This is a genomic window from Rheinheimera fenheensis (assembly GCF_039871805.1).
Lineage (GTDB): Bacteria > Pseudomonadota > Gammaproteobacteria > Enterobacterales > Alteromonadaceae > Alishewanella > Alishewanella fenheensis.
Genome location: NZ_JBDPJM010000007.1, coordinates 1 through 115,343, shown reverse-complemented (window position 1 = coordinate 115,343; position 115,343 = coordinate 1). Strand labels below are relative to the sequence as shown.

General features: G+C 50.5%; 109 protein-coding genes (1 of these 109 running past the window's edge). 77 read left to right on the top strand and 32 right to left on the bottom strand.

The window, feature by feature from the left end:
• Positions 1 to 206 carry the 3' portion of an alkene reductase gene (locus tag ABGI61_RS11770; protein WP_347601282.1) on the top strand. Its footprint begins 850 nt before the window's first position, so the window shows 206 of its 1,056 coding nt (coding positions 851-1,056); its start codon lies off the left edge, out of view; its stop codon occupies positions 204 to 206.
• Between the two features lie 106 nt (positions 207 to 312).
• Here the strand turns inward: ABGI61_RS11770 and dsbB are convergent, their stop codons facing one another.
• Positions 313 to 849, bottom strand: coding sequence for a disulfide bond formation protein DsbB (gene dsbB / locus ABGI61_RS11765; RefSeq protein ID WP_347601280.1), 537 nt, complete (start codon positions 847 to 849; stop codon positions 313 to 315).
• Positions 850 to 1,010: 161 nt separating this feature from the next.
• Between dsbB and fadR the strand changes: the two genes are divergently transcribed.
• Positions 1,011 to 1,727: a fatty acid metabolism transcriptional regulator FadR gene (gene fadR, locus ABGI61_RS11760; RefSeq protein WP_347601278.1), complete on the top strand. Its 717-nt coding sequence runs from the start codon at positions 1,011 to 1,013 to the stop codon at positions 1,725 to 1,727.
• Positions 1,728 to 1,852: 125 nt separating this feature from the next.
• Positions 1,853 to 4,087 (top strand): aminotransferase class V-fold PLP-dependent enzyme, encoded by a 2,235-nt coding sequence (locus ABGI61_RS11755; RefSeq protein ID WP_347601276.1) that lies wholly within the window; start codon positions 1,853 to 1,855, stop codon positions 4,085 to 4,087.
• An 85-nt stretch (positions 4,088 to 4,172) separates the two neighbouring features.
• On the opposite strand, the gene ABGI61_RS11750 is transcribed toward ABGI61_RS11755, so the two are convergent.
• Positions 4,173 to 4,865 carry a ChrR family anti-sigma-E factor gene (locus tag ABGI61_RS11750; protein WP_347601274.1) on the bottom strand — a complete coding sequence of 231 codons (693 nt, stop codon included), beginning with the start codon at positions 4,863 to 4,865 and terminating at the stop codon, positions 4,173 to 4,175.
• Entirely contained in the window at positions 4,849 to 5,505 is a 657-nt protein-coding gene (locus ABGI61_RS11745; RefSeq protein WP_347601272.1) for a sigma-70 family RNA polymerase sigma factor, read from the bottom strand. Before ABGI61_RS11745 ends, ABGI61_RS11750 begins: the two co-directional genes overlap by 17 nt.
• A 182-nt stretch (positions 5,506 to 5,687) precedes the next feature.
• On the opposite strand from ABGI61_RS11745, the gene ABGI61_RS11740 reads away from it, so the two are divergent.
• Together ABGI61_RS11740 and ABGI61_RS11735 are read left to right on the top strand one after the other, a co-directional pair.
• Positions 5,688 to 6,296, top strand: coding sequence for an FMN-dependent NADH-azoreductase (locus ABGI61_RS11740; RefSeq protein WP_347601270.1), 609 nt, complete (start codon positions 5,688 to 5,690; stop codon positions 6,294 to 6,296).
• A 194-nt stretch (positions 6,297 to 6,490) separates the two neighbouring features.
• Positions 6,491 to 8,962, top strand: coding sequence for a S9 family peptidase (locus ABGI61_RS11735; protein WP_347601268.1), 2,472 nt, complete (start codon positions 6,491 to 6,493; stop codon positions 8,960 to 8,962).
• Positions 8,963 to 8,999: 37 nt separating this feature from the next.
• Here ABGI61_RS11735 and rluA read toward each other — a convergent pair whose 3' ends face one another.
• Positions 9,000 to 9,683, bottom strand: coding sequence for a bifunctional tRNA pseudouridine(32) synthase/23S rRNA pseudouridine(746) synthase RluA (gene rluA, locus ABGI61_RS11730; protein WP_347601266.1), 684 nt, complete (start codon positions 9,681 to 9,683; stop codon positions 9,000 to 9,002).
• A gap of 102 nt (positions 9,684 to 9,785) precedes the next feature.
• On the opposite strand from rluA, the gene ABGI61_RS11725 reads away from it, so the two are divergent.
• A complete protein-coding gene (locus ABGI61_RS11725; RefSeq protein WP_347601264.1) occupies positions 9,786 to 10,460 on the top strand; it encodes a pseudouridine synthase in 675 nt (224 codons plus the stop codon).
• Here ABGI61_RS11725 and rrtA read toward each other — a convergent pair.
• A complete protein-coding gene (gene rrtA, locus ABGI61_RS11720) occupies positions 10,438 to 11,019 on the bottom strand; it encodes a rhombosortase (protein WP_347601262.1) in 582 nt (193 codons plus the stop codon). The two genes, ABGI61_RS11725 and rrtA, sit on opposite strands and share 23 nt — an antisense overlap.
• A gap of 207 nt (positions 11,020 to 11,226) precedes the next feature.
• On the opposite strand from rrtA, the gene ggt reads away from it, so the two are divergent.
• The gene (ggt, locus tag ABGI61_RS11715; protein WP_347601260.1) at positions 11,227 to 12,975 is read left to right on the top strand and encodes a gamma-glutamyltransferase; all 1,749 of its coding nucleotides are present in this window, start codon (positions 11,227 to 11,229) and stop codon (positions 12,973 to 12,975) included.
• Positions 12,976 to 12,996: 21 nt separating this feature from the next.
• Positions 12,997 to 13,740, top strand: a complete 744-nt coding sequence (locus tag ABGI61_RS11710; RefSeq protein ID WP_347601258.1) for an enoyl-CoA hydratase — start codon at positions 12,997 to 12,999, stop codon at positions 13,738 to 13,740.
• Here ABGI61_RS11710 and ABGI61_RS11705 read toward each other — a convergent pair.
• Together ABGI61_RS11705 and cysK are read right to left on the bottom strand one after the other, a co-directional pair.
• A complete protein-coding gene (locus tag ABGI61_RS11705) occupies positions 13,737 to 14,177 on the bottom strand; it encodes a hypothetical protein (RefSeq protein ID WP_347601256.1) in 441 nt (146 codons plus the stop codon). The two genes, ABGI61_RS11710 and ABGI61_RS11705, sit on opposite strands and share 4 nt — an antisense overlap.
• A 129-nt stretch (positions 14,178 to 14,306) precedes the next feature.
• Positions 14,307 to 15,281: a cysteine synthase A gene (cysK, locus tag ABGI61_RS11700; RefSeq protein ID WP_347601254.1), complete on the bottom strand. Its 975-nt coding sequence runs from the start codon at positions 15,279 to 15,281 to the stop codon at positions 14,307 to 14,309.
• 134 nt (positions 15,282 to 15,415) lie between these two features.
• On the opposite strand from cysK, the gene ABGI61_RS11695 reads away from it, so the two are divergent.
• The 3 genes from ABGI61_RS11695 to ABGI61_RS11685 all read left to right on the top strand — a co-directional run bounded on the left by ABGI61_RS11695 (position 15,416) and on the right by ABGI61_RS11685 (position 18,918).
• Positions 15,416 to 16,261: an AAA family ATPase gene (locus ABGI61_RS11695; RefSeq protein WP_347601252.1), complete on the top strand. Its 846-nt coding sequence runs from the start codon at positions 15,416 to 15,418 to the stop codon at positions 16,259 to 16,261.
• 235 nt (positions 16,262 to 16,496) lie between these two features.
• Positions 16,497 to 17,666 (top strand): vWA domain-containing protein, encoded by a 1,170-nt coding sequence (locus ABGI61_RS11690; protein WP_347601250.1) that lies wholly within the window; start codon positions 16,497 to 16,499, stop codon positions 17,664 to 17,666.
• A gap of 10 nt (positions 17,667 to 17,676) precedes the next feature.
• On the top strand, positions 17,677 to 18,918 hold the full coding sequence (locus ABGI61_RS11685; protein WP_347601248.1) for an EAL and HDOD domain-containing protein: 1,242 nt from the start codon (positions 17,677 to 17,679) through the stop codon (positions 18,916 to 18,918).
• Positions 18,919 to 18,922: 4 nt separating this feature from the next.
• On the opposite strand, the gene rimO is transcribed toward ABGI61_RS11685, so the two are convergent.
• Complete coding sequence (rimO, locus tag ABGI61_RS11680; protein ID WP_347601246.1) at positions 18,923 to 20,326, bottom strand: 30S ribosomal protein S12 methylthiotransferase RimO; 1,404 nt, start codon at positions 20,324 to 20,326, stop codon at positions 18,923 to 18,925.
• A 190-nt stretch (positions 20,327 to 20,516) separates the two neighbouring features.
• Between rimO and ahr the strand changes: the two genes are divergently transcribed.
• Entirely contained in the window at positions 20,517 to 21,518 is a 1,002-nt protein-coding gene (gene ahr, locus ABGI61_RS11675) for an NADPH-dependent aldehyde reductase Ahr (RefSeq protein ID WP_347601244.1), read from the top strand.
• A gap of 190 nt (positions 21,519 to 21,708) precedes the next feature.
• Here the strand turns inward: ahr and ABGI61_RS11670 are convergent, their stop codons facing one another.
• The 9 genes from ABGI61_RS11670 to ABGI61_RS11630 form a co-directional block, all read right to left on the bottom strand.
• Positions 21,709 to 24,834 carry an efflux RND transporter permease subunit gene (locus ABGI61_RS11670; protein ID WP_347601242.1) on the bottom strand — a complete coding sequence of 1,042 codons (3,126 nt, stop codon included), beginning with the start codon at positions 24,832 to 24,834 and terminating at the stop codon, positions 21,709 to 21,711.
• A gap of 11 nt (positions 24,835 to 24,845) precedes the next feature.
• Positions 24,846 to 25,775 carry an efflux RND transporter periplasmic adaptor subunit gene (locus ABGI61_RS11665; protein WP_347601240.1) on the bottom strand — a complete coding sequence of 310 codons (930 nt, stop codon included), beginning with the start codon at positions 25,773 to 25,775 and terminating at the stop codon, positions 24,846 to 24,848.
• A gap of 4 nt (positions 25,776 to 25,779) precedes the next feature.
• Positions 25,780 to 27,063 (bottom strand): TolC family protein, encoded by a 1,284-nt coding sequence (locus ABGI61_RS11660; protein WP_347601238.1) that lies wholly within the window; start codon positions 27,061 to 27,063, stop codon positions 25,780 to 25,782.
• A 50-nt stretch (positions 27,064 to 27,113) separates the two neighbouring features.
• On the bottom strand, positions 27,114 to 27,449 hold the full coding sequence (locus ABGI61_RS11655) for a cobalt transporter (RefSeq protein ID WP_347601236.1): 336 nt from the start codon (positions 27,447 to 27,449) through the stop codon (positions 27,114 to 27,116).
• 101 nt (positions 27,450 to 27,550) lie between these two features.
• The gene (ylqF, locus tag ABGI61_RS11650) at positions 27,551 to 28,486 is read right to left on the bottom strand and encodes a ribosome biogenesis GTPase YlqF (RefSeq protein ID WP_347601234.1); all 936 of its coding nucleotides are present in this window, start codon (positions 28,484 to 28,486) and stop codon (positions 27,551 to 27,553) included.
• 109 nt (positions 28,487 to 28,595) lie between these two features.
• Positions 28,596 to 28,877 (bottom strand): hypothetical protein, encoded by a 282-nt coding sequence (locus ABGI61_RS11645; protein WP_347601232.1) that lies wholly within the window; start codon positions 28,875 to 28,877, stop codon positions 28,596 to 28,598.
• A 142-nt stretch (positions 28,878 to 29,019) separates the two neighbouring features.
• Positions 29,020 to 30,150, bottom strand: a complete 1,131-nt coding sequence (locus ABGI61_RS11640) for a CsiV family protein (RefSeq protein WP_347601230.1) — start codon at positions 30,148 to 30,150, stop codon at positions 29,020 to 29,022.
• The gene (gene mfd, locus ABGI61_RS11635) at positions 30,147 to 33,623 is read right to left on the bottom strand and encodes a transcription-repair coupling factor (RefSeq protein WP_347601228.1); all 3,477 of its coding nucleotides are present in this window, start codon (positions 33,621 to 33,623) and stop codon (positions 30,147 to 30,149) included. The genes ABGI61_RS11640 and mfd overlap by 4 nt, the downstream gene beginning before the upstream one ends.
• Positions 33,624 to 33,659: 36 nt before the next feature.
• Positions 33,660 to 34,259, bottom strand: coding sequence for a PilZ domain-containing protein (locus ABGI61_RS11630; RefSeq protein WP_347601226.1), 600 nt, complete (start codon positions 34,257 to 34,259; stop codon positions 33,660 to 33,662).
• A 95-nt stretch (positions 34,260 to 34,354) separates the two neighbouring features.
• On the opposite strand from ABGI61_RS11630, the gene ABGI61_RS11625 reads away from it, so the two are divergent.
• From ABGI61_RS11625 to ABGI61_RS11615, 3 genes are read left to right on the top strand one after another with little or no spacing between them, the layout of a single operon-like run.
• A complete protein-coding gene (locus ABGI61_RS11625) occupies positions 34,355 to 35,551 on the top strand; it encodes a lipoprotein-releasing ABC transporter permease subunit (RefSeq protein WP_347601224.1) in 1,197 nt (398 codons plus the stop codon).
• A complete protein-coding gene (gene lolD / locus ABGI61_RS11620; protein WP_347601222.1) occupies positions 35,544 to 36,227 on the top strand; it encodes a lipoprotein-releasing ABC transporter ATP-binding protein LolD in 684 nt (227 codons plus the stop codon). The genes ABGI61_RS11625 and lolD overlap by 8 nt, the downstream gene beginning before the upstream one ends.
• On the top strand, positions 36,220 to 37,458 hold the full coding sequence (locus ABGI61_RS11615; RefSeq protein WP_347601220.1) for a lipoprotein-releasing ABC transporter permease subunit: 1,239 nt from the start codon (positions 36,220 to 36,222) through the stop codon (positions 37,456 to 37,458). The genes lolD and ABGI61_RS11615 overlap by 8 nt, the downstream gene beginning before the upstream one ends.
• A gap of 24 nt (positions 37,459 to 37,482) precedes the next feature.
• Here ABGI61_RS11615 and ABGI61_RS11610 read toward each other — a convergent pair whose 3' ends face one another.
• Positions 37,483 to 38,025, bottom strand: coding sequence for a DUF2062 domain-containing protein (locus ABGI61_RS11610; protein ID WP_347601218.1), 543 nt, complete (start codon positions 38,023 to 38,025; stop codon positions 37,483 to 37,485).
• 25 nt (positions 38,026 to 38,050) lie between these two features.
• Here ABGI61_RS11610 and ABGI61_RS11605 point away from each other — a divergent pair, with 25 nt between their 5' ends.
• From ABGI61_RS11605 to tcdA, 7 genes are read left to right on the top strand one after another with little or no spacing between them, the layout of a single operon-like run.
• Entirely contained in the window at positions 38,051 to 40,297 is a 2,247-nt protein-coding gene (locus ABGI61_RS11605) for a DNA internalization-related competence protein ComEC/Rec2 (RefSeq protein WP_347601216.1), read from the top strand.
• Between the two features lie 33 nt (positions 40,298 to 40,330).
• Entirely contained in the window at positions 40,331 to 42,082 is a 1,752-nt protein-coding gene (gene msbA / locus ABGI61_RS11600) for a lipid A export permease/ATP-binding protein MsbA (protein ID WP_347601214.1), read from the top strand.
• Positions 42,079 to 43,074, top strand: coding sequence for a tetraacyldisaccharide 4'-kinase (gene lpxK / locus ABGI61_RS11595; RefSeq protein ID WP_347601212.1), 996 nt, complete (start codon positions 42,079 to 42,081; stop codon positions 43,072 to 43,074). Before msbA ends, lpxK begins: the two co-directional genes overlap by 4 nt.
• Positions 43,064 to 43,261, top strand: a complete 198-nt coding sequence (locus tag ABGI61_RS11590) for a Trm112 family protein (RefSeq protein WP_347601210.1) — start codon at positions 43,064 to 43,066, stop codon at positions 43,259 to 43,261. The genes lpxK and ABGI61_RS11590 overlap by 11 nt, the downstream gene beginning before the upstream one ends.
• Positions 43,249 to 44,001, top strand: coding sequence for a 3-deoxy-manno-octulosonate cytidylyltransferase (gene kdsB, locus ABGI61_RS11585; protein WP_347601208.1), 753 nt, complete (start codon positions 43,249 to 43,251; stop codon positions 43,999 to 44,001). The genes ABGI61_RS11590 and kdsB overlap by 13 nt, the downstream gene beginning before the upstream one ends.
• Positions 44,002 to 44,706 carry a TIGR01621 family pseudouridine synthase gene (locus ABGI61_RS11580; RefSeq protein WP_347601206.1) on the top strand — a complete coding sequence of 235 codons (705 nt, stop codon included), beginning with the start codon at positions 44,002 to 44,004 and terminating at the stop codon, positions 44,704 to 44,706. It begins immediately after the preceding gene.
• Between the two features lie 2 nt (positions 44,707 to 44,708).
• Entirely contained in the window at positions 44,709 to 45,500 is a 792-nt protein-coding gene (tcdA, locus tag ABGI61_RS11575) for a tRNA cyclic N6-threonylcarbamoyladenosine(37) synthase TcdA (protein WP_347601204.1), read from the top strand.
• On the opposite strand, the gene ABGI61_RS11570 is transcribed toward tcdA, so the two are convergent.
• The 3 genes from ABGI61_RS11570 to ABGI61_RS11560 form a co-directional block, all read right to left on the bottom strand.
• Entirely contained in the window at positions 45,493 to 45,942 is a 450-nt protein-coding gene (locus ABGI61_RS11570; RefSeq protein ID WP_347601202.1) for a SufE family protein, read from the bottom strand. The genes tcdA and ABGI61_RS11570 overlap by 8 nt on opposite strands.
• Entirely contained in the window at positions 45,939 to 47,150 is a 1,212-nt protein-coding gene (locus ABGI61_RS11565; RefSeq protein ID WP_347601200.1) for an aminotransferase class V-fold PLP-dependent enzyme, read from the bottom strand. The genes ABGI61_RS11570 and ABGI61_RS11565 overlap by 4 nt, the downstream gene beginning before the upstream one ends.
• Before the next feature lie 148 nt (positions 47,151 to 47,298).
• Positions 47,299 to 48,582 (bottom strand): citrate synthase, encoded by a 1,284-nt coding sequence (locus ABGI61_RS11560; protein WP_347601198.1) that lies wholly within the window; start codon positions 48,580 to 48,582, stop codon positions 47,299 to 47,301.
• 392 nt (positions 48,583 to 48,974) lie between these two features.
• On the opposite strand from ABGI61_RS11560, the gene sdhC reads away from it, so the two are divergent.
• The 20 genes from sdhC to glnS all read left to right on the top strand — a co-directional run bounded on the left by sdhC (position 48,975) and on the right by glnS (position 69,745).
• Positions 48,975 to 49,352 carry a succinate dehydrogenase, cytochrome b556 subunit gene (gene sdhC, locus ABGI61_RS11555; RefSeq protein ID WP_347601196.1) on the top strand — a complete coding sequence of 126 codons (378 nt, stop codon included), beginning with the start codon at positions 48,975 to 48,977 and terminating at the stop codon, positions 49,350 to 49,352.
• Positions 49,343 to 49,690 carry a succinate dehydrogenase, hydrophobic membrane anchor protein gene (gene sdhD / locus ABGI61_RS11550; RefSeq protein WP_008223105.1) on the top strand — a complete coding sequence of 116 codons (348 nt, stop codon included), beginning with the start codon at positions 49,343 to 49,345 and terminating at the stop codon, positions 49,688 to 49,690. Before sdhC ends, sdhD begins: the two co-directional genes overlap by 10 nt.
• Positions 49,691 to 51,463, top strand: coding sequence for a succinate dehydrogenase flavoprotein subunit (sdhA, locus tag ABGI61_RS11545; RefSeq protein ID WP_347601194.1), 1,773 nt, complete (start codon positions 49,691 to 49,693; stop codon positions 51,461 to 51,463).
• A gap of 14 nt (positions 51,464 to 51,477) precedes the next feature.
• Positions 51,478 to 52,197, top strand: a complete 720-nt coding sequence (locus tag ABGI61_RS11540) for a succinate dehydrogenase iron-sulfur subunit (protein ID WP_347601192.1) — start codon at positions 51,478 to 51,480, stop codon at positions 52,195 to 52,197.
• Between the two features lie 102 nt (positions 52,198 to 52,299).
• On the top strand, positions 52,300 to 55,110 hold the full coding sequence (gene sucA, locus ABGI61_RS11535) for a 2-oxoglutarate dehydrogenase E1 component (RefSeq protein WP_347601190.1): 2,811 nt from the start codon (positions 52,300 to 52,302) through the stop codon (positions 55,108 to 55,110).
• Positions 55,111 to 55,184: 74 nt separating this feature from the next.
• On the top strand, positions 55,185 to 56,387 hold the full coding sequence (gene odhB, locus ABGI61_RS11530; RefSeq protein WP_347601188.1) for a 2-oxoglutarate dehydrogenase complex dihydrolipoyllysine-residue succinyltransferase: 1,203 nt from the start codon (positions 55,185 to 55,187) through the stop codon (positions 56,385 to 56,387).
• 145 nt (positions 56,388 to 56,532) lie between these two features.
• Positions 56,533 to 57,699 carry an ADP-forming succinate--CoA ligase subunit beta gene (sucC, locus tag ABGI61_RS11525; RefSeq protein WP_347601186.1) on the top strand — a complete coding sequence of 389 codons (1,167 nt, stop codon included), beginning with the start codon at positions 56,533 to 56,535 and terminating at the stop codon, positions 57,697 to 57,699.
• 10 nt (positions 57,700 to 57,709) lie between these two features.
• Positions 57,710 to 58,582 carry a succinate--CoA ligase subunit alpha gene (sucD, locus tag ABGI61_RS11520; protein WP_347601184.1) on the top strand — a complete coding sequence of 291 codons (873 nt, stop codon included), beginning with the start codon at positions 57,710 to 57,712 and terminating at the stop codon, positions 58,580 to 58,582.
• Between the two features lie 148 nt (positions 58,583 to 58,730).
• Positions 58,731 to 59,768 (top strand): multifunctional transcriptional regulator/nicotinamide-nucleotide adenylyltransferase/ribosylnicotinamide kinase NadR, encoded by a 1,038-nt coding sequence (gene nadR, locus ABGI61_RS11515; RefSeq protein WP_347601182.1) that lies wholly within the window; start codon positions 58,731 to 58,733, stop codon positions 59,766 to 59,768.
• Between the two features lie 82 nt (positions 59,769 to 59,850).
• Positions 59,851 to 60,558 carry a thermostable hemolysin gene (locus ABGI61_RS11510; protein WP_347601180.1) on the top strand — a complete coding sequence of 236 codons (708 nt, stop codon included), beginning with the start codon at positions 59,851 to 59,853 and terminating at the stop codon, positions 60,556 to 60,558.
• Positions 60,558 to 62,045 carry an AMP-binding protein gene (locus tag ABGI61_RS11505; protein ID WP_347601178.1) on the top strand — a complete coding sequence of 496 codons (1,488 nt, stop codon included), beginning with the start codon at positions 60,558 to 60,560 and terminating at the stop codon, positions 62,043 to 62,045. The genes ABGI61_RS11510 and ABGI61_RS11505 overlap by 1 nt, the downstream gene beginning before the upstream one ends.
• Positions 62,020 to 62,700: an iron-containing redox enzyme family protein gene (locus ABGI61_RS11500; RefSeq protein ID WP_347601176.1), complete on the top strand. Its 681-nt coding sequence runs from the start codon at positions 62,020 to 62,022 to the stop codon at positions 62,698 to 62,700. The genes ABGI61_RS11505 and ABGI61_RS11500 overlap by 26 nt, the downstream gene beginning before the upstream one ends.
• The gene (locus ABGI61_RS11495; protein WP_347601174.1) at positions 62,697 to 63,482 is read left to right on the top strand and encodes an SDR family oxidoreductase; all 786 of its coding nucleotides are present in this window, start codon (positions 62,697 to 62,699) and stop codon (positions 63,480 to 63,482) included. The genes ABGI61_RS11500 and ABGI61_RS11495 overlap by 4 nt, the downstream gene beginning before the upstream one ends.
• A gap of 41 nt (positions 63,483 to 63,523) precedes the next feature.
• Complete coding sequence (locus tag ABGI61_RS11490) at positions 63,524 to 64,162, top strand: tetratricopeptide repeat protein (protein WP_347601172.1); 639 nt, start codon at positions 63,524 to 63,526, stop codon at positions 64,160 to 64,162.
• A 25-nt stretch (positions 64,163 to 64,187) separates the two neighbouring features.
• Positions 64,188 to 64,847, top strand: coding sequence for a response regulator (locus ABGI61_RS11485; protein ID WP_347601170.1), 660 nt, complete (start codon positions 64,188 to 64,190; stop codon positions 64,845 to 64,847).
• Positions 64,844 to 66,157, top strand: a complete 1,314-nt coding sequence (locus ABGI61_RS11480; RefSeq protein ID WP_347601168.1) for a sensor histidine kinase — start codon at positions 64,844 to 64,846, stop codon at positions 66,155 to 66,157. The genes ABGI61_RS11485 and ABGI61_RS11480 overlap by 4 nt, the downstream gene beginning before the upstream one ends.
• The gene (locus ABGI61_RS11475) at positions 66,148 to 66,537 is read left to right on the top strand and encodes a cupredoxin domain-containing protein (protein ID WP_347601166.1); all 390 of its coding nucleotides are present in this window, start codon (positions 66,148 to 66,150) and stop codon (positions 66,535 to 66,537) included. The genes ABGI61_RS11480 and ABGI61_RS11475 overlap by 10 nt, the downstream gene beginning before the upstream one ends.
• Positions 66,527 to 67,252: an FTR1 family protein gene (locus ABGI61_RS11470; RefSeq protein ID WP_347601164.1), complete on the top strand. Its 726-nt coding sequence runs from the start codon at positions 66,527 to 66,529 to the stop codon at positions 67,250 to 67,252. The genes ABGI61_RS11475 and ABGI61_RS11470 overlap by 11 nt, the downstream gene beginning before the upstream one ends.
• Positions 67,249 to 67,959 carry a hypothetical protein gene (locus ABGI61_RS11465; protein WP_347601163.1) on the top strand — a complete coding sequence of 237 codons (711 nt, stop codon included), beginning with the start codon at positions 67,249 to 67,251 and terminating at the stop codon, positions 67,957 to 67,959. Before ABGI61_RS11470 ends, ABGI61_RS11465 begins: the two co-directional genes overlap by 4 nt.
• A gap of 118 nt (positions 67,960 to 68,077) precedes the next feature.
• On the top strand, positions 68,078 to 69,745 hold the full coding sequence (glnS, locus tag ABGI61_RS11460) for a glutamine--tRNA ligase (protein WP_347601161.1): 1,668 nt from the start codon (positions 68,078 to 68,080) through the stop codon (positions 69,743 to 69,745).
• 62 nt (positions 69,746 to 69,807) lie between these two features.
• Here glnS and ABGI61_RS11455 read toward each other — a convergent pair whose 3' ends face one another.
• The gene (locus ABGI61_RS11455; RefSeq protein WP_347601159.1) at positions 69,808 to 70,005 is read right to left on the bottom strand and encodes a DUF3185 family protein; all 198 of its coding nucleotides are present in this window, start codon (positions 70,003 to 70,005) and stop codon (positions 69,808 to 69,810) included.
• Positions 70,006 to 70,131: 126 nt separating this feature from the next.
• Between ABGI61_RS11455 and ABGI61_RS11450 the strand changes: the two genes are divergently transcribed.
• Genes ABGI61_RS11450 through ABGI61_RS11420 form a run of 7 tightly spaced genes read left to right on the top strand, consistent with a single transcriptional unit; the run spans position 70,132 to position 74,374 of the window.
• Positions 70,132 to 70,758: a LysE family translocator gene (locus tag ABGI61_RS11450; protein ID WP_347601157.1), complete on the top strand. Its 627-nt coding sequence runs from the start codon at positions 70,132 to 70,134 to the stop codon at positions 70,756 to 70,758.
• 23 nt (positions 70,759 to 70,781) lie between these two features.
• Entirely contained in the window at positions 70,782 to 71,108 is a 327-nt protein-coding gene (locus ABGI61_RS11445; protein ID WP_347601155.1) for a rhodanese-like domain-containing protein, read from the top strand.
• Positions 71,095 to 71,622 (top strand): hypothetical protein, encoded by a 528-nt coding sequence (locus ABGI61_RS11440; RefSeq protein WP_347601153.1) that lies wholly within the window; start codon positions 71,095 to 71,097, stop codon positions 71,620 to 71,622. Before ABGI61_RS11445 ends, ABGI61_RS11440 begins: the two co-directional genes overlap by 14 nt.
• A complete protein-coding gene (locus ABGI61_RS11435; RefSeq protein WP_347601151.1) occupies positions 71,622 to 71,993 on the top strand; it encodes a hypothetical protein in 372 nt (123 codons plus the stop codon). Before ABGI61_RS11440 ends, ABGI61_RS11435 begins: the two co-directional genes overlap by 1 nt.
• A gap of 10 nt (positions 71,994 to 72,003) precedes the next feature.
• Positions 72,004 to 73,173: an elongation factor P maturation arginine rhamnosyltransferase EarP gene (gene earP, locus ABGI61_RS11430; protein ID WP_347601149.1), complete on the top strand. Its 1,170-nt coding sequence runs from the start codon at positions 72,004 to 72,006 to the stop codon at positions 73,171 to 73,173.
• Between the two features lie 18 nt (positions 73,174 to 73,191).
• The gene (efp, locus tag ABGI61_RS11425; protein ID WP_440590602.1) at positions 73,192 to 73,752 is read left to right on the top strand and encodes an elongation factor P; all 561 of its coding nucleotides are present in this window, start codon (positions 73,192 to 73,194) and stop codon (positions 73,750 to 73,752) included.
• A gap of 58 nt (positions 73,753 to 73,810) precedes the next feature.
• Positions 73,811 to 74,374 carry a sugar O-acetyltransferase gene (locus ABGI61_RS11420; RefSeq protein ID WP_347601147.1) on the top strand — a complete coding sequence of 188 codons (564 nt, stop codon included), beginning with the start codon at positions 73,811 to 73,813 and terminating at the stop codon, positions 74,372 to 74,374.
• 2 nt (positions 74,375 to 74,376) lie between these two features.
• Here ABGI61_RS11420 and ABGI61_RS11415 read toward each other — a convergent pair whose 3' ends face one another.
• The 5 genes from ABGI61_RS11415 to ABGI61_RS11395 form a co-directional block, all read right to left on the bottom strand.
• Entirely contained in the window at positions 74,377 to 75,039 is a 663-nt protein-coding gene (locus ABGI61_RS11415) for an exonuclease domain-containing protein (protein WP_347601145.1), read from the bottom strand.
• The gene (locus ABGI61_RS11410; protein WP_347601143.1) at positions 75,040 to 76,866 is read right to left on the bottom strand and encodes a putative nucleotidyltransferase substrate binding domain-containing protein; all 1,827 of its coding nucleotides are present in this window, start codon (positions 76,864 to 76,866) and stop codon (positions 75,040 to 75,042) included. It lies immediately after the preceding gene.
• 18 nt (positions 76,867 to 76,884) lie between these two features.
• The gene (locus tag ABGI61_RS11405) at positions 76,885 to 77,412 is read right to left on the bottom strand and encodes a hypothetical protein (RefSeq protein ID WP_347601141.1); all 528 of its coding nucleotides are present in this window, start codon (positions 77,410 to 77,412) and stop codon (positions 76,885 to 76,887) included.
• Between the two features lie 90 nt (positions 77,413 to 77,502).
• Positions 77,503 to 79,269 (bottom strand): sodium:solute symporter family protein, encoded by a 1,767-nt coding sequence (locus ABGI61_RS11400; protein WP_347601139.1) that lies wholly within the window; start codon positions 79,267 to 79,269, stop codon positions 77,503 to 77,505.
• A gap of 7 nt (positions 79,270 to 79,276) precedes the next feature.
• Positions 79,277 to 79,540 carry a DUF4212 domain-containing protein gene (locus tag ABGI61_RS11395; protein WP_347601137.1) on the bottom strand — a complete coding sequence of 88 codons (264 nt, stop codon included), beginning with the start codon at positions 79,538 to 79,540 and terminating at the stop codon, positions 79,277 to 79,279.
• Between the two features lie 159 nt (positions 79,541 to 79,699).
• Here ABGI61_RS11395 and ABGI61_RS11390 point away from each other — a divergent pair, with 159 nt between their 5' ends.
• Positions 79,700 to 83,251: a PAS domain-containing hybrid sensor histidine kinase/response regulator gene (locus tag ABGI61_RS11390; RefSeq protein WP_347601135.1), complete on the top strand. Its 3,552-nt coding sequence runs from the start codon at positions 79,700 to 79,702 to the stop codon at positions 83,249 to 83,251.
• 36 nt (positions 83,252 to 83,287) lie between these two features.
• Here the strand turns inward: ABGI61_RS11390 and ABGI61_RS11385 are convergent, their stop codons facing one another.
• Positions 83,288 to 83,965, bottom strand: coding sequence for a LuxR C-terminal-related transcriptional regulator (locus ABGI61_RS11385; protein WP_347601133.1), 678 nt, complete (start codon positions 83,963 to 83,965; stop codon positions 83,288 to 83,290).
• A 129-nt stretch (positions 83,966 to 84,094) separates the two neighbouring features.
• Positions 84,095 to 86,059 (bottom strand): acetate--CoA ligase, encoded by a 1,965-nt coding sequence (acs, locus tag ABGI61_RS11380; RefSeq protein ID WP_347601131.1) that lies wholly within the window; start codon positions 86,057 to 86,059, stop codon positions 84,095 to 84,097.
• A 243-nt stretch (positions 86,060 to 86,302) separates the two neighbouring features.
• Here acs and ABGI61_RS11375 point away from each other — a divergent pair, with 243 nt between their 5' ends.
• Entirely contained in the window at positions 86,303 to 87,454 is a 1,152-nt protein-coding gene (locus tag ABGI61_RS11375; protein ID WP_347601129.1) for a DcaP family trimeric outer membrane transporter, read from the top strand.
• A 148-nt stretch (positions 87,455 to 87,602) separates the two neighbouring features.
• Here ABGI61_RS11375 and rne read toward each other — a convergent pair whose 3' ends face one another.
• Positions 87,603 to 90,671, bottom strand: a complete 3,069-nt coding sequence (rne, locus tag ABGI61_RS11370) for a ribonuclease E (RefSeq protein ID WP_347601127.1) — start codon at positions 90,669 to 90,671, stop codon at positions 87,603 to 87,605.
• 501 nt (positions 90,672 to 91,172) lie between these two features.
• On the opposite strand from rne, the gene rluC reads away from it, so the two are divergent.
• Together rluC and ABGI61_RS11360 are read left to right on the top strand one after the other, a co-directional pair.
• Positions 91,173 to 92,126, top strand: coding sequence for a 23S rRNA pseudouridine(955/2504/2580) synthase RluC (gene rluC / locus ABGI61_RS11365; protein WP_347601125.1), 954 nt, complete (start codon positions 91,173 to 91,175; stop codon positions 92,124 to 92,126).
• Complete coding sequence (locus ABGI61_RS11360; RefSeq protein WP_347601123.1) at positions 92,126 to 92,785, top strand: HAD family hydrolase; 660 nt, start codon at positions 92,126 to 92,128, stop codon at positions 92,783 to 92,785. The genes rluC and ABGI61_RS11360 overlap by 1 nt, the downstream gene beginning before the upstream one ends.
• Here ABGI61_RS11360 and ABGI61_RS11355 read toward each other — a convergent pair.
• Positions 92,782 to 93,381, bottom strand: coding sequence for a Maf family protein (locus ABGI61_RS11355; RefSeq protein ID WP_347601121.1), 600 nt, complete (start codon positions 93,379 to 93,381; stop codon positions 92,782 to 92,784). The genes ABGI61_RS11360 and ABGI61_RS11355 overlap by 4 nt on opposite strands.
• Positions 93,382 to 93,510: 129 nt before the next feature.
• Here ABGI61_RS11355 and yceD point away from each other — a divergent pair, with 129 nt between their 5' ends.
• The 19 genes from yceD to prpF all read left to right on the top strand — a co-directional run bounded on the left by yceD (position 93,511) and on the right by prpF (position 111,282).
• A complete protein-coding gene (gene yceD, locus ABGI61_RS11350) occupies positions 93,511 to 94,038 on the top strand; it encodes a 23S rRNA accumulation protein YceD (RefSeq protein ID WP_347601119.1) in 528 nt (175 codons plus the stop codon).
• Between the two features lie 16 nt (positions 94,039 to 94,054).
• Positions 94,055 to 94,219 (top strand): 50S ribosomal protein L32, encoded by a 165-nt coding sequence (gene rpmF, locus ABGI61_RS11345; protein WP_008223049.1) that lies wholly within the window; start codon positions 94,055 to 94,057, stop codon positions 94,217 to 94,219.
• 6 nt (positions 94,220 to 94,225) lie between these two features.
• Positions 94,226 to 95,266, top strand: a complete 1,041-nt coding sequence (gene plsX / locus ABGI61_RS11340; RefSeq protein ID WP_347601117.1) for a phosphate acyltransferase PlsX — start codon at positions 94,226 to 94,228, stop codon at positions 95,264 to 95,266.
• Between the two features lie 6 nt (positions 95,267 to 95,272).
• The gene (locus tag ABGI61_RS11335; RefSeq protein ID WP_347601115.1) at positions 95,273 to 96,232 is read left to right on the top strand and encodes a beta-ketoacyl-ACP synthase III; all 960 of its coding nucleotides are present in this window, start codon (positions 95,273 to 95,275) and stop codon (positions 96,230 to 96,232) included.
• A 40-nt stretch (positions 96,233 to 96,272) separates the two neighbouring features.
• The gene (gene fabD, locus ABGI61_RS11330) at positions 96,273 to 97,208 is read left to right on the top strand and encodes an ACP S-malonyltransferase (RefSeq protein WP_347601114.1); all 936 of its coding nucleotides are present in this window, start codon (positions 96,273 to 96,275) and stop codon (positions 97,206 to 97,208) included.
• Between the two features lie 10 nt (positions 97,209 to 97,218).
• A complete protein-coding gene (gene fabG / locus ABGI61_RS11325) occupies positions 97,219 to 97,965 on the top strand; it encodes a 3-oxoacyl-ACP reductase FabG (RefSeq protein ID WP_347601112.1) in 747 nt (248 codons plus the stop codon).
• Between the two features lie 136 nt (positions 97,966 to 98,101).
• Positions 98,102 to 98,338 carry an acyl carrier protein gene (gene acpP / locus ABGI61_RS11320; protein WP_008223041.1) on the top strand — a complete coding sequence of 79 codons (237 nt, stop codon included), beginning with the start codon at positions 98,102 to 98,104 and terminating at the stop codon, positions 98,336 to 98,338.
• Positions 98,339 to 98,417: 79 nt separating this feature from the next.
• On the top strand, positions 98,418 to 99,656 hold the full coding sequence (gene fabF, locus ABGI61_RS11315; RefSeq protein ID WP_347601109.1) for a beta-ketoacyl-ACP synthase II: 1,239 nt from the start codon (positions 98,418 to 98,420) through the stop codon (positions 99,654 to 99,656).
• 143 nt (positions 99,657 to 99,799) lie between these two features.
• Positions 99,800 to 100,561 (top strand): aminodeoxychorismate lyase, encoded by a 762-nt coding sequence (gene pabC, locus ABGI61_RS11310; RefSeq protein WP_347601107.1) that lies wholly within the window; start codon positions 99,800 to 99,802, stop codon positions 100,559 to 100,561.
• On the top strand, positions 100,555 to 101,574 hold the full coding sequence (mltG, locus tag ABGI61_RS11305) for an endolytic transglycosylase MltG (RefSeq protein WP_347601105.1): 1,020 nt from the start codon (positions 100,555 to 100,557) through the stop codon (positions 101,572 to 101,574). The genes pabC and mltG overlap by 7 nt, the downstream gene beginning before the upstream one ends.
• Complete coding sequence (gene tmk / locus ABGI61_RS11300) at positions 101,574 to 102,203, top strand: dTMP kinase (protein WP_347601103.1); 630 nt, start codon at positions 101,574 to 101,576, stop codon at positions 102,201 to 102,203. The genes mltG and tmk overlap by 1 nt, the downstream gene beginning before the upstream one ends.
• Positions 102,204 to 103,094 (top strand): DNA polymerase III subunit delta', encoded by an 891-nt coding sequence (holB, locus tag ABGI61_RS11295; protein ID WP_347601101.1) that lies wholly within the window; start codon positions 102,204 to 102,206, stop codon positions 103,092 to 103,094.
• Between the two features lie 11 nt (positions 103,095 to 103,105).
• Complete coding sequence (locus tag ABGI61_RS11290) at positions 103,106 to 103,432, top strand: PilZ domain-containing protein (protein WP_347601099.1); 327 nt, start codon at positions 103,106 to 103,108, stop codon at positions 103,430 to 103,432.
• A gap of 39 nt (positions 103,433 to 103,471) precedes the next feature.
• A complete protein-coding gene (locus tag ABGI61_RS11285; RefSeq protein ID WP_347601097.1) occupies positions 103,472 to 104,254 on the top strand; it encodes a TatD family hydrolase in 783 nt (260 codons plus the stop codon).
• 522 nt (positions 104,255 to 104,776) lie between these two features.
• On the top strand, positions 104,777 to 105,454 hold the full coding sequence (locus ABGI61_RS11280) for a GntR family transcriptional regulator (RefSeq protein ID WP_347601095.1): 678 nt from the start codon (positions 104,777 to 104,779) through the stop codon (positions 105,452 to 105,454).
• A gap of 1 nt (position 105,455) precedes the next feature.
• The gene (gene prpB / locus ABGI61_RS11275; protein ID WP_347601093.1) at positions 105,456 to 106,337 is read left to right on the top strand and encodes a methylisocitrate lyase; all 882 of its coding nucleotides are present in this window, start codon (positions 105,456 to 105,458) and stop codon (positions 106,335 to 106,337) included.
• Between the two features lie 36 nt (positions 106,338 to 106,373).
• Positions 106,374 to 107,504 carry a bifunctional 2-methylcitrate synthase/citrate synthase gene (prpC, locus tag ABGI61_RS11270; protein ID WP_347601091.1) on the top strand — a complete coding sequence of 377 codons (1,131 nt, stop codon included), beginning with the start codon at positions 106,374 to 106,376 and terminating at the stop codon, positions 107,502 to 107,504.
• A gap of 5 nt (positions 107,505 to 107,509) precedes the next feature.
• A complete protein-coding gene (gene acnD / locus ABGI61_RS11265; protein WP_347601089.1) occupies positions 107,510 to 110,095 on the top strand; it encodes a Fe/S-dependent 2-methylisocitrate dehydratase AcnD in 2,586 nt (861 codons plus the stop codon).
• Positions 110,095 to 111,282, top strand: coding sequence for a 2-methylaconitate cis-trans isomerase PrpF (gene prpF, locus ABGI61_RS11260; protein WP_347601087.1), 1,188 nt, complete (start codon positions 110,095 to 110,097; stop codon positions 111,280 to 111,282). The genes acnD and prpF overlap by 1 nt, the downstream gene beginning before the upstream one ends.
• 41 nt (positions 111,283 to 111,323) lie before the next feature.
• Here prpF and ABGI61_RS11255 read toward each other — a convergent pair whose 3' ends face one another.
• Positions 111,324 to 112,289: an integron integrase gene (locus tag ABGI61_RS11255; RefSeq protein ID WP_347601086.1), complete on the bottom strand. Its 966-nt coding sequence runs from the start codon at positions 112,287 to 112,289 to the stop codon at positions 111,324 to 111,326.
• A 240-nt stretch (positions 112,290 to 112,529) separates the two neighbouring features.
• Between ABGI61_RS11255 and ABGI61_RS11250 the strand changes: the two genes are divergently transcribed.
• The 5 genes from ABGI61_RS11250 (at position 112,530) to ABGI61_RS11230 (ending at position 115,217) form a co-directional block, all read left to right on the top strand.
• Complete coding sequence (locus ABGI61_RS11250) at positions 112,530 to 112,892, top strand: hypothetical protein (protein WP_347601084.1); 363 nt, start codon at positions 112,530 to 112,532, stop codon at positions 112,890 to 112,892.
• Positions 112,893 to 112,989: 97 nt separating this feature from the next.
• A complete protein-coding gene (locus ABGI61_RS11245) occupies positions 112,990 to 113,259 on the top strand; it encodes a hypothetical protein (RefSeq protein WP_347601082.1) in 270 nt (89 codons plus the stop codon).
• Between the two features lie 112 nt (positions 113,260 to 113,371).
• Positions 113,372 to 113,854, top strand: a complete 483-nt coding sequence (locus ABGI61_RS11240) for a hypothetical protein (protein ID WP_347601080.1) — start codon at positions 113,372 to 113,374, stop codon at positions 113,852 to 113,854.
• 99 nt (positions 113,855 to 113,953) lie between these two features.
• Positions 113,954 to 114,223, top strand: a complete 270-nt coding sequence (locus ABGI61_RS11235; protein WP_347601078.1) for a barstar family protein — start codon at positions 113,954 to 113,956, stop codon at positions 114,221 to 114,223.
• 496 nt (positions 114,224 to 114,719) lie between these two features.
• Positions 114,720 to 115,217, top strand: coding sequence for a hypothetical protein (locus ABGI61_RS11230; protein WP_347601076.1), 498 nt, complete (start codon positions 114,720 to 114,722; stop codon positions 115,215 to 115,217).
• Positions 115,218 to 115,343 lie beyond the last annotated feature (126 nt).

Sequence of the window (115,343 nt, the reverse complement as noted above, 5' to 3'; positions counted from 1 at the left end):
TCAATGAACAGTTTAGCCAGCAATCTGCGACTAAAGCACTGGCTGATGGCGTGGCGGATGCGGTGGCGTTTGGTGTGCCTTATATTGCCAACCCGGATTTGGTCGCGCGCTTTAAGCACAATGCGCCGTTAAATGAGGCTAAGCCAGAGCTGTTTTATGGCAATGGCGCAGAGGGCTATACCGATTACCCGTTTTTAAACCAGTAACAAGGGTATAAACCTGAGCTTATACGAAAAACACCGGTTTTTAACCGGTGTTTTTTATGTGAACAGCTTAACTATTCGCTTTAACCGCAGCTTCTAACCACGCCTTTTAACCGCGATAGGGGTTATTACTAATGCGCGCCGCCTGTGCTAATAGCAACACGGCCGCAGTTGCGGTATAGCCCCACAGCGCAAAGGCACTCCAGAATGCCATGCTTTTGCCTAACAACTGCCAGCTGGTATCACCGCAGCTGCCGGTAGGCTCAAACACCGCCGGTAACCATTTATCCAGCGCCAGCCAGCCGGGGAACTCGGCAAACAGGGCGCAGCTAAAAAAGCCGCCTTCGGCCAGTAGTTGCTCAATTTCAAGTAATTCATAGGCCTGCATTATGCCAAATACGCCACTGGCTAATATGCCTGCCAGCGCAACTAACCTGAGCAAGGCTGTTTTTGGTGAGAGCAGGCCAATCATGCCGGCCAGTAAGATACCGGTAAAAGCGGCACGCACATAAATACACTTAATACAGGGCTGCAAATTCAGGCCATATTGAAAGTACAGTGCCATCGCCAGCAAGGCTGAACAGGATAACACCGTCAGGCCCCAGCCCCAGCGCTGCATAGATAACCGTTTGATTTTTTGAAGCATTTTTTATCCTTCTACACGGGATTTTTTTACTGCTGTGGTTAATCTACGGCATTTAGCCTTAATGTACAATCACTGGGCTATTTTGGGGCGGTGGCTTGTTAACTGTTGGCGCTCTGGTACAATCAGTGCAATTTTGTAAACAAGAAGACGGACAGATCCGCATGACTAATCTGATTAAAGCGCAAAGCCCGGCCGGGTTTGCTGAAGAGTACATTGTTGACTCGATCTGGAACGGGAAATTTGCGCCTGGCAGTATTCTGCCGGCAGAGCGCGAGTTATCTGAGCTGATTGGCGTGACCCGTACCACTTTGCGCGAAGTATTACAGCGTTTAGCGCGCGATGGCTGGCTGACTATACAGCACGGCAAGCCAACCAAAGTGAATAACTTTTGGGAGACGTCTGGTTTAAATATTCTGGAAACCCTGGCACGGCTGGATGAAGAGCGCATGCCGGAACTGGTGGACGAGCTGTTATCTGCCCGCACCAACATCAGTGCTATTTATATTCGTGGCGCCATTAAAAACCACGCGGCACAGGTAGTGGACATTTTTGCCGGTGCTGAAGCACTGGACGATACCGCCGAAGCCTTTGCTGAGTTTGACTATAACCTGAACCATGAGCTGGCACTGCATTCGTCTAACCGCATCTATGTGCTGATTTTAAATGGCTTCCGTGGCCTGTATAACAAAATTGCCCGCTTTTATTTTTCACACCCCAAAGCACGCGAACTGGCACGTAAGTACTATCATCAGATAAAGCTATACGCTGAAAACGGTAAATTTGATGAAGTGGTGTTTGCCGTGCGTAAATACGGTAAAGAAAGTGGTTTGGTCTGGTCGGAATTACGGCCGCAGATCCCCAAAGATCTGGTTGAATAACACCAACACAAACCGCCTTCGGGCGGTTTGTTTTTTTCTGCGTCAGTGGGTGCTTGAGGCAGAATTCGTTAGCCGTTATCATTAGCCGGAATAATATATAATTTTTGGTTATAACTGGGTGAGCCATGCTAAGCGCGAAACAGGAAATTTATCTGGATAACAACGCCACCACGCCGGTGTTACCGCAGGCAGCACAGGCGGCAATGCATGTGATGCAATATGGCTTTGGTAACCCCAGTAGCAGCCACGCTGCAGGTATTAAAGCCAAAGCGGAGCTGGAAAGCACCCGTGCATTAGCCCGTCAGCTGATTGGTGCCAGCAGTGGCGATATTTTATTTACCTCAGGTGCCACTGAGGGCATTCAGGCTGCAGTAGTATCGGCGTTATTAGCGGCCCGTGAGCGTGGCCTGACCGGGCCTAACACCTTGCTGCTTTACGGCGCGACCGAGCATAAAGCGGTGCCGGAGAGTTTAAAGCACTGGAACAAGGTATTGGGCCTGCATGCCAGTGTGATGGCAATCCCGGTTAACCGAGATGGCCTGTTAGACGAGGCCTTTATGCGCCAGCATTTACCGGCCGCCGCCATAATTTGCACCATGGCCGCTAATAATGAAACCGGGGTAAAACAAGATTTAGCCGCACTGGAGCAGCTTATCCGGACGGTCAACCCAGGCGTGTACTGGCTGGTAGATTGTGTACAGGCGCTGGGTAAAATGGCGCTGAATATCGCGCAAACCAGTATCGACTATGCACCTTTTAGCGGGCATAAACTCTATGCGCCCAAAGGCATCGGCTTTTTATATGTGCGCAAAGGCGCGCCTTATCAGCCATTTATTGCCGGTGGCGGCCAGGAAAGTGGCTTACGCTCGGGCACCGAGAACCTGCCGGGCATTGCTGCGCTGCATGCGGTGTTTGCAGAGCTGGCCAAAAATAGCGGCTCTGCCTTTGTCGCCGAACCGGTGCTGTGGCAGTACCGGGCACAGCTAATTAAGGCGTTAAAGCAGGTATTTCCAGCGCTGGAGCTAAACAGTGATGCACCTTATGTTGTGCCTACCACCATTAATTTTTCCGTACCGGGTTTTTACAGCAAAGATATTATGGATTTGTTTGATGCTGCCGGTATCCGTGTTAGCTCAGGCTCGGCCTGTAGCTCTAAAATACCCAGCAGCTTTGTGCTCGATGCCATGGGGCTGGAAAGCTGGCGCTCGCAGGGGGCTATCCGTCTATCATTTGGCCCGGCCATGACCCAGGCGGAGTGTGATCGCGCCTGCGCTGCGATTGCAAATCTTAGCAAAGTGGTGTGCCAACACTGCCTGGTGTTAACCGATGCCACCCCAACGCTGGAGCTGCACGCACACGGCTTGGTGCAATTAAAACATGACGCTTTATGCAGTTATTTACTGATTTGCCCGGACACACGCCGCGCCGTGGTGATAGAACCTGTACTACCGCTAGCGCTGCGTATTGCCAATATTATTCAGGGGCAGGGGCTTAGCGTTGTAGCGATTTTGGATACGCATGTACACCGTGACCATCAGTCTGCCCGTCAGGAGCTACTGACCTTATTGGGCGAGCCTTGCTCTGCTGTCGCTTGTGACGTTTTGGGCTGGCCACAGGGCTGCAGCACACTGGAATTTGGCCGGTTTAGCTTAAGCCGCCTGCCAACGCCGGGCCATACACCTGAAGCTGTAAGCCTATTGCTGACGTTGAATAAGCAACTAGCAGCAGTGTTTTGCGGTGATGTTATGCTGCCAGGCGGCGTAGGCCGTACCGATTTACCCGGTGGCGACATCAGTGCGCTGGCCGATAGCATCAGGTTATTAGCCGCTAAAGTGGCGCCTGACACCTTGCTGCTATCAAGCCATGACTATGCGCAGCGCTTTTTTACCTGTTTTAACCTGGCCATTGCTGAGCAGCCGTTGCTGCAGGAACTGTTAGACAACAGCGGCGGTGACTGGCAACAACAATTGCAGCAACAGGCGCTGAGTTTACAACAGCAAAGTCAGCATCTGTGTGGTTTGGTTGAAGTCAGCTTCTCTGACGCGACTGATGTCATTGCCTCAGAGCAGTTAAATGTGTTTATGCAGCAGCAACCTGAGTTGGTGTTGGTTGATGTGCGTGAGCCGCATGAGCAAAGCGCTGGCGCGCTGGCCGGCTATTTAACCCAAGCTTACCCGGTACTGGAAATTCCGCTGTCTAAACTGGCTGATGCTTTAATAAAAGGCCAGCTTAAGCCGCAGCAGCCGCTGTTATTGGTGTGCCGCTCGGGGAATCGCAGCCTGGTAGCGTGCAAAGTGTTGGGGAGGTTTGGCTTTAATAAAGTGTATAACCTCAAAGGTGGCATGGCGCTGTTGCAATAATTAGCTGAAATAAGCGCAAAAAAAGCGCCGCAGCGTGTTATCGCATGCGGCGTCAGGTACTTCCTGCCAGCTTAGAGAGAAAAGGTTAGTAGAAAAACTGCTGCAGCGGGTTTAATAACCGCGTTAAGCCCTTTTTAAACTGCAGTGGCGCGCTTAATACCGATAAACACAGGCAATCTTCGTTCGCCAGCGTGCGCGGTGTATGCGTATCGTCCGGAGAGTTTATCAGTAAGTCACCTGCACAATACTCGCCGTTTTCATCGGCAATTTTGCCTGATAACACCAGCGTCATTTCCAGGCCCAAGTGGGTGTGCTGCGGTACTTCAGTATCTTTGTCGATATACAACAGCGAAACATGATGCTCACCACCGGCCGGCAACTTGGCCGTGGCAATACCGCCCAGCGTTAACCATTTACCATGGTTGCTCGCCAGTCGCTGCAGCGCACGTGGCACTAAAAACTCGCGCTGATTGACCAAAATAGGCTCATAAGCGGCGCGTTGTGCGTTGCTTTGCTCTTGCTGTAACTCCGCTTTGGCCAGTGCAGGCTGCGCCATAATGTCGGCTAGCATCTGGCTCCAATCGTCAGGGTCTTTTTTTACGCTTTGCTGTGCCAGCTGGCCAGCTAAATCGGTAGTGATATCCTGGCTTAACCGCTGACAGTGGGGGCACAAATCAATATGCGCGGCAACCGCCAGTGCCACGTCGGCACTTAAGGTACCTTCGGCGTATTGTTCCAGCAACGCCATGCCGGGATGAAACTTAATTGCGTGCGCCATCTAATGCCTCTCTTAATCTGTCCAGCGCTAAGCGGATCCGGGACTTTACCGTACCAAGCGGAATACCTAGCTCGTCTGATACTTCCTGATGTGACTTTTCCTGTAAATACACTTTTTCCATCACCTCCCGCTGGGCAGGCGGTAATTGCGCAAAGTGCGGCGCTAATTTTTCACTGAGTAACTGGTTATCCCACTGTGCCGCGTCATCATCGGCCTGTGGCTCCGGATACTCGCCGTTTAACCATAAATCGTCTGCACTGATATCATCTTTGCGACTTTGCTTTTTGCGTAACATGTCAAAACGTACATTACGCGCTATGGTAAAGATCCAGGTAGACGCACAGCCGCGGGAAGCATCGAACAGGGCGGCTTTTTTCCACACATTGAGCATGGTGTCTTGCACCATCTCCAGTGCTTGTTGTTCGTTGCCAAACATTTTCATCCCAAAGGCTTTCAGCCTGGGCGCGAAGTAACTGAACAATTCGGCGTAAGCCGCTTTATCGCGCTGCAACGCAACAAAAGTAAGTGCATCTTCCCACTGGCTAGCGGTGGCGTTTTCTTGCCCTGACATAGGATCGTTAGTGTCCGTAATGGCTTGAGGGACCCTATCATGCCTTGGTACGCTGACTGACTTCAACATCTTTGCTGTTCCCGGTTAGGTCGCTTACCGACGTTTTGATTGCTCTGTGCCTTTTACGCCCGGCTGATGCCGCTGGTTTGTTTTTTTTGTTTTTAAAAAATAGAAAGGTATGTGCGTTTTATTCTGCTTTTCGTCCTATTTAGTTGTTGTATTATGCCGCTATACCTAACCGGAGACGCACTATGAAACAAATCTTACTGATCAACAGCTCTATTAACGGTGATAAAGGCCAATCAGTTCAGTTGGCGCAGCAATTTTTAGCGCAGCTGCCAGAGGGTAGCTTTAAGCTCGACACGCTGGATTTAAACACGGATCCGGTGGGTCATTTGGAGATGGCGGAAATTGCTGCCTGGATGACGCCAACTGAGCAGCGCAGCAGTGAACAGCAGCAGCTGGCGGCGATTTCTGACAGCTTAATCGAACGCATTAAAGCAGCTGATGTGATTTTACTGGGGGCGCCGATGTATAACTTTGGCGTGCCATCACAATTAAAAGCCCTGCTGGACCGGGTGGCTCGCGCTGGCGTTACCTTTAAATACACTGAACAAGGCCCGGTGGGCTTGCTGGAAGATAAGCCAGTGGTGGTATTTGCTACCCGCGGTGGTGTTTATCAGGGCACGGCGCTGGATAGCCAAACGCCTTTTTTACACACGTTTTTAAACTTTGTCGGCTTAAAAGATGTGCATTTTATCTACGCTGAGGGCCTGAATATGGGCGCGGACGCACAAGAAGCGGCGCTGAGCGCAGCCAGGGCGCGTTTAGCTGAACTTAGCGCTAAAATCGCCGCCTAGCGTTAACAGTTACTTCTCCACAGCTGTTCGAATATCTGATATTCACGCTGTTTTCTGCCGGCCCGGTTTGGGCCGGTTTTTTTTCGCTTAATCTTATCATGTCCGCGTTCAGCCGCATTCGCCGCTATGGCGGTTGCACAAAGCGGGCGCTCTTTGTATAACAGGGCGTCTTTTATCATGATAAGAACAGGTTTATGACACAACATCACTCTACTTTACTGGCGCTTACGCTGTGCAGCGCGCTATTAAGCAGCCCGCTGGCGGCGAAAAAAGCCGAACCCTTAAGCTATCAGACAACACCGGTGAGTGTACCGGCAATACATACCGCTGACACCAGCCTGGTGCTTACGATGGAGCAAATTATGGCCGATCCGGATTGGATAGGTCGTCAGCCCGAAGCCGCCTACTGGAGCGCAGATAGCAGCCAGGTGTTCTATCAGCAAAAGCGTGAGGGCAGTGAGCTACGAGACTGGTATGCCCGGCCACTGAATGCACAGGGTAATGGCGATCTGGTGCCGTTAGCACAGCTGCATACGCTAGGCAGTGATGATGCTATTTATAACCGCGATCGCAGCCTGCAAGCCTGGCTGTTTGAAGGTGATGTGTTTGTGCGTTTGCTACCAAATGGCGCCATAACCCAGTTAACCCGTGATAATGCAGCACAAAGTGACCTGCAGTTTCTGCTCGATGGCCGTCTGGCGTACCGCGAAGGCTGGAGTTATTACGCCCATGATCTACTGAGCGGCCAGCGCACTGAGCTGGTCAGCCTGAAAACCGAAGATAGCCCGAAAGCGCCCGCTGCCCCTGCTGGTTATCTGGCGCAGGAGCAACATAAGCTGATTGCCTTTATCGCCAAGGAGCAGCAGGCTGCTGAGCAGCGCTATCAGGCGAAACAGCAATTAAAACAACAGAATAACAGCATAGCACCGGGCGCTTTTTACCTGGGTAAAGGCATGCAGGTTGTAGGCGCCAGTTTGTCGCCCAAGGCCGATTACCTGCTGGTGTCGGTACGTAAAGCCAGCAAGCGTAATGACAACGACATTATGCCAAACTACATTACCGCCAATGGCGACATTGCTGCAGAGCCGGTGCGGGGCCGCGTTAATGACGTGGTGCCAGCGCCACAGCGTTTGCTGCTGTTAAACCTGCAGGACGGCAGCAGCAGTGAGCTAAGCTACAGCAGCCTGCCAGGTTATAACGAAGATGTATTGGCCGAGGTAAAAGCGGAAAATGCTAAAGCCCGAGGCGAAAAATACAAAAGCGAAAAGGTGATCCGCGATATTGGCTTAATGACCGACTGGTACTGGAGCCAGAGCGCGATGCGCTGGCACAGCAATGGCCAGCAGGTAGCGCTGATGCTAAAAGCGCTGGATAACAAAGACCGCTGGATAGCGACGCTGGATTTTGCCAGTAAAAAGCTGGTGCCACAGCATCGTCTGCACGACAACGCCTGGGTTAACTATGCCTTTAATGATTTTGGCTGGTTAAATAACAGTGAAACGCTGTATTACTTATCAGAAGAAACCGGTTACGCCCATCTGTATGTTAAACCGCTAAAAGGCAAAGCGAAAAAGCTGACCAGCGGCACTTTTGAAGTGGCAAACCCGGTGTTGACACAAGATGATAGCTACATTTATTTTCAGGCTAACCAAAGCCACCCCGGCAATTACGAAATTTACCGTGTGGCACTTGCCAGCGCTGAAGTAGAGCAGCTGACGAAACTGGGCGGTAGCACCAGCTTTACCTTATCGCCGGATGAGCAAAAGCTGCTGCTGAATTTCTCCACCAACCTGTTACCTAATGAGCTATATGTTGCCGAAGCTAAACCCGGTGCAGCCGTTACGCGGCTGACGCATACGGTGTCAGCACAGTTTAAACAAATGCCGTTTAAAGCACCGCAAATTGTGGCTGTGCCCTCCAGCCACGGTGAGCAGCCGGTGTTTGCCAAGGTGTATTACCCGGATAATTATCAACAGGGCGAAAAACGCCGGGCGGTCATTTTTAACCACGGTGCGGGCTATCTGCAAAACAGCGATCTGGGTTGGTCGGGGTATTTCCGTGAGTTTTTCTTTCATAACCTGTTAACTCAGCAAGGTTACGTGGTAATGGATATGGATTACCGGGCATCAAAAGGTTATGGCCGCGACTGGCGTACTGCCATTTACCGCCGTATGGGCACACCGGAAATTGAAGATCTCGCCGACGGCGTTAACTGGCTGGTAGAAAATGCCAATGTCGATCGTAACCGTATTGGTACTTACGGTGGCTCTTACGGTGGTTTTATGACCTTTATGGCGCTGTTTACCCAGCCCGATTTATTCCAGGCCGGTGCGGCACTGCGTCCGGTGAGTGACTGGGCCTACTACAACCACCCGTATACTTCAAATATTTTAAATACACCGGCGATAGATCCAATCGCTTATCAGCGCAGCTCGCCAATTTACTTTACCCAGGGCCTGAAAAAGCCGCTGCTGATTAACGCGCCTATGGTAGACGATAACGTGTTCTTTCAGGATGTGGTGCGTTTGGTGCAGCGCTTAATTGAGCAGGAAAATATCAATTTTGAAACGGCAATTTATCCGGTAGAGCCGCATGGTTTCCGCCAGCCCAGCAGCTGGCTTGATGAGTACCGCCGGATCTATAAATTGTTTGAGCAGAACCTGTAACAGATAAAAACGCCTCAGCTGAGGCGTTTTTTTATGCCTAGGTTAACTGGCCGGTGGCGGTGACAAAATCGGTATCGGCAGTAAAGGTTAGCGGTGTGCCATGAAAAGGCTGTAACACCTGCAGTGTAGCGGCATGCAGCATCAGTCTGGGTGCGGCGTTTAGCGCCTCAGAATGGGCATAAAAGGCATCGCCTAAAATGGGGTGGCCCAAATGCAGCATATGCATACGCAGCTGATGCGAGCGGCCGGTAACGGGCTTAAGCTCGACCAGGGCGCGGTCTGCAAGTTGTTGCAGTACCCGGTAGTGGGTAGTGGCCGGTTTTCCTTTTTCAAAACAGACTTTTTGCTTTGGCGGGTTAGCGCTGTCGGCCATGAGCGGCAGCTCAATAACGCCTTCTGTCGGTGTCACTGCTCCCCACACCAGCGCCAGATAGCGTTTTTTCACGACACGGTCGGCAAATTGCTGTTTTAACGCTGTTTCGGCTTTTCGGCGAAGTGCCATCACCACCACGCCAGAGGTAGCCAGATCCAGCCGGTGTACCAACTGCGCCAGCGGGAATTGCTGCTGTACCCGGCTTAACAGGCTGTCGGCTAAATGCGCGCCGCGACCGGGGTTGGTCAGTAAACCGCTGGGTTTATTCAGCACAATAAGATCTTTGTCCTGATACAGAATATCGAGCCAGGGCTCGGTTGGCGGATGATAGTTAAACTCAGAGGTCATACAGGGGCCCGGCGTGAAAATGCGTTTAGCTTAGCCGAATTTATGCCGCGGACGAAGCGCTTTTACGGCATAATAACGGCCGATTTAACAGCGGAGTGCAGCATGACAGCAAACCTGAACGATCTGGCGGTATTACCGGCGACCACTGAGCCATACCAGGTGGTGTATGCCGATGATGTATTGTTGGTAGTGAATAAACCGGCCAGGTTGTTAACCGTACCGGGGCGCCACCCGCAAAATCAGGACTGTCTGATAACCCGGGTACAGCGTGAATTTCCGGGTGCTCAGGTAGTGCACCGGCTGGATTATGACACCTCAGGTTTGGTCGTGTTACCGCTGACCAAAAGGGTGTTATCCGATATCAGCAAGCAGTTTCAGGCGCGCACCGTACACAAACACTATATCGCGCTGGTCGATGGACAGTTGTCGCCAGCCGCAGGGGAAATTGATTTGCCGCTGGCGGCAGATCAAGATAACCGGCCTTTGTATAAAGTGTGCCGGCAAACGGGCAAGCCGGCGCTGACGCGTTATAAGGTGTTGCAGTATGACAGTGCGACAAAGCAAAGCCGGGTACAGTTAGAGCCGGTGACAGGGCGCTCACATCAGCTAAGGTTACATATGCAGGCGCTGGGCCACGCTATAGTAGGCGATAGCTTATACGCTACGGCCGATATTGCTGGCAACAGCCCGCGTTTATTGCTGCATGCTGCCAATATCCGCTTTGTGCATCCGTTAACGGGCGCTATGCTGAATTTTAGCGTTGAGCCTGATTTTTGATATAAAGCAGAAGTGCCAGTAACACGCCGGTTATGACGCCGTATAAGTGCGCATCTATTGCTACATCGGCGCCAATCAGACTGGCAATTTCGGCATCCGGGCCTTGCCACTGCTCATAAGCCACTTTGGCGATAAGGCCCGTCAGCAGCAGATAGCCGCTGCGCTCGGCCTGTTGCACATCTTTTATTGCACCCAGCGTTAACATGGCATGCAGCACGCCGGATAAACCGACATAACTGTAAATGTTGGTGGAAAACAGATACAGCAGGACGCTGATCGCCAGTGAAAACGCAAACCATTGTAGAAGTAACTGGCGTGCTGAGAAGTAGCGGCCATGCAGTAAGAAGGCAAGCAGTAAGCCAGCCAGATTGAGCAGTAAATGCCAATGATTAGCATGCAGCAGGTGGCCGCTTAGCGCGCGCCATAACTGGCCCTGCTCAAGCGCGCTGCGCTGATATTGCAATGTAAGTTGCCAATGCTCTGGTACCAGCGCCAGCACTATCATACTCAGCGCTAGCGCAGCATAAATTGTAGTGTTAAGCGCCAGAGTAAACCGCACTGCAATATCCAAATAAATCAAAATTGCCGCTATACAAAGCCATCTTTAACTCAAGGTCAAGCATAATTAGTGCTGTAGTAGCGGTGTTAAAAACAAGACTGGTCGGCAGAAGGTGACTAGCCGGCGGTTAGCTGCAGCGGCAAATATTGAATTTGCCGGTTTAACTCGGTAGGGTGTAGCTATCTGCTGTTGTCGGAACAAAATCGCATGTCTGTGGTATCTTTAGGTCGTTGGTCAGTCGCTGCTGTGATCAGTAGTCTGTTGGTTTTTCCGCTGCTTGCACAGCAGGAAACCCGTGAGCCGGAAGCGGCTACCGGCAGGTATCAGCAGCAACTGGTTAGTGCAAAACACTATATGGTGTCGGCGGCACACCCGATGGCCACCGAAGCAGGGCGCGCAGTATTGGCTAAAGGCGGTAGTGCGGTAGACGCAGCCATTGCTGTGCAACTGATGTTAGGCCTGGTCGAGCCGCAAAGCTCGGGTATTGGCGGTGGGGCTTTTATGCTGCACTGGCAGGCCAAACAGCAAAAACTCAGTAGTTTTGATGGCCGTGAAACCGCGCCTAAAGCGGCGACGCCAGCGTTATTTCAGCCTGACGGTGTGACGATGTCCTGGCGCGATGCTTATGTTGGCGGTAAGTCGGTGGGCGTGCCAGGCGTAATTGCTATGCTGTACGACGCCCATCAGCAGCACGGTAAGTTACCCTGGGCGGACTTATTCACCGATACCATTACCGCGGCAGAGCAGGGCTTTACCGTGTCCAGCCGCACCGCGCGCCAATTGGCGATGGGCTGGAATAAAGGTATTTCTGAGTTTTATGACAGCAAAGCGTATTTTTTTCCACAGGGTAAGCCGGTAGCAGAGGGCAGCCTGTTGAAAAACCCGGCTTACGCCGCCACCCTTAAAGCCATTGCCGCCAAGGGCCCGGCAGCGTTTTATAAGGGCGAGTTGGCAAAAGCCATTAGCGAACGGGTACAAACGGCGCCGGTAAACCCGGGCAAACTCAGTGTAGATGATTTAGCCCGTTACAAGGCGATAGAACGTCAGCCTTTATGTATACCTTACCGGCTGTATAAAGTGTGTGGTATGGCGCCGCCCAGCTCTGGTGGGGTAGCGGTGCTGCAAATACTTGGCATTCTGGCCCAGTTTGACTTAAGCGAAGTGGCGCCAGACAGCGTGCAGGCCACGCACTTGCTGGCGCAGGCTGCCAAACTGGCGTTTGCCGATCGCGAGCGTTATCTGGCTGATCCGGATTTTGTACCGGTACCGGTTGAGGGCATGCTGGCCAGTGACTATTTAGCCAGCCGTGCTGCGCTTATTAATGCCAGTAAAGACAGTGCAACTGCAGAGGCTGGCTTGCCAGCAGGCGCACCGCCACTACAAAGTGCTATTTCGCCAGAGTTTAGCAACACCAGCCATTTTTCTATTGTCGATAGCGACGGCAATGCGGTGAGTATGACCACCAGCATTGAGAATGTATTTGGCTCTGGCCTGATGGTCGGCGGCTTTATTTTAAATAACCAACTGACCGACTTTAGCTTAAGCCCGGCGCACAATGGCCACCTGGTGGCTAACCGGGTTGAAGGCGGTAAAAGGCCGCGCTCATCGATGGCGCCGATGATGGTGTTTGACAAAGACGGCAAACTGCTGCTGGTTATAGGTTCACCCGGCGGTAGCCGTATTATTAATTATGTGGCGCAAAGTATTGTCGCTGTGCTGGATTGGCAGTTAGACGTGCAACAAGCACTAAACTTGCCGCGGCTAACCCACCGCAACGATTATCTTGCGTTGGAAAAAGGCACTGCGCTGGCAAAGCAGCAGGCTATTCTGGAAGATATGGGCTACAAAGTGCAGTTGCAGGATTTGAATAGCGGCCTGCATGCCATTATGCTAACGCCCGCTGGTTTGCAAGGCGGCGCCGATCCGCGCCGTGAAGGCAGCGTCGCCGGCCAATAACAGGACTGAAACGAAATTATTATGACATCGCACATATCGACAGACATCGCACAGGGCGTGATGCACATTAGCATCAACCGGCCGGAAAAAAAGAATGCGCTAAGCCAGCAAATGTACCGTGAGTTAACTTTGGCGTTACAGCAGGCACAGCAGGATGAGAGTGTCAAAGTGGTGCTGTTAACCGGCACTGATAGCTGTTTTAGCGCTGGTAACGACTTACAGGATTTTCTTGGCGCCGGCGAGCTTAATGCCCAGCACCCCACAGTGCAGTTTTTATATGCGCTGGCCAAATTTACTAAGCCTTTAGTGGCTGCCGTGGCGGGCCTGGCTATTGGCATTGGTACCACAGCATTGTTGCACTGCGATTTAGTGTACGCGGCCGATAATGCCCGTTTTCAGTTGCCGTTTACCCAGCTTGGGCTGTGCCCGGAGGCAGCATCCAGCGTGCTGTTGCCCAATGTCGCTGGTTATCAGCGGGCTGCACAATACTTGCTGCTGGGTGAGGCCTTTGATGCCGTTGCGGCGTTGTCGATGGGCATGGTAAATCAGGTGGTAAGCCCGGCACAGTTGATGGCGCTGGCGCGGCAAAAGGCTGAGCAGTTAGCCACCTTGCCTGCTGATGCCGTGCAAAGCAGTAAAGCTTTACTCAAGCGCACACAGATAGCACACACCATTGAGACAATTGCGGCCGAGCTGGTGCAGTTTCAGCGCTTGTTACATGGTAGTGAGTCTCAGGCCAGGATAGCGGCGTTTTTTAAGCGTTAGCGGGCGCTGCTACTAAATTTATCTACCTGTACGGTTTTTACTACCCAGCGGTTGCCCGAGCGCACCAGCTCAACCGTGCGCAGTTCATCAACCTGCTTACCGTCGTGTGGTCCGGTAAGTAGGATATCGATGGCAGCAACATCTTCGTACTGTTCGCGTAAATTACCACCACTACGGTTTACTCTGATATCGACCGAATCAAACGACATGTTCATCAGGGTGCGGCCAACCTGGCGCACGCTACCATAAGAGTCCATCAATGCCGCATATTCAGCAGTGCTGAGTGCTTTGGCCTGTTCCAGATCTTTTTCGTTGTATAGGGCATGAAAAAACTGTGTAGCGATATATTCCGGTGTTCCCCATTGAGCGTTTACTTTTGGCTCTTCAGTACAGGCGGTTAATAACAGCAATAACGGCAATAGCCAGCGTAACGTCATAATAGTGATCCCGTTGTGAGTACCGGCTCAGTGTGGCGCTTTTTTCACGGGCTGTAAAGTTCAGCTGGTTTATTCCAAGGCAGAAAAAAGGGCAGCCAAAGCTGCCCATTCGTTAGCATAAGTTACTGATTAAGCTTGTAACTCTTGCTCAGTGAATACATCGGCAAACAGCGGGCTGGTTAAGTAACGCTCTGCTGCGCTGGCCAGAATAACCACGATGTTTTTCCCGGCGTTCTCTGGCTTGGCCGCCAGACGCTGAGCAGCCACTAATGCAGCACCTGAAGAAATACCAGCCAAAATACCTTCTTCACGCATTAAACGGTGCGCCGCTGCTATCGCTTCGTCGCTGGTTACCCGTTCAACACTGTCTACCAGCTCCAAGTCCAGGTTGCCCGGAATAAAACCAGCACCGATACCCTGAATTTTATGCGGGCCGGGTTTTAGCTCTTCGCCAGCTTTGGCCTGGGTAATGACCGGCGACTCGGCCGGCTCTACCGCAACGCTTAACAGCGGCAGTTTTTTCTCCAGCTTTAAATAACGGCTAACGCCGGTAATGGTGCCGCCGGTGCCGACACCAGCAACGAAAATATCCACTTTGCCGTCTAAGTCATTAAAAATTTCCGGGCCTGTGGTATCAAAGTGAATTTGCGGGTTAGCCGGGTTTTCAAACTGGCCTAAAATAAGGTACTTCGACGGGTTTGATGCCTGAATTTCTTTAGCTTTTTCAATAGCGCCTTTCATGCCTTTTGGCCCTTCGGTCAGCACCAGATTGGCGCCTAGCGCTTTTAACAGCTTACGTCGCTCCAGGCTCATGGTGGCTGGCATGGTTAACGTTAATTTATAACCACGGCTGGCAGCAACAAAGGCCAGTGCAATACCGGTGTTGCCTGAGGTCGGCTCAACCAGCTCTACATCTTTAGTTAGCAGGCCTTTTTTCTCGGCGTCCCAAATCAGGGCCGCGCCTAAACGGCATTTTACGCTAAAGCTTGGGTTACGGGCTTCAATTTTGGCGTACACATTGGCACCGCCTTCAATAGTCCGGTTTAATTTGACCAGCGGGGTGCGGCCGATAGACAATGAGTTGTCTGCATAGACGTTTGCCATAAAAAAACTCCGTTTACGATAAATTGGTTATAAGAATACGCTGGCGCAGCAAAAATTAAAGTAGCTTTTGGCTATAAGATATTACGTTTCACCACAAGAGTGCGTGGCGTTAACACTAAGCATAGAGGGTAGTGATGGCCTTTGAAAGTACCGACAACTATATAGTGTCAGATGAGCTGGCGCTGGCAGTGAATGCCGCCGTGACATTAGAAAAACCGCTGCTGATAAAAGGCGAGCCGGGCACCGGTAAAACCCGGCTGGCTGAGGAGCTGGCGCAGAGTTTAGAGACCGAGCTGATCCAATGGCATATTAAGTCGACCACTAAGGCACAGCATGGCCTGTACGAGTATGATGCGGTATCGCGCTTGCGCGACAGTCAGCTGGGTAGCGACAAGGTGCAGGATATTAACAACTACATCCGGCCCGGCAAATTATGGCAGGCGTTTACTGCGGCCAAACGGCCAGTGCTGCTGATAGACGAAATGGACAAAGCCGATATTGAATTTCCGAATGACTTACTGCACGAGCTGGACCGGATGGCGTTTTACGTACATGAAACCGGTGAGCAGGTCAGCGCTACTGAGCGGCCAATCGTCATTATTACCTCAAACAACGAAAAAGAGCTGCCAGATGCGTTTTTACGCCGCTGCTTTTTCCACTATATCCGTTTTCCGGACGCCGATACTTTGCGCGCTATAGTGGCGGTGCATTTTCCGCATATTCAGCAGCAGCTGTTAAGCACGGCACTGCAGGTGTTTTTTGAGCTGCGTGAATTGCCTGGGTTAAAGAAAAAGCCGTCAACCTCTGAGCTGCTGGACTGGCTGAAACTGTTACTGGCTGAAGATATACCTGCCGAAGTGTTAACCGACAAGCAGCAAAAAGGCGGCCTGATGCCGATGTTCGGCGCTTTACTTAAAAACGAGCAGGATGTTGCACTGGTAGAGAAATTGGCGTTTTTGGCGAAAAGACAGGGCAGATAGTGGCAAAGGTTAAATTGATAAAGCGGGTTCTGTGTTGCCTCCTGGCTCGACTGCAATACTCCTTTTGGCTCGTCGCAGCAACTATACAGGGCAATCCTGCCCTGTACCTTCGGTCAGCGAGAGCTGTTCAAATTCGTTCCAGACGAATTTGTCGCAGCGGCTGGCGCCTGCGCTCAGACACTCTGCGCCGACCAAAACGAGTTTCCAGTCTCACCCAGGTATATGAGCACGTTTTATGCTAATCGACTTCTTTTTTACCCTGCGCAAATACGGCTTAAAAACCAGTATTACCGAACTGCTGGACTTACTTAATGCGCTGAAACATCAGGTGATCTTTGCCGATACCGAGGCTTTTTATCAGCTGTCCCGGTTGTGTTTGGTTAAAGATGAAACCCAATACGATAAATTCGACCGGGCTTTTGCTGATTACTTTGAAGGTGTCGCCGAAATAGACATCGCCGCCAGCATACCGCCAGAGTGGTTAGTGCCAGAGGTACTGCGTAAGCTAAGTGACGAAGATAAGGCCAAACTGCAAGCCTTAGGTGGGCTGGATAAACTGCTGGAAACCCTGCGTGAGCGCCTGGCTGAGCAACAAAAAAAGCACAGTGGCGGCAATAAATGGATTGGCACCGGCGGTACCTCGCCTTTTGGCGCTCATGGCTATAACCCCGAGGGCGTGCGGATTGGCCAGCAGGGCAGTGGCGCACGGCGCGCGGTAAAGGTGTGGGATAAACGCGAGTTTAAAGATTTAGACAGCGACAGCGAGCTTAACAACCGCAGCATTAAACTGGCATTAAAGCAGCTGCGTAAATTCGCCCGCAGCGGTGCTGAAACTGAGCTGGATTTACACGGCACTATTCAGGCCACTTCTGAGCAAGCCGGCTGGCTGGACTTGCGCTTTATGCGCGAGCGGCACAATGCGATTAAATTGCTGGTGTTTTTCGATGTCGGCGGCTCGATGGACGACCATATCGAGCAGTGCCAAAAACTGTTTGCTGCGGTAAAAACCGAGTTTAAGCACCTGGAGTTTTTCTACTTTCATAACTGTGTATATGAGGGCGTCTGGCGTGATAATAAACGCCGCTACACCGAGCAGATTAAAACCGACGACATTATTCATACCTATGGCAGTGACTATAAGCTGATCTTCGTCGGCGACGCCACTATGGGCCCGTACGAGATAGAATATCCCGGTGGCAGTGTAGAGCACTTTAATGAACAGCCGGGTAAAGTCTGGTTGCAGCGTTTGCTCACGCAATACCCCAAAGCCGTATGGTTAAACCCTCAGCCAGAGCAGTGGTGGGAACATTACTACTCGATTGGCATTATTGCGCAGTTAATGCAAAAGCGTATGTTCCCGCTAACGTTGGATGGGTTAACTGCCGCCATTAAGCATTTGTTGTAAAGGAGTTGTTTTGAGTAGCCTAATACCCCCTGCGTTATCTGAAACGCACAGCCTGGCGCTATCTCAGCTGGTTGTGCAGCCACTGTTTGATGCCGGCAAAAAACGCGTTGCGCTGGAGCTTGTGCAACATAGCCACGGCTTTGTCAGGCCTGTGGTTCTGGATAGCAGTGAGTCTGCGTTACTGCAACAGCAGTGTCAGCAACTGGCGGATTATCTTACTGGCTATAACTGCCGGTTGCTGCTCAGTGTCAGCCTGTCATTAGTGTTAGCCCGGCGGTCATTGGCGCCGCTACCGGCCAGTAAAGTAATCCTGGCTATTGCCGGTAAGGTTGAAGATAGCGCCGCCCTTCGCGCCGCGCTTAGCCATTACAAAGCGCTGGGTTTTAGTGTTTTACTGGATGATGCGCCTGAAGAGGGCTTAAGTGCCGATCTGCTGGCACTGGCCAGCATAGTGCGGATTGATATGGCGCATACCGGCCTGGAAGACCTGCAGCGCCATCAGGCACAGTATGGCCGCGATGGCCTGATCTGGCTTGCTACCAAGGTGGAAACAGAGGCGCAGTTCACTTTGGTTAAAACGCTGGGCTGCCAGTGGTTTCAGGGCTATTTTTTGCCTGATAAGCTCACGGTTGATGGCAAAACACTAGAGCCCAGTGCACTCAAGCTGGCAGAGATCATCGGTTGTTTATTTGTCGATGAGCCGGATATCAATAAGCTTGCGGCCCTGCTGGCTGACGAGCCGGCAATCGTCATGGGTTTACTCAAGCTGGCCAACAGCCCGCTGTACCGTAAAACCCGGGCGGTAAACTCGGTAAAAGAAGTGGTTACCCGGCTTGGCCTGACATTGGCTCGCAAGTGGCTGTTAAGTTATGCCGTACTGTCAGGTACTAACCCGGCGGCAGCGATTATGGTGCTGGCACGGGCGCACACTATGGCGCGTATTGCCGGGCATTGGCAGTTTAGCGCAGAGGCGCAGCAACAGTATTTTCTGGCCGGTATTATCTCAGGTACCGACAGGTTATTTGGCATAGACAGCAGCGCCTTTTTACGCCGCTTGCATGTCAGTTACACCATTAAACAAGCACTGCAACAACACAGTGGCCAAATGGCGCAAGCACTTGATTTGACGCAGCAGCTGGAGCGCAGCTGCGCGCAGGGGCAGGGCATAGATGAACCCGCCCGGCTCTACCTGCCGCTATACCAGGACGAATTAGCCCAGGTACAGCAGCGACTGGCACAGGCCGGGTGTTAGGCCGTTACTCCGCTATTGACGCCCATAAATCATATTCATCAGCTTCTTCCACCACGGCGTCGATAATATCGCCTGGTTTTACGCTGGTTAGGCCGTTTAAGTACACAGCGCCGTCAATTTCCGGCGCGTCGGCGAAGCTGCGGCCAATAGCGCCTTCGTCGTCCACTTCGTCAATCAGCACTTTTATGGTTTTGCCAATTTTGGCCTGCAGCCTGGCACTGCTGATAGCCTGCTGGGTTTGCATAAAACGGTGATAACGCTCTTCCATCACTTCGGCCGGTACCGGATCGGGCAGATCATTGGCTTTAGCGCCTTCTACCGGGCTGTATTTAAAGCAGCCAACGCGATCAAGCTGGGCTTCTTTTAGCCAGTCGAGCAGCATCTGGAAGTCTTCTTCGGTCTCCCCCGGGAAGCCGACAATAAAGGTAGAGCGGATAGTCAGCTCAGGGCAGATCTCACGCCATTTTTTGATGCGCTCTAACACGCGCTCAGCCTGGCCGGGGCGCTTCATCAGCTTTAAAATACGCGGGCTGGCGTGTTGAAACGGAATGTCCAGATACGGCAGTACTTTGCCCTGTGCCATCAATGGAATAATGTCGTCCACATGTGGGTAGGGGTAAACATAGTGCAGGCGCACCCAAATACCCATGTCACCTAAGGCTTCGCATAAGGACTGCATAGAGGTTTTTACCGGTGAGCCGTTCCAAAAACCAGTGCGGTGTTTCACATCAACGCCATAGGCGCTGGTGTCCTGTGAGATAATCAGCAATTCTTTTACGCCGGCATTTTTTAACCGCTGTGCTTCATCTAACACTTCACCCACCGGCCGGCTAACTAAATCGCCACGCATTGAGGGAATAATGCAGAAGGTGCAGCGGTGGTTACAGCCTTCCGATATTTTTAAATAGGCATAATGCTTCGGTGTTAACTTCACACCGTGATCCGGTACCAGCATGGTAAAGGGGTCATATTTAGGCTTAGGCACAAACTCATGCACTTGCTTTAACACGTTTTCGTAAGAATGCGGGCCGGTAATACCCAGTACATTTGGGTGTACCTGACGGATTTCATCTTCGCGTGCGCCCAAGCAGCCGGTCACAATCACTTTGCCGTTTTCCGCTAAGGCTTCACCGATGGTTTCTAAAGATTCCTGCACGGCGCTGTCGATAAAGCCGCAGGTGTTTACGATAACCAGCTCGGCGTCATCATAAGTGGGTACTATGTTGTAACCCTCGCTTTTCAGCTGGGTCAGAATACGCTCTGAGTCGACCAGATTTTTCGGACAGCCTAAGCTGACAAAGCCGATAGTATTACCCTTGCCGCTGGCGGCTTTAGCCTGTTGGCTTAAGGTTTTGCCGGCAGTGTCTAAGGTTGTGGTCTGGCTGGGATCAAAGGTTTGTACTGTCATAGTGTCTCTTAACGTCGGCTTGGCCTAAAAAAAGTCGGCGGATTATACCTGAAAGCGTGGCAAGAAACAGGTAGCACTGGTTAAATTTTAGCCGCATCGGCATATTTGCCGCACTAACATAAGATCTGGTTAATACTTATCGTTGTAATGCTTATCAGAACAAGCAAACAGTAACATTAAAGGAGAGTTTATGATTAACGCATACGCAGCGCTGGAGGCCGGCGGCAAGCTGGTGCCCTGGCAGTATAATGCCGGCGCGCTGGGCCGCAGTGAAGTAGAAATAGACGTTGATTATTGCGGCATTTGTCATTCAGATATTTCGATGCTCGATAATGAGTGGGGCATGTCGGCTTATCCACTGGTGGCGGGCCACGAAGTGGTCGGGCGTATCAGCGCGCTGGGCGAGGGCGTAACACATTTACAAAAAGGCCAGCTGGTGGGATTAGGCTGGCATGCTGGTTACTGTCAAACCTGTGCCAGCTGCGGCAGTGGCGATCATAACTTATGTAATAAGGCTGAAGGCACCATTGTTGGGCGTCACGGCGGCTTTGCCGATAAAGTGCGTGCCAAGGCGGCAAGCGTGGTGCCACTGCCAGAGGGGATGGATGCCAAAATCGCCGGCCCGCTGTTTTGCGGTGGTATCACAGTATTTAACCCGCTGGTGCAGTTTGATATTAAACCCACCGATAAAGTGGCGGTAATAGGTATTGGCGGCCTGGGCCATATCGCGCTGCAGTTTTTACGCGCCTGGGGCTGTGAAGTCACTGCGTTTACCTCCAGTGAAAGCAAGGCTTTGGAAGCAAAAAGTCTTGGCGCGCATCATTGCATTAATTCGCGCAGCAGTGGCGATATTGAACAGGCGGCCGGGCGTTTTGATTTAATTATCTCAACGGTGAATGTGACGCTGGACTGGAACTTATACCTGTCGACGCTCAAACCCAAAGGCCGGCTGCATTTTGTTGGTGCCACGCTGGAGCCGCTAAATATTGGCGTGTTTGGCCTTATTATGGCGCAGCGCTCTGTTTCCGGCTCGCCAGTGGGCAGCCCGGCGACTATTGCCAAAATGTTGGAGTTTGCCGTGCAGCATAATATTAAGCCTGTGGTAGAAACTTTTAAATTCGCTCAGGTAAACGAGGCTATTACCCACTTAAAAAGTGGCCAAGCACGATATCGCATCGTGTTAGAGCGTTAATGGTATTGAGTAAGTTTGCTCCATAGCTGGTTTTAACATTAAAGCAGCGTTATGCTGCTTTATGTAGTATTGCTAATGTGCAACAGTTGGCTCATGAAACACTGGATGAGGAGCAACAAGTGCTGCTGATAGAATATCAGCAACAACTGCCATTTCTGAGCAGATAATGGCAGTTGTGCTGTGTTGCACCTTACACCGCTGCTTTTTTGTGTATCAGTTTACACAGTGCCGGTAAGATCACTAAAGTCAGCAAGGTAGACGTGATAATGCCGCCAATGACCACAGTGGCCAGCGGCCGCTGAATTTCGGCGCCGGTGCCGGTGTTAAAGGCCATGGGTACGAAGCCCAGGCTGGCTACTAACGCCGTCATTAATACCGGCCGCAACCGCTGTATCGCGCCTTGTTTTATCGCGTCGATTTGCGCCATGCCTTGCTCTTTCAGCTGCTGAATCATCGCCATCATGACAACGCCGTTTAGCACGGCAATACCTGATAAAGCGATAAAGCCGACGGCTGCAGAAATCGACAGTGGCATATCACGCAGCAGTAAAGCTGCCACGCCGCCAGTTAGCGCCAGTGGTACACCACTAAACACGATAAGTGCCTGCTTCGCTGAATTAAGTGCACTGAACAATAAGCCAAAGATAAGCAGCAGCGTTAACGGTACCAGCCACTGTAACCGTGCTGTTGCTGACTGCAGTTGCTCAAAGGTACCGCCATAGCCCAACCAGTATCCCGCAGGCAGGATTAACTGACTATTGAGCGCCTGCTGCGCATCAGCAATAAAGCTGCCCAGGTCGCGGTCTGCTACATTGGCGGTTACCACCATATTGCGTTTACCACTTTCGCGGTTGATCTGATTCGGGCCTGTGGTTTGCACCAGATGCGCTACTTCGCCCAGTGGCACATAGGTCATTTCACTGCTGGCATCTGTGGGTAAGGCTACCGGCAAACGCGCCAGTGCGGCCAAATCAGTGCGCTGTGACTCATCAAGCCTTATCAGCAAGGGGAAACGCTTATCACCTTCGAAAATCTGCCCCAGCACCAGACCGCCTACGGCGGTTTGCAAGGTGTGTTGTACGGTGGCAACGTCAATACCCAGCAAGGCAAGATGTTCCCGCTCTGGCTCAACTGACAGCAGCGGTAAGCCGGTTGCCTGCTCCATACGCACATCTACCGCACCGGGCACGGCGGCTAATATCGCACTGGCCTGTTCGCCAAGTGTTTTAAGTGTCTGCAGATCATCACCATAAATGCGCACAGCTACGTCAGTTCTGACACCGGCGATAAGCTCGTTAAAGCGCATCTCAATCGGTTGGGTGAACTCGTAGTTATTGCCGGGCACAGCAGCCACCTTTTGCCGCAGTAATTCGATAAACTCGGCCTTACCTAATGACGGATCTGGCCATAGTGCCTGAGGTTTAAGCATGACAAAGGTGTCCGCCACGCTGGGGGGCATGGGGTCTGTTGCTATTTCAGCCGTGCCAATCTTTGAGAAAACCCGTGCGACCTGAGGCAGGGTGATAATTTCCTGCTCCAGTACCTGCTGCATTTTCACGGCTTGCTCAAGGCTGGTACCCGGTATACGCAGCGCATGCAGCGCGACATCGCCTTCATCAAGTTGTGGCATAAACTCGCTGCCCATTTTCAAAGCGGCATAACCACCCAAGCCAACCAACATAAGTGCCAGCAAAGCGGCGGTACCACTAAAATGTAAGCTGAGATTAAGCACAGCCTGGTAACCGGTTTTCAGCGCTGTCAGCAGGCGGCCATCCTGCTCGTTCACCTTGCCGCGCACCAGTAGCGCAATAGCAGCCGGCACAGAGGTTACTGCCAGAATAAGCGCGCCGAGCAAGGCAGCAATCACGGTAAATGCCATCGGGTGAAACATTTTGCCCTCGACACCAGATAAAGCAAAAATGGGCATAAACACCAGCATTATAATCAGCACACCAAATACCGCTGGGGTGAATACTTCACGGGTGGCATGATAGACCACTTCAAGTCGCTCAGCACTACTGAGTAGGCGTTGGTGCTGATGCTGCGCTAAGCCTAAACGTCGTAGGCAGTTTTCTACCACAATCACAGCGCCATCGACCATCAGGCCAAAATCTATGGCGCCAAGACTCATCAGGTTGCCACTGACACGGTTAACCGCCATCCCGCTGATGGCAAACAGCATACTTAACGGGATCACCAGCGCAGTAATTAACGCGGCGCGGACATTACCCAAAAAGATAAACAGCACCACAATGACCAGCACTGCACCTTCAAACAGGTTTTTTTGCACGGTTTCAATGGTTTTATCAACCAGGGTGCTGCGGTTATACACCGCTATGGCTTGCACGCCTTCAGGCAGCGTCTGGTTTATCTGCGCCAGTCGATCGGCTACCCGCTCAGAAACCGTCCGGCTATTTTCACCCATTAACATAAAGACGGTACCCAGCACCGTTTCTTCGCCATTTTGTAACGCGGCGCCGGTGCGCAGCTCCTTGCCAATAAAAACGGCGGCGACATCGCGTACCCTTACCGGCGCGTCATCGCGCTTGGCTATTACAAGATTGGCAATATCGTCTATGCCGGTAAGTTGCCCGGGAGAGCGCACCAGCCACTGAGCGCCATAACGTTCTATGTAGCCGGCACCGACATTACTGTTATTGCGACTAAGGGCAGTAGCCAAATCGTCCAGCGTGAGCTTAAACGCCAGCAGCTTGCCAACATCGGGGGCCACCTGATACTGGCGCACATAACCACCAATCGAGTTTACCTCGGTTACGCCGCGTACCTTCACCAGCTGCGGTTTAATGGTGTAATCCTGCAAAGTGCGTAAGTCTTCCGGGCTATAGGGTGTACCGTCTGCCTTACGCGCCTCAGGCGTGGCAGTAACAGAGTACATTAAAATTTCACCCAGGCCGGTGGTAATGGGCCCAAGCGTAGGCTCAGTGTCTGCTGGCAGCTGTGAGCGTATGCTTTGCAGTCGTTCGGTCACTTGTTGTCTGGCCCAGTAAATATCAGTGCCATCGGCAAACACCACCGTTACCTGTGACATGGCATAGCGCGACAAAGAGCGGGTATATTCCAGCTGCGGCAAGCCAGCCATGGCATTTTCAATCAGCAACGTTAGCCGCTGCTCAGTTTCCAGTGGCGAATAACCGGGGGCTTCGGTGTTTACCTGCACTTGTACGTTAGTAATGTCTGGCACCGCATCCATCGGCAGCTGCTTTGCATGCCAAAAGCCAATAACCGCCATCAAGAGGGTGAGGCCTAACACCAGATAACGGCGGGACAAGGCAAATTTTATAATCACATCAATCATGGCAGACGCTCCTAATGATCATGGCTGGCGCCGGCTTTCTCAATGTCTGCTTTTAGCAGATAGCTGTTGTCAGTCGCATATTCGCTACCTGGCATTAAGCCAGACAAGACTTCGATATACTCATCATCCTCGATGCCAAATTCAGGTATTCGCACCTCAAAGGTGTTTCCAACTCGGGCAAACACGACCGCTTTGTCATGAACTGACTGGATTGCACTTTTACGCACGGCAATAGCCACGTCTCGCTGCGCTACGAGAATATCGGCCTTTACATGCATACCGGGGCGCCACAGGCCGTTACGGTTATCAATCACCGCTCTGGCGCGGGCTATATGTCCTTCTGTCATTGCCGGCGCAATAAAGCTCAGTGTACTTTGTGTACACTCAGGATGATGCAGGTTAAAAACCGTCACTTGTTGACCTAACTTAAGTTGGCGCAAATCTGTGGGAAAGGCTGACAACTCAACAAATACTTGGTTGAAATCGACAATTTCCAGCAGGCTCTCATTGCCAACCACCTGGCCCAGATTGACCTGCCATTTGGTAATAACGCCACTAGCAGGCGCTTTTAAGGTGAAGGCCTGTAAGGTGTTGGTATTAATCAGTTTAAGCAGTGGTTGGTCTTGTGAGACGTGTTGACCCAGCGTGACAAGTACCTGCTGTACCTTTGCCGCATAAGGTGATTGCACCTGATATTGCCGGGCAGGATCTACTGCTATCACACCAAACAAATGGACTTTCTGCGTCAGCTGCCGTGTGCCTGCCACCTCGGTTTTCAGGCCATTAAGGCGTATCATTCTATCATTTAGCTCGATAACGTTATCGCTATGCTTGTCATCGTGTTGCTCCGCATCATGGTGATGGCCCGGCCCGGCAAAGGTCACCAGTGGTAGTGTAGTCAGAAACAGACTTAAGATTAAAAAGCGGGAAAACATCAACATAATATTACTCCACAAAAGACAGGCTCACCGGGCCTGATACCGTAAGGGCCTGGCCGGTTAAGCGTTCAAGTTCAAGTAGTTGCAGGTGAAAGCGACTTTGCGCGCTTACCAGGTCTATTTCGGCCTGGCTCAGCTCCTGCTCGGCAGAAAGCAAAGCAAATAAGTCGAGCTGACCTTGCTGATAGCCTTGTTCACTGAGGTGCTGTAGCTGCAGTGCTTTAGGAATAAGCGTGCTTTGTAGTACCTTGACGTATTCACGCAGCTGCGCCAATTCCAGATAAATTTGCTGTACCAGCAGGCGTAAAGCGGTGTGGGTCTGCTGTTGCTGCAGTTGGCTTAACGCCATTTCCGCTTTTGCCGCTAATTGGGCTGCGGCGCTGGGATCCTGTCGTTGCCAGGGCATGGAAAAACCCAGCACTATGGCATTGTCATTCACACTTTCTATGCGGCGTAAACCGGCACTGACGGTGATGTCGGCGGATTGCTGTGCCTTTGCTAGACTAAGCTCTGCTTCATGCAGTCGCTGTTGAGTGACAAACCTCGCCAGCAGAGGTGATTGCTCAAGACGGCTTTGTAACTCATGCAGCGAGGGTAACAACGGCAATTCTAAAAACGCGCCTTGCACCCGGGTAAAATCAGCCGGCTGAGCCCAATGCGCCGCTAGCTGCGAGCGGCCAAGCTCCAGTGCATTATCCAGGGCGCTCAGCTCCAGTTTGCTGCGTATAAGCCGCAGTTCTATCTGGTTAACATCAGCGTCACTCAGATTGCTGGCGGCTGCCCGTTGTTTGGCTAGCATCAGTATGTGCTCTTCCCGTACTAAGCGCTGAAGCAAGAGCTGGCGCAGGTGTTGTAATTCAACCTGGCGGATATAGCTGCGGGTAGTATTTGCCAGTGCATCCAACCGGCTGACTTCAAACTGTTGCTGCACCAGCGTCTGTTGCCACTGGCTTTTTTGCAACCGCAAGTTTCGCTTATTGCCCATTTCTATTAACTGGCTCAGGGTGAGCGTCAGTTCAGCATTTTTAAGCCCCTGATTACCGCCGCTGCCGGCAATGTTTTCCAGACTAACGGCAAGTTCCGGGTTAGGGGTTAGCGCTGCCTGCAGCTGCTGTGCTTCATTTATACGCAACTGATAGGGGTAATCTTGTAATGCGGGTCCTTGTTTAAGCGTTTTCTCCAGCGCTTTGGCCAGGCTTAACGCCTCGCCAGCCAGCACCTGTGGTATTACAAAAACAGATGCCATGCACACTATGACGGCAGTCACAGGCGCAACAAATCTCATACGCATAGGTATGCTCCTGAATTAATTTCAACAATAAAACGGTGAATTAAACAGGTTCAGGCGTTTGGTGGAGGTACAGGAGGTTGGTAGTGAATGCAGTTAGCCCCTGGGGTAGGGGGCGCAACAGCGGTGCAATTCACCGCAGTGGCATGGTGCAAATTCTGATAAGCAATATGACAACTGACATGGGCATGTTGAGGGTGGCCATGGCCGTCTTCCGTATCGGTAACACTGTGTTGGATTTCAGTATCGGTATTGGCAGAATTACAGTGCGACACGCTGGTGTAGCTGTGATCATGTTCAGGCAGATGTATTACCATAGCGTCACAGGCTAACACCGCATGGTTTAGCATGATGACTAGCAGTAATATCAGGCCTGAGGTTCGGCGCAACGTTATTTCTCCAATACAGGGCGGTTTATACTAGCGCTCTGGCACTGTTACGGCAACCCGCATCAGGTTACAAAATACCCGCCAGCTTGCTATCGGGCGTGTTAGCGGTATTTGCGCGCGGCTTTGCGCTTACGCTCGGCTTCGCGCTCGGCCTTTTCTTTCGCTTTTGCTGCTTCTTCGGCCTTGGCGTCTATTTGTTCCTGGCTGACCATTTCCGGTGTTTCAAGGGTGATAGGGCCCAAATTACCGGCGCGTAGCTCGGTAATTAAGATGCTGCCAACCTTTTCTAAATCTACTATGCCGCCTTTACGCATGGCGCCACGTTTTTGGCCGATGGCATCCATCAGGGCTAAATCGTTTTCTGGCAGCTCGGTTAAGCCAAAGCGCTGCATTACTGCGTCCGGGTAGGCTTTAAGCAGGTAGTCGGCAGCGAACATCGCTATATCCGCGTAGTCGAACACAGTATCTTTAATGGCGCCGGTGACTGCTAAGCGATAGCCGCAGGTTGGCGGGCTGAGTTTTGGCCATAAAAAGCCGGGTGTGTCGGTTAAAATGACGTTGTTATCGAGCTTAATACGCTGCTGCATCTTAGTGACACCAGCTTCATTACCGGTTTTGGCAATAGTACGCCCGGCCAGGGTGTTAATTAGGGTTGATTTACCCACGTTAGGAATGCCCATAATCATGGCGCGAGCCCCACGTATGTCTAAGTTGCGCTCGGGCAGCATGTCATTACATAGTTGCAGCAGGGCGCGGATCTGCTCCGGGTTTTGCTGGCTTATCGGTATGGCTTTAATGCCAGACTGGCTGTCAAAATGGGCGACCCAGCGCGCGGTTAATGCAGGGTCGGCCAGATCGGCTTTATTTAACACCTTGATACAGGGCGTGCCCCGGCGTAGTTGCGGCACCAGCGGGTTCTCGCTGGAAAACGGAATGCGCGCATCCAGCATTTCGATAATAATATCGACCTGCGGCATGACTTCGGCAATTTCTTTACGGGCTTTGTGCATATGGCCCGGGAACCAGTTAATCGACATCCGTTACTACCTATAACTATAACCAAGCAAAAAGTACGCAGCGGCTTCAAACCAAACACAGAGCCACTGCAAATTGGTCGCTATGATAGCCTAAAACACCATCTGGATGTTAGTGCAGCACAAACTGGTAAATGCTTAACACCGATAAGGGTGCTAACAGGGCAGAATAGCAGGCTACGCCAGGTAAGCGGATGATACCCAGGTTGCGGAATAACAATAATAACTGAAACAAACCCAGTAGCGGCGGTAACAGCGTAATCCAGACACTGTCTGCCAGTGATGGCAACAACCAACTGAGTAGCGGGTTGCAGCTGCTGGCAACCACTAACAACGCCAATAACAGTAAATACTGCTTCGGAGTAAACTCCGGTATTGGGGTTAAATCGTCCATAATGCTCTGCGAAATAAAATTACTGTAGGGAAATATAGAGAAATAACATCCTGTTTACCCGTACAGTTTTGTTTAAAAATGTAATAACGCGGCAAGCTTAGGCAGTTGTCGTCATTTTGGCAATGCCTTTGTGATAATTTTATTACTCTGTTAGCACTTGTTGCTCACTTTCTGCCTCAATATCGGGTTGTGGCGGCTCATAACGGCGAATTTGCAGTACTATGCCCAGGTATGGATGATCGAGATAATGCACCTCACCGCTGATCACCCGACGGCTTTGCCGCACATAAATGGTGTTCAGTTGATCCTGACCCGGTTGGCGCAGGTTAAATTCGGTGTTAACAAACAGATAGTGATCCAGATGCAGTTTAAATAAGCCATCTAGCTGCCACACCTGATCCGGTAACTGGTTCGCGGTGAGTACAGTGTCTGCACTGATACTGTCAAGCGGGCTGTTTTGCGTCGCCGGCAACTGGCTATTGGCTTGCAACTGCTGCAGCAGCAGTTCGATATTGCCAAGCATGTCATCTTGATTGCTGTCATCGGCCACCATCACCGGTGATGCTATGTCAATAGTGCTTTCAAGTTCTGGCTGGGCTGCTGTTTGTAGTGGTTGCCCCCAGTAATCAAATTGCTTGCTGTAATTGGTACCGGCAAACCAGCGGCTGGCAATGGCGCGTCGCTCGGTTACCGGTGCCTGACGCCAGGCCGTGTGCAGTAAAATCTGGTTACCCGGCAGCCGTCTTATTTTGCTTGCGATGTCGCTAAATTGCAGGGCTGAGGCGTCGGCTAAATAAGGGGCGTTCTGGTGCTCGCCTTTGCCGCTAATCACAGACGGTAACTGCTGTGGATAGGGCAGTGTGGTATTAAGGATGCGCTGCTGCATAACATGGCTTAGTTGCCAGGGCTGAGGCTGCGCCTCAATAACACACAATGAGCGTGGCATAGTGCGCGGTAAGCCTAAGCTATGCTGTAACATTACACTGAACGGCTCGACAGCAGGCTGTTGGCACAGTGGTAAGTCTGTTAACAGCGCGCTGATATCTGCTTGCAATAATGGCGTAAGCAGATCATAAGCCCGGCCTGGTTTAACCGGTGTAACCTGCCCGGTGAACTGCTCTTGTAGCGCTGCAGGTGGCGTTTGGCTGAAGATCAGCATTTCTACTTCAAACCAACGTTGTTCCTGAGCGCTTAGCGCGTTGCTAAAAAGCGAGGTTAACCCCAGCGCTAGTATGGCCCGGCAGCGCAAAGCGCCAAAGATTGCTGTTCTCATGTTGCTACCTTATGTTTTGCAAAGTCGGTAAGCATATTGGCTATCAGGCTCAGTCTTTCGCTGCCATCGTTAGAGGCAATGGCAAAGCGCAGCTTCTGGCCACCTTCCAATTTAAATACCCGCGATTGTTTTTGAATAAGCTCAATGATATACGCGGGTGACACCGCTGTTTTATCGCCAAATTCTACCATACCGCCTTTGCTGTTGGCTTCAATCCTTTTAATACCGAGTTGTTCAGCCTGTAATTTAAACTCGGTGATTGCCACCAGGTTTTTCGCAGCGTCGGGCAATAAGCCAAACCGATCAATAAGCTCTACCTGTACTTCGTCCAGCTCTTCAACAGTTCTGGCCGATGCCAGCTTTTTATAACAAGACAGTCGCAGGTTAACATCTGGTATATAGCTGTCGGGCAACAGCGCCGGTATGCGCAGTTCAATTTCGGTTTGCTGGCTTAGCATTGCATCCAGGCTCGGCTCACGACCGTTTTTCAGCGCTTGTACTGCCTGCTCCAGCATGTCCATATACAGGCTAAAGCCGACCGATTCTATTTGGCCGCTTTGCTCATCGCCCAAAAGCTCACCGGCACCACGTATTTCTAAATCGTGCGTGGCCAGAGCAAACCCTGCACCTAAATCTTCCAGACTGGCAATAGCTTCAAGCCGTTTTTCTGCATCTTTGGTCAGTCGCTTCGGTGGTGGTGTTAATAAATAAGCATATGCCTGATGGTGCGAGCGGCCAACCCGGCCACGCAGCTGATGCAACTGCGCCAGGCCAAAATTATCGGCGCGGTTAATAATAATGGTGTTAGCCGTTGGTACGTCGATACCGGTTTCGATAATGGTGGAGCATAGCAGCACATTAAAACGCTGATGATAAAAATCTGCCATGATCTGCTCAAGCTCGCGCTCACGCATTTGACCGTGCGCTATGCCGATAATTGCCTCAGGCAGCAGCTCGGCTAAATCTGCAGCGGTTTTCTCAATAGTGGCGACGTCATTGTGTAAAAAGTACACCTGTCCGCCGCGCAAAATTTCGCGCATGACCGCTTCGCGGATAAGCCCAACCTCGTACTCGCGCACAAAGGTTTTTACCGCCAGCCGCCGTGCTGGTGGGGTGGCAATAATGGATAAGTCGCGCATGCCTGACATCGACATATTAAGCGTGCGCGGAATCGGTGTGGCGGTGAGCGTTAAAATGTCGATATTAGCCCGCAGCGCTTTAATTTTTTCTTTTTGACGCACGCCAAAGCGGTGCTCTTCATCAACAATCAGCAGGCCTAAGTCTTTTAAGCGAATGTCGTCCTGCAACAGCTTGTGGGTGCCAATCAAAATATCGACTTTGCCATTTTGCGCATCGTCTAAAATGGTTTTTTGTGCTTTGGTACTGACAAAGCGCGATAACACTTCAACCCGTACCGGCCAGTTGGCAAAACGATCTTTAAAGTTTTCATAATGTTGCTGCGCTAACAGCGTAGTAGGTACCAGAATGGCGACCTGTTTGCCATCGTTTACCGCGACAAAGGCAGCGCGCATCGCCACTTCGGTTTTACCAAAGCCAACATCCCCACACACCAGCCGATCCATCGGCTGCGGGCTTTGCATATCACGCAGCACGGCATCAATGGCATCTTGCTGATCGGCCGTTTCTTCAAACGGGAAGCTGTCGGCGAAGGCCAGGTATTGCTCCTCGTCCAGCTTAAAGGCATAGCCCTGATGCGCAGCGCGCTGGGCGTAAACATCGAGCAGCTCAGCCGCCACATCGCGTACTTTTTCTGCCGCTTTGCGCCGTGATTTCTCCCAGGTGTCGTTACCGAGTTTATGCAGCGGGGCATGTTCGGCATCACTTCCGCTGTAGCGGCTAAGCAAATGTAACGAACTTACCGGCACATAAAGTTTACTGCTGCCGGCGTATTCAATGGTAACAAATTCGGCACTGATGCCACCTGCATCCAGTAGCTGCAGGCCCTGATAACGGCCAATACCGTGCTGTAAATGCACTACCGGCTGGCCGATATTCAGCTCGGCCAGGTTGCGGATCACGGTGTCGCTGGAAATCTGTTGGCTACGTTTGCGTCGCCGGCGCTGGCTGATTTTTTGTCCAAACAGCTCATTTTCACTGATAAGCGCAAGCGGAGCAGGCTCAAGTAACCAGGCGCCTTGTTCCAGCGCGCCTATCACTATGCCCACATCGGCGTCGCTTTGCTCAAAGGCGGTGATATCCGCAAATTGGCTGATATGCATGCCGGCTTTGTGTAATAGCTGTAGTAAGCTTTCGCGCCGGCCTTCACTTTCAACAAAAAACACGGCCCGGCCGCGCTGCTGTTTTAACTGCAGAATAAACTGCTGCAGCGCCTGTAGCGGGTTACTTAGCTGATGGTTTACGCTCAGATCTGGCAGCGTGGCCAAAGCCAGATTACCCTGGCCGGCTTTAGGGCTAAGTTCGGCCTGGCTTAAACGGATGCGGCTGTACCCTTTGATGCCGGCAAATAACTGGTCTACCGACAAATACAGCTCTGCCGGCGGCAGAATAGGCCGCAGTAAATCGATGGCTCTGTCATCATAACGGCGTTTCAGCTCATGCCAGAATTTGTCTGCGCTGTGCTGAATATCGCCCAGCAACAGGCAGCGGCAATGTGTGGGCAGGTAATCAAATAAACTGGCTGTTTTTTCGGTAAAAAGCGGTAAGTAATATTCGATACCTGCCGGCAGCACGCCCTGGCTTACTTGCTGGTACAAGGATTCTTTTTCAGTGCGGGCGTTAAAGCGTGCCCGGTAAGCCAGGCGAAAGCGCTCTATGGCGGCATTGTCGGTAGGGAACTCATGCGCCGGTAACAGCTCAATGGCATCCACTTGGGCAAGGCTGCGCTGGTTGTCTGGGTCAAAGGTGCGAATGCCGTCGACTTCATCGTCGAAAAAATCGATGCGATAGGGTGTATTGGCACCCATCGGGTATAAATCGACGATAGAGCCGCGGACAGAAAATTCACCATGCTCCATCACTTGCTCAACTGCGCGGTAACCCACCTCAACCAATCTGCGCTTTAGTGCGGCTAAATCGACCTGTTGCCCTTTGGCAATTAAAAAGCTGTACTGAGCTAAATAATCCGGGTGACACAACCGTAGCAGCAAGGTGCTAACCGGCACGACCACCAGGCCTTGTTTTAGTGTCGGGAGTTGGTGCAGGGTTTTTAACCGCTGCGAAATAATGTCCTGATGCGGCGAGAACACATCATAGGGCAGGGTTTCCCAATCTGGCAGGCTAAGCAGCGGGCAGTTGCTGTGCTTATTAAAAACGCCAAGCTCCTGCTCCAGACGCAGGGCGCTTGGGGTGTCGGGCACCAGCAATAAATACACACCGGGTTGTTGTGTTAAAAGCTGTGTGATAGCCAGCGGCAGTGCCGCACCTTGCAGGTTGCCCCAGTGCAGCTGATCGGCGGGCTGTTTAATCTGCGGTAAATTGACAATCAGATCCATGTAAAACGATTAACCTTAATACTAAGAGGCCTGCTGCTAACCGGGCGTTTGCTGCTGGCGTCGCTGGGCGTTTTGTTTTAGTAAACGTGATTGCTGGTGCAGGCTGGCGCGGACTATCAGCTCGCGATCTTCCTCACGAATACGGGAAAATACCAGTGTAACCTGCCATTTATCCTGCTGCGGTTGGCAGGACAATACCTGACCGTAGCAAAACACTGCACCGTCGTTGTTGTCTAAAAACAATTTAATTTCAACAACCTGTAATAACTCTAGCGGGCTGTCTGCCAAATAACTGCAGCCGCTACCGCCGTAGCTCAGGCTGGCGTATCGGTGCATGTCACTATCTTGCTGGCGCAATACGTAGTGCAGTAATAGATCGATCTTTTTTGCTTGCTGCTGCAGATAATTGGCCAGCTCTTCGGCCAGCTCGCCCAGCCGGTTCAGTGAGCGCAGCGCTGAGCTGTTTAAGCTGTTCGCCTCGCTTGCCAGCAGAAAAGGCGGCGGTATGGCGTTTAGCAGGGCCGCTTCATCTGGCAAAGGGCCTGGAATGGGGCGTATATTCAGGCTGATATTATGCTCAACACTGAAATAATCCTGATAGGCATCTGCTAACTGCTCAAGTGTTAACTCACTCATGCTTGACCTTCGTAAGTTGCTTGTCACCACTGACAATTATCTCTATGATCGGCGTCACTTTATCATCTAAAGCAGGCCTTGTCCTGAATATTAGGATGCCGTTGCCAGTCAGTTTAACTATCGGCCTTCGCTATAGCCAAAGCCGCAAAGGTAATGCCTTTATCTCTTTTATCACGCTGTTTTCACTGGCCGGTATTTTTCTTGGCGTAATGGCTTTGACCATTGTCAGCTCGGTGATGAATGGCTTTGAAGGCGAACTGAAAAAGCGCATTCTGGGCGTGATCCCGCATATCGTGGTTACCGCGCCCGCTTCTTACAACAGTTGGCAGGCGCCTATACTTGCCCAGCAGCAGGTACAGCAAATCACGCCGTTTTTACAAGCCGAGGCCTTGGTGCAATCGCCCCGTCAGCTAACCGGTGTGCTGTTGCAGGGCGTGCAAACCGATGCTTTACCAGTATTTATGCAACAAGCTTTGCTGTTGGGCGATTGGACGACGTTTTCCCGCCAGCGCTATGCCGTCATTTTAGGCCGTGGTTTGGCTGAGCAGTTAGAAGTGTCGGTAGGTGATCAGGTGCGCTTTATGTTGCCGCAAGCCGGCAGCTACACCCCAATGGGCTGGGTGCCACGCCAGCGTTTATTTGTCGTCGCCGGTATTTTAGAAACCGGCTCAGACGTAGATAAGCTGATTGCGCTGACAAACCTGGCCGATTTAACGCGGTTGCTGGGCAGCCAGCACGAGCATTCACAGTGGCGGGTAAGTTTAGCCGAGCCTTTTGCTGCACCGGCTATCGCGGCGAAGTTGGCGACAGATAGCAATTTAACCGTAGAAGACTGGCGGCAAAGCCATGGCAAGCTGTTTTCGGCCGTCGCGATGGAAAAGGCGATGATGTGGTTGATGCTACTGCTTATTGTCGCGGTTGCAGCCTTTAATATCGTCTCGGCGTTGGTGATGATGGTGACCGACAAACAAGCCGAAATTGCCATTTTAAAAACCCTGGGTATGAATGACCGCCAGCTGTTTAATGTGTTTGCGGTTCAGGGCTTAGTGAACGGCGTGCTCGGCGCTTTAGGTGGTGTACTGGCCGGTATTTTATTGTGCTGGCAGCTTAACCCTATTATGGCGCTGTTTGGCTTGCAACTGGCACCGGGTGTAGCGCTGCCGGTTGACATCAGATTCTCGCAGTTAGCGTTAATTTTATTAAGCGCCATTGGTTTAACCTTGCTGGCGGTATGGTATCCGGCCAGACGGGCGGTAAGTATTAATCCGGCGGAAATTTTACGTGATGAATAAGGTTCTTCAGGCAAGTAAGCTGTGTAAAAGTTACCGAGATGGCCAGCAGGTCACACAGGTATTACATGGCGTTGATTTAGACGTTGATAGTGGCCAGATGCTGGCGCTGGTGGGCAGCTCGGGCTCGGGTAAAAGTACCCTACTGCATATTTTGGGCACGCTGGATCAGGCCGACAGCGGTAAGCTGTTGTTGCTGGGTGAAGACGTCGCCCGTTTAACTGGAGCCGAAAAAGCCTGCTTACGTAACGAGCAACTGGGCTTTATTTATCAGTTTCACCATTTGCTTATGGATTTTAGCGCGGTAGAAAACGTGGCGATGCCGCTGTTGATCCGTGGCCTTAATGCTACTGAAGCAAAAAAGCGCGCAGCGCAGATGCTGGAGCGCGTAGCGCTGTCACACCGCTTAACGCACAGGCCGGCTGAGCTTAGCGGTGGTGAACGCCAGCGGGTCGCCATCGCCAGAGCCTTGGTAGGTGAGCCGGCGCTGGTGCTGGCAGATGAACCCACCGGCAACCTGGATCAGCATACTGCCGAGACTGTCTATCAGTTACTGCGCAGTTTAAACCGTGATTTAGGCACCAGTTTTATCGTGGTAACGCATGATTTAGCGCTGGCCTCCAAGCTCGATAGCTATCAGCTGATGCGCGACGGCCACCTGGAGCGCGCCCATGGCTAATCTGGCCTGGCAGCTGGCAAAACGTTATCGCAATACCCGCCATAGCAGCGGCTTTATCCGTTTTATTTCTGCCAGCTCTACCTGCGGTATCGCATTAGGTGTTGCGGTGTTGATCCTGGCGCTGTCGGTAATGAACGGCTTTGAGCTGGCATTAAAGCAGCGCTTGTTGTCGGTTATTCCGCATATTGAACTTGAAGCCGTGCAGCAGCGCATTAGCGACTGGCCGCGCAAGCAACAAGCCTTTAGCCGCGTAACGGGTGTTGAGGCAGTGGCGCCTTATATCAAAACCAATGGCATGCTGCGATTTGCCAATCAGGTGAAAGCAGCAGAAGTGCGCGGTATAGTACTGGACGCTGAGCGTCAGCTGAGTGATTTTGCCAATTATGTCAGTGCCGGTAGTTTGCACAGCCTGAATGACAATGACGTGGTATTAGGCCAGGGTATTGCTGATGCGCTGGGTGTTAGTGTTGGCGAACAGGTGCAGCTGATGTTACCCAAACTGACCGACGATGGTCGCCTGGCCAGCCACGCCAGCAGCAGTTTAACCGTCAGCGCTATAGTCGCCGTTGGCGGTCAGCTCGATTACAGTCAGATTTGGCTAAACTTGCCCACGCTGGCGCGCCTGCTGGATTTTTCCCCTGACAGCATTCAGGGCTTTGCATTTCGTATTGATGATATTTTTGCTGCGCCGCAGTTAGCGCGTGAACTTGGCCGTGTTTCAGAGGATTATGTCTATTTGCTCGACTGGTTTCGCAGCCAGGGCCATGTTTATCAGGATATTCAAATGGTGCGCGGCATCTTATATTTAGTGCTGGCACTGGTGATCGCGGTGGCTTGTTTTAACATCGTCGCCACGCTGGTAATGGCGGTGCGGGAAAAAGAGGGTGATATCGCCATTTTACTGACGATGGGCATTTCGCCAGCCAGTATCATTGCCACCTTTATGTGGTTAGGTTGGCTTAATGGTCTTATTGGCAGTGTGATTGGTGCTATCGTCGGCGTGTTGCTGGCCAGCTATATTGAGCCATTGTTTGCCGCCGTTACTCAACTGCTGGGGCACTCATTGCTTGACCCCAGTATCTATTTTATCGATTTTGTACCGTCGTTATTACGCTGGCAGGATGTGGCTTTTACGCTTGCGGTAGCACTGCTTATGAGTTTGCTGTCAACGCTGTATCCGGCCTGGCGCGCCAGTAAGGTGCAACCGGCGCGTATCTTGGGACAGCGCTAGTGTTTGTTGTTCTTAAAGTCAGCGCTACTGCTTGTCGTCAGGCGCTTTATGATGTCTGCGTTTTAATGCGCGCAGTAGCTGCGATTTTCTGACCGAAATACGCCATAGCCAGTCAATCACAAAATAGCCGACGATTGCCGAGCAGATCCCCATTAAAAAACAACCGGTCAGAAAAGGCTTACCGATAGTGGCGATACTGTGCTGTAACCAGGCCCAGCTGGCTTCAAAGGCAAAAGGTTCGATAGGCTCACGCAAAGTAACAGTGCCGACCAGATAAGCAATATAAAATAGGATCGGCATGGTAAGCGGGTTGGTTATCCACACCAGCGCCACAGACAATGGCAGGTTTACCCTAAGGGGGATGGCTACAGCCGCAGATACCACCATCTGAAAGGGTATCGGCATCCAGGCAAAAAACAGCCCGACAGCAAAAGCACCGCGCGCCGAGCGGCGGTTTAAATGCCACAAATTACCATCATGCAATAACGAGCCGAAGATCTTTAACAGCTTCTGCTGCTTGATTTTCTCCGGTGATGGTAGATATTTCTTAATAATGTTCTTTGGCATTACAACCTATTCACAAAAAACAAACATGAAATCTTTTTGTTTCGGTGTGCTCGCTGGCTGCCTATTGTCATTATTTTTGCCAATAGTGCCACCTTTTTTCACAGTATTTTTGCTGCTGGCCGCCTTTTTCATGTTGTTGTGGCGTCGGTGCGCGTTTTTAGCCGGTATAGCGGCATTTCTCATCAGCTGGGGATGGCAGTACCACAGCTATCTGCAATCGCAGCAACTTCTGTTCAGCCAGCAAGCGCCTGTTACGGGTTTCATCGTCGGTACTGTGCAGCAGTATGCTGAGTATAGCCAATTTAAATTTCAGTTGGTCAAAGGCGCAGGGCAAGGCTATCAGCTGAATTTAAACTGGAGCTATCCGCCACCGCTACTGAAGAGCGGCCAGTACTGGCAGCTGAGCGCCAGGCTTAGGCCGGTTACCGGAGTGGCTAACCCTGGTGGGCCAAACCGCGAAGCGATGGCTCTGGTTAGCGGCGTGCTGGCGCAGGGCAGTGTAATAGATGCTTCAGAGCCCAAGCTGTTAGGTGAATATTCCGGCTTACGCCAACGTATTTTGGCACGGGTTACAGCGGCTACCCAAGAGTTGTCTTCGGCGCCCTTGCTGCTGGCGCTGACGCTTGGCGAGCGACAATTTACTGATCAGCTCTGGCTGGGGTTGCAGCAGTCTGGTCTGGCGCATTTGGTGGCTATTTCCGGTTTGCATATTGGCCTGGTGTTTGGCTGGGGTTTATTAATATTCAGGCTGTTACCGTTACCACTTTCACTTTTACGCTGGCAGCGGCCACTGGCACTGCTGGGGGCGCTGGCGGTCGCTTTGTTATATGCCTGGTTAGCCGGCTTTGCCATTCCCACGGTGCGGGCGGCAGCAGCCCTGGCACTGTTGGTGCTAAGTTTACTGCTTAGGCGTAGGTTAAGTTATAGCCACTACTGGCTGCTGCTGTGTGCTGTGTTGTTACTGGCGCAGCCTTTTTGGGCGCTGAGTAAAAGCTTCTGGTTATCCATGTTGGCGGTAGCGGTTATTTTCTTTTTACTCTGGTTGCAACCCAATTACGCTAGTACCTGGCGGCAACGGCTGTGGATTTTATTGCGCTTTCATTTCAACCTGACGGTGTTTATGGCGCTGTTAAGTTTGTTGATGTTTGGCGGCAGTGCCACCTTGTCATTGGTATCTAACCTGTTGTTTGTGCCCTGGTGTAGTTTGCTTGCCATTCCGTTGTTACTGTTGTGTTTACTGGCAGAGCTTATCGCCATGCCCGGCCGACAGTGGTTGTGGCAGGCCTGCGATAGCGTGTTCTCGCCCTTGCTATGGTATCTGAACTGGTGTGCCAATATGCCGGCCTGGTGGGCCGTGCCAGACTTACCCATTACAGTCGTGGTGGTACTGGCGTTGTTATTATCAGCCTTGTATTTACAGCGAAAACGCTGGCTTTTCAGTCTGGCGCTTCTGAGCGCGCTGCCACTGCTGTTGGTGTTTAGCCGCCAGGCGCCCTGGCAACTGCATCTGATTGATGTCGGACAGGGCCTGGCAGTATTGCTGCAGCATAATGAACGTGGCTTGTTATATGACGCCGGGCCGCGTTATGCCAGCCATAGTGCGACAGCGGCGCAGGTGCTGCCTTATTTGCGTAGTCAGGGCGTAACACAGCTCGACTACCTGATTTTAAGCCACGATGACAGCGATCATACCGGCGATTGGGCGCTGCTTAAGCGTCACTATCCCAACCTGCAAGTGTTTAGCGATATCCAGCACAATGAAATAACTGCAACGTGCCAGCAGTTACCCCGCCAATACGGCATGGCTAAACTGACTATGCTGGACACTGGTGGGCCGCACAGCAGTAAGAATGATAGCTCCTGTGTGCTGCTGATAGAGCTGTATCAGTGGCGCTTTTTGCTGCCGGGCGATATAGGTGTTTCAATAGAGCGGCAACTGCTGGCGCGTTACCCGACACTCAGAGCTGAAGTGCTGGTGTTGTCCCATCATGGCAGTAACAGCTCCAGCGATTACGCCTTTTTGCATCAGCTTGCCCCGATCTGGGCGCTGAACAGTGCCAGTTTGTATAACCGGCATCAGCATCCGGCGAACCCGGTGCGCCAGCGCTTAATGCAGCTTGGTATACCGCTGGTGAATACCGCGCAAAGCGGTGCTATTCGCTTAACGATCACTGAGCCCATGCTGCAACTTGAGCAGTATCGCGCACAAAGAATACCCTATTGGCTACAAAAGCCGGTTGGAAATGCTGAAACCTTGGCCGCAACACGCTAGAATAACCGGCATCTCTGTCAGCAGGATTTTATTTTGACATCACAGGTTAGCAACCCGGTCGCTGTGTATAAGCGCTTGTTACAATACGCCAAACCTTATCGGGCTGGTTTTATCGTTGCCATTGTTGGCATGATTGGTTATGCCCTGGTTGATGCGGCCTTCATCTCGATGATCCAGCCGTTTATTGACCATGGTATTCAGGATAAAGACACCGAGTTTCTAAAATACGCACCGCTGGTGGTTATCTTGATGTTTGTACTGCGCGGGGCTAGCCATTTTATTGCTACCTACTGTATCAGCTGGGTCGGGGGTCATATTGTAAAAGATATTCGCCAGCAGTTATTCAGCCATATTTTGCGGTTGCCGGTTAGTTTTCACGATCAGCACTCTACCGGTGAGTTAATCTCAAAAATTACCTACGACGCTGAGCAGGTTAAGCAGTCATTAACCAAGGCACTTATCGTGCTGGTACGTGAAGGGGCTTTTGTTATTGGTTTGATCGCGGTGATGTTTTATCACAGCTGGCAGCTGTCGCTGATTTTCTTTCTGATAGCCCCAGTCATAGCACTGATCGTAAGTTTTGTGTCTAAACGCTTTCGCCAGCTTAGCCGTCGCATTCAGCAAGCCATGGGGGGGGTAACTACCTCGTCAGAGCAAATGCTGAACGGCCATAAAGTAATTTTGGCCTTTGGTGGGCAGGCATTAGAAGATCAGCGTTTTGCGGCGGTAAATAATAATACCCGTACCCAGGGTATAAAAATGGATGCAGCGCAGGCGATAAGCTCTGGCATTATTCAGTTGATCGCCTCTTTTGCCCTGGCTTTTGTTATTTACATGGCCAGCTCACCAGAGATGTTAAACCAGCTCAGTGCCGGCAGCTTCTCCGCCATAGTCACCTCTATGGTGGTGCTGTTAAAACCGTTAAAGCAGCTGACTACAGTAAACAGCGATTTTCAGCGCGGTATTGCTGCAGCGTCGAGTATTTTTCAGGTATTAGACCAGCAACCCGAGCAGGACAGCGGCACCTTAGCGTTAGAACGGTCCAGCGGCGATATTCGTTTTGAACAGGTGAGCTTTCGCTATCCTGGCCATGAGCAGCAGGTGTTATCGAATATCAGCTTCAGTGTAAAACCCGGACAAACGGTAGCGCTGGTAGGGCGTTCCGGCAGCGGAAAGACCACTATTTCCAGCCTGATCCCGCGTTTTTACCCGGTAACGGACGGCCATATCCTACTGGATGGCCATGATATCAATGACTACCAGCTGGCGCAGCTACGAGCGCAAATCGCTGTGGTATCCCAGCACGTCACGCTGTTTAATGACAGCATAGCGAACAATATTTGCTATGGTATGACACACAGTGTCACTAAAGCGCAGCTGATGGAGGTGGCTGAAAAAGCCCATGTGCTGGAATTTGCCGAAAAGCTGCCACAGGGTCTTGATACCATAGTGGGTGAAAACGGTGTCAGTTTATCCGGCGGTCAGCGCCAGCGCATTGCTATTGCCAGGGCCTTACTGCGCGAAGCGCCGATATTAATTCTCGATGAAGCCACCTCAGCGCTGGATACCGAGTCAGAGCGTAAAATTCAGGCGGCACTGAATACGTTGCTGCAGGGCCGCACCAGCATTGTCATCGCGCACCGGTTGTCCACCATTGAAAACGCCGACAACATTATTGTGATGGACCAGGGCTGTATTGTTGAGCAGGGCGACCATGCCAGTTTACTGGCAAAAAATGGCGCCTATGCCCAATTGTATAAACTGCAATTTGGCGAGCAGCAGTGAGCCAGAGCAGCCACTTTATTGAGCGGATCTGGTATCAGGGCAGCAAGGGCTATGGCGTCTATTATCTGCTGTTGCCGCTAAGTGTGCTGTTTGCATGTATCAGTGCGCTGCGCCGCTTACTGTTTCGCGTGGGCGTGTTAAAAGCAAACAAGCTGCCGGTGCCGGTTATCGTGGTGGGCAATATCAGCGTTGGCGGCACCGGTAAAACGCCTTTTACGCTGGCACTGTGCAAATTTCTGCAACAACAGGGCTTTACACCGGGCATTATTAGCCGCGGCTATGGCGCCGACATTAAAGTACCACGCCTGGTAGCTGCCAACTCTAATGCCTCCGAAGTGGGTGATGAGCCATTAATGCTGCATCAACAAAGCGGTTGCCCTGTGGTGGTGTGCCCAGACAGAGTCTCGGCAGCGCGTTTTTTACTGGCGCAAACGCCTTGCGACATTATTATCAGCGACGATGGCTTGCAGCATTACCGTCTGGCACGGGATCTGGAGATTATTCTGCTCGATGGCAGCCGCGGTTTGGGTAACGGCCAGCTTTTGCCAGCCGGCCCTTTGCGCGAAGGCCCTTGGCGGTTAAAAACGGCTGATATGGTGGTGGCAAATAGCCAAATGCTACCGCAGGCTGATGGCCTGATGCAGCTTGAGCCTGGTAAGGCAAAAGCCTTGCACGGTGATGCTGAACTTGCGCCCTGTGCTGTATCTTTGGTAGCCGCTATTGGTAACCCGGCACGCTTTTCCCGCACTGTACAGCAAGCCGGCTTTGCCATTAGCAGCGAACGTTATTTTGCTGATCATCATCAGTTCACTCCGGCGGATTTCACCGGTATTACCGGCCCGATACTGATGACCGAAAAAGATGCGGTAAAGTGTCGCCCCTTTGCCGGCACCGATTGGTTTAGCCTTGGCGTACAAGCCAGGCTGGAACAACCGCTTGAAGCTAAACTTATTACCCTAATAACCCGTCTGCGGAGCAGCTATGGCGCTTAAACTTGCATTAACCGAAATTCTGGCCTGCCCACTGTGTAAAGGCAAACTTGATTATGACCAGGCGCAGCAGCAACTTATTTGCCGCTTTGACCGCCTCGCTTATCCCATTCGTGACAATATCCCGGTGTTGCTGGTAGACGAAGCGCGCGAACTGAGCCTGGAAGAGGTAGAGCAATGGCGTTCTTAGTGGTTATTCCGGCGCGCTATGCCAGCAGCCGGTTACCGGGCAAACCCCTGGCCGACATTGGCGGCAAAAGTATGGTCGAGCGTGTTTATCAGCAGGCGCTGCAAAGCGGAGCCAGCCGCATTGTTGTAGCAACTGATGATGAGCGGGTAGCGGCAGTGGTGGATGCTTTTGGCGGTGAAGTGTGTATGACAAGGCCCGAGCATAATTCCGGTACCGAGCGTCTGGCCGAGGTGATCAGCAAGCTGGCGCTGCCGGCTGAAACGGTAGTCGTAAATGTGCAGGGCGATGAGCCGTTTATTCCGCCGCTGATTATCCGTCAGGTGGCGCAAAACCTGGCGGCGCAGCAAAAAGCCCGTATGGCCACGCTGGCAGTGCCGCTAAGTGATAGCAGTGAAATCAGTAACCCGAATATCGTTAAAGTAGTCAGCGATAAAGACGGTTATGCGCTATATTTTAGCCGCAGCGTGATCCCCTTTGACCGTGACGGCAAGTTCCAGCAGCAACTGGCACAGCATTACCGCCGCCATATCGGTATTTACGCTTACCGTGCCGGTTTTATTCAGCAATATGTCAGCTGGCCAGCGTCAACCCTCGAGCAAATTGAAAGCCTGGAGCAGCTGCGCGTGTTGTGGCAGGGCGAGGCGATTCATGTTGATACGGCGCTGCAAACCCCGCCAGTGGGAGTTGATACCCCGGAAGATCTGGCGCATGCCCGCCGCTATGCCGCCACACTTAGCTAAATGACGCCGGCGTTTACCATACTGGATGAACAAGCCGGTTTTGTCGTGCTGGACAAAGCCGCCGGTGTCAGCTTTCACTCCGATGATGGCGCCGGCCTGGTGGTTCAGGCCGCTCAGCAGCTGGGTTATTCGCTTTATCCGGTGCACAGGCTGGATAAGGTCACCTCGGGTATTATTGTATTGGCACGAAACGCGGTGGTGGCCGCTGAGCTAACCGCGCTGTTCAGCGCGCATCGGGTTGAAAAGTATTACCTGGCATTAGCTCAAGGCAAACCTGTAAAAAAACAGGGTTGGGTAAAAGGCGATATGGCAGTAGCACGGCGCGGCAGTTGGAAGCTACTCGATAGCCAGCAGAACCCTGCGGTTACGTACTTTATTAGCCAGGGCTATACCGATTTGCCATTTCGCGCCTTTTTGGTGAAACCCTACAGCGGTAAAACCCACCAGATCCGGGTAGCGCTGAAAAGCCAGGGCGCGGCTATTTTGGGTGATAGCCAGTATCAGGGTAGTGCTGCCGATAGGGTTTATCTGCATGCTTATGCGCTGCGGTTTAATTTGTCTGGCCAGTGCTACAGCTATGTGTGTTTGCCCCAGCAGGGCATACAATTTCAGCAGCTGCTTGCCAGCGGCCTGCCGCAAGATTGGGCCAAGCCCTGGCTATTAACTTGGCCAACCTTCACCTTACCTCAGAAGTTGAGTAATTAATCATGTCCGATTATCAGTTACGTTTTGCCGGTATTGGCCGTTTGTACGGAACAGCAGCGCTGGAAAAGTTTCGCCGTGCCCATGTCTGTGTGGTCGGTATTGGCGGGGTAGGTAGCTGGGCAGCCGAAGCACTGGCCCGTTCAGGTATCGGCGAAATTACGCTGATCGATTTGGATGATGTTTGTATTAGCAACGTCAATCGGCAATTGCACGCATTAAGCGACACCATAGGCAAGGACAAAGTGGCGGTAATGGCGCAGCGTATTCTGGCTGTAAACCCGGATTGTGTGGTGCATCAGGTGGAAGATTTTATCAGCAGTGACAACTTGCAAACACTGATTACCCCGCAGCTGGATTATGTGGTGGATGCGATAGATTCTATTAAAGCCAAAGTGGCGCTGCTGGCGCACTGCAAACGCAATAAAATTAAACTGATCAGTACCGGCGGTGCCGGCGGCCAGACCGATCCGACGCAAATTCAGATTGCTGATTTAACTCAAACCATAAATGATCCTTTGCTCGCTAAAGTGCGCAACAGTTTACGCCGTGATTATCACTACAGCCGTAACCCGAAACGGCGTTTTGGCATTGAATGTGTGTATTCCACCGAGCAGCTGGTCTATCCGCAGCCGGATGGCAGTGTTTGTCAGCAAAAAACGCCACAGCTTAACGCTGAAGGCGAGGTAACAAGTATGCGGCTCGATTGCAGCGGTGGTTTTGGTGCTGTTACGGTGGTTACCGCCAGCTTTGGCCTGGCGGCGGTGTCCAGGGTGTTAAAGAAACTGGCTACTTAGCGCTGCTGCAGCTCTTAATGCGTGCTGCCATAGCGGTTAAACCATTGCCACGTGACTGGCTTAAATAGGGTTTTAAGTTTAGCTCATCAAACTGTTGGCTTAAGTTGAACTTTGCCAACGCGCTGCTGCTCATGCCATTGACCAGACACAGCATAATCGCCATTAAGCCTTTAACAATGCGGGCGTCGCTGTCCAGCACAAAAAAGTGCTTATCCTGCTTTTTATCGTGATAGTGCAGCAGCCAGGCCCGACTTTCACAGCCTTTTACCAGTAACTCCTGCTGCTTCATTTTCTCTGGCAGCGGTGGCAACTGTTTACCCAGCTGCATCAGAATACGGTACTTGGTTTGCCAGTCTTTTGCTTGTTTAATGTCAGGCAAGGCCTGCTGCTGTATCGCTTGTAACGCGATATCCGTATCTGCTAATAGTTGTTCTAGGTTCATGCAGTTAAAATCTCCACGGCTTGCTCCAAGGCGAGCAGGCACTGGTTTACGTCGTCCAGCGTGTTATAGGCGGCGAAGGCAACTCGTACCGCACCGCTTAGTGCCAGATAATCAAACAATGGCATGGCACAGTGCTGGCCTGCACGCACCGCCACCTTTTGCTGATTTAAAAGATCTGCCACATCAGAGGGGTGTTCGCCGTCAACATTTAATGCCACTATGCCGGCATTATGCACAGGCATCGATAAAATTGCTACGCCTTTGATCTGGCGCGCGCCTTGAAAGAAGGCGTTTAATAACAGCGATTTATGCTCAATTATTTGCGTGTTGTTATATTGCTGTAACCAATTGATGGCGGCTGCTAGGCCGATAACGCCGGCTATGTTGGGTGTGCCTGCTTCTAATCGAAAAGGTAAATTGTTAAAGGTTGTGTTAACAAAACTGACGCTGTCAATCATTTCACCGCCGCCATAAAGCGGTGTGAGCTGCTCCAGCCAATGTGTTTTCCCATACATCACGCCAATGCCGGTCGGGCCATAGAGTTTGTGACCGGAAAACACGTAAAAATCGCAGCCTAGCTGTTGCATATCGGGCTGCTGATACACCACGCCCTGAGCACCATCAACAACCGTAATAGCGCCGGCAGCTTTAGCCAGCGCGACCATCTGTTGCACCGGTTGAATATGCCCCAGCACATTAGAGATATGGCTGAAGCTGACCAGTTTGGGCTTAAGCGCCAACAATTGCTGGTAAGCATTAAGGTCAAGTTGTCGCTCATTGTTTAACGGCACGACATCAATAATGACGCCATGGCGCTGGCAATGCAGTTGCCAGGGCACGATATTGGCGTGATGCTCCAGTTGAGTAAGTAAAATACGGTCGCCGGGTTTAAGCACGGTAGGCATCAGGCCAAATGCCAGCTGATTTAAGCCGGCAGTGGCACCACTGGTAAAGATAACTTCATGGTCATACTGTGCATTGATGTATCGGGCAATGGTGTGTCTTGCCTGCTCAAATTGTGCTGTTGCCTGCTGGCTTAAGCTATGCGCACCACGATGCACATTGCTGTTGTCTTGCTGATAAAACCTGCTAATGGCCTCTGTTACCGCGTCGGGCTTGTGCATAGTGGCCGCATTGTCCAGATACACCCAGTCTGAATGATGACGGAAAAAAGCGAACTGACGGCGAAACGAGCTAACATCGAACATGGTAAAAGCGCAACGATTTGGGCCTGGTGGCGCGATTTTGCCTGCTTTTAGCTAGCGGCGCAAATATGTTGGTTCGCACAGAACCGTAAACAGACAACAAAAAAGCGGCCAGAGCCGCTTTTTTAGAATGACGTTATTAGCGCAGGGCTTAACGTTTGTTCAGCGGTGTAAAGTCACGCGAGGTATAGCCAGTGTATAGCTGACGTGGACGGCCGATTTTGTGGCCCTTCTCGCTTAACATTTCATCCCAGTGTGAAATCCAGCCCACAGTACGTGACATGGCAAAAATTACCGTGAACATACTGGTTGGAATACCAATGGCTTTTAAGATAATGCCAGAGTAGAAATCAACATTCGGGTACAGTTTCTTCTCGATGAAGTAGGGGTCTGACAGCGCAATACGCTCCAGCTCCATCGCCACATCCAGCAATGGGTCTTTAATGTTCAGCTCTTTAAGCACTTCATGGCAGGTCTCACGCATTACCTTGGCACGTGGGTCAAAGTTTTTGTATACGCGGTGGCCAAAGCCCATTAAACGGAAGCTGTCGTTCTTATCTTTAGCACGGGCAACAAACTCCGGAATGCGCTCAACTTTACCAATCTGTTGTAACATCTTCAGACAAGCTTCGTTGGCACCACCATGTGCCGGGCCCCACAGTGAGGCAACACCGGCCGCAATACAGGCATAAGGGTTTGCTCCAGATGAACCGGCTAAGCGCACGGTAGAGGTTGATGCGTTTTGCTCGTGATCAGCGTGCAGCATGAAGATGCGGTCCATGGCTTTAGCCAGGATCGGGCTGACTTTGTATTCTTCTGCTGGCACTGAGAACATCATATGCAGGAAGTTTTCAGCGTAGCTTAAGTCGTTACGCGGATAAACAAACGGCTGACCAACAGTGTACTTATAAGCCATCGCTGCCAAGGTAGGCAGTTTGGCTATTAAGCGGTGCGCACTGCGCTTACGCTGCATCGGATCGTTAATATCTAAATCTGAGTGATAGAACGACGACATGGCACCGACTACACCACACAACATTGCCATTGGGTGAGCGTCAACGCGGAAACCCTGGAAGAAGGCAGCGATTTTCTCGTGCACCATGGTATGACGGGTAATAGTGTTCTTAAACTGATTGTATTGCTCAGCCTGCGGTAATTCACCTTCTAATAACAGGTAGCACAGCTCCAGGTAGTCGGAATGTTCTGCCAGCTGCTCGATAGGGTAGCCACGGTGCAACAGCACGCCGTTATCGCCATCGATGTAGGTAATTTTAGACTCACATGAACCGGTAGACATAAAACCCGGATCGAAAGTGAAGTAACCATGCTGACCCAAGGCGCGAACATCAATTACGTCAGTGCCGGCGGTGCCAGAGTATATTGGCAACTCGAACGATTTCCCATCGACCTGCACGACGGCCTTTTTATCTGCCATTGGATTTCTCCTGTTGTTGTAGTATCGGGTTAAAGGAATTTAGCAAAGTGGCCGCTATTCTACCTACAAACGACCCTATAAAGTCAATTTTAATGCGTTTGTGCTTAATAAGTATTCGACTCTAGTATTATTGCCGTAAGTTGCAAACTGTGTAATTTTGCGCTTACGGATTTTTTCAGCCAAAACCAAACAAAAATTGTAATAGCGTGACGTGAAATATATACTATTGCGGTTTTTAAACAGTTCACCCAGCAAGCACTTTTTGCTTATCTGGCCGCACTGATCCAGCTTGAGCGATAGGGTGTAAAAGTGTTGGGTGTTGACTGTTTATACAGCAATGACAACGACAATGACAACAAGAGCTCGATTATGGGCATCGATGGGCAAGCACTGTGAAAAAACAAAGACCAGTAAATCTCGACCTCTCTACCATATCGTTTCCGGCACCTGCCATAGCGTCAATCCTGCATCGGGTTACCGGCGTAGCATTGTTTTTCGCACTGATATTCGTTATCTGGGCCTGGGCCTACTCGTTACAGGACCAGCAAAGCTTTGACTATGTGAAAGCGCTGATGACATCACATTTGGCGAAATTCATTGCCTGGGGCACTATCACAGTACTTATTTACCATCTGGTGGGCGGTATCCGTCACCTGATTATGGACATGGGGCACTGGGAAGAGCTGAAATCCGGTAATTTAAGCGCCAAACTGGCGATCGCACTGTGGGTAGTATTAGCAGTATTAGCAGGAGTATGGTTATGGTTCTAAATCAGGCAAGCCTGAAACGCGATGGTGTGCAGGATTATGTTTCACTGCGGGCAACAGCCATAGTGCTGGCGCTATACAGTGTGTTTATTTTAGGTTTCTTCATTATTACGCCGGAAGTTACCTTTGAGGTTTGGCAAGCGCTGTTTGCCAATACGCTGGTTAAAGTATTTACCTTGTTAGCTTTAGTGTCTATTGCCGTGCACACCCGCATCGGTTTATGGCAGGTGCTGACTGATTATATTAAATCAGCTGCACTACGTGCCGTATTGCAATTCTTCCTGTATGCGCTGGCGTTTGCCTATGTTGCCGTTGGCCTGTTTGTTTTGTGGGGTGCTTAAGTGACTATTCCAGTAAGAGAATTTGACGCCATTGTTATTGGTGCTGGTGGTGCCGGCATGCGTGCTGCACTGCAAATTACGCAGTCTGGTTTAAGCTGCGCCTTATTATCTAAAGTGTTTCCAACCCGTTCTCATACGGTATCTGCCCAGGGTGGTATTACTGTTGCGCTTGGCAACAGCCATGAAGATAACTGGGAATGGCATATGTTCGATACCGTTAAAGGCTCCGATTATATCGGTGACCAGGACGCTATCGAATACATGTGTAAAACCGGCCCTGAAGCCATTACTGAGCTGGAAAATATGGGTTTACCGTTTTCACGTTTTGAAAACGGCCGTGTTTATCAGCGTCCGTTTGGTGGCCAGTCGAAAAATTTCGGTGGCGAGCAAGCCGCCCGTACTGCAGCCGCGGCTGACCGTACCGGTCATGCTTTGCTGCACTTGCTGTATCAGCAAAACGTAAAAAATAAAACTCAGGTATTCTCTGAGTGGTACGCGCTGGATCTGGTGAAAAACCAAGATGGTGCTGTAGTAGGTTGTACCGCTATTGATATCGAAACCGGCGAAATTGTTTATTTCAAAGCTAAAGCGACAGTATTAGCTACCGGTGGTGCAGGCCGTATTTATGCCTCTACCACAAACGCGCACATTAACACCGGTGACGGTGTTGGTATGGCGCTGCGTGCAGGTGTGCCACTGCAAGATATGGAAATGTGGCAATTCCACCCAACCGGTATTGCCGGTGCCGGTACCCTGGTTACCGAAGGCTGCCGCGGTGAAGGCGGTTACTTACTGAATAAAGACGGCGAGCGCTTTATGGAGCGTTACGCGCCAAACGCTAAAGACTTAGCCGGCCGTGACGTTGTTGCCCGCGCCATGATGACGGAAATCCGTGAAGGCCGCGGTTGCGATGGCCCATGGGGCGTGCACATTAAACTGAAACTGGATCACTTAGGTGAAGAAGTACTTGAAAGCCGTCTGCCGGGTATCTGTGAACTGTCACGTACCTTTGCTCACGTTGACCCGGTAAAAGAGCCTATTCCGGTTATTCCAACCTGTCACTATATGATGGGTGGTATTCCAACTAACGTGCATGGTCAGGTTATTTCGCCTAAAGCGGACGGTTCAGAAGCGGTAGTGCCGGGCTTATTTGCCTGTGGTGAAATTGCTTGTGTGTCAGTACATGGTGCTAACCGCCTGGGTGGTAACTCACTGTTAGACTTGGTAGTATTTGGCCGCGCGACCGGTTTACATTTAGGTGAAGCGCTGGCTGCTACCTCAGAAGGCCGTGCTGCCAGCCAGTCAGATCTGGACGCCGCTTTAGCGCGTACCCGTCGCTGGGAAGACAGCAAGCCAGGCCAGGGCGAAGACCCGGTACAGATTAAGAAAGATCTGCAAAACTGCATGCAGCTTAACTTCTCGGTATTCCGTGAAGGTCAGGCGATGGCAGATGGCTTAGCCCAGTTAAAAGAGATCCGTGAACGCTTAAAGTATGCCCGTCTGGATGATAAGAGCTCAGATTTTAATACCCAGCGTATTGAATGTCTGGAGCTGGATAACCTGATGGAAACCGCATTCTCTACCGCTGTTGCAGCTAACTTCCGTACAGAGAGTCGTGGAGCGCATGCCCGTTTTGACTTCCCTGAGCGCGATGATGAGAACTGGCTGTGCCACAGCGTTTATACGCCGGACACTGAGTCGATGTTTAAGCGTAAAGTGAATTTAGAGCCTAAATTCCGTGAAGCTTTCCCACCGAAAGCGCGTAAGTATTAAGAGGGCAGACAGCGATGCAGAAGTTAGTATTTTCCATCTATCGTTATAACCCTGATGTCGACAAAGCGCCGCGCATGCAGGATTACACGCTGGATAACCCGGAAGGCCGGGACATGATGGTGCTGGATGCGCTACTGAAGTTAAAAGAGCAGGATCCAACCTTATCGTTCCGCCGCAGCTGCCGTGAAGGTGTATGTGGCTCTGATGGTTTAAACATTAACGGTAAAAACGGCCTGGCCTGTATTACACCCTTATCGGCTGCCGGTTTAAAAGGCGGTAAAATTGTGGTGCGGCCACTGCCGGGCTTGCCGGTAGTGCGTGACCTGGTGGTTGATATGAGTCAGTTCTATACGCAGTACGAGAAGGTTAAGCCGTACTTAATTAACGACAGCAAGTTACCACCAGCCGGTGAGTTTTTGCAGTCGCCTGAAGAGCGCGCTAAGCTGGACGGCCTGTACGAGTGTATCTTGTGCGCTTGTTGCTCAACGTCTTGTCCGTCGTTCTGGTGGAACCCGGACAAGTTTATCGGCCCGGCGGGTTTGTTACATGCATACCGCTTCCTGGCAGATAGCCGTGACACGGCCACCGAGCAGCGGTTAAACGATCTGGACGATGCATTTAGCGTATTTCGCTGCCACGGCATTATGAACTGCGTTAACGTATGTCCAAAAGGGTTAAACCCCACCAAAGCTATTGGTGAGATTAAATCTATGTTGTTAAACCGGGCGCTGTAATGCGCCCTTTTTTGGTATGTGCATGAAAAACTGCCTGGTTGGGTGCAACCAGGCCGTTTTTTTGCTACTTTTTCCAGGTGCGCGGAAATTAAGGGAAACTAAATGCACGAAGGTGTAATGAAGGCGTGGTTAGAGTCGTCCCATTTGGGCGGCGGCAACATGGCCTACGTTGATGAGCTCTATGAATCCTACTTAGCTGAACCTACCAGCGTCGGTGACGAATGGCGTGAGTTTTTCGCCAAATTGCCCAAGCTTGATGGCGTTGACCTAGAAACCCGTCATTCAGACGTCAGACAGCAATTTGCCGAATTAGCCCGTAACAAACACCGCGAAGTGGTGGTGGTAAATTCCGGTTCGGCCTCTGACAGCCGTCAGGTTAAAGTATTACAGCTAATTAACTCTTACCGTTTCCGTGGCCATCAGCAGGCCAATCTTGACCCGCTGGGTTTATGGAAGCAGTCACGTGTACGCGATTTAGAGTTGTCTTATCACGACCTGTCAGAAAGTGATTACGATACTGAGTTTAATGTTGGATCATTTGCCATCGGCAAAGAAACCATGAAACTGGGTGATTTACACAAAGCACTGGAAAAAACCTACTGTGGTTCTATCGGTGCTGAGTATATGCATATCGTCTCTACCGATGAAAAACGTTGGATCCAGCAGCGCTTAGAGTCGATTCAGTCGGCACCTTCATACGATAAAGACGCTAAGGCCCGCATTTTAAATGGTTTAGTGGCCGCTGATGGTTTAGAGAAATATTTGGCTGCTAAATTCCCGGGCGCCAAGCGCTTTGGTTTAGAAGGTGGTGATGCGCTTATTCCGATGCTTAAGGCGATGATTCATCGCGCTGGCGAGCAGGGCGCGAAAGACTGTGTTATCGGTATGGCGCACCGCGGACGCTTAAACACGTTAATTAACGTGTTAGGTAAAAACCCGTCGAAACTGGTAGATGAATTTGCCGGCCGTTATGAAGTGGTTGGTGCCGGTGACGTGAAATATCATATGGGTTTCTCGTCAGATTTCGCTACCTCAGGTGGCAACGTGCATTTAGCGCTGGCGTTTAACCCGTCACACCTTGAAATTGTTAACCCGGTAGTTATGGGCTCTGTACGTGCCCGGTTAGACCGTCGTGGCTGTACAGACGGCTCTTTAGCTCTGCCCATTACTATACACGGTGACTCTGCTTTTGCTGGTCAGGGTGTGGTAGCGGAAACCTTTAATATTTCACAAACACGCGCCTTTAAAGTGGGCGGCTCTATCCGTATCGTTATTAACAACCAGGTAGGTTTTACCACCTCGAATCCGGAAGATACCCGCTCGACTGAATACTGTACTGATATTGCCAAGATGGTGCAGGCGCCTATTTTCCATGTCAACGGTGATGATCCAGAAGCCGTGGTATTTGTTGCCCAGCTGGCGGTGGATTACCGTAACACCTTTAAACGCGACGTGGTAATTGACCTGGTATGTTACCGCCGTAACGGCCACAACGAAGCCGATGAGCCGAATGCGACTCAGCCGCTGATGTACCAGAAAATCAAAAAACATCCAACACCGCGCGACATTTACGCCAAAAAGCTGGTGGCTGAAGGCTTGTTTAGCGACAGCCAAATCACTGAGCTGGCCGAGCAGTATCGTAATGCGCTGGATAAAGGCGACTGCGTGGTCGAAGAGTGGCGGCCGATGACAGAAAGTTCTGTTGACTGGACACCGTTTTTAGGTCACGACTGGGATGCCACTTATGATGCCAGTCTGTCGGTAGACAAGCTGGTAGAACTGGGTAAAAAAGCCACCGCTATTCCATCAAGCCATACGTTGCAACGACAAGTTGGACGGGTGTATGAAGACCGCGCCCTTATGCTGGCAGGCGAGAAAAAGATCGACTGGGGCTTTGCCGAAATTCTGGCTTATGCAGCCACCGTTGCCGAAGGTCACCGTATCCGTATCGTTGGTCAGGACTCAGGCCGTGGTACTTTCTTTCACCGTCATGCCGTACTACACAACCAGACTGACGCCAGCACCTATACGCCGCTTGAACATATCAGTGCAGAGCAGGCGCCATTCCAGGTATATGACTCTGCCTTATCAGAAGAGGCAGTACTGGCGTTTGAATACGGCTATGCTACGGCAGAGCCGCGTGCCATGGTCATTTGGGAAGGCCAGTTTGGTGATTTCGCCAACGGTGCTCAGGTAGTGATTGACCAATTTTTAAGTTCTGGCGAGCAGAAATGGGGCCGCCTGTGTGGTTTAACCCTGTTGCTGCCGCATGGCTATGAAGGTCAGGGCCCAGAGCACTCTTCCGCCCGCTTAGAGCGCTTCCTGCAACTGTGTGCTGACCACAACATGCAGGTGTGTGTACCGACGACGCCTGCACAAGTATTTAACATGCTGCGCCGGCAAATGGTGCGGCCAATGCGCCGGCCGTTAATCGTCATGTCGCCTAAGTCACTGTTGCGTCACCCGTTAGCGACGTCAACGCTGGATGAACTGGCATCAGGTAAATTCCATAACGTAATTGGTGAGATTGACGATATCAAGCCAGAAAACGTCAAGCGTGTGGTGTTCTGTAGCGGTAAGGTGTACTACGAACTGCTGGAAGAGCGTCGTAAGCGCGAGCAAAACGATGTGGCTATTGTCCGTGTTGAACAGCTTTATCCGTTCCCGCACGACGAGATGGCTGAAGTATTAAGCCAGTATCAGCATGTGACCGACTTTGTCTGGTGTCAGGAAGAGCCACAAAACCAGGGTGCATGGTACTGCAGCCAGCATCATTTCCGTGCTGCTATTCCAAAAGCTGGTTATTTAACTTATGCCGGTCGCGAAGCGTCTTCGTCGCCAGCAGTGGGTTATCTGTCGGTGCATAACAAGCAGCAGCAGGCACTGGTTAACGACGCCCTGACGCTGAAATAAGTAGCTAAATTGATTGTCCGGCCCGCGCTGCGGGCTGGTTTACCAAATAAGACCAACCGCTAAAAGGTGAAAAAGTGGAAATTAAAGTACCCGTACTTCCAGAATCTGTTGCAGATGCAACCATCGCCACCTGGCACGTAAAAACCGGTGAAGCCGTGACACGTGATCAGGTATTAGTTGATATTGAAACCGACAAAGTGGTACTTGAAGTGGTTGCGCAGGCCGATGGCGTAATGGGCGAAATCATTCATGATACCGGCGCTACTGTCACTGCAGAGCAGGTGATCGGTAAGATGGAAGCCGGTGGCGCACCGGCGGCGAAAAAAGACGATGCACCGGCGAAGCAGGACGACAGTAAAGCTGCAACTTCTGAAGCCAAGGCCGATGATAGCAGCGACGATGCCTTAAGCCCGTCAGTACGTCGTATGATTGCAGAAAAAGGCTTAGATGCCAGCAAAATTAAAGGCACTGGCAAAAATGGCCGCGTGACCAAAGAAGACGTTGAGAAGTTTGTTGCCGGCGCACCAGCCAAAGCCGCAGCACCAGCAGCTGCTCCTGTTGCTGCGGTAGCCGGTGATCGTAGCCAGAAACGTGTACCTATGACACGTCTGCGTAAGACCATCGCTAACCGTCTGTTAGACGCGAAAAACTCAACGGCGATGTTAACAACCTTTAACGAAGTGAATATGAAGCCCATTATGGATCTGCGCAAGCAGTACCAAGACGTATTTGAGAAACGTCACGGCATCCGTTTAGGTTTTATGTCGTTCTATGTTAAAGCGGTAACAGAAGCGCTGAAGCGTTTCCCTGAAGTAAACGCCGCTATCGATGGCGATGATATCGTTTATCACAACTTCTTCGATGTCAGCATTGCAGTATCTACGCCGCGTGGTCTGGTAACACCGGTACTGCGTGACTGCGACAAGATGAACCTGGCTGAAATCGAAAAAGCCATTAAAGACTTAGCGATTAAAGGTCGTGACGGTAAGCTGGCGATGGATGACTTAACCGGCGGTAACTTCACTATCACTAACGGTGGTGTGTTTGGTTCACTGATGTCTACGCCAATCATCAACCCACCACAGTCAGCAATTTTGGGAATGCACAAAATTCAGGACCGTGTAATGGTAGTGGATGGCAAGATGGAAATTCTGCCAATGATGTATCTGGCACTGTCATACGATCACCGTATTATCGACGGTAAAGAGTCTGTAGGCTTCCTGGTTACCATTAAAGAATTGTTGGAAGATCCAACCCGTATTCTGCTGGATATCTAATTATCCAAAAAAAGTAAGTAAAAATGCTGTTGTTTTAGGACAACAGCATTTTTTATCTGAGCGGTTGGCACTATAATATGCGCCGATCAAAAGTCAGGCTGCACCAAAAGGGCAGTCTCCATATTCAAATGAACGGAAAATAGCCATGAATTTGCACGAGTATCAGGGTAAGCAACTGTTTGCCCAATATGGTTTGCCTGTATCTAAAGGCATTGCCGCAGCTACAGTTGAAGAAGCGGTAGCAGCTGCAGATAAAATCGGCGGCGACATGTTTGTTGTCAAAGCTCAGGTTCACGCCGGTGGCCGTGGTAAAGCGGGCGGTGTAAAGCTGGTTAAGAGCAAAGATGAAATCCGCGCGTTCGCAGAAAAATGGCTGGGCAAAAACCTAGTGACTTACCAGACAGACGAAAAAGGTCAGCCGGTAAGCCGTATTCTGGTTGAAACCTGTACAGATATCGCAAAAGAACTTTACTTAGGTGCTGTTGTAGACCGTTCTTCACGTCGTATCGTGTTTATGGCCTCTACTGAAGGTGGTGTGGAAATCGAAACCGTAGCCCACGAAACCCCGGAAAAAATTCTGAAAGCGGCAATCGACCCATTAGTAGGCGCTCAGCCATACCAAGGCCGTGAGTTAGCGTTCAAACTGGGCCTGGAAGGCAAGCAAGTAAACCAGTTCGTGAAAATTTTCATGGGCCTGGCTAAATTATTCCAGGAAAAAGATCTGGCATTGTTAGAAGTTAACCCGCTGGTTATCACGCCTGCTGGCGATCTGCACTGTTTAGATGCGAAACTGGTTATCGATGGTAACGCGTTATACCGTCACCCTGAATTGAAAGAAATGCAGGATCCATCACAGGAAGATCCACGTGAAGCGCACGCTGCTTCGTGGGAGCTGAACTATGTTGCTTTAGGTGGCGACATCGGTTGTATGGTTAACGGTGCTGGCCTGGCAATGGGTACTATGGACATCGTTAAGCTGCACGGTGGCCAACCAGCTAACTTCCTGGATGTTGGTGGCGGCGCGACCAAAGAGCGCGTGGTTGAAGCATTCAAAATTATCCTGTCTGATGACGCTGTTAAAGCCGTATTCATCAACATTTTCGGTGGTATCGTGCGTTGTGACATGATCGCTGAAGGTGTGATCGGCGCAGTGAAAGAAGTTGGCGTTAAAGTACCAGTAGTTGTTCGCCTGCAAGGTAACAACGCAGAACTGGGTGCGAAAGTGCTGCAAGAAAGTGGCCTGAACATTATCGCTGACACAGACCTGACTGGCGCTGCCAAACAAGTTGTTGCAGCAGCGGCTAAGGCATAAGGGGTAAGCAATGAGCGTTTTAATTAATAAAGATACCAAAGTAATTTGTCAGGGCTTCACTGGTGCACAGGGTACTTTCCACTCTGAGCAAGCTATTGCTTACGGTACTAAGATGGTTGGCGGTGTAACGCCAGGTAAAGGCGGTCAAACGCATTTAGGTCTGCCAGTGTTTAACACTGTGAAAGAAGCGGTAGAAGCAACGGGTGCAGAAGCCTCTGTGATCTACGTACCAGCGCCTTTCTGTAAAGACTCTATCCTGGAAGCGGCTAACGGCGGTATTAAACTTATCGTTTGTATCACTGAAGGTATTCCTACACTCGATATGCTGGATGCTAAAGTTAAGTGTGACGAATTAGGCGTACGCTTAATTGGCCCTAACTGCCCAGGCGTTATCACTCCGGGCGAATGTAAGATTGGTATCATGCCAGGCCACATTCACAAGCCAGGTAAAGTAGGTATCGTGTCTCGTTCAGGTACTCTGACGTATGAAGCGGTAAAACAAACTACTGATTACGGTTTCGGCCAGTCTACCTGTGTTGGTATCGGTGGTGACCCAATCCCGGGTTCTAACTTCATCGACATCCTGAAGTTATTCCAGGAAGATCCACAAACTGAAGCCATCGTCATGATCGGTGAAATCGGTGGTTCTGCAGAAGAAGAAGCGGCAGCTTACATCAAAGCTAACGTGACTAAGCCTGTAGTATCTTACATTGCTGGTGTTACTGCACCTGCTGGTAAGCGTATGGGCCACGCTGGTGCCATTATCTCTGGCGGTAAAGGTACAGCTGATGAAAAATTCGCTGCACTGGAAGACGCTGGCGTTAAGACTGTTAAGAGCTTAGCTGACATCGGTAAAGCATTAAAAGAAGTTACTGGCTGGTAATAGTGGTAGCTAACGTAAAAAACCCGCTGATTTAGCGGGTTTTTTGTTTTCAAAACACATTAAAAATAGTCTTATAAGCTTCTCGCTGTGGCGAAATTAAGCTTTAATGCGCTACAACAACGCAGCGAAATGGGCTGGATAACGAGCTATGAAAACAGGTGTTTTTCCGGGTAAGTTTTTACCACCGCATCGCGGCCATATTACCGCCATACTGCGCGCCCATGCGCTGTGTGACAAACTCTATGTGGTGATAAGTGAGCGTACGGTAGAAGATGGCGAACTGTGCCGTCAGGCCGGCTTGCCTTATATTAGCGGTGTGCTGCGTCAGCGCTGGTTATCACAAGAGTTACAGGGCTTGGGTATTGACGTGCTGCTACAAAACGATGATGCGTCAGCGCCGTTTCCGCAAGGCTGGGGTGACTATGCCCGTCAACTTAAACACACTGTGCCAACAGCCTTTAGTGTGATTTTTGGCGGGGAAGAGAGCTACCGTGATGGCCATAAGCAATTTTTTCCGGGCATTCAATATCAGGTATTAGATCCGCAGCGCACGCAATGGCCAATTAGTGGCACGGAAATTCGTGAACACCCGTATAAACATTGGGACTATATTGCTGGCTCTGCCAGGCCATTTTTTGCCCGTAAGGTGCTTATTACCGGGCCAGAGTCCTGCGGTAAAACCACCTTAACCCGTAAACTGGCCAAGGTCTATTGCAGCTCCTGGTCAGAAGAGCTGGGCCGGGATTATCAGCATGACGTCGTCGGGGGTAACGGTGATTTATTTGATTTGGAAGATTTTAACCGTATTGCGCACCTTCAGTATGAGCAGGATTTACAGGCGCTTCGTAGCGCCAATAAAGTGTGTTTTTTTGACACCGATGCTGTGGTGACGGCGTTCTTTAGCCAGGTGTTTTTAGGCGAAGTGGCCAGTCGGGTAGAGAGCTTTATCGACCCTGGTAAATACGATTTAGTGATAGCGCTAAAGCCAACGGTGCCCTGGGTAGCTGATGGCATGAGGGAGTTGGGTGAGCCAGAAGTGAGAGCACTAAGTTTTGATAAACTGATGGCGCTTTATCAGCACTACGGTTTTGCTACCGAACGCTTTGTGGTGATAGATGCTGCAGATTATTACCAGCGAATGGAGCAATGTATCGCCAGTGTCGAACAGTTGTTATCGGCCCCATAAGGCAGAAATTAATTTAACAACCTTAAGATTACTTTAAGGTTGGTACTACACACTGTTGCTAACGGTAATACAGGAGTCCGTTATGCACAGTGCCCATTTGCTTAGCACCAACAGTCAAATCGCTGTAAGCCCACTGCTTCAGCCTGCGCGTGATCCTAACACGGCCTTATTAATGCTGGCCGATGTTGAACATCCGAGCAGGCCCGCGCTAGAGCAGTTTATTACAAACGGATTTTCTCGCCACTATCAGGCAAAAGTAACGCAATTTATGCCTTATCTTGCCGGCGTGCAGCACTTCGGTGCACTTCAGGCGGCGCTGGGTATTCGCTTTGCCCGTCAGCACACCTTATTTACCGAACAATACTTACACCTTAAAGCCGAGCAGATGCTTAAGCAACACGCCATTAATTGCCGGCGTGAAGACATTGCTGAAATAGGCCATTTATACGCCGCTAACCCTTTAGCATTAATGCCACTTTTTGTGCTGACAGTGCAGGCGTTATATCAGCTCAATATTCGCCAACTCGTTTTTGCTGCAACAGCAGATCTTAGTCACATGTTACGTCGCCACGGTGTGTCGCTAAGGGTGTTAGCACCTGCTGATCCGGCACTGCTCGGCGATAAAGCACAGGATTGGGGCAGTTATTACCAGACCCAGCCACAGGTTTGCGCTTTGTCTGTGGAGCAGGTAGCCCAAAGGATCAATGCTGATACACGCTTACAGCGGCTGATTTTTCGGCATTGGCCGCAGTTGCATGCCCTAGTTGACAGTTTACAGGAGTCAGTGTGATGCAGATAGCGTTGGCACCTGGTGCTACTTTAACGGATATTGGCAGCGGCGTGACGCTGGATGCTGATGGCATTGCAGAAAAAATCAACCGGTGGCAAACCGTGCTGCTAGCTTATGGTGCGAAAAGGGTTGTCATTAGCGCTGATAGCAGTCTCAGCTGGATAATAATCGATTTAGCCTGCTTAGCGGCAGAACGGGTGCTGACCCCTTTGCCGACTTATTTGAGTGAAGCACAGCAGCAAAGTGTGATTTCTAGTCTACAACCTGATATCTGGATAACTGATAGCCCGCTGTCAGATCCCGCCTGCAGCTTGCAGGAAGAATTAGATGGTTTACTGATTTATCGGCGTTTGGGGCAATCAAGCGTCGTTGTGCCTACAGGTACACAAAAAATTACCTTTACCTCAGGTTCTACCGGTGCGCCAAAGGGTGTTTGTTTGTCGCTGCAAGCTCAACTAGACGTCGCATTGGCACTGAAAGCCCGGGTTGAACATTTATGCGACGGCCCACCGCGGCATTTATGTTTACTACCCCTACCTACCTTATTAGAGAATATCGCCGGCGTATACGCCCCGTTGCTTGCCAGTGGTGAGGTGATTGTTGCGCCTGATCGCTTACGTGGCTTTGTTGGCAGCAGGTTGGTGGACCCGCAGGCGCTACTGCAGCTAATCAGCCAGACTCAGCCAAAAAGTCTGATTTTAGTCCCAGAGCTGCTGAAGTTTTTACTGCAGGCGACAGCAAAAGGCTGGATGGCGCCGCAGAGCCTGCAGTTTATTGCCGTTGGCGGAGCCTATGTTTCGCCCACTTTGCTACAGCAAGCAGCTAAAGCTAATTTACCGGTGTATCAGGGCTATGGTTTAAGTGAATGCGCCTCAGTAGTCGCCTTGTCTGATAACTCGGCCAGGACTGCAACTGATACAGTGGGTTTACCACTGAGTTGCCGGGACGTTGAGATCATTGACGGTGAGCTTGTGGTAAATACGCCGTTTTTAGGTTACCTGGGCCAGCCTGGCTCTGCAACGGACAAATTATACACGGGCGATCTGGCCGAATTCACCTGTCAGGGCGAGCTACGTATTTTAGGCCGGCGTAAAAACATGCTCATTAACAGTTTCGGCCGCAATATTTCACCAGAGTGGGTAGAGAGCCTGCTGACTGACAGTGGCATCATTACCCAGGCTATGCTGCTCGGTGATGCGCAGCCGAGTTGTGCCGCGCTTATCTTTGCCATGCCGGCAGTCAGTGATATCGCCATTACTAATTGTATTACCCGCATTAATCAACAGTTACCGGATTACGCACAAATTACACGTTATCAGCGGATCGGACAGCCATTTTCTGTCAGCGATAACACGCTAACAGATAACGGCAGGCTGCGGCGCGATGCTATTAAGCAAAAGTATGTTGCGATAATCAATCAACTTTTTTCTGACTTTGACACACCTGTAACAGGAGCATCGCATGAATTTTTATCCCGTACTGCTTGAAGCCACTACCGAAGCGCGGCAATACCTGCTGTCTGCACCGATAATTAAACGCTGTTTTGACGGTGATTTTACGCTGGATCACTATGTGGCTTTTTTACAACAGGCTTACCACCATGTAAAACACACAGTGCCGCTGTTGATGGCAGTGGGTGCGCGCTTAACTGAAGATAAAGAATGGCTGCGCGAAGCGGTAGCAGAATATATCGAAGAGGAATTGGGTCATCAGGAATGGGTGCTGAATGATATTGCTGCCTGTGGCTTTGACAAAGAGCAGGCACGTAACAGCACACCGGCGTTTGCCACCGAAATGATGGTGTCTTACGCTTATGATGCGGTCAACCGCACGAGTCCGCTGGCGTTCTTTGGCATGGTGCTGGTGCTTGAAGGCACGTCCATTAACCTGGCCGAGCAGGCTGCCAGCCAAATCGCCACAAAACTTAAATTGCGTCGCAAAGCCTTCACTTATCTGAACTCGCATGGCGCCTTGGATCAGGAACACATTAAATTTTATGAAAACCTGATGAACCAGATAACTGATGAGAAAGACCAGGCCATTATTATTCATGCGGCCAAACGTTTTTATCGCCTGTACGGCGATATTTTCCGCTCGCTGGAACAGCCACATGGTTTACAACGTATGGAGCAAGCCGCATGAACACGCTGCAACATAAGCGCGTATTGTTAACTGGTGCTACCGGCGGCATTGGCCGGGCAATGCTAGGGGAATTAACACGTGCCGGTGCAGAAGTCGTCATTACCGGGCGCGATGCCAGTGCTTTAACTGAACTGCATGCTACTGCACCTGACAAAATACGTACCTTTGCCGCCGATTTAACCGATCACGCTGCCCTTCAAGCGTTATATCAGTATTGCACCACGCTGGGTGGGCTCGATGTGCTGATTAATAACGCCGGCATCAGCCAGTTTTCTGCTGAGCAGCAGCAGGATTATGCTGCGCTTATTCAGACTAATTTGCTTGCACCTATGCAGTTGACACAGTTGCTATTGCCACTTATTCAACAAAGACGCGGTTCGGTACTGATGGTGGGTTCAACCTTTGGCAGCATCGGTTATGCCGGCTTTACCGGCTATTGCGCCAGTAAGTTTGGTTTGCGCGGCTATACCGAGGCGCTTAGGCGTGAGCTGCATAACAGTGACGTTAAGGTGCTTTATCTGGCACCGCGGGCAACCAAGACAGCGATTAATTCACCGGCAGTCGATGCCATGAATAAAGCACTGGGGCAGGGTGTGGATAGCCCAGAGCAGGTAGCGAAAGCCATGCTGCGTCAGTTAGAGCGGGGTTCAGCGCGCTGCTATCTGGGGGCGGCAGAAAACGTATTTATCCGGCTAAACGGGTTATTTCCGGCTTTGGTAGACAGAGCGCTTGGCGCCAAATTAAAGCAAATTAAGCAGTTTTTTACTACGGCTAACGCTTGACGAAAGTATGCAGGCTAACCTTTTAAACCAGGAGTAATGTCATGAAAAAGATTACGTTTTTAGTGTTACCGCTGCTTTTTTTGCAGGGTATGGCCAGTGCAGATGTCATGACCGATATTAAACCCTTGCAACAACGCTGGGCCGAAATTAACTATCAGCTAGATGAAGATAAACGCGAACAGGCATTTGAACAGTTATTGCAACAGGCAGATCAGGTAGTTAACAGCAACACTGATAAAGCCGAGGCCTATATTTGGCGCGGCATCATCGCTTCAAGTTATGCCGGTGCTAAGGGCGGCTTGGGGGCACTTGATTTAACCAAACGTTCAAAAGCGGACTTAGAGCAGGCGCTAAGTATACAACCCGATGCACTGCAAGGCTCGGCCTATACCAGCCTGGGTGTGTTGTATTACAAAGTGCCCGGCTGGCCTGTAGGCTTTGGCAGTGACAAAAAAGCCAAACAATTATTAACCAAAGCGTTGGAAATAAACCCGCAAGGTATTGATCCAAATTATTTTTATGCAGAATTTTTAACTGAAGAACGCGACTATAAAGCGGCTATGCGCTATCTTGAACTAGCGAAACAGGCCCCGGCACGGCCAGACCGACCACTGGCCGACAGTGGTCGAAAGCAGGAAATTGCGGCGCTTGAGCAAAAGCTGAAAAAGAAAATAAAGTAGCGTAACTACGCACACGTGAGGTGCTATGCGGATATTGCTGGTAGAGGATGATGTGGCACTTCGCGACGGTTTGCATCAGGCATTAACGGTGCAGGGCTTCGCTGTAAACGCGGTAAGTAGCGGTGAACAGGCGCTCAGTGTGGTAAGAAGTGGTGATTGCGATTGTCTTATCCTCGATTTAGGCTTACCTGACATGGATGGACTCAGTGTATTAAAACAGCTGCGGCAAAAGTGGCCACGTTTGCCGGTACTTATTTTAACCGCGCGGGATAGTTTGGATGACAGGATAAGCGGGCTGGATCTGGGCGCTGACGATTACCTGGTTAAACCCTTTGCGGCAGCTGAATTGTTTGCCCGTTTGCGCGTGATAGAGCGCCGTTTAGGCACTGCTGCGACTCATCTGGTACGTATTGCCGGGGTAGAGCTCGATACCAGCGCCATGCAGCTGAATATTAATGGTGAGCAAACAGGCTTATCGCGGCGTGAATACGTGCTGTTAAAGGAGCTGATGGAGTCGGCCGGCCGCGTAAAAACCCGTGAACAATTGGAAGCGAGCTTGTATAGCTGGGGGGAAGAGGTAGCCAGTAACGCGCTGGAGGTGCATATTTCAAACCTGCGTAAAAAGCTGCCAGCGGATTTTATCCGCACGGTACGCGGTGTTGGCTACAGTATTGCCAGATCATGACATCTTTACGCCGCTACCTTATTTCTGTGTTAATTGCACTTTTGGTGTTAACCAGCTTTTTGGCGGCGCTGCAAAGTTACCGCTTAAGTGCTGTGCGCGCTACAGAGCTGTTTGACCAAGATTTACAGCTGGTGGCGGCCAGTATTTTACAGCATTATCAGCCTGCAGATGAGGGCGCGACGGATAGCGGTCTGGCGGTGCAATTATTTCGCCAGCAGCAGCTGATTTTTAGTAACGCACTGGCACCCGCAACGCCCCTTAACGCCCCGGTAGGGTTTTCCGAACAAAACTTTCAGGGCAAGCGCTGGCGTGTTTATGTTGAACAGCGCAGCGCCGACTGGCGTATTATGGTGGCGCAGCCATTACAACAGCGACTGGCGTTAGCCGATGAGGTCATCACTGCGTCGTTATACCCTGTGGTACTGAGTTTACCACTGCAAGCGCTGTTGATTTGGTTGGTTGTCAGCCGGGCGTTACAGCCATTAAAATCGTTATCTGCTGAGCTGACATCACGTAAAGCCAGTGAACTTACACCGATTAGGCTGTCGCAGGTGCCGCTAGAGTTACAACCCGTGCTCAGCGCCACCAATACACTGTTCGAGCGGCTGTCAGCAGCCTTTGAACGTGAAAAGCGCTTCGCATCAGATGTTGCACACGAGCTTCGTACACCACTTAGTGTGCTGCAAATAACCTTACATAATGCCATTACCGAGGCACAGCGGCAGGGTGTAGCGCAAGACGATACCGCTATGCAAGCACTGCAGGACGGTGTTGAACGCATGCGCCAGCTGATAGAGCAAATTATGCTGTTAAATCGCACCCATCCGGATAATTTTCAGGCCAATACCAAACCACTGGACTGGGCGGCCTTGTGCCGCGCTGTCGTGGCAGAACACTTTAGCCAGTTGGAAAGCCGTCAGCAGCAGATCAGCATAGAGGGGGTGGAGCACCTTGAGGTAAAAGCAGATGAGTTTGCCTTGCGCTTGCTGGTGGCTAACCTGTTAGGCAATGCTATTAAATACACGCCGCCAGGCGGACAAATTAAGCTGATGCTAGGTAAAACTGATAACAAGGCTGTGCTTGAGGTAGCCGACTCCGGTCCCGGCATACCAGAGCAGGAGTATCTGCAGGTATTTAACCGTTTTTACCGCGTCGGAGGCGACAGGCATCAGTCAGGCGCACCGGGGTCAGGGCTAGGCTTATCCATCGTGAGAGAGCTGGTGCAATTGCATGGCGGTACTATCCGTCTTGGCAGGTCTGAGTTCGCTACCGGCCTTAAGGTAACCGTGGAGCTGCCATTATGCGTTTAAGCCGCTTCCCTCTTGGCTTGTTATTGTTATGGAGTTTTGCCCTAAGCGCACGGCAAGAGTTTACCCTCACGTTAAAGGATCATTTATTTAGTCCGTCCAGGTTAGTGGTTCCTGCTGAGACGAAGATTAAAATTCGGCTAATTAATCATGACCCAACACCTGAAGAGTTTGAAAGCTTTAATTTAAACCGGGAAAAAGTGGTGTTGGGCCAGGCAGAAGCGGTGATTTATCTGGGCCCCTTACGACCGGGCGAGTACCCGTTTTTTGGCGATTTTCATCCTGACAGCGCCAAGGGGCTGTTAATCGCAGTGCCTGAAGCGAAGTGGCGTGATTATCAGCAACAGCTGCAACAAAAGCCGGAGACGCCGCATGTTAATTAATACCGTGCTGGTGTTTACCCGTGATTTATTACCACTGTTTATTTTGCTGCCAGTATTACTGCAGCACATTACAGAGTCGAAAACCCGTTTACTGGTCAAGGCAGGGTGTGTTGCTGTCGTCCTTATGCTGCTGATTACGCCTGTGCTTAGCAATATCACCCGCTTAGCCGACGGTAATGGCCTGGAGCTGTTGTTTGTATTGCTGTTGTCGCTGTTACTACTGAGTCTGTTATTGCAAACAATTCATTGGCGCTATCGCACTGTTGCGATATTTGCAGCGCTGTCACTGCAAATGCTGATTTGCGCTATTAATCTGCTGTTATTTAGCCTGAGCAGTGTCGGTATTGCTGGCGCAACAGAAAGCCTTTGGCTAGGGGCTGTGCTGGCGCTTGGTATTTGCAGCAGCATAGCCGTTTTGGCCTATCAGTTACTGGCAGAGCTTGGCCGAGCGTCACGCTGGTGGCTTGGTATGATGCTGGCGCTGGTTGCGGCCAGGCAGGGCAGTGAAGTGATAAATTTGCTCAGCCAAACCGATCTCATCACGCAGCAGGATAGTGTGTGGGATAGCAGTACCTTACTGGCCGAGCAATCTGAGCTGGGGGTGTTTTTTCATGCCTGGTTTGGTTATGAAGCCACGCCTGACGTTGTACAACTTGCCGCCTGGGCGGGAGTTTTGGTCTTGGTGTTGGCGCTGTGGCGGAGGCAATTAAAATGAAACGTTTAGGCTGGCTGGCTATTATCGCATTACAGATGATAAGTTTTGCCGTACTGGCCGATGGTCGGGTAGTGGATAAGGTATATCATCCTTATGTTGGCGCCTTAGAGCGCGATTTCGAGTACCGCGCATTATATCAACGCCAGTCACAGCATCCGGATAACAATACGTTGGCACAGAAGCTAGGTTATGGCTTTGCCATTTCAGAGCGTTCAGCCCTGGCGTTTTATTTGCTTGCAGAGCGGGTTATGCCAGACGATTACACGGTGGCCAGTTATGAGGTTGAGCTGCGTCATATGCTTAGCGAGCAGGGGCAGTACAGCTGGGATTGGGGCTTGTTGTTTGAGTATGAGCACCAACAGCAAAGCGACAGCAATGAAATTACCACTGGCCTGTTAATGGAAAAAGAATTTGAGCACACCAGTCTAACACTTAACACCTTGTTGGTGTATGAATGGGGCAGCCGTATTAAAAATGAGCTGGAAACTGAGTTCAGGTTGCAATATCGCTATCGGTATCTGCCGGCATTGCAGCCTTCAATAGAGATTTACTCCGGTGAAAATTACAAAGGTGCTGGCCCGGGGTTTATGGGCGTGCATAAGTTTAGCCCCACGCGGCAATTAAAGTGGGAAGCGGCCATGGTGTTTGCGCTGGACAACGACACCATAGACCGCACAATGCGTTTTGCCATTTCATACCAGTTTTAGCTGTCAACTGGCGCTAATTTCTCGCTAAATGGCAGTGCTTGTCAGTAGTCAGCGGCATTTCTGCTGCTATAATGCCGCATCTTAACTGAGATCCCGTAACAAAAGGACAGTGCATTTTATGGCGGACGCAGAACATCGCCCCACGAATTTTATCCGGCAGATCATTGATACTGATTTAGCTTCTGGCAAGCACAGCAATGTGCAAACCCGTTTCCCACCCGAGCCAAATGGCTATTTGCATATCGGCCATGCAAAATCTATTTGCCTTAACTTTGGTATTGCGCAGGATTATCAGGGTAAGTGCAACCTGCGTTTTGACGACACCAACCCGGAAAAGGAAAACGTTGAGTTTGTTGAGTCGATTCAGCGCGACGTTAATTGGCTGGGCTTTCAGTGGGATGGCGCAGTACGTTACTCGTCTGATTATTTTGAACAGCTGTACAGCTACGCCGTTGAGCTGATAAATAAAGGCCTGGCGTATGTCTGTTTTTTAAATAATGAACAAATGCGCGAGTACCGTGGCAATTTAACCCAGCCCGGTAAAGCCAGTCCAACGCGCGACACCAGCCCGGCAGAAAACCTGGCGCTGTTTGAAAAAATGCGCGCCGGCGGTTTTAAAGAAGGCGAGTGCTCTCTGCGCGCTAAAATTGATATGGCATCCAGCTTTATGTGCATGCGCGATCCGGTGATTTACCGGGTTAAGTTTGCCCATCATCACCAAACCGGTGACAAGTGGTGCATCTACCCAATGTACGACTTTACTCACTGTATTTCAGATGCGCTTGAAGGCATTACCCATTCGCTGTGTACGCTGGAGTTTCAGGATAACCGCCGCTTGTACGACTGGATCCTGGACAATATCACCATTAACTGTCACCCGCAGCAGATTGAGTTTTCCCGCTTAAATCTGGAATATGCGGTAATGAGTAAGCGTAAGCTGCAAACCCTGGTAGAGCAAAACGTGGTATCTGGCTGGGATGACCCACGTATGCCAACCATCGCTGGCCTGCGTCGTCGTGGTTATACCCCCGCGGCTATTCGCGAGTTTGCCAAGCGCATTGGTGTTACCAAGCAAGATAACGTGATTGAAATGAGTGCGTTAGAGGCCTGTATCCGTGAGGATTTAGATGCCAAAGCACCCCGCGCTATGGCAGTGCTGGATCCGTTAAAAGTGACGATTACCAACTACCCGGCGGATGGTATCGAGTGGGTGGAGTCGCCAAATCATCCAAAAGACGACAGCATGGGCAGCCGTAAACTGCCGTTTGGTGCTGTGGTGTATATTGATCGCGCTGATTTTCGTGAAGAAGCAAATAAAAAGTACAAGCGTCTGGTGTTAGGCGGCGATGTACGGTTACGTAATGCCTACGTGATTCACGCTGATGAAGCGGTAAAAGACAGCGATGGCAATATTATCGAGCTGAAATGCAGCTACCTGCCGGAAACCTTGGGTGAAAACCCAGCCGATGGCCGCAAGGTGCGTGGCGTGATTCACTGGGTGGAAGCCACTCACGCTGTACCGGCCGAGTTTCGCGTGTATGACCGTTTGTTCAGCGTAGCCAACCCGGCAGCAGCAGATGACTTTTTGACGGTAGTAAATCCCGAATCGCTGGTGGTGAAGCAGGGCCTGGTCGAGCCATCTTTGCAGCAGGCTGTAGCCGAGCACGCTTATCAGTTTGAGCGTGAAGGCTATTACTGTGCCGATAACCGTGATTCAAGTGCAGACAAGCTGGTGTTTAACCGCACTGTAGGCTTGCGTGATGGCTGGGGTAAAGAAGAAGAGTAGTAACCTTTTGTCTGCAACAGAAAAGGCCGCACTGCGGCCTTTTCTGTTGTCAGGCTTAGGCGTTATTTTTTCAGTAATAACCCCAGACCGATAATAGCCGCCACAGCACCACCGACTAAAAACCAGATAGCATTATCGGTTGGATTACCTGTAACCATTTCAGTGACCTGTGACGCGGTGGAGTTATACTCGGTATAGCCGAAATACAAAAGCACCACACCGGCCACCAATATGGCTAAGCCAATAATTTTATTCATCATGTTCTCCTTGTTATTGTTGTTTTAACCGGTGTTATCAACCGGCACTTAGCGCGGACAAACCACTATTAAAGCCCATCAAGTCTGGTATTATCAGTAGCAAATGTCCAATTAAGATATAGGTTTAGCATGGATTTGTTGCTTGCGGTGCTGTTTTTTGCTTTTTCTACTACCATTACGCCGGGGCCAAATAATGTGATGATTATGTCGTCCGGGGTAAACTATGGTATCAGGGCCAGCGTACCGCATTGGTTAGGTATTTGCCTGGGTTTTCCATTAATGGTGTTGCTGGTTGGCCTGGGGTTTGGCGTAGTGTTTGAGCGTTACCCGCATTTGCATCAACTGATTAAAGTATTGGGCGTGGCCTATTTACTTTGGCTGGCTTGGCGCATTGCCAGCGCAGAGCCCAAAACAATAGAGCAGGGTAAAAGCAAACCCTTTAGCTTTATACAGGCTGCACTGTTTCAGTGGATTAACGGTAAAGCCTGGGTGATGGCCAGTGGCGCCATTGCAGCTTTCACCACCGTAGGTGGTGTTTACTGGGTTGAAGTTAGCATTATTACCGCTGCCTTTTTACTGGTGGCCTTTCCCTGTGTTGGTGCCTGGCTGGTATTTGGCGCTGTGCTGCGTAAAGTGCTGACCAAAGCACTGTTTCAACGCTTGTTTAACATCACTATGGCTATTATTTTAGTGTTGTCCGTAGTACCGGTGTTAGTCGAGATCTGGCGTTATTATTTTACGCCAGCTGTGGTGTAAATAATTTTATCAAGGAGCCTGTTATGCGGGTATTCGTCATTGCAGTTGTTCTATGGTTATCGGCTTGTGCCAGCACGCCAACAAACACGGTTTGGCTGGATGTACGCAGTGCTGATGAGTTCGCGGCAGGACATGTTGATGGCGCGATAAATATCCCACACACCGAGATAGCGGCGCGTATTGGTGAATTACAGTTGGCTAAGGATGCCAATATCGCGCTGTATTGTGGCTCTGGCCGACGCGCCGGTATTGCCATTGAAACTCTGCAGCAATTGGGGTACACCAGGCTAACTAACCATGGTGGTTATGAGGCGTTAAAGCAGCAACCTGCTAGCAATGAACGGCAATGAAGAAAAAGTAAAGCTGGAACATGAAGCCGCGCGGCTGTTTATGCGGCTTTATGAGCAGCGTTTTGGTATTAAAATGCGCCATATCTGGCATAACGAGCCGGCGCGCCCCGACGTGTCCTGTTATTACGATGATCAAAAGCTGGATTTAGAAATCGCCCATCTGTACGGCAGTGAAGTAGAGGCCATGCATATTCTCGGGCGTGAGCTGGGTGAAAATACCCATAAAGAGTTAATGGCGCTACTGCGCACGCCAGCACAGCACCGTCTGCTGACCGGCCTTAACCGGCTTATTTGCAACAAAGCAGAAAAAACCTATCACACCGATCGCGTTTGGCTGGTGATCCGCAATGCCAATCCGCTTTGGACCCGGCGCGACATTCTAAAGCATTACCGCCAATTACATATGCCAAAACAACACCCGTTTGAACAAATTTGGCTAATAGGCGATATGCAAGGCCAAAGTGGCATCATGGCGCTGTATCCGCCAACGTTAACCGTGCTGGAGCATGGCTGATGTTGGCGTTTTATCAGCGCTGGGCTATCAAGCTTTATCCGCTGCGCAGTTTGTTTGTATTAGTGGCGGTAATGGCGATGACTGCTTTTGTTTGCTTGGTGTTCACGGACAATGAGCTTAGCCGGCGCTGGCAGTTAAGTACTGTGGTACTGGCGCTTTGCGCTATGTTGCTATGGTTATGGGCTGCGTTGTTCAGCCAGCCACTGCCGCAGGCCAGCGCAGATAGCGGTTTATGGCATAAGTTCAAATGTAAGCTGCTGTATTTGTTGTATTACCTGTTAGCAGCGTTTATTACGTTGCTGCTACTTGCCACAGTTTATCTTGGTCTGCGCACGCTTAAAGGTATAATAGCCGCCTTGTTTTTCAGCTAATGTGGATGCTATGGCACAAGCTGCAGTGCGCTGGGATATTTTCTGCGCGGTAATCGATAACTTTGGCGATATAGGTATTTGCTGGCGGCTCAGCCGGCAGTTAGCTGCCGAGCACAATATTGACGTCAGGCTCTGGGTAGACGACTTGGTCAGTTTCAAGAAGATTTGCCCCGAGCTTGATATCAACCAGACAGCGCAGCTGCTTAGTGGCGTGACAATAAGGCTATGGTCTGAACAAACGGATTGGGCTGCAGAGCAGATCGCTGATGTGGTAATAGAAGCCTTAGCCTGCACCATACCCATGCCATATCAGCAAACAATGGCGGCACAAAGCACGATGCCACTGTGGTTAAATTTGGAATACTTATCAGCTGAAGACTGGATTGAAAGCTGCCATGCGCTGCCATCACCGCAGCCACATCTGCCGCTGAATAAATACTTTTTCTTCCCGGGTTTTACCGCTGCCGCTGGCGGCCTGCTACAAGAAGCGGGTTTGCAACAGCGTTTAGCGGATTTTGCTACCGACACCCAGGCGCTGCAGCAGTTCTGGACCAGTTTAGGCATTGATAACAACAGTAGGTATCAGCAAAAAATCTCGTTATTTGCATACGACCATCCACAGCTTGAAAGTTTGCTGGCCTGCTGGCAAGCACACAGTGCACCTTTACTGTGCCTGGTGCCGGAGGGGGCGCTGGCGCAGCAACTGACTCGTTTGTATCCAGAGCTTGGAGCACAGCGCAGGTTGAGTATAGGCGCGTTAACGCTGGTGATCCTGCCATTTATGCCGCAGGACGATTACGACAAACTCCTGGCGGCCTGTGATATTAACTTTGTGCGAGGTGAAGATTCAGTGATCCGTGCACACTGGGCGGCTAAGGCGTTTATCTGGCAAATTTATCGTCAGGCAGAGCAGGCACATTTGGAAAAGCTCAATGCGTTTATGCAGCGCTATTGTAATGCAATGCCAGCCGATCTGGCCGAAACAGTAAAAAGCTTCTGGCTGGCCTGGAATGCTGACACGCCTTTAGCTGAAAGTTGGCAGCAGTTCGCTGCAAAATACCCGCAAATTGCTGACTATAACCTGAATTGGCGCGCGCAATTAACGGCGAATGGAGATCTTGCCAGCAACCTCGTGCACTTTGTTGAAAAAAAATTTATAATGCGACGCAATTTTTCCTAACGAGAAGATATTTCAGTCATGATGAAGACAGCTCAAGAACTGCGTGCTGGCCAGGTGATTATGGTTGGCAACGATGCAATGGTGATCCAAAAGGCAGAATTTAACAAATCTGGCCGTAACGCTGCCGTTGTAAAAATGAAAATGAAAAACCTGCTGAACGGTCAGGGTATGGAAACGGTTTACCGTGCTGATGACAAATTCGAGCAAGTAATGCTGGAAACCAAAGAAGTCACGTACTCTTACTTCGCTGATCCGATGTATGTCTTTATGGATCAGGAATATAACCAGTACGAAATCGAAGCTGAGTCTATGGAAGGTGCATTAAAGTACTTAGTAGACGGCATGGAATGTTCAGTAGTGTTCTACGGCGAGCGGCCAATCTCTGTTGACCTGCCCACTATCGTAGTTCGTACTGTAACTTACACTGAACCAGCCGCCCGTGGCGATACCTCAGGTAAAGTAATGAAACCAGCAAAAATTGAAACTGGTTTTGAACTGATGGTGCCTGCTTTCGTTGAAGAAGGCGACAAAATCGAAATCGATACCCGTACTGACGAGTACCGTAGCCGCGCCAAGTAATATTGGCAGGTTAAAAAAGGCGCTTCGGCGCCTTTTTTTATCTTTATTTGGGAGCGAAATGAGCACTGAAAAGCAAAAAATGCTAAGCGGTCAGTGGTATAACCCACTGGATAAACAGCTTAGTGCAGAGCGCATGGCGGCGCGTAAATTACAGCACCTTTATAACCAGAGTGCGCCGGATGATGCGCCAGCACGCAGTGCGCTGTTAAAGCAGTGGCTGCCCAATACCGGCAAGCATTTTTACGTTGAACCACCGTTTTATTGTGACTATGGCTACAACATTAAAACCGGCGCTAAAGTGTTTTTTAACTTTAATTGCGTGGTGTTGGATGTGGCTGAAGTACGTATTGGTAACAATGTATTTTTTGGCCCGGCGGTACAAATTTATACCGTAAATCATCCGTTAGATGCCAAAAAGCGCAATACGTTAATCGAGCAGGCATTGCCGGTTGTGATTGAAGACGATGTCTGGGTTGGAGGTGGCGCAGTAATCTTGCCTGGCGTGACGATAGGCAAGGGCAGTGTTATTGCTGCCGGCAGTGTGGTCACAAAGGATATTCCGGCCGATGTAGTGGCTGCAGGTAACCCATGCCGTGTTATTAAAGCTGTAACCGAGCAATAACTTTAGCGTGACAGCAAATATAGGTCGCTGAGTGTCATAGTATTGCCGCCCAATTTAAGTTGGCTAAGGAGTAGCAGTGCGCTGCTATAGGCATCTTCTAACGCATGGTGATTAGCCATATCGGGCAGGCCGTGGCGTTTTAAGCAGCTTGGCAGTTTTAACGCGTCATGCTTGACCACTTTGCCTTGGCGAAGCAAGCGCTGCCACTCCATCTTCATGGTATCGATAAATTTAAACCGCGGCATTTTACCAAAGCAGCGCTGACAGGCTGTGCGTAAAAACTGCTCATCTAAACCACTGTGATGAGCAACAAACACATAACCCGCATACTGGCTTAATAAGGTGGTGAGCACTGCAGCTAATTCGTCGCCTTGTTTTAGCTGGTGATCGTGCAAGCCGTGATACACGGCGCTTTGGCCAACGCTGACCGGGCTGGCAATTAAAAAGTGTTTAGCTTCCGATAGGATGATTTCCTGCTGGCGGATAGGTACCCAGCCAATGCTGACAATATGATCTTTTTTTGGGTTTAACCCGGTAAGTTCTAAATCCAGCACCAGAAAAGAGGCTTGTTTAACGCTGGTATTGGCGGCAGGTAACGGCGTTTTAGCAAAGCGATCTACTACAGCGCTGAGTGCGCTATTCTTGTTGAACAGCCAGCCTAACATTTACATGTCCCGGCAAAAGCGATGCTTTAAACTGCTTTGCGCTTCATTAATAACGGCAAAACTGTCTTTAAGCTGATGGCGGGCCAGGCCGGAGATGTCCATTGGATCCAGCAAATTGGTGACATCATGCCCCTGTTGCAGATCGTGCTGATGCTTCTCCCAACGCAGTTGGGCCAGTAAGTCAAACGCATCCAATAAATTTTGGCTGTCTTTGCTGTCTAATACATTTTGTGCCGCAAGCTGTTGCAGCCGTTTGCGGGTGTTGATCTCATGCAGGCCAACAGATAACGCATAGACGCGGGCCAGATCGGTAATTAGGCTGATACCGCGCTTTTTCAGATCTAAACCTTTTTTGTGTTTGCCATCTTGTTCTAATATAAAGTTTTTGAAAAAGCCCAGCGGTGCAGTGCGTTGGAGCGCGGCCTGTGCCAGATGATATAAAAATAGTGGCGCCTGTGCTGTGCGTTGGTAAATATCTTCTTGCAGGGCGTTGAATAAGCCTTTACTGCCATCTATTACCCGCAAGTCAAAGAAAATACTGGCTTTTAACAGGGCTTCTGGTGTTGGGGTTGCAATCCAGCGGGCAAAGCGGCCAGACCAACCTTTCAGACTAAGCCGAAGCTCGGGGTTAGATGCCATAATATTGCCGGGGCACAGGCTAACGCCGCAGCGAGCCAGGCCCTGGCAGACGAAGTCGGCAAATGCGGCAAAGTAGTCTCCAACGTCCCCTACAGGCTCTTTTTCCAGTAATAGTGCATTGTCCTGATCGGCATTTAAACTCTGATCCATCCTCGCCTGCGAGCCAAACGCCAGCCAACTGAACACACAAGGCGGCTCGCCCAGCTGTTGCTGCGCCAGAAAGATTAGCCGTTGTGTAATGGCATCTGTAATAGTGGTAATAATATGGCCAGCCTCATAGGAAGGCACTTGCTGCTTACTTAAGGTTAATGCCAGTACATTGATCTGCTGACTGCAGCGCTCTAAACCGTCAACACTGGTTTGGCGATGAATTTCGCCAATCAAATACACCGGATGATCTTGCTGGCTGCGGATAATATCGGTGGCAGTAAGCATTGCACAGCATACACCTTGCTCCATCACCGGTAAGTGATGAATATTGTGCTGACTCATCAGTTGTACTGCCTCATACAAATAAGCATGACGGTCAATATGTTGTGGCTGACGTGTCATAACCTGGCTTATCTGGGTGCTGGCGGGCAGGGCGTGTGCCAATACCCGATTACGCAGATCGCGGTCGGTAATGATGCCCACCAGTTTATCCTGCTCTTCCACTAATAAAGAGGATACACGCTGCTCTGACATTAATCGGGCAGCGTCCTGTACGTTTTGCTCTGGCCGGATAGCAATTTTACGCTGCTGCACGATATCGCTGATTTTCAACGTAAAACGGCTACCTTGCTGTTGTTCACGATATTGGTGTAAGCGGCGGCTAAAAAGTCGCTGGAAAAAAATATCAACGTTTTTATATTGATAGCGGCAATGGTGAAAGGCATCAGCCTTTAGCCAGTAGACTAGGCCATCCTCTTCACAAAGTAGGGTATCGTCATCAGTTAGGCCCGTTAACAACTGTTGGTAACCGTAGAAGTCGCCACTTTGCAGTTTAGTGAGTAATTGCTGCTGATCGCTGTACAGCGTAAAAATGCCGGTACGGACAATCAACAGTCGCTCACTGCTGATATCCACCTCGTCCTGACGCTGATGATAATACACGCTGATGTTAGCCGCCAACTGGCTGAGCGCCGCGCTATCTAGCTGATTAAAGGGGGTTGTCTCAGCAAGAAAATTAACAACATCAGCTACTTCCATAGTGGTCTCCGCTTATTGTCAGCTGGTTTTATTGCCGCACAGTGCCAGTAACAGTGGATCATTAGCTGCCAGCGGGCGCCAATCTTTACTCAGCGCACTCTCTGCTGAGGGTAGGGTTAGCTCAGCGGTAAAATCGGCTAGTGCCTGGTGGGTGCAGGTAACCACCTGCGGTACGCGGCGCGCTGCGGCGCGTCGTTCAAAAAAGTATAAGTCGACCAGTTTTAATGTCTGGTCTTGCTGATTAGCAGAGGCATTGCCAATATCAGCAGCGATAAAGCGTAAAGTTTGCGGATACAGGTAACTCCAGGGACGCCAAATGGCGGTTTGTTCAATGGTTTTTACCACCATCACGCCTTGTGGTAGCCGGCTGCGGTGATGCTCAAACCAGGTGTACTCACTGTGAATTTGAAAGCCCAGCATGGCCGCACCGGCAAATACCGGTATTAACCAACGCGGTGCCTTATTCGCGCTGAGTTTACGCAGTACCAGCGCAATACCTGCAGCACCAAGGCCAGCACAAACTGTTGCAATCAATTCCCAAATCATAGTGTTTTTCCTGAAAAAGACGGGCTTTCACCATGAAAGCCCGTATCGTCATTGTGGCCTTGCACACAGTGTTATGGCAAGGCTTAGCCTTTAATGGCCAGTCGCAGCACCAGCACCTTTGGGGTAGCGAACACTTTCGACCAGATCCTGTATGTGCTTCGGTGGTTCCTCTGTTACAGAAGATACCGCGAAGGCAACGATGAAGTTAATCACTGCACCGACGGCACCAAACGACAGCGGCGATATACCGGCCAGCCAATTTGCTTGCACGTTTTCAAAGGTATTGGTTCCCGGGATAAAGAACCAGCCCAGATACAGGAAGATGTAAATCACGGTAGACAATAGGCCCGCTAGCATGCCGGCGATAGCACCTTTGTTGTTTACGCGTTTAGAGAAAATACCCATCATCAGCGCCGGGAAAATAGATGCTGCGGCAATACCAAATGCCAACGCTACTACCTGCGCCGCGAAACCGGGCGGATTCATACCAAGCCAGGTCGCCACCACTATCGCAACCGCCATAGAGATCCGTGCGGCTAACAGCTCACCCTTTTCACTGATGTTAGGATTGATTGACCCTTTAATTAAGTCATGACTAACAGCAGATGAAATGGCCAGTAATAAGCCCGCAGCGGTTGACAGCGCCGCAGCTAAACCACCGGCAGCGATTAAGCCAATAACCCAGCCAGGTAAGTTGGCAATTTCAGGGTTAGCCAATACCAGAATGTCGTTATTCACGGTTAACTCGTTGCCATTCCAACCACGGGCCTGTGCGGTTTCTTTGAAGGCAGCTGAATCGCTATATAACTGAATGCGACCGTCACTGTTTTTATCTTCAAATTTGATCAAACCTGTTTGTTCCCAGTTTTTAATCCAGTCTGGACGTTCTGCGTACTCAATTGCATCGGCAGTAGGGCCATCAGGATAAATCGTAGTTAACAGGTTCAGGCGTGCCATTGAAGCGACAGCTGGTGCAGTTAAATACAGCAGCGCAATAAATACCAGCGCCCAGCCAGCTGACCAGCGTGCATCTGATACTTTAGGTACGGTGAAGAAACGGATAATAACGTGTGGCAAGCCTGCAGTACCTATCATCAGTGATAAGGTAAACAGCACCATATTCAGTTTGTTCGAGACATCAGCGGTGTAATCCACAAACCCCAAATCGCGTACCACTAAATCCAGCTTTTGCAGTAAAGGCATACCCGAAGCGGTGTGCTCAGAGAATAAACCCAGTGGTGGGATAGCGTTACCGGTTAGTTGCAATGAAATAAACACAGCAGGAATGGTGTAAGCGATAATCAGTACTACATACTGTGCGACCTGGGTGTAGGTTATACCTTTCATACCACCCATAACGGCATACAAAAATACCACTACACCGGCGATCATCAGGCCGGTATTACTTTCTACTTCCAAAAAGCGTGAGAAGGCCACGCCTGCACCTGTCATCTGGCCGATAACATAGGTCACTGACGCAATAATTAAACAGGCAACAGCGACAAAACGGGCGTTTTTGCTGTAGAAGCGATCACCGATAAACTCTGGTACGGTAAACTTACCGAACTTACGCAGATAGGGCGCCAGTAGCATAGCCAGTAGCACATAACCACCGGTCCAGCCCATCAAGAACGTCGAGTTGGCATAACCACCAGCGGCAATTAAACCCGCCATCGAAATAAACGATGCGGCTGACATCCAGTCAGCGGCTGTTGCCATACCGTTCATTACCGGGTTAACACCACCACCGGCTACGTAGAAGTCTTTGGTTGAACCGGCACGAGCCCAGATCGCAATTGCGATGTAGAGCGCGAAGGAGCCACCCACGAAAATCAAGTTGATTGCAAATTGACTCATGACGCTATTACTCCTCGTGCAGGTCAAATTCTTTGTCGAGCTTGTTCATTCTCCAGGCATAGAAGAAGATCAGCGCGATAAAGGTTAGAATAGACCCCTGTTGTGCAAACCAGAAGCCAAGGTCGGTACCGCCGATACTGATGCCGGCAAGCAAAGGTCTGAATAATATCCCCCCGCCGTACGAAACCAGTGCCCAGACGATTAGGCAACCTATGATCAGACGAAGATTCGCTGACCAATAAGCCGCCGCATTGCGATCGTGCTCTGTCATAAATACACTCCTTTCCTTTGTTATTTTTATCTTGCAAAGTTAATCTAGCAGCAGTTAACACAAGTGAAAGCCCGACTTTAGTCGAAGAGTCTGGTCTGATATTTGACAGGGCCAGACCATTAAGCCCAAAGTAAGACAAAACAAAAACGGGAGAGCGCCTTGGCTGCTTGGGTAGTTGCCATACTGGCATTGTTGTATGTAGGTGGGCTGTTCGTTATCGCCAACTGGGGTGAACGCCATGCTGACGATAGACTAATACGAAAGTATGGGGGGCTGATCTATAGCCTGGCTCTGGCGGTGTATTGCACATCCTGGACTTATTACGGTGCGGTAGGTACGGCAGTCACTCAGGGCTGGGATTACATTCCCATTTACCTGGGGCCCATACTACTGTTTATTTTTGCTCAACCCTTCTTGTTTAAGTTGCTGTATGTGACCAAAAAGCAAAACGTCACGTCGGTCGCTGACTTCATCTCATCCCGTTATGGTAAGCGCAAGAACGTGGCTTTAGTGGCATCACTGATCTGTCTGGTGGTGGTAGTGCCTTATATCGCGTTGCAGTTAAAAGCCGTGTCCAGCTCGTACCATGTGCTGCTTGGCGGTGATTTTACTGACGATGCCAACCGTTGGTGGCAGGACAGCGCCTTTTTGAGTGCGGTTGCTATGGCGTTTTTTGCCATTTTATTCGGCACTCGTAAGCTACATTTAACCGAACAAAGCCGTGGTGTGATGGTGGCGATTGCGTTTGAATCGGTCGTCAAGCTGTTCGCCCTGTTAACCTTAGGATTGGCGGTGTATGTGTTTGTGCTGGGTGACAGCAGCAATGTGCTTAGCCGTTTTAGCGACCATGCTATGGCGCTGCATGAAGCCAGTGAGTTTGGTTTAATTGAATTTATTACCAAAACTTTGTTAGCAACTACGGCGGTATTTCTATTACCTCGTCAGTTTCATGTCGCCTTTGTCGAAAATGTGTCGCACCATCATTTACGTTATGCCAGACGCTGGTTTTCGCTATATCTGGTTTTGGTTACCGTGGTGGTGGTGCCTATTGCTATTGGCGGTATGCAACTGTTTCCACAGGCGCTGAATGCGGCTGACAGTTTTGTATTGTTGATTCCGGCGCAATCAGGTTGGGACACCTTAAGTGTGTTGGTGTTTATCGGCGGATTCTCGGCAGCAACGTCGATGATTATTATTTCCACCCTGGCGCTGTCTACTATGATCAGTAACGATGTCATTATGCCAGGCTTGCTGCGGCGCAGTAAACGCCAGGGTTTGGGCCATGATTACAGCTTACTGATTATCCTGGTGCGCCGCAGCATGATTATCGTGGTAATGGCGCTGTCGTATTTATATTACCGGGTATTTGCCCGTAATTACGAGCTGGCAGAGACAGGGCTACTGGCGTTCGCGCTGGTGATCCAGTTGGCGCCTGCAGTGATTGGCGGTTTGTACTGGCGTCGTGGTAATGCCTTTGGTGTCTATCTGGGCTTAGCGGTAGGTTTTGTCTTGTGGTTTTATACCTTGATGTTACCGCAACTGGTGAGCACCGGTGCGATAGACAGCAACATTATGCAAACAGGTTTGTTCGGCTGGCAGGTGCTGGTGCCTACCGCACTGTTTGGTATTGAGCTGGACAGTTTAAGCCATGGAGTGCTGTTTTCTCTTGGCTTTAATTTACTGTTTTATGTGGTCGGCTCTATGTTAACCCGTGGCACCTTGCAGGATCGCCTGCAAGCTGTTGCCTTTGTAAAGCCAAACTTACCTGTTAACCATCAGGATACACCGGCAAGGCGGATCCGCATCCGCAATACCGATTTGAGAATTCTGCTGGAGCGTTTTGTCGGTGCTAACCGCGCGGCGGAATGTTTGCAGGAATACGGCCGACGCCAGCAGCAACCTTTGCAGCTGGACGACTACCCCAGTATCGGTCTGGTAGAGCACGTAGAGCGCGAGCTGGCAGGGGTTATCGGCGCATCTTCTGCATCTGCTATGGTTAATGCAGTGCTAGAAGGGCGGCAGCTGGCTTTTGAAGATGTGGTCACACTGTTTGACGATACCACCCAGGCTATACAATTCTCACGCAAAATTCTGTTTTCTACCTTAGAGCATTTAAGTCAGGGCGTTAGCGTGGTAGATCGCGAGCTAAAACTGGTGGCGTGGAACCGTGCTTACCTTGACATGTTTGACTACCCGGAAGCCATGGTGCGGGTTGGGCGGCCGATTGCGGACATAGTTCGCTTTAATGCAGAGCGCGGTTTGTGTGGGCCGGGCAGTGCAGACGAGCACGTTGAAAAGCGCATTGCCCACATGCAAAAAGGTACACCGCATGTTTTTCAGCGCGTGAGACCCGATGGTAAAGTGATCGAAATGCGCGGTAATCCAATACCGGGCGGTGGTTTTGTTACCAGTTTTACCGACATATCTGAGCATGTAAAAGCCGTGCAGGCACTGGCCGAGGCCAAGCAGCATTTAGAGGACAGGGTGGCCGAGCGCACGCACACGATTTCAGAGATTAACCACGAATTGCTGGCCGAAGTGCGGCGCCGGCGCGAAACCGAGCAGCAGTTGCTGCAAGCCAAAGCCGAGGCCGAGGTAGCCAATGCCTCAAAAACGCGCTTTCTGGCCCTGGCCAGTCACGATATTCTGCAGCCGCTCAACGCGGCGCGCCTGTTTACCGCAGCGTTGGCCGGCAGTACCGAGCGCCAGCAGCAACAACATATTATCGGTCAGTTGGACAACTCTCTTAAAGCCTCTGAAGAGCTTATTTCTACCTTATTGGAAATTGCCAAACTGGACGATGGTAAGCTGACGCCTGATGTACAGCCGGTACCGCTGAAGGAGCTGCTATCGCAACTGGCTGACGAGTTTAGTTTGCTGGCGCAACAAAAAGGCCTGTCACTTAGTGTGCGCGCGGCTGATTATCAGGTGCAGAGTGACCCGACTTACTTAAGGCGTATTTTGCAAAATATGCTATCAAACGCCATCAAATACACTAAGCAAGGCAGCATTTTATTGGGCTGTCGCAAACGCGGTGCTGATTTGGTAATCCAGGTTTGGGATACAGGTCCGGGTATCGCCGAAGTAGATTTGCAGCGTATTTTTGAAGACTTTTACCGTATTGATGCCACCGCTAAGGGGCAGCAAGGGGTAGGGCTGGGGCTTGGCGTGGTTAACCGGATGGCAAGGCTGCTGGGCCATAAGCTTAATGTGTTATCGTGGCCGGGTAAAGGCAGTATGTTCAGTATTCGCTTGCCGCTTGCCAGCGCAGCCGTGCGTGAAAGCCTGCCGCTGCCCAGTGGCACTCTGCAGCGGCCGGTGCTGGGACTATCTGTGGTTTGTGTTGATGATGATGCCGCTAACCTGGAGGCGTTGAGGGTGCTGTTAGCGCAGTGGCAAATTACCGACGTAGCCTGTTTTTATGATGAAGACAGCTTGTTAGAGTATGCGCGCAATCATCCGGCGCCGGACGCCCTGCTAATTGATTACCAGCTGGGACAGCAGCTAAACGGGCTGCAGTTATATGACAAAATTAAATTGGCCTGGGGCTACGTCAACGGTATTTTAGTGTCGGCTTCACCCGAGGCGGGGTTGGCGATGAAAGCTAAACAGCACGGTTTACTGTTTTTAGCCAAGCCCATTAAACCAGCTGCATTGAGGGCCAGTTTAAACCACCTAAAAATGCTAAAACGCAGCAGCGGGGCGGAATAGTCTGTCTGCCCACTGCTGTCAGGCACTGAATAAAAGTTATTGCTGCGCCATCGCTTTGTTTACTGGCGGCTCCAGCGTTAAGCGCTGTGCCTGGATCACTACCTGAGTGCGATTCGTTACGCCCAGTTTGCGGAAAATGGCAGTAATATGTGCTTTCACCGTGGCTTCTGAGATATGTAAATCGTAGGCGATCTGTTTATTCAGCCAGCCCTCAGTAAGGTAGTACAATACTTTGTACTGCTGCGCGGTAAGCTGGGCCACTTTAGCAGCAAGATCCAAATCATCCTCAGCTTCGGTACTTTGTTGCTCTAGTACCTGCTTTTTCAGGTTGGCAGGCACCCAAAGCTCACCTGCCATTACGGCATTTAACGCCGCACTTATATCCGCGGGATTTGCCGATTTTGGCACATAAGCTGAGGCGCCAAACGCCATAACACGGCGGATCACATCCAGCTCCTCGCTGGCAGAGATGACCACTATTGGCAAGGTAGGAAAGCTTTTACGCAGCTGAATTAAGCCAAGAAAGCCACAGTTACCCGGCATATGTAAGTCCAGTAACAATAAATCTGTGTCGGGGTGTTGTTCCAGCGCTGCACAAGTGCTGTCGAAGCTATCCGTTTCAATGGTGGCTTTAGTGGCAAAAGTGCTGCTGATGGCATTGATCAAGGCATTGCGAAACAGCGGATGGTCATCAGCGACGATCAGTTTTGCCATCTTATCCTCCAGGCCGGATTGTTATTCTTATTGTCATTATTAGGATCTTTGTAAGTAAAAGGCCGCTTAAGCGGCCTTTTATACTGAGGTTAGCACAGCATACTGTCAAGCATGCACTGCAGTTGTTGCTTATTTACGGTTCAATCTATTATTCACCAGGGTCTCCACTACGGAAGGATCTGCCAGGGTAGAGATGTCTCCTAACTGGTCATGCTCATTGGCGGCAATTTTACGTAAAATACGCCGCATAATTTTGCCGGAGCGGGTTTTTGGTAGGCCGGTTGGCGCCCACTGGATCAGATCCGGTGTCGCAATAGGGGATATCTCTTCGCGTACCCAGTCGCGTAGTGCCTTAGTCAGCTCACTGCTTGGCTCTATGCCAACCCGTGGCGTTACATACACATAGATCCCCTGGCCCTTAATATCGTGCGGGTAACCTACCACAGCAGCTTCGGCCACAGCATCATGCGCCACCAGGCAGCTTTCAATTTCTGCGGTACCAAGGCGATGGCCAGAGATATTTAATACATCATCTACCCGGCCAGTTAACCAATAATAGCCATCAACATCACGTTTGGCGCCATCACCGGTAAAGTACAAGCCAGGATAGGTACTAAAGTAGGTTTGCTCAAAGCGTTCATGGTCACCATACACAGTGCGCATTTGACCAGGCCAACTATCTTTAATAACCAGGTTACCTTCACATTCTCCGTATAATTCTTTGCCTTCGTTATCGACGATCGCCGGTTTTACACCAAAAAACGGCCGGGTGGCCGAGCCTGGTTTGAGGTCAGTACAGCCTGGTAGAGGTGTAATTAAAATGCCGCCTGTCTCTGTTTGCCACCAGGTATCTACTATCGGGCAGTTACCTTTACCAAATTTCTCGTGATACCAGTTCCAGGCCTCTGGGTTAATCGGCTCGCCTACGCTGCCCAATGTCTGCAGTGAAGACAGTGAGCAACCCTCTACCGGCGCATCACCGTGCGCCATTAACGCCCTAATGGCTGTAGGGGCAGTGTAAAGTATATTTACTTTATATTTATCAACAATTTGAGCCATGCGCTTAACGCTAGGGTAGTTAGGCACGCCCTCAAACATTACACTGGTGGCGCCGTTAGCCAGTGGGCCATACACGATATAGCTGTGTCCGGTGACCCAGCCGATATCAGCTGCACACCAGTAGACATCACCATCATGATAGTCAAACACATACTGATGCGTCATGGAGGCATACACCATGTAGCCGCCGGTTGTGTGCAGTACGCCTTTTGGTTTGCCGGTGGAGCCGGAAGTATAGAGGATAAACAGCGGATCTTCGGCATTCATCGGTTCTGCCGGACAGTCGCTGCTTTGTTGGCTTAACAGGTCGTGATACCACACATCACGACCATCTTTGCCAGCCTGCATATCGACGTTTTTGCCGACGTGCTTCACAACGATAACATTTTGCACCGGCGAGTCAGCGCCTAAATGCGCTAATGCCATGTCAGTATTATCTTTAAGATTGGTTATCCGACTGCCTCGCAGCGCCTGATCGGCCGTTATAACCAGCTTAGAGTCACAATCAACAATACGGCTACCCAAAGCATCTGGAGAAAAACCTGCAAAAACGACTGAGTGCACTGCGCCAATACGGGCGCACGCTAATAACGCTACAACAGCTTCAGGTATCATCGGTAAGTAAATCGTAACCCGATCACCTTTTTTGACGCCCAGTGCTTTCATACCATTTGCCAGTTTGCACACCTGCTGATGTAGCTCACTGTAGGTCACTGACTTTTGCACTTCTGGCGAGTCACCTTCCCAATAATATGCCACCTGGTTCGCGCGATCCGGTAGATGACGGTCAAGACAGTTATAGCTGGCATTTAACACACCATCACTAAACCAGTTAATACTCACCTTGCCTGGCATAAAGCTGGTTTGTTTTACTTTTGTGAAAGGCGAGAACCAGTGCAGGCGTTTACCATGCTCAGCCCAGAAGGCTTCAGGTGCATCAACAGATTGTTGGTACATAGTAAGATAATTGTCGTTGGTCAGCAGAGAGCGTTTAGCTGCACTGGCCGGTACCGGAAATACTGTTGGATTTGACATAACTTCCCCTGTGAGAGCTTCTTAAAATTACTGTGATCTTTCTATAGAAGCCGCGTCTTATTTGAAATTAGACCTTAGTCTAGCCAACTTTTTGCCGGGTGGCGAACACCACTCTGTGCCGCCTGAATTAACCCTTTAGAGGCAGTTTAACTGCGACTAAAGGCTAATTGCGGGATTGTCGCCGGTGCACCAAAGTTGACTGGCAAAATTACCATTACAAGAACGAAGATGGAGAGACGGCAAATGAGAAAAATAACAACAGTATCTTACCTCGCAGCCTGTGTAGCGTTGGGGGCAGGTAGCGTCCAAGCTGCTGGCTTTGACATTGGCGGCACCAATGTGACCTTTGGTGGTTACGTTAAGCTTGATGCAATGGTTAGCGACTCTGACGGTGAAATTGCCGCCCTGGGGCGCGATTTTTATGTACCTTCGCTGACGCCGATTGGCGGAGACAGTACCACCCGCTTTGATATGCATGCGCGTCAGACACGTTTCTTCTTCTCGACAGCGACAGAGCTGGAAGATGGTAACAAAATTACAGGTCATTTAGAATTTGACTTCATGACCAGCAATAATGGCAACGACGAGCGCACAACCAACGGCTATAGCCCGGTAATGCGCCATGCCTTTATTAAGTATAAAAACTGGACGCTGGGTCAGACCTGGTCAAACTTTATGGATCTGGCGTCACTGCCAGACACGTTAGACTTTGTTGGCAATCCTGATGCAGCAGTGTTTATCCGTCAAGCGCAGGTACGTTATACCCAGGGCAATTTCTCCTTTGCAGTAGAAAACCCTGAATCGACCATTACACCTTTTGGCGGCGGTGCCCGTATTACCACAGATGATAATGCTACACCCGATTTTACCGCCAGCTACAACCTGAAAACGGATTGGGGTGTGGTAAAAATTGCCGGTTTAATGCGTCAGATCGCTATTGATGACGGTACCTTTGATGATGAAGTGACATCGTACGGTTTATCGGTCAGCACCAAAATTGATTTGGCCAATAAAGACGATATCCGTGTTACCTTGAACACCGGTAAAGGTCTTGGTCGTTATGTTGGCTTAAACACCGTAAACGGTGCTGTATTGGACGCCAATGGCAACCTTGAAACTATCGACTCAACAGCATTCTCAGTGGCTTATCGTCATTTGTGGAACGATCAGTGGCGCTCAACTTTCCTTTACTCAACGCTTATGGTTGATAACGATACTGCATTGACCGGTGTCGGTGTGACAAAAAGTACCCACAGCTATAGTGCAAACCTGCTGTATCAAGCTACTAAAAAGCTGATGGTAGGTGTGGAGTATAAATTTGCTAACCGCGAGGTTGAAACCGGTGCCGATGGCGATATGAACCGCATCCAGTTTAGTGCCAAGTACGATTTCTAAGTATTAAACAGAGTTAATTGTGGGGGCGCATAATTGCGCCCCTTTTTACTGCTTTTTTTTATGACATAACCAATACGTAAAACTGATCCATAAAAGAAGGGGCGCAATATGCGCCCCTTCGTTATTTGAACAGTGCTAGTGCAAGCGCTTATTCATCTGATTTGGGTTTAGTCATTGGCGCGCTAGCCGCCTGGCGGGCAAAGGCAGAACCAGCAGGGCGCTGCGAGCTTGCTACGCTGGGCCGCGCTTCAGCTGGCATTACGGCAGGCTGCTCTGTGGCTACCTGATCAGCAGTGTCAGCCAGCTCAGGCTTAGTCATCGTGGCCACCACCATTTGCGCATAGCGGCTTTTAGCGGGTGCAGCGCTTACTGCAACTTGTGGCTCAGCCTTTACCGCTGCCGCAGGTGCAGGCGTTTCGTTAGTCGCTTCTGCACTGGTTACAGGGGCCGCGGTGGCTAGTTGTGCAGTTGCTACCTCAGCAGATGCAGCAGGTGAGTCTTGTGCCTCTGGTGCTACTTCTGGCTGTGTTTCCTCCTTCTGCGCTTCTGCCACTGCTGCAGCATCCGCTTTTTTCGCCGGTTTACGCCGGCTGCGGCTTTTCGGCTTATCGGCGTCATCCGCTGTAGCTGTCTCTGTTTGCTCTGCTGTCTCTGGCTGCTCGGCAGTGTCATCTGCAGTGGCGGTGTTTTGTGCCACTGGCTCGCTCTGCACAGATGCTGTAACACTGCTGTCAGTCGCAACGTCAGATGCAATATCGCTGTCTGCTGGCATCACTGGCTCTGCGTTTGCATCAGCCTGAGTTACTTCAGTTTGCTCTTGCTCTTTTTTGCGCTTTTGACCTGCGGCACGCAAGTGACGTGGTGAGCGGCGGTTACGACTACGTGCCTCAGTGCTCTCGCTCGTCGTATCAACAGCGTCTTCAGCGGCGGTGCTGCTGTCGTCAGTTGTTGCAGTTACCACCACAGGCTCTGTAACAGCAGCTTCGTTGCTTGCATCAGCCACAACAGCCGCTGTTACTACGGCTGTCATTACGTCTTGCGTGGCTACTGTTTGCTCAGGAGCTTGCTCTGGTGTTTGCTCCACAAAAGGCTGATTCTCAGTAGTGGCGGTTTTTTCCATCCGTACTGATTTACGCATATTACGGCGCTGACGACGCTCTGCTACGCGTTGTGGCGTATCGTCATCCTCTTTTTCCGGCGCTGTAATTGCAGGCTTGTCCTGCGGTTTTCTTGCTTCATGCTCTTTGCGTGCAGGGCGCTGCTCTTGTGGCGCTTTGGCCTGACGCTCTGTTTTTTGCTGGGCATCATCTTTTGCCACGGTGTTAGCCGGTTTATCGTCTGAATCATTGCGACGACGTGATTTATTACGGCGACGGTTATCGCGGTCATTGTCACGGGCACTGTCACGTCCGCCGTTACGATTGCCATCACGCGCAACGTCTCGAGCGCCATCGCGGCCATTATTGCGGCTGTTGTTACGCTGTGTTGGCTTCGCTTTAATGTCATCTGCGGCAGCTTGAGCTGGTGCAAACAGTTTGCCAAACCAGTTGCTGATAGCTGCAAATAAACCAGGAGTCGTTTTTTCGGCAACTTCGGCATTTGCAACAGGGCGCGCTGTAGCGCTGTCGGCAATATTAATGGCTGAAATAGCCGGTTTTTCGCGTACAGCATCAGACGCTGGCTGGTATAGGTTGCTGGTTGCTTCCGGCGCTTTTACCAGGTTGTAGCTAACATCATCGATTTCTTCATCAATACGGATGCGGATCACTTCATGGTTTGGCGTTTCCATATGCTCGTTTGGAATAACAAAAACGCGGATACCATGGCGTTTTTCAATCCGGCGCACCGCATCACGCTTTTCGTTCATCAGGTAGGTCGCAACCGATACCGGCACCTGTGCATGAATTTGACTGGTGTTGTCTTTAATCGACTCTTCTTCAATTAAGCGCAGAATAGACAGCGCGGATGACTCGGTGCTACGAATCGTGCCGCGGCCATGACAGCGTGGGCACACGTGGGTGGCTGACTCGCCCAATGACGGACGCAGGCGCTGGCGTGACATTTCCAACAAACCAAAACGCGAAATGCGTCCAATCTGTACGCGGGCTCGGTCATGCTTCACCGCATCTTTTAAGCGGTTTTCGACTTCGCGTTGGTGGCGTACCGGCGTCATATCGATAAAGTCGATAACAATCAAACCACCTAAGTCACGCAGGCGTAACTGACGGGCAATTTCATCGGCCGCTTCTAAGTTAGTGTTAAACGCCGTTTCTTCAATGTCACCGCCTTTGGTAGCTTTAGACGAGTTGATATCAATGGCGGTTAACGCCTCAGTGCTATCGATGACAATAGAGCCGCCTGAGGGCAGGCGCACTTCGCGGCGAAAGGCTGATTCAATCTGAGTTTCAATCTGAAAGTGCATAAACAGTGGCACTTCACCTTGATACAGCTTCACGCGATGAGCAAAGTCGGGCCGGAACTGTTGAATATACACTTTGGCTTCTTCAAAGATGCGCGGGTTATCGATCAGGATCTCGCCAACATCACGACGCAGGTAATCGCGGATTGCACGAAATACCACGTTACTTTCCTGATGGATCAAAAACGGAGAAGGGCGCTTTTGCGCTTCTTCAGTGATGGCAGACCAGTGCTTTAACAGCGCTTTTAAATCGTAATCCAGCTCTTCGAAAGATTTTCCCACACCGGCGGTGCGAACGATTAAGCCCATGCCGTCAGGCATTTGCAGCTGACCTAATGAATCTTTCAGTTCCTGACGCTCATCGCCTTCAATACGGCGTGAAATACCACCGGCGCGCGGGTTGTTTGGCATCAATACCAGGTAAGAGCCGGCCAGGCTGATAAAGGTGGTTAAGGCTGCGCCTTTTTGGCCACGTTCTTCTTTATCAATCTGAATAATGACTTCCTGGCCTTCTTTCACCACTTCTTTAATGTTGGGACGGCCATCAAAACTGTAACCAGAGGGGAAGTATTCGCGGGAAATTTCTTTTAAGGGTAAAAAACCGTGGCGTTCTGCGCCGTAGTCAACAAAGGCAGCTTCTAAGCTGGGTTCAACCCGGGTGATTTTACCTTTGTAAATATTGGCTTTTTTTTGCTCGTGGCCCGGGCTTTCTATGTCCAGGTCATACAGTTTCTGGCCATCGACCAGCGCAACGCGGATTTCCTCTTCCTGCGTGGCGTTAATTAACATTCTTTTCATCGTTAGTGACTCGCAATTTTGCAGCCACAACGCAGCCCTCTGGGCATCTGCGTGTTCAGACGTTATCAAACACTAGTGGGTGCAGTCTCACGACTGGAATGTCTGAAGAAACCAAATTGTCACTGTAAGGGCTTTTGTGGTGGCGCTACAGTTTATGCTGTTTTCGTTTTTGGATCTGAAACACACCGCCTTACGGCGCTGCGTTATAGCAATATCTTTATATGCTCTGGTTAACCGGAACTCATGTTTTGCCGCTGTTGATAACAGATTACGCAACATTATCTCAGGCAAATGGCGTTTGGTTTACGCCGGGGGTATAAAAAACGTTGGTTTTCACCACGATTTCGGTATGATCAGTCCCCCAAACGCTGCCGCACAAATTCTCTTACGTTACTTTGAGCGCCCTAATTGCCAGTTTTGGCAGAATTAGCGAGTGGATTATCCCACTAACATGCAGCCAATAGCAACTGAAATCTAATATTAGCAGAGCATTGCAAACCCATGACGGATGAAATCAAGTTACCTGTACAAATAGTTGAAATAGAACCTGATTTTATTGGTCAGCGCATAGACAATTTTTTGCTTGCACGGCTTAAAGGTGTGCCAAAAAGTGTTATTTATCGGGTTTTGCGTAAAGGTGAGGTGCGAGTGAACAAAAAACGCATCAAACCCGAGTACAAACTGCAGCAGGACGATGTGGTGCGCATACCACCGATTACGGTAGCGACGCAGGCGGAACCAGTGTCGGTTAAGTTGTCGATGGTGAAAAATTTAGAGCAGCATATTTTATTTGAAGATAACGATTTGATTGTACTGAATAAACCCTCTGGCATGGCGGTTCATGGTGGTAGCGGTTTACAGTTTGGTGTTATCGAAGCACTGCGGGCACTCAGGCCACTGGCCAAACATTTAGAATTGGTACACCGGTTAGACCGCGATACCTCAGGCTGTCTGCTGATTGCCAAAAAGCGCTCGGTGTTAACCCATTTGCATGAGCAGTTGCGCAACAAAACGGTGGAGAAAAAATACTGGGCACTGGTGGCAGGTGACTGGGACAATAAAGTACGTAAAGTAACCGAGCCGCTGAAAAAAAACACCTTGCAGTCCGGCGAGCGGGTCGTGCGGGTAGATGAGCAGGACGGTAAACCGTCGGAAACCCGCTTTCGCATCTTACAGCGTTATCAGCAGGGCACTTTGGTGGAAGCCTTTCCGGTAACGGGCCGCACTCATCAAATTCGCGTACATACCGCTTGCAAAGGTCATCCTATTGCGTGTGATGACAAATACGGCGATAACGTGTTTACTGCACAAATGCAGCAGCTTGGCCTGAACCGGTTATTTTTACATGCTAAAACCTTAAGCTTTACACACCCGATGACTGAAACGACCCTGCGGGTCGAAGCGCCGCTGGATGAGGCGCTGGAGCAAGCACTTAGCAAATTAACGAGAAAGTAATGCAACAAACAGCAGTAGAAAAAGTCGCGTTAGTGGTGTTCGATTGGGACGGCACGGTTATGGATTCAGTTGGCCGTATCGTGTCCTCGTTACGTGCGGCTGCCGGCATCGCTATGCTTGACGTACCGACCGAGCATGCAGCAAAACAGATCATTGGCCTGAGCCTGGACCCGGCTTTTGACATTTTATTTCCGGGTATCAGCAACGATAAACGTCAGTTGATGTTTCATCACTACCGTGAGCAATATATGCTGCACGATACGACACCAACACCCTTATTTTCCGGGGTAGAACAGGTGCTAAGCCAGCTAAAAGACAGCAATATTAAACTGGCTGTTGCAACGGGCAAGCAGCGGCGCGGCTTAAACCGCATGTTTGATGAAACCGGTTTGGCTAAATATTTTGACACCAGCCGCTGTGCCGATGAGGCGCAATCAAAGCCGCACCCGGATATGCTGCAGCAAATTCTGCAACAGCTGGATGTGCCAGCACAGCAGGCCATTATGGTGGGTGACACCAGCCATGATATGAAAATGGCACAAGCGATAGCCATGCCTCGAGTTGGGGTAACTCATGGTGTGCACGGCCGCGAGGTGTTAAGCCAGTTTGAACCCAAAGCGATTATTGATAGCTTGCCGGAGTTGCTGCAGGTTATTTAACGCAGCAACACGTTAACCCCTTCATTTAATAGCATCTGGTTTAGCCGGATCAGCGGCAGGCCAATTAAGCTATTCGGGTCGTCACCGCTGAGTTTACTGAATAAGCTGATACCCAGCCCCTCACTTTTAAAACTGCCGGCGCAATCCAGCGGCTGCTCTTTTTTAACATAAGCGCTAATCTCGGCCTCTGACAGGTTCCGAAACTGCACATGAAAAGGCTCAACGACCAGTTGGCTGTTACCGCTAAGTGCATTAACCAGTGCCAGACCGGTAAGAAAAGTGACCCTTTGGCCGCTAAAGCGTGTAAGCTGCGCGCAGGCGTTTGCGACGGTATGCGGTTTGCCGATTATAGCATTGTCAAATACCGCAACCTGGTCAGAACCAATGACTAAACCAGCGTTTAAACCTGCTGCCACTGCCTGGGCTTTAGCCAAGGCCAGACGGCTGACCAGCTCAGTAGCCGTTTCGCCGGCCAATGGTGTTTCGTCTACCTGCGGTTTAATTGCCTTGAAGTGTCTGGTTAGCTTGCTTAGCAGTTGCTGGCGATAAACAGAAGTAGAGGCCAGATAAAGCGCTGGCAAGGTCGCGTCAGACATAAATAAAAGCACCCGGTTAATTCAATTGTGGCTACTTTAAACAGAATGCTAAAATAGCGCGAGAAAAACCGGAAAAAACTGCCAGATCCCTTTGACAGCAAAGGGTGGCTTCTATATGATGCGCGCCTTATGCAAAAAGTAAAAATGCCCGTTACTATAGATCCGGTTAAAGCCGCGCAAAAACGCTCTGATTACGAGGGCGTGATACCGCTGGTAAATTTAACCCGATTAACCGAAAGTCTGCTGGATAAGCAGGGTGAGGTAGCGGTACGAGTTGAATGCGGTACTGACCAGCAAGGCCTGACTGTAATACAGGGTAGCGCCAGTTGCGAAGTGAGTGTAACCTGCGAGCGTTGTGGTGATGCCATGACACTGTCGCTAGACTGCAATTTTGCATACACTCCGGTTAAACCGGATGATGACGCTGCTTTGGAGTTAATTCCCGAGCGCTACGACGTGATCGAAAAAGACGAACACGGCGAGATAAATTTACGACAGTTAGTGGAAGATGAGCTGATTCTGGCTTTGCCTCTGTTCCCGATGCACGACGAAGCGGTTTGCGCCGTTAGTGCGGCCTCGATGAGCTTTGGTGATATTGGCCCGGAACCGGAAAAACCCAATCCTTTCGCTGTACTGGCAGAATTAAAGAAAAAGTGAGTTTAGGAGAAATACCATGGCTGTTCAGCAAAACAAAAAATCACGTGCACGCCGCGACATGCGTCGTTCACACGATGCATTAACTGGCCCAACGCTGTCAGTTGATTCTACTACCGGTGAAACACACCGTCGTCACCACATTACTGCCGATGGTTACTACAAAGGCCGTAAAGTAAAATAAGTCTGAGTGCACCGGGTGCAGCCGCTTAAGCTGACACTTGCTTTAGACATGATGGGGGGCGATCACGGCCCCCATACTACTATTCCTGCCGCCCTGGCAGCGATCTGCGAATTTCCTGAATTACAGCTTATTCTCTGTGGCGATGAAGCCATATTAACCGAGCAGCTAAAACTGCATGGCGTGTTTCCGCACCCGCAATTAACTGTGCGCCACTGCAGCCAGGTGGTGTCGATGGCTGATAAGCCGTCGGTGGCACTGCGCTCTAAGCGTGACTCCTCCATGCGCGCCGCGCTGGATTTAGTCGATAAAGGTGAAGTGCAAGCTTGCGTGAGCGCTGGCAACACCGGTGCGTTAATTGCGATGGCGCATTTTGTGCTGAAAATGCTTAACGGCGTCGATCGACCGGCCCTGGTTAGCGCCTTACCTGCCATTGAAGGCAATCCGGTGTATATGCTGGATTTAGGCGCTACAGTAAACTGTGATGCTGATACTTTATTTCAGTTTGCTGTGATGGGGGCGGTGATGGCCGAAGAAGTCATTGGCATCAGCCAGCCCAAAGTTGCTTTACTGAACATGGGCGAGGAAGAGATCAAAGGCTCCGATCAAATTAAACGCGCCGCCATGTTACTGGCCGATTGCAACGACATTAATTACATCGGTTATATTGAGGGTAATGATATTTTTACCGGCAAAGCCGATGTTATCGTATGTGATGGTTTTGTCGGCAATGTGGCGCTTAAAACCTGTGAAGGCGTCGCAAAGCTCATTTTGCGCCGCTTTGAGTCCAGCATTAAAGATAAAGTCGCTGCACAATTATTCGGCTGGCTTATCAAACCTTTTATTAAAAACCTTTATCAGGGCGTGAACCCCGACCACTATAACGGTGCAAGTCTGATAGGATTGCGCGGAATTGTAGTGAAGAGTCATGGAAATGCGTCGAAAGATGCCTTTCTCAGTGCCATCCGGCAAGCGGTACGTGAAGTTGAACGTCAGGTACCGGCTAAGATAAAAGATCGGTTGGAACACGTATTAATTGATAAAGCGTAGGTCCTCATGTATTCACGCATTATAGGTACCGGGAGTTATTTCCCGTCGCAAGTTCGTAGTAACGCTGATTTAGAGTCTATGGTAGAAACCACAGATGAGTGGATCATTGAACGCACCGGCATTAAAGAACGCCGCATCATCGGTGATGATGAAACGGTAGCCACTATGGGCGCGCAGGCTGGCTTAAAAGCCATCGAAGCGGCCGGCATCGATAAAAACAGCATAGATATGATTATCTGTGCCACCACCAGCGCCTCCCGCGCTTTGCCCAGCGCTGCCTGTGAAATTCAGCGCGAGCTGGACATTCCGGCTATTCCCGCTTTTGATATTGCTGCCGCCTGCGCCGGGTTTTGTTACGGCTTAAGTGTGGCCGATCAGTATATTAAAAGCGGGTTGGCCAAGCGTATTCTGGTGGTGGGCTCAGATTGCCTGTCCCGTTTAGTGTCACCGGAAGACAGAAGTATGGTCATCCTGTTTGGTGACGCTGCCGGCGCCGTGATCCTGGAAGCCTCAGAGCAGCCTGGCATTTTATCTACGCATATTCACGCTGATGGTAAATATTCCGAGTTGTTATACGTTGATAACCCGATACGCGGTGATGAGCAATCGGTGCACAGCTCCTGGGGCTCCATGAAAGGCAATGACGTCTTTAAAGTGGCAGTAACCAAATTATCCGAAGTGGTCGAGCAAACATTGGCCGCGAATAACCTGGAAAAGTCCCAGATTGACTGGCTGGTGCCGCATCAGGCTAACTTGCGTATCATTTCTGCTGTTGCGCGTAAATTAGATATGTCGATGGATCAGGTGGTGATAAACCTCGATCGTTATGGCAACACCTCTGCAGCCACGGTGCCAACCGCCTTAGACGAAGCCATTCGCGATGGCCGTATTCAGCGGGGTCAAACCTTATTGCTGGAAGCCTTCGGTGGCGGTTTTGCCTGGGCTTCAGCACTGGTGCGTTATTAAGCACTAGCCAGTATTATTTTTAATCTTTGCAGGATCTATTATGACAACCAAACTTGCAATTGTATTTCCCGGTCAGGGCTCGCAAAGCGTTGGCATGCTAGCCGATTTATATGCCGAATTTGACACAGTAAAACACACCTTTGCTGAAGCTTCTGTTGCACTGGGTTATGACTTATGGGCGCTGGTATCACAAGGCCCGGAAGCGGATTTAAATGAAACGCACCGCACGCAGCCGGCGTTGTTAACCGCGTCGGTGGCAGTGTGGCGTTTATGGCAGCAGCAGGGCGGAGCGACACCGGCTTATTTCGCCGGCCACTCATTGGGCGAATATTCGGCGCTGGTCTGTGCCGGTGTGCTGTCATTGGCTGATGCTGTAAAGCTGGTAGAAAAGCGCGGCAACTACATGCAACAGGCGGTGCCGGCCGGTGTTGGTGCGATGTCAGCCATTATTGGTTTAGAGGATGCTGCTATTGCTGTTGCCTGTGAGCAAGCGGCACAGGGCGAAGTGGTGTCGCCGGTAAACTATAACTCGCCAGGCCAGGTGGTGATTGCCGGCCATAAAGCCGCTGTAGAGCGGGCCGGTGAGCTGTGTAAAGCCGCAGGCGCTAAGCGCGCATTACCATTACCGGTGAGCGTACCGTCACACTGTGCCTTAATGCGCCCTGCGGCTGAGCAGTTAGCCGCCGATTTAGCGGCACTGAATTTTAATGCGGCTGTCATACCGGTAGTGAATAATGTCGATGTTGCCGTAGCCAATGACGGCGCTGCGGTTAAAGACGCGCTGGTGCGCCAGTTATACAGCCCGGTACGCTGGACCGAAACCATTGAATGGTTAGCCGCGCAGGGTGTAAATCAGGTACTAGAGCTGGGTGCTGGTAAGGTGCTTAGCGGTCTGATTAAGCGTATCAATAAAGAACTAGTTACCAGCTCAGTAGGCGATGTTGCCTCGCTGCAAGCGGCATTAAGCGCAGAATAAAGGATTACAAATGACACAGTTTATTTCATTAGATGGTAAAGTTGCCCTGGTAACCGGTGCCAGCCGTGGTATTGGCCGTGCTATTGCCGAGCAACTGGCCGCCCTGGGTGCCAAAGTCGTAGGCACAGCAACCTCAGAGAAAGGCGCAGCCGCTATCAGTAGCTATTTGGGCGATAACGGTTGTGGTCTGGTGCTAAACGTAGCGGATACGGCGTCAATTGAACAATGTTTAGAGCAAATTAAAAACCAGTTTGGCGAAATCGATATTCTGGTTAATAATGCCGGCATTACGCGCGACAATTTGCTGATGCGGATGAAAGATGAAGAGTGGTTTGACATTATGCAAACTAACCTCACTTCTGTGTATCGCTTAAGTAAAGCGGTACTGCGCAGCATGATGAAAAAGCGTTTTGGCCGTATTATCAGCATTGGCTCGGTGGTGGGCTCTATGGGCAACGCCGGTCAGACAAACTATTCTGCGGCCAAAGCCGGTGTGTTAGGTTTTACCAAGTCACTGGCGCGCGAAGTGGCGTCACGCGGTATTACCGTTAATGCGATAGCGCCGGGTTTTATTGACACCGACATGACCAAAGAGCTGTCGGATGAGCAAAAAGAAGCGATTTTCGGCCAGGTGCCGGCCAACCGTTTAGGCCAGCCGGAAGAAATTGCCGCCACTGTGGCATTTTTAGCCTCTAACCAGGCGGCGTACATTACCGGCGAAACGATTCACGTAAACGGCGGCATGTATATGGTGTAACTTGGGGTTGCCAAGCAGGTTTGACCAGCGCAAAATGCTTGTCGGTTTGCTTGCAACACAACAGGCTTACGCATAAACTAGCGCCACACCAAATTGCACGAATTGTTGCGATTTATATGAGAAAAAGGAAGAAAAGATGAGCAACATCGAAGAACGCGTTAAGAAAATTATCATCGAACAGCTGGGCGTTAAAGAAGACGAAGTGAAAAACGAAGCGTCTTTTGTCGACGATCTGGGCGCTGACTCACTGGACACAGTAGAGCTGGTTATGGCGCTGGAAGAAGAGTTCGATACTGAAATTCCTGACGAAGAAGCTGAGAAGATCACCACTGTTCAGTCTGCTATTGATTACATCAAAGCACACGCTGAGTAAGTTATCAGCTTGCAGAACGGGTAGCTAAGCTACCCGTTTTCGTTTTAAGACTTTACAAATTTCCATGGCGGAGGGTTTTGTGGCAAAACGTCGTGTGGTTGTTACCGGTTTAGGCATGTTAACGCCGCTGGGTAATGATGTTGCCTCAAGCTGGCAGGGTTTACAGCAGGCAAAAAGCGGTATTTCACTGATCGAGCATTTCGATACCAGTGCATACAGCACTAAATTTGCTGGTTTGGTAAAAAATTTTGATGTAGAGCCATTTTTTGCAGCAAAAGAAGCAAAGAAAATGGACTTGTTTATTCAGTACGGTGTCGCGGCCGGTATTCAGGCTTTTCGTGACTCTGGCCTGGAAATTACCGAGCAAAATGCACCGCGTATCGGCGCGGCGATTGGCTCTGGTATTGGTGGTTTGGGCTTAATTGAAGAAAACCACACCAAACTGATTAACAGTGGCCCTAAACGGCTGTCACCGTTTTTTGTGCCTTCTACCATTATCAATATGATTGCCGGCCAGCTGTCTATTATGCTGGGCTTGCAGGGGCCAAACATCAGTATTGTGACCGCTTGTACTACTGGTGTGCACAATATCGGCCATGCGGCGCGCATGATAAGTTACGGCGATGCCGACGTGATGATTGCCGGTGGTGCCGAAAAAGCCTCAACCCCTCTGGGTATGGGCGGTTTTGGTGCAGCACGTGCTTTATCTACCCGTAACGAGGCGCCAGAGCAGGCCAGCCGCCCCTGGGATAAAGACCGTGATGGTTTTGTGTTGGGCGACGGTGCCGGTGTGATGGTGCTGGAAGAGTATGAGCACGCCAAAGCCCGTGGTGCAAAAATTTACGCCGAACTGGTGGGTTTTGGTATGAGCGGCGATGCCTATCATATGACATCACCGCCAGAGAATGGCGCCGGTGCTGCCGCTGCTATGCGTAATGCGCTGAACGATGCCGGTGTAAACCCCGAGCAGGTCAGTTACATTAACGCGCACGGCACCTCAACGCCCGCCGGTGATATAGCTGAAACCAAAGCCATTAAAACGGTGTTTGCCGACAATCTAGATAAGCTGATGGTCAGCTCGTCTAAATCGATGATTGGCCACCTTCTGGGCGCTGCCGGCTCGGTAGAGTCGATAATCACGGTATTATCGCTGCAGGATCAGCTGGTGACGCCAACCATAAACCTGGATAACCCGGATGAAGGTTGTGATCTGGATTATGTGCCGCATCAGGCCCGTCAGGTAACCATGGACTATGCGCTGTGTAACTCCTTTGGCTTTGGCGGCACTAACGGCTCTATTCTGTTTAAACGCGTTTAATACGCGGGTTAAACCAGTGTAATTGCCTGTTTTTAAAGCAATAGTCAATTTTGTAACACCTCAAAGGCTGCCTGTGGGCGGCCTTTGTTTTATCGGCATTTTAAGGCATACTGCGGCCAGATTTATTTTATATGGTTAAACGGATGGCAGTTAGCCTGAACGATCGCAGTTTTAATTACGGTGACGGCACCTTTACCACCATGCAGGTGCAGCAGGGGCGCATTCAGCTTTGGCCTTTGCATTTGCAGCGTTTGCAACACGCCGCCGGCGTATTGGGGTTTACTGGTATCAACTGGCAAGACGTGCAGCAGCAAGCCTTTGCTGCGGCAGCCGCCTACACACTTACATCACAAGTATTAAAGTTGTTGCTATCGCGTGGCGAAGGCGGCAGGGGTTATGCTACCCAAGGTGTAAGCGATGCCAGATTATATATCAGCAGCAGTAGCATGCCGGATTATGCAGCGGCGCGCCTAAGCGGCGTGTGCATGCAGCTGGCACAGTTAAAGCTTGCGGTGCAGCCCGCTCTGGCCGGGCTTAAGCATAACAACCGTCTAGAGCAGGTGCTGCTAAAACAAGAGCTTGCCGGCACTGACGCCGATGAATTACTGGTACTGGATCAGCAGGGTTATATCACCGAGGCGAGCGCCGCTAATGTGTTCTTTTATCGTGACAACAACTGGTACACACCCGAACTGAGCCGGGCTGGTGTGGCGGGTGTGATGCGCCAACACCTGTTACAGCAAACGCAGGTTACTGAAGTTAACTGGCAACTGTCAGAGCTTAACCATATTGACGCCATGTTTATCTGTAACGCCCTTATGGGCATAGTACCGGTACGTATGCTGGCCGATAAAGCCTTAGCGCTTAAGCCGGTACAGCAATTGAGTGAATCACTGGCATGGTAGAAAAACTCAAATGGTTAAGTCTGCTGGCTATCGCTGCAATAGTGCTGCTGTTAGGCGCGTATTTTGCGCTTGTTAACCATATCGCTAAGGTAAGTCTTCAGTTACCGGCAGGTATTCATCAGGTTAATGCTGGCAGCTCGGCGCTTAGTTTATGCCGCCAGTGGCAGCAGCAAGGTGTTATCAGCAGGTCAGATTGTCAGCTGCTGCGGCTGTATTTAAAACTTAAGCCCGGCGAAGGCGCAGTAAAGCAGGGCGTGTACCGGCTTGAAACCGAGCAAGGCCTACTGGACGTGCTGGCATTGTTTCGCAGTGGCCGCGAAGCTCAGTTTGCCATTACCCTGATAGAAGGCGAAACGCTCTCACAAAGCCTGAGCCGATTAGCGCAGGCGCCTTATTTAGTGCAGGATCTGGACTCCGCCGCGCAGGTGCAGGCCTTGCTGCAATGGCCGCCTCAGTGGGGGGAGCCGCCGCAAAACAGCGAAGCCCTGTTATACCCCGATACCTACTATTACACAGCCAACAGCCCTGTAAGCGCACTGGTCAAACGGGCACAGCAGTTATTGCTAACAGAGCTTGAGCACGCCTGGCAGCAGCGACAGGGCGATCTGCCGCTGCAGAATCCTTATCAATTGTTGATCCTGGCGTCTATCATTGAAAAAGAAAGCAGCTATCCACCGGAAAAGCCGCTGGTGGCGTCTGTATTTGTTAACCGGCTGCGTAAAAATATGCGCTTGCAAACCGACCCAACGGTGATTTATGGGCTGGTCGACTTTAACGGCAATATTACCCGAGCCGATTTAAATAATCCGCATCCTTATAACACTTATCGCCACCATGGCTTACCGCCAGGGCCTATCAGCCTGGTCAGCCGTGCCTCGCTACAAGCCGCTGCCCAGCCGGCTGAGACGGAGTTGTATTACTTTGTCAGCAAAGGCGATGGCACCCATCAGTTTTCATCGACCTTAGAGCAGCACAACGCGGCAGTGCGAAAATATATACTGGGAGGGCGCTAATGCCAAAACAGGCTAAGTTTATTGTGGTTGAGGGGCTCGAAGGTGCCGGTAAAAGCACAGCTATTGCCTTTGTTAAGCAACAGCTTGAGCAGCAGGGTATTACGCCTTTGTGTACCCGTGAGCCCGGCGGTACACCTATGGCCGAGCGTTTACGCGAGCTGGTAAAACAGGTGCAACAAGGCGAAGTTGTGGCGCCGCAAACCGAATTATTACTGATGTACGCCGCGCGCATGCAGCTTATTTTTAATGTGATTAAACCGGCACTGGCGGCCGGGCAGTGGGTGCTGGCCGATCGGCATGATATGTCGTCACGCGCTTATCAGGGTGGTGGCCGTCAGCTAGACGAGCTGTTTATTGATCAGCTACGTAATGCCGTGCTGGGCGATTTACGCCCTGATTTAACGTTATATCTGGATATTGATCCGGCCATTGGTCTGGAGCGGGCGCGCCAGCGTGGCGAGCTTGATCGGATTGAACAAGAGCAACTGGCGTTTTTTCAGCGCACCCGGGACAAATACCTACAAATCGCCCGCAATGAGCCAAATATCGCTATTGTTGACGCCAGCCAGCCATTAACAGGTGTGCAGCAACAACTGGCATTGGCGCTGCAGCCACTGTGGACGGGTTAGATGTTACCCTGGTTGGCAAGCTATCAGCATCAGCTGGCTGAACTGGTTACCCGTGCTAAGCTGGCGCACGGCTTATTGCTGACCGGCCCACAGGGCATAGGCAAACAATACCTGGCCGAACACCTGGCTGCGCTGCTGCTGTGCCCGGTGAGTAACAAGCCCTGTGGTCAGTGTAAAAGTTGCCTGCTGCGCCTGGCAGGTAACCACCCGGATTTACTGGTGATAGATAGCAGTAATGCCAGCATAGGGGTAGATGCGATACGTCAGCTTGGTCAGTTTATGGCTGGCCGGGCGCAGCAGCAGGCCAACAAGGTGGTATTGCTGGCAGAGGCTGACAAATTAACCGAGGCAGCTGCCAATGCGTTATTAAAAACACTGGAAGAGCCACCACAGCACAGCTTTATAATTTTACACAGTGCCCGACCGGATACGCTGGCGCCAACGCTTATTAGCCGCTGTCAGCGCTGGCATATTGCTGCGCAATATGACGATAGTGCTCAACAGTGGCTGCAAGCACAAACTAACAGGGCAGTACCGGACTTTTTGTTGGAGTATTGTGCCGGCGCGCCGCTAAAAGCACTGTCCCTGCTGGAGTCAGGCGAGGCGGAGCACATTCAGTTAAGTTTTAGCGCACTAGATGAGTTTTTCGCCGATACGCTCAGTTTATCAAAACTGCTAAAACAGCTGGAGAACCTGACAGAGCTTCGCGCCTTATTAGGCTGGTACTTGCGGCGCACCTTATTACCGGCGCACAGCAGCAATGGCGCTAAAACCTTAGCGCTGCATCAGCTGTATAGCCGCTGGTGTCGTGACGAAACACAGATTTTAGGGCAAAATAAGGCACTGGCATTAAGCGCCTTATTAACCGCGCTGAAAAAGCTGGCCGGTTAAGCGGAGGAAAAATGGAAGAGTTAGCCATAGGTTTTAACGATTTAAAAGAGCTGTACCGCAGCTATATGCCGTTTTTGAAAAACGGTGGTTTGTTTGTGCGCACGCCCAGGCAATACAAAATGGGTCAGTCACTGGCGCTTAGCGTAACGCTACCAGACGCCTTAGAGCCGGTTGTGGTGTCGGGCAAGGTTGCGTGGATCACGCCGCACGGCTCCCAAAGTTCTAACCCGGCCGGTATTGGTATTAGTTTTATCGATGATAAAGCCCAGCTGGGTGCCCAGATAGAAAAATTATTGGGCGGCATGCTGAATTCGGCCGATCCGACCCACACGATTTAAATCCTTATCGCAACGTTATAAAAACTTGAGAGTAAGCCTTTGTTTGTAGATTCACATTGTCACCTGGACCGGCTTGAGCTGGATAAGCTCGGGCTAAGCCTGGAGCAGGTTATTGCCAATGCCCAGGCACAGCAAATAGAACATATGCTCTGTGTTTGTGTCAGCCTGGCGGAGTTTGATCAGATGCGGGCGCAGGTGGCCGATTTTCCGATGGTGTCTGTTTCCTGTGGTGAACACCCGCTGCATCAGCAGGATGCGGTTTCTGCAGAGTTGTTGCTGGAAAAATGCAATAGCTCTGATGTGGTGGCGGTGGGCGAAACCGGGCTGGATTACTTTTATGCGCCAGAAGCCAAACGTAGCCAGCAGGATGCTTTTGTCAGTCATATTCAGGTTGCTAAGCAGCTTAGTAAACCGTTAATCATCCACACCCGCGATGCGCGGGCCGATACCATAGCATTATTGCGTAGCCACCATGCCGATAGCCCAGGTGGTGTGCTGCACTGTTTTACCGAAGACTACGATACCGCTAAAGCAGCACTGGATTTGGGTTTTTATATTTCTATTTCCGGCATTATGACCTTTCGTAATGCCGATGAGCTGCGCAGTGTGGTTAAAAAGCTGCCGCTGGATCGCTTACTGATAGAGACTGACGCGCCGTATTTAGCGCCGGTGCCATTTCGCGGCAAAACCAACCAACCGGCTTATGTGACTGCAGTGGCACAAGCGGTGGCTGAGGTAAAAGGCGTTAGCCTGCAGCAGCTGGCGCAGCACACCACGGCCAACTTTTATCAGCTGTTTAAGTTGGTGAAAAAAGCTGCCTAAAATCAATGTAGTAGATAAAAGAAGCCCGGAACCAATCCGCATTGTTCCGGGCTTAGGGGAATGGCTCATAGGGAATGAGCCGTGCGCTATCGTTACATACTGCAGGTGTCAAAAGGTAAGATTTAGTGTAGTTAATCAGCAGCATTTTGCCTGCGTTAAATTGTTAGCTAAGTGGATGCTGCTTGCTACGTATTTTGCTTTTCGCCCCCAGCTTATCCTCAAGTTATCCCCAGCTTATTGCGTGAAAACGGCAACCTTACTGCGTTTAACCTGTTTTAGGGGCAATGTGTTCACCGGTATTTGTTATAGTTATTCGGTATTATTACCGGCCAAATAATAAACAAAAAATCTAAAAAAAATCTGGCATCCCCAGCTTAATTGTGGGTGCTAATACATCAGCATCGTCAACTACTATAGGCAAACTTTAGTCTTATTGTCGACAATATCTGCCTTTATGCCCTTGACTAAGGGGGCTTTCGCCCACTAAAGTACTGGCATGTTCATTTATGTCGACAATCTTTTATGCAAACCCCGCTGCTAAAACCTGCCATTACCGCTGCAGACCGAGTGTTACTGGAGATCCAGCGCGCTATTGTCGAGGGCGACATTGCAGCCGGCAGTAAGATCAGCGAGCCTGAGCTCGCCAAACGCTTTGATTTAAGCCGGGCGCCACTGCGTGAAGCTTTAGCCCGCTTAGAACGTTGCCACTTAATTGAGCGTATTCCCAATGCCGGTGCCCGGGTAGTGAAATTGTCGACACAGGGCCTGCTGTCACTCTATCAGCTGCGTGAAACCTTAGAGGGCTTAGCCTGCCGTTTGGCCGCTGAGCATATGGCGGACAGTGAAATTAGCGAATTACGCGCCTTATTGGATCAGCATTTAAGCACGCAGCGGGTGCGCGAGGGTGAAAGTTACTACCAGGAAGCCGGTGATTTAGATTTTCATTACCGGGTGATTTTGGGCAGTAAAAATGCATATCTGATCAATATCTTATGTGACGAGTTATACCATCTGGTGCGCATGTACCGGGTGCAGCTTGGCATGAACGGGCCGCGGGTGTCGCGGGCATTTGACGAACATAAAGCTATTCTTAATGCCATTGCCAATCGCGATGGTGAGCTGGCCGACTTACTGATGCGCCGCCATATTGCTGCATCACGGCGCAACATCGAAAAACAACTTGAACAAACGGGGACTTAATATGAGCACACTGACTGCCGGACAAAAACTGCGCGCGGCGATTAAAGCGAACTCACCGCTGCAAATTGTCGGCACTATTAATGCGTACACCGCGATGATGGCCGAGCGTACTGGCCATCAGGCGTTGTATTTATCGGGCGCCGGTGTGGCTAACGCCTCCTTTGGTTTGCCAGATTTAGGCATGACATCGTTAAACGATGTCTGTGAAGATATTCGTCGCATCACCGGTGCCACCAGCTTACCGCTGCTGGTTGATGCAGACACTGGCTGGGGCGGTGCCTTTAATATTGCCCGCACGGTAAAAGAAATGACCCGCGCAGGCGCGGCAGGCTTTCATATTGAAGATCAGGTGGCGCAAAAGCGCTGCGGCCACAGACCCAACAAAGAAATTGTCAGCCTAGATGAAATGGTCGATCGGGTTAAAGCCTCTGTTGATGCCCGCACGGACGAGAGCTTTTTTATTATGGCGCGCACTGATGCGTTAGCGCAGCAAGGCTTAGAGGCGGCTATCGAGCGTGCTATCGCCTGTCAGGACGCCGGTGCTGATGCCATTTTTGCCGAAGCAGTGCATACACTGGAGCAATACAAAGCCTTTACCAGCGCGCTAAACGTGCCGGTACTGGCCAATATTACCGAATTTGGCCAGACACCGTTATTCAATAAAGCCGAGCTTGGCAGTGTTGGCGTGGCCATGGTGCTTTATCCGCTGAGTGCGTTTCGCGCGATGAATAAAGCGGCGCTAAATGTGTACCAGTCAATTTTGGCCAATGGCGATCAAAAGGCCGTGGTAGACAGCATGCAAACCCGCGCTGAGCTATATGACTTTTTAAACTACCACAGCTTTGAAGAAAAATTAGATCAGCTGTTTAGCAGCAAAAAGTAATTTCGAATTGAATTTTAAGACAACGGGGAGAACACCATGTCAACAGGTAAAGTACTTTCAGGCGCCGGCTTGCGCGGTCAGGTCGCCGGCAAAACGGCGCTGTCAACCGTGGGTAAAACCGGTTCTGGCTTAACCTATCGTGGTTATGATGTAAAAGATTTAGCCGCCCAGTGCAGTTTTGAAGAAGTGGCGCATTTAATTTTAAAAGGCGAGCTGCCAACACAGGCCGAATTAACGGCCTATAAAGCCAAATTAAAAAGCCTGCGCAGCTTACCACAGGCATTAAAAGACGTACTGGAGCGTATTCCTGCCAGCGCCCACCCGATGGATGTAATGCGCACCGGTTGCTCTATGTTGGGTAACCTGGAGACAGAACAGCGTTTCGAAGAGCAGCAGGACGCGACCGATCGTATGCTGGCGATTTTCCCGGGTTTGGTTAACTACTGGTACAACTATAGCCACCATGTTAAGCGCATTGAGGTTGAAACCGGTGCCGATTCAATTGCCGAGCAATTTTTATGGACTTTGCACGGCAAAAAGCCAGAGCAGCTGCATATTGACGTCATGCAGGCGTCGCTGATTTTATACGCCGAGCATGAGTTTAACGCCTCTACCTTTACTGCCCGTGTTTGTGCTTCCACGCTTAGCGATATGCACTCGTGTATTACCGGCGCGATTGGCTCACTGCGCGGCCCGCTGCACGGTGGCGCCAACGAGGCGGCGATGGAGCTGATTGAAAAGATGGCAAACCCGGATGATGCCGAGCAAAAATTGCTGGGTATGCTACAGCGCAAAGAGAAGATCATGGGCTTTGGTCATGCGATTTACTCTGAATCTGACCCGCGTAACGCCGTTATTAAAGAATGGTCTGAAAAGCTGGCTAAGGCGAACGGTGATACTAAGCTGTATGACGTATCTGTGCGCTGTGAAGCGGTGATGTGGCGCGAGAAGAAGCTATTTTGTAATGCCGATTTCTTCCATGCCTCGGCCTATAACTACATGGGTATTCCAACCAAGCTGTTTACGCCGATTTTCGTTTGCAGCCGCTTAACCGGTTGGGCCGCCCACGTGATGGAGCAGCGCGCCGATAACCGTATTATCCGGCCAAGTGCTGATTACGTTGGTGTTGAACCACGTAGTGTTAAGCCTATTGCGCAGCGCGGGTAAATACCATGAACAGCCAATACCGTAAAAAACTGCCCGGCACCAACCTGGATTACTTCGATACCCAGGCCGCGGTAGATGCCATAGAACCCGGCGCGTACGCCAAACTGCCGTATACTTCACGGGTACATGCAGAAAATTTAGTGCGTCGCTGCGATCCGGCCATGCTAACCGATGCGCTTAAACAGCTTATTTACCGCAAGCGCGACTTAGACTTCCCGTGGTTTCCGGCCCGTGTGGTGTGCCATGATATTTTAGGCCAAACTGCACTGGTCGACTTAGCCGGCCTGCGTGATGCTATAGCCGAAAAAGGCGGCGATCCAGCCAAAGTAAACCCGGTAGTGCCAACGCAATTAATCGTTGATCACTCATTAGCGGTAGAACATGCCGGCTTTGAGAAAGACGCTTTTAAGAAAAACCGCGCTATTGAAGACCGTCGCAACGACGATCGCTTTCATTTTATTAACTGGACGAAAAAAGCCTTTAAAAATGTCGATGTTATTCCGCCTGGCAACGGCATTATGCACCAGATTAACTTAGAGCGGATGTCGCCAGTTATTCACGCTAAAGACGGCGTGGCCTTTCCTGATACCTTAGTGGGTACCGATAGCCACACACCGCATGTCGATGCGCTGGGCGTAATCGCCATTGGTGTGGGTGGCTTAGAGGCCGAAAGCGTGATGTTAGGCCGTGCCAGTTGGATGCGCCTACCCGATATTATCGGTGTTGAGCTTACCGGCAAAGCCCAGCCTGGCATTATGGCCACCGACATTGTGCTGGCACTGACCGAGTTTTTACGTAAAGAAAAAGTGGTATCAAGCTACCTGGAATTCTTTGGTGAAGGCGCCGACAGCTTAAGTTTGGGTGACCGGGCAACCATATCCAATATGACGCCGGAATATGGCGCCACCGCAGCCATGTTCTCTATCGATCAGCAAACGCTGGACTATTTAACCTTAACCGGCCGTGAGCCAGAGCAGGTTAAGCTGGTAGAAACCTACGCTAAAACCGCCGGTCTTTGGAGCGAGAGCCTAAAAACGGCTGAGTACGAGCGGGTACTGAAGTTTGATTTATCCAGCGTTGGCCGCACTATGGCTGGCCCGTCTAACCCGCATGCGCGCTTATCCACCAGCGATTTAGCCGCTAAAGGCATTGCCGGTAAATATGAGCTGATCGATGGCAAAATGCCCGATGGCGCAGTCATTATCGCCGCCATTACCAGCTGCACTAACACCAGTAACCCACGTAACGTTATCGCGGCCGGTTTGTTGGCGCGTAACGCCAATAAACTGGGTTTAACGCGCAAACCCTGGGTGAAAACCTCATTAGCACCTGGCTCCAAAGCCGTACAGCTGTATCTGGAAGAGGGCGGTTTACTGCCAGAGCTTGAGCAACTGGGCTTTGGTATCGTCGGTTTTGCCTGTACCACCTGTAATGGCATGAGCGGCGCGCTGGACCCGGTTATTCAAAAAGAAGTGGTAGAGCGTGATTTATACGCTACAGCAGTGTTATCCGGTAACCGTAACTTTGACGGCCGTATTCACCCTTACGCCAAGCAAGCGTTTTTGGCCTCTCCGGCTTTAGTGGTGGCCTATGCTATAGCCGGCACTATCCGCTTTGATATCGAGAAAGATGTGCTGGGCTACCATGATGGCAAGGCAATAACACTGAAAGATATCTGGCCAAGCGATGCTGAAATTGATGCAGTAGTGGCGCAAAGCGTCAAACCCGAGCAGTTCCGCAAGGTATACGAGCCGATGTTTGCGCTAAGTGTAGATTACGGCGAGAAAATCAGCCCGCTGTATAACTGGCGGCCACAAAGCACCTATATTCGCCGGCCACCTTATTGGGAAGGTGCCTTGGCTGGTGAGCGTACGTTAAAAGGCATGCGCCCGCTGGCCTTGCTACCAGATAACATCACCACCGACCATTTATCGCCGTCTAACGCCATTATGCTGGACAGTGCAGCCGGTGAATATCTGCACAAAATGGGCCTGCCGGAAGAGGACTTTAACTCGTACGCCACCCACCGTGGTGACCATTTAACCGCGCAGCGCGCCACCTTTGCCAACCCTAAGCTGATTAACGAAATGGCGATTGTTGATGGCAAAGTGAAACAAGGTTCATTAGCGCGCGTTGAGCCCGATGGCAAAGTGATGCGGATGTGGGAAGCGATTGAAACTTATATGCAGCGCAAGCAGCCGCTGATTATTGTTGCCGGTGCCGATTACGGCCAGGGGTCGTCACGTGATTGGGCGGCCAAAGGCGTGCGCTTAGCCGGTGTTGAAGCCATCGCTGCCGAGGGCTTTGAGCGTATTCACCGCACTAACTTGATTGGTATGGGCGTGCTACCGCTGGAGTTTAACGCCGGTACCACCCGTAAAACGCTGGGCTTAGATGGTACGGAAACTTACGACGTAGTGGGCGAGCGTACTCCGCGCGCAACCTTAACGCTGGTTATTCACCGCACCAACGGTGAGGTGTTAAACGTGCCGGTAACCTGCCGTTTAGATACCGCTGAAGAGGTGTCAATTTACGAAGCCGGCGGTGTGCTGCAGCGTTTCGCGCAGGACTTTTTGCAAGGAGCAGTGTAATGGCTGCTCCTCAAATAAAAATCCCCGCGACTTACATGCGTGGCGGTACCAGCAAAGGCGTGTTTTTTAAACTCACAGACTTACCCCAGGCAGCTCAGGTACCGGGTAAAGCGCGTGACAACCTGCTGCTAAGGGTTATCGGCAGCCCGGACCCTTACGGTAAACACACCGATGGTATGGGCGGTGCAACGTCCAGCACCAGCAAAACGGTGATCTTAAGCAAAAGCACCAAAGCCGATCACGATGTCGACTACCTGTTTGGTCAGGTAGCGATAGACAAGCCGTTTATCGACTGGAGCGGCAACTGCGGTAACTTAACTGCCGCGGTTGGCTCTTTTGCTATCAGCAATGGTTTAGTGGCAGCACAGCGTATCCCGCAAAACGGCATTTGCACCGTGCGTATCTGGCAGGCCAATATTGGCAAAACCATTATTGCCCATGTGCCGATGACCAACGGTGAGGTGCAGGAAACCGGAGACTTTGAGCTGGACGGCGTGACCTTTCCGGCGGCTGAAGTGCAAATCGAGTTTTTAGACCCGGCCGCCGATGAGGGCGAGGGCGGCGGCGCCATGTTCCCAACAGGCAATCTGGTTGATACGTTGGACGTACCCGGTGTCGGTAGTTTTAACGCCACACTGATAAACGCCGGTATTCCGACCATTTTTGTCAATGCCAGCGATATTGGTTACACCGGCACGGAATTGCAGGATGCCATCAATGGCGATAACGCAGCACTTACCCGCTTTGAAACTATTCGCGCCTATGGCGCAGTAAAAATGGGCTTGATCAGCGATATTTCTGAAGCCGCCGCGCGCGCGCATACACCGAAAATCGCCTTTGTTGCGCCGCCACAAAGCTATGTGGCGTCAAGCGGTAAGCAAGTTAACGCCAGCGATATCGACCTCTTGGTACGGGCATTGTCGATGGGCAAGCTGCACCACGCCATGATGGGCACGGCAGCAGTGGCCATAGGCACCGCCGCCGCCATTCCCGGCACCTTAGTTAACCTGGCCGCCGGTGGCACTGAGCGCGAAGCCGTGCGTTTTGGCCACCCGTCTGGTACCTTGCGCGTAGGCGCTGCCGCAACGCAGGTCAACGGCCAGTGGACAGTCACCAAAGCCATAATGAGCCGCAGCGCGCGGGTATTAATGGAAGGTTTTGTCCGCGTACCGGGTGATTGTTTTTAACGATTTTGTATAAGTTGACAAGGGCGCTGCGGCGCCCTTTTTTATAGCAGTTGCGACAACGGGCTTTTTACCGCATTGCCGCCTTGTTTTAGTACATGGGTATAAATTTGCGTAGTTTTCACGTCGGTGTGGCCAAGTTGCTCCTGCACTGTGCGGATATCGGCACCGGATTCCAGTAAATGCGTGGCGAAAGAGTGACGCAGAGTATGGCAAGTCACCTGCTTTTGAATTCTGGCCAGCTTAGCGGCTTGTTTAATCGCTTTTCTGACGGTGGTTTCGTCAATATGGTGGCGTCTTACCGTTTCTGACTCAGGATCAACGCTAAGCTGAGCTGAAGGGAATAAATATTGCCAACCAAGTTCAAAAGGAGCGGATGGATATTTAATGGCAAGTGCATTGGGCAACCAAACACCACTGTACTCGGTGTTGTGTCTATCACGCTGCCAATATTGCTGCACCAAATCAGATTGATTGCGCAGCAGAGCCAACAATTCAGGTGCCAAGGTTACCCTGCGGTTTTTATTGCCCTTACCTTGCCAGATCATCAGCGAAACATAGTCGTAATCGATATCTTTTACCCTTAGTCGCACCGCTTCCATTAATCGCAAGCCACTGCCATACAATAGCTGAGCAACCAATTTATACTTTGGATCTATGGCCAACAATAAGCGCTGCATTTCGTCGCGGGTTAACACTACCGGTAATTTAGTAGCAATCTGCGATTTATGAAAACGCATATCAAGCGACAACGGTCGCTGAATAATATGCCGGTATAGGAAGGCCAGCGCGTTAAGTGCAGTAGCCTGGGTTTTGACCGCAACATTACGTTGGTTGCTTAAATATGACAAAAAACTTTCAACCTCAGGTTCAGCCATTTGTGAAGGGTGCTTCTTGCCATGGTACAAGATAAAGAAACGAATCCAGTGCTCGTACGTGTCAATTGTGCGCCTCGCATAACGCCGCGTGGTCATAAACTCGCGGATTGAATTTAGAAACATCGAAGCCATAGTAACCCACTCAAAGTAACTGTTTAAATAAACAGTAGTTTGCTTTGAGTTTTTTATCAACAACTCGCGGGTTTAAAACCCATGTTTTGCAGCAACCTAAATTGCTACAAGATAAAAATGCTTGATTTACATTTTACTAGCGGAATAAACTCAGACCTATTTTGTAACTTGCGGGATCTTTAACACGCAACTCGCGGGTTTTGGTCCTTTGAATAAGCTGTTAGGCAATAAGGACAGTAGATGGATTTTCTCAATCGTCACGTTTGGTTAAAAAGAGCATTGATGCTTCTGGCAATCTTACTAGCAACACCATTTGCCGGTTACCTGCTACTGTTTGTTGAGGTGGCAGGCTTAGAGGTGGCATTTGCGTGTTTACTTATCGCGCTCAAGCCGTTTCTCACCTGGGCACAGTTCCAAATCGACATTATTAGAGCCACATTTAAGGCAATATCAAACAACTTTCATAAACACCTAGCCAGCCGCCCAACAGTATATTTTTCACATGCTGCAGGTAGTGCTGCATTTTTTGCCATCACAGGTGTTGTGTTTGTATCGGTTGCCGTTTGGTTGCCTTTATTCATGGTTGGTGCGCAGTATGCCTAACAAGGCGCATCACTCGCTCCCTTTGGTCGCTGGGACGTCAAACGCTATCGCGTTTTTCCGCCCGTGTGCTTTGCGTTATGTTTCTGCGGAGTAAGAAATGGAATTCCTTGATCACCCCATAGCGATGATCATAGTTGGCATCCTAAGTTTTCCAGTTTATAAAACGCTGGCAAAGGTTTTCTTCGGCGAGAACTATGAAGACCTTGGTGAAACAATCAAATATGTTGCAACAGCGGATTGGTATTCACTGTTTAAAGGTAGATTTTGGGAAGACTGGGATGCAACTATAAAATTCAATATATTCATTGCTTTATGCTTTGGGTGGGTCGCAGCTATTACTGAATGTCTGGCAAGATATGTGTTCTAAAAAACATAACAAGTTGCTTAATTTCGTTCCGGCCACAAACAACGTGGCCTCCACGGGACTGCCTGCGCTACGCTGCGGCAGCCCATTAGCAAAGCGTTAAGAGTACACGAGCATGGATATAGACAAGTGGGCCGAGAGAATATATCAGGAAGAAGATTTCGGGAAAAATGTGTCCACGACTATTTCAGGTTTGCTTGGCTTAATAGTTTACCTGTTGAAGGATGATTTTGCGCTGGCCGCATTTATAACAATAATTACTTTTCCAGTAGTAAAAATACTCTCGAATATCCTTCGGAATAGGCACCTCAAAAAGAGCGAAGCTATTGAGCGTGAAAATGCTCGAAAAGAAATGGACGATATAGTCAAGAATCTAACCGATCAAGAAAGACGGGTGATTCACGAATTCGTAAAGTACAAAAGTTCAGTAATGTCCGAAAAATATATAAAAATGAACTCGGTATTCTTACCAGATGGCGCTGTAAAAAGCCTCATGGAAAGGAGCTTTCTTACAGAGCAAACCTTTCTGTCAGGCAGCTATGATTTAAAACTAAACATCGTGATCTTTGAGGCGGGGAGAAGGTACTTTGAAAAATAGTAAAACTCTTAACAAGGCCAGGCACAACGACGCCTTTTTCGTTGCGGCTCCGCCTACACTACAAAGTCGCGCGTGCTGGCGGCGTTATAGCCATAGATTATGCAGATAAATGTCATCTCAATTACAACAGAGAAAGAGCTTCATGAAACCCTAGCGAGCAGCTTGGGTTTTCCTGATTTTTACGGGAAAAATTGGGATGCATTTTGGGACTCTATTACGGGACTTGTGGATATGCCGAATGAAATCGAATTTGTAGGCTCGGCGCATCTTCGCACAGTGCTTCCGGACGCGTTCCAACAGCTGAGTGATTGTCTAGCTGAGCTGAATCAGGAATATCCAGAATTGGGATGCCATGTGAAATGGAACTAAGAGGCTATAACAAGGCCAGGCACGGCGACGGCTTTTCCGTTACGGCTTCGCCTCCACTACAAAGCCGCGCGTGCTGGCGGCGTTAAGTTTGTATGGACGAAAAGTTCTCCGTAAAAGATGTTCTGTTATTTCTGTCATTTTTTTTGGCGGCATATTTGTTATTTGAATATTTTTACTTCGGCGGTGTAAGAAGTAATGAGATCGAAGGACGGATAAAATTTGTAAAGCAACACAACTTTGTTAAGTCGAATTACGTGCTAATAGCGGACGTTGAACTTGATAATGGTAGTATTATTAAGGCTTCTCTAGAAAATTGCTCCCGTTCTATTCGAGGTAGTACGATGAAAGTTGTAGAGTTCAGGCCTTGGCCTTTACTGCATAAAAATTACAAAATTATTTGCGATGAAAAAACTTAACAATCGCCATCAAAAACGCGCCCTTTGGGCGCTCGACTCGCAACAAGTTGCTCGCGTTTGTGGCGGGCGTTAGGTGAATTATGGAAATCAAAGATCGGCAGGATTGCGAATCCAACATAAGAAGAATTGAGCAGTTGCTTGGATGCGGAATATTCAATCAAGAAAACGCAGGTCATCCTTTGCAGATGTCTGCATTTATTGATTTGATGATATGCCTTCGCGATTTGATGCATAAAACAGAAAAGTATGCGAGCAAGATTGATTTTACAGATGACATTTTAATAAATAATTATGTAAAAGACGTTTCTGATGCGATCCGAGCTGTAAGAGATGCCTGCTGCCACATAGATTCTTTCAAACGAAATTTTGATGAAAACGGCAATAGAGGTTCTTACAACGTAGCTTACGGCAAATGTAATCTAATGCGTATTGGTGATTTAGAACTAAAGTCTGATTATGACGACGATGCTGCAGTTTTCTATGGTGTAAACAGGCTTTATTTTAAGCGGCATATCATTAGAGCGTTTGAAAATGCAAAAGCATTGTTGGCGGAGCATCTAAATGCGCCATTCACCTAACAAGAAAAGCCAGCCGACGCTTACGCGCAGCTGCTTTGAGCGTTATACGTCCGAGTTACCCATGATCAGTAGACACCTTCTATAGTTAGGTATCGTACCTGACACTGAGGTGCAAGATGGCCAGAC

Bases quoted from the DNA above. Each gene is read 5' to 3' on its own strand.
- dsbB (WP_347601280.1), bottom strand. From the start codon at position 849: ATGCTTCAAAAAATCAAACGGTTATCTATGCAGCGCTGGGGCTGGGGC.
- fadR (WP_347601278.1), top strand. From the start codon at position 1,011: ATGACTAATCTGATTAAAGCGCAAAGCCCGGCCGGGTTTGCTGAAGAG.
- ABGI61_RS11755 (WP_347601276.1), top strand. From the start codon at position 1,853: ATGCTAAGCGCGAAACAGGAAATTTATCTGGATAACAACGCCACCACG.
- ABGI61_RS11750 (WP_347601274.1), bottom strand. From the start codon at position 4,865: ATGGCGCACGCAATTAAGTTTCATCCCGGCATGGCGTTGCTGGAACAA.
- ABGI61_RS11745 (WP_347601272.1), bottom strand. From the start codon at position 5,505: ATGTTGAAGTCAGTCAGCGTACCAAGGCATGATAGGGTCCCTCAAGCC.
- ABGI61_RS11740 (WP_347601270.1), top strand. From the start codon at position 5,688: ATGAAACAAATCTTACTGATCAACAGCTCTATTAACGGTGATAAAGGC.
- ABGI61_RS11735 (WP_347601268.1), top strand. From the start codon at position 6,491: ATGACACAACATCACTCTACTTTACTGGCGCTTACGCTGTGCAGCGCG.
- rluA (WP_347601266.1), bottom strand. From the start codon at position 9,683: ATGACCTCTGAGTTTAACTATCATCCGCCAACCGAGCCCTGGCTCGAT.
- ABGI61_RS11725 (WP_347601264.1), top strand. From the start codon at position 9,786: ATGACAGCAAACCTGAACGATCTGGCGGTATTACCGGCGACCACTGAG.
- ggt (WP_347601260.1), top strand. From the start codon at position 11,227: ATGTCTGTGGTATCTTTAGGTCGTTGGTCAGTCGCTGCTGTGATCAGT.
- ABGI61_RS11710 (WP_347601258.1), top strand. From the start codon at position 12,997: ATGACATCGCACATATCGACAGACATCGCACAGGGCGTGATGCACATT.
- ABGI61_RS11705 (WP_347601256.1), bottom strand. From the start codon at position 14,177: ATGACGTTACGCTGGCTATTGCCGTTATTGCTGTTATTAACCGCCTGT.
- cysK (WP_347601254.1), bottom strand. From the start codon at position 15,281: ATGGCAAACGTCTATGCAGACAACTCATTGTCTATCGGCCGCACCCCG.
- ABGI61_RS11695 (WP_347601252.1), top strand. From the start codon at position 15,416: ATGGCCTTTGAAAGTACCGACAACTATATAGTGTCAGATGAGCTGGCG.
- ABGI61_RS11690 (WP_347601250.1), top strand. From the start codon at position 16,497: ATGCTAATCGACTTCTTTTTTACCCTGCGCAAATACGGCTTAAAAACC.
- rimO (WP_347601246.1), bottom strand. From the start codon at position 20,326: ATGACAGTACAAACCTTTGATCCCAGCCAGACCACAACCTTAGACACT.
- ahr (WP_347601244.1), top strand. From the start codon at position 20,517: ATGATTAACGCATACGCAGCGCTGGAGGCCGGCGGCAAGCTGGTGCCC.
- ABGI61_RS11670 (WP_347601242.1), bottom strand. From the start codon at position 24,834: ATGATTGATGTGATTATAAAATTTGCCTTGTCCCGCCGTTATCTGGTG.
- ABGI61_RS11665 (WP_347601240.1), bottom strand. From the start codon at position 25,775: ATGTTGATGTTTTCCCGCTTTTTAATCTTAAGTCTGTTTCTGACTACA.
- ABGI61_RS11660 (WP_347601238.1), bottom strand. From the start codon at position 27,063: ATGCGTATGAGATTTGTTGCGCCTGTGACTGCCGTCATAGTGTGCATG.
- ylqF (WP_347601234.1), bottom strand. From the start codon at position 28,486: ATGTCGATTAACTGGTTCCCGGGCCATATGCACAAAGCCCGTAAAGAA.
- ABGI61_RS11645 (WP_347601232.1), bottom strand. From the start codon at position 28,877: ATGGACGATTTAACCCCAATACCGGAGTTTACTCCGAAGCAGTATTTA.
- ABGI61_RS11640 (WP_347601230.1), bottom strand. From the start codon at position 30,150: ATGAGAACAGCAATCTTTGGCGCTTTGCGCTGCCGGGCCATACTAGCG.
- mfd (WP_347601228.1), bottom strand. From the start codon at position 33,623: ATGGATCTGATTGTCAATTTACCGCAGATTAAACAGCCCGCCGATCAG.
- ABGI61_RS11630 (WP_347601226.1), bottom strand. From the start codon at position 34,259: ATGAGTGAGTTAACACTTGAGCAGTTAGCAGATGCCTATCAGGATTAT.
- ABGI61_RS11625 (WP_347601224.1), top strand. From the start codon at position 34,355: ATGCCGTTGCCAGTCAGTTTAACTATCGGCCTTCGCTATAGCCAAAGC.
- lolD (WP_347601222.1), top strand. From the start codon at position 35,544: ATGAATAAGGTTCTTCAGGCAAGTAAGCTGTGTAAAAGTTACCGAGAT.
- ABGI61_RS11615 (WP_347601220.1), top strand. From the start codon at position 36,220: ATGGCTAATCTGGCCTGGCAGCTGGCAAAACGTTATCGCAATACCCGC.
- ABGI61_RS11610 (WP_347601218.1), bottom strand. From the start codon at position 38,025: ATGCCAAAGAACATTATTAAGAAATATCTACCATCACCGGAGAAAATC.
- ABGI61_RS11605 (WP_347601216.1), top strand. From the start codon at position 38,051: ATGAAATCTTTTTGTTTCGGTGTGCTCGCTGGCTGCCTATTGTCATTA.
- ABGI61_RS11590 (WP_347601210.1), top strand. From the start codon at position 43,064: ATGGCGCTTAAACTTGCATTAACCGAAATTCTGGCCTGCCCACTGTGT.
- kdsB (WP_347601208.1), top strand. From the start codon at position 43,249: ATGGCGTTCTTAGTGGTTATTCCGGCGCGCTATGCCAGCAGCCGGTTA.
- ABGI61_RS11580 (WP_347601206.1), top strand. From the start codon at position 44,002: ATGACGCCGGCGTTTACCATACTGGATGAACAAGCCGGTTTTGTCGTG.
- tcdA (WP_347601204.1), top strand. From the start codon at position 44,709: ATGTCCGATTATCAGTTACGTTTTGCCGGTATTGGCCGTTTGTACGGA.
- ABGI61_RS11570 (WP_347601202.1), bottom strand. From the start codon at position 45,942: ATGAACCTAGAACAACTATTAGCAGATACGGATATCGCGTTACAAGCG.
- ABGI61_RS11565 (WP_347601200.1), bottom strand. From the start codon at position 47,150: ATGTTCGATGTTAGCTCGTTTCGCCGTCAGTTCGCTTTTTTCCGTCAT.
- ABGI61_RS11560 (WP_347601198.1), bottom strand. From the start codon at position 48,582: ATGGCAGATAAAAAGGCCGTCGTGCAGGTCGATGGGAAATCGTTCGAG.
- sdhD (WP_008223105.1), top strand. From the start codon at position 49,343: ATGGTTCTAAATCAGGCAAGCCTGAAACGCGATGGTGTGCAGGATTAT.
- ABGI61_RS11540 (WP_347601192.1), top strand. From the start codon at position 51,478: ATGCAGAAGTTAGTATTTTCCATCTATCGTTATAACCCTGATGTCGAC.
- sucA (WP_347601190.1), top strand. From the start codon at position 52,300: ATGCACGAAGGTGTAATGAAGGCGTGGTTAGAGTCGTCCCATTTGGGC.
- sucC (WP_347601186.1), top strand. From the start codon at position 56,533: ATGAATTTGCACGAGTATCAGGGTAAGCAACTGTTTGCCCAATATGGT.
- sucD (WP_347601184.1), top strand. From the start codon at position 57,710: ATGAGCGTTTTAATTAATAAAGATACCAAAGTAATTTGTCAGGGCTTC.
- nadR (WP_347601182.1), top strand. From the start codon at position 58,731: ATGAAAACAGGTGTTTTTCCGGGTAAGTTTTTACCACCGCATCGCGGC.
- ABGI61_RS11510 (WP_347601180.1), top strand. From the start codon at position 59,851: ATGCACAGTGCCCATTTGCTTAGCACCAACAGTCAAATCGCTGTAAGC.
- ABGI61_RS11505 (WP_347601178.1), top strand. From the start codon at position 60,558: ATGCAGATAGCGTTGGCACCTGGTGCTACTTTAACGGATATTGGCAGC.
- ABGI61_RS11500 (WP_347601176.1), top strand. From the start codon at position 62,020: ATGAATTTTTATCCCGTACTGCTTGAAGCCACTACCGAAGCGCGGCAA.
- ABGI61_RS11495 (WP_347601174.1), top strand. From the start codon at position 62,697: ATGAACACGCTGCAACATAAGCGCGTATTGTTAACTGGTGCTACCGGC.
- ABGI61_RS11490 (WP_347601172.1), top strand. From the start codon at position 63,524: ATGAAAAAGATTACGTTTTTAGTGTTACCGCTGCTTTTTTTGCAGGGT.
- ABGI61_RS11485 (WP_347601170.1), top strand. From the start codon at position 64,188: ATGCGGATATTGCTGGTAGAGGATGATGTGGCACTTCGCGACGGTTTG.
- ABGI61_RS11480 (WP_347601168.1), top strand. From the start codon at position 64,844: ATGACATCTTTACGCCGCTACCTTATTTCTGTGTTAATTGCACTTTTG.
- ABGI61_RS11475 (WP_347601166.1), top strand. From the start codon at position 66,148: ATGCGTTTAAGCCGCTTCCCTCTTGGCTTGTTATTGTTATGGAGTTTT.
- ABGI61_RS11470 (WP_347601164.1), top strand. From the start codon at position 66,527: ATGTTAATTAATACCGTGCTGGTGTTTACCCGTGATTTATTACCACTG.
- ABGI61_RS11465 (WP_347601163.1), top strand. From the start codon at position 67,249: ATGAAACGTTTAGGCTGGCTGGCTATTATCGCATTACAGATGATAAGT.
- glnS (WP_347601161.1), top strand. From the start codon at position 68,078: ATGGCGGACGCAGAACATCGCCCCACGAATTTTATCCGGCAGATCATT.
- ABGI61_RS11455 (WP_347601159.1), bottom strand. From the start codon at position 70,005: ATGATGAATAAAATTATTGGCTTAGCCATATTGGTGGCCGGTGTGGTG.
- ABGI61_RS11450 (WP_347601157.1), top strand. From the start codon at position 70,132: ATGGATTTGTTGCTTGCGGTGCTGTTTTTTGCTTTTTCTACTACCATT.
- ABGI61_RS11445 (WP_347601155.1), top strand. From the start codon at position 70,782: ATGCGGGTATTCGTCATTGCAGTTGTTCTATGGTTATCGGCTTGTGCC.
- ABGI61_RS11440 (WP_347601153.1), top strand. From the start codon at position 71,095: ATGAACGGCAATGAAGAAAAAGTAAAGCTGGAACATGAAGCCGCGCGG.
- ABGI61_RS11435 (WP_347601151.1), top strand. From the start codon at position 71,622: ATGTTGGCGTTTTATCAGCGCTGGGCTATCAAGCTTTATCCGCTGCGC.
- earP (WP_347601149.1), top strand. From the start codon at position 72,004: ATGGCACAAGCTGCAGTGCGCTGGGATATTTTCTGCGCGGTAATCGAT.
- efp (WP_440590602.1), top strand. From the start codon at position 73,192: ATGATGAAGACAGCTCAAGAACTGCGTGCTGGCCAGGTGATTATGGTT.
- ABGI61_RS11420 (WP_347601147.1), top strand. From the start codon at position 73,811: ATGAGCACTGAAAAGCAAAAAATGCTAAGCGGTCAGTGGTATAACCCA.
- ABGI61_RS11415 (WP_347601145.1), bottom strand. From the start codon at position 75,039: ATGTTAGGCTGGCTGTTCAACAAGAATAGCGCACTCAGCGCTGTAGTA.
- ABGI61_RS11410 (WP_347601143.1), bottom strand. From the start codon at position 76,866: ATGGAAGTAGCTGATGTTGTTAATTTTCTTGCTGAGACAACCCCCTTT.
- ABGI61_RS11405 (WP_347601141.1), bottom strand. From the start codon at position 77,412: ATGATTTGGGAATTGATTGCAACAGTTTGTGCTGGCCTTGGTGCTGCA.
- ABGI61_RS11400 (WP_347601139.1), bottom strand. From the start codon at position 79,269: ATGAGTCAATTTGCAATCAACTTGATTTTCGTGGGTGGCTCCTTCGCG.
- ABGI61_RS11395 (WP_347601137.1), bottom strand. From the start codon at position 79,540: ATGACAGAGCACGATCGCAATGCGGCGGCTTATTGGTCAGCGAATCTT.
- ABGI61_RS11385 (WP_347601133.1), bottom strand. From the start codon at position 83,965: ATGGCAAAACTGATCGTCGCTGATGACCATCCGCTGTTTCGCAATGCC.
- acs (WP_347601131.1), bottom strand. From the start codon at position 86,059: ATGTCAAATCCAACAGTATTTCCGGTACCGGCCAGTGCAGCTAAACGC.
- ABGI61_RS11375 (WP_347601129.1), top strand. From the start codon at position 86,303: ATGAGAAAAATAACAACAGTATCTTACCTCGCAGCCTGTGTAGCGTTG.
- rne (WP_347601127.1), bottom strand. From the start codon at position 90,671: ATGAAAAGAATGTTAATTAACGCCACGCAGGAAGAGGAAATCCGCGTT.
- rluC (WP_347601125.1), top strand. From the start codon at position 91,173: ATGACGGATGAAATCAAGTTACCTGTACAAATAGTTGAAATAGAACCT.
- ABGI61_RS11360 (WP_347601123.1), top strand. From the start codon at position 92,126: ATGCAACAAACAGCAGTAGAAAAAGTCGCGTTAGTGGTGTTCGATTGG.
- ABGI61_RS11355 (WP_347601121.1), bottom strand. From the start codon at position 93,381: ATGTCTGACGCGACCTTGCCAGCGCTTTATCTGGCCTCTACTTCTGTT.
- yceD (WP_347601119.1), top strand. From the start codon at position 93,511: ATGCAAAAAGTAAAAATGCCCGTTACTATAGATCCGGTTAAAGCCGCG.
- rpmF (WP_008223049.1), top strand. From the start codon at position 94,055: ATGGCTGTTCAGCAAAACAAAAAATCACGTGCACGCCGCGACATGCGT.
- ABGI61_RS11335 (WP_347601115.1), top strand. From the start codon at position 95,273: ATGTATTCACGCATTATAGGTACCGGGAGTTATTTCCCGTCGCAAGTT.
- fabD (WP_347601114.1), top strand. From the start codon at position 96,273: ATGACAACCAAACTTGCAATTGTATTTCCCGGTCAGGGCTCGCAAAGC.
- fabG (WP_347601112.1), top strand. From the start codon at position 97,219: ATGACACAGTTTATTTCATTAGATGGTAAAGTTGCCCTGGTAACCGGT.
- acpP (WP_008223041.1), top strand. From the start codon at position 98,102: ATGAGCAACATCGAAGAACGCGTTAAGAAAATTATCATCGAACAGCTG.
- pabC (WP_347601107.1), top strand. From the start codon at position 99,800: ATGGCAGTTAGCCTGAACGATCGCAGTTTTAATTACGGTGACGGCACC.
- mltG (WP_347601105.1), top strand. From the start codon at position 100,555: ATGGTAGAAAAACTCAAATGGTTAAGTCTGCTGGCTATCGCTGCAATA.
- tmk (WP_347601103.1), top strand. From the start codon at position 101,574: ATGCCAAAACAGGCTAAGTTTATTGTGGTTGAGGGGCTCGAAGGTGCC.
- holB (WP_347601101.1), top strand. From the start codon at position 102,204: ATGTTACCCTGGTTGGCAAGCTATCAGCATCAGCTGGCTGAACTGGTT.
- ABGI61_RS11290 (WP_347601099.1), top strand. From the start codon at position 103,106: ATGGAAGAGTTAGCCATAGGTTTTAACGATTTAAAAGAGCTGTACCGC.
- ABGI61_RS11280 (WP_347601095.1), top strand. From the start codon at position 104,777: ATGCAAACCCCGCTGCTAAAACCTGCCATTACCGCTGCAGACCGAGTG.
- prpB (WP_347601093.1), top strand. From the start codon at position 105,456: ATGAGCACACTGACTGCCGGACAAAAACTGCGCGCGGCGATTAAAGCG.
- prpC (WP_347601091.1), top strand. From the start codon at position 106,374: ATGTCAACAGGTAAAGTACTTTCAGGCGCCGGCTTGCGCGGTCAGGTC.
- acnD (WP_347601089.1), top strand. From the start codon at position 107,510: ATGAACAGCCAATACCGTAAAAAACTGCCCGGCACCAACCTGGATTAC.
- prpF (WP_347601087.1), top strand. From the start codon at position 110,095: ATGGCTGCTCCTCAAATAAAAATCCCCGCGACTTACATGCGTGGCGGT.
- ABGI61_RS11255 (WP_347601086.1), bottom strand. From the start codon at position 112,289: ATGGCTTCGATGTTTCTAAATTCAATCCGCGAGTTTATGACCACGCGG.
- ABGI61_RS11250 (WP_347601084.1), top strand. From the start codon at position 112,530: ATGGATTTTCTCAATCGTCACGTTTGGTTAAAAAGAGCATTGATGCTT.
- ABGI61_RS11245 (WP_347601082.1), top strand. From the start codon at position 112,990: ATGGAATTCCTTGATCACCCCATAGCGATGATCATAGTTGGCATCCTA.
- ABGI61_RS11240 (WP_347601080.1), top strand. From the start codon at position 113,372: ATGGATATAGACAAGTGGGCCGAGAGAATATATCAGGAAGAAGATTTC.
- ABGI61_RS11235 (WP_347601078.1), top strand. From the start codon at position 113,954: ATGCAGATAAATGTCATCTCAATTACAACAGAGAAAGAGCTTCATGAA.
- ABGI61_RS11230 (WP_347601076.1), top strand. From the start codon at position 114,720: ATGGAAATCAAAGATCGGCAGGATTGCGAATCCAACATAAGAAGAATT.